The sequence below is a fragment of the Kocuria carniphila genome (genome assembly GCF_004136555.1).
In the GTDB taxonomy this organism is placed as follows: Bacteria; Actinomycetota; Actinomycetes; order Actinomycetales; family Micrococcaceae; genus Kocuria; species Kocuria carniphila.
Genome location: NZ_NOIT01000001.1, coordinates 1 through 115,343 on the forward strand (window position 1 = coordinate 1; position 115,343 = coordinate 115,343).

General features: G+C 64.1%; 104 protein-coding genes and 1 riboswitch. Of the genes, 76 read left to right on the plus strand and 28 right to left on the minus strand.

The window, feature by feature from the left end; all coding sequences use genetic code 11:
- Together EWV37_RS00005 and EWV37_RS00010 are read right to left on the minus strand one after the other, a co-directional pair.
- A partial coding sequence (locus EWV37_RS00005; RefSeq protein ID WP_238662958.1) for a transposase family protein occupies positions 1 to 405 on the minus strand: 405 nt, incomplete at its 3' end.
- Positions 406 to 511: 106 nt separating this feature from the next.
- Positions 512 to 1,651: a sialidase family protein gene (locus EWV37_RS00010; RefSeq protein WP_238662959.1), complete on the minus strand. Its 1,140-nt coding sequence runs from the start codon at positions 1,649 to 1,651 to the stop codon at positions 512 to 514.
- A 118-nt stretch (positions 1,652 to 1,769) separates the two neighbouring features.
- Between EWV37_RS00010 and EWV37_RS00015 the strand changes: the two genes are divergently transcribed.
- The gene (locus tag EWV37_RS00015) at positions 1,770 to 3,095 is read left to right on the plus strand and encodes an ISL3 family transposase (RefSeq protein ID WP_095798962.1); all 1,326 of its coding nucleotides are present in this window, start codon (positions 1,770 to 1,772) and stop codon (positions 3,093 to 3,095) included.
- Here EWV37_RS00015 and EWV37_RS00020 read toward each other — a convergent pair.
- On the minus strand, positions 3,055 to 3,906 hold the full coding sequence (locus tag EWV37_RS00020; protein WP_238662960.1) for a LamG domain-containing protein: 852 nt from the start codon (positions 3,904 to 3,906) through the stop codon (positions 3,055 to 3,057). The two genes, EWV37_RS00015 and EWV37_RS00020, sit on opposite strands and share 41 nt — an antisense overlap.
- 365 nt (positions 3,907 to 4,271) lie before the next feature.
- Here EWV37_RS00020 and EWV37_RS00025 point away from each other — a divergent pair, with 365 nt between their 5' ends.
- Both EWV37_RS00025 and EWV37_RS00030 read left to right on the plus strand, forming a co-directional pair.
- Entirely contained in the window at positions 4,272 to 5,747 is a 1,476-nt protein-coding gene (locus tag EWV37_RS00025; RefSeq protein WP_129699297.1) for an MFS transporter, read from the plus strand.
- A 255-nt stretch (positions 5,748 to 6,002) separates the two neighbouring features.
- Positions 6,003 to 7,520, plus strand: coding sequence for an exo-alpha-sialidase (locus tag EWV37_RS00030; RefSeq protein ID WP_129699298.1), 1,518 nt, complete (start codon positions 6,003 to 6,005; stop codon positions 7,518 to 7,520).
- A 3-nt stretch (positions 7,521 to 7,523) separates the two neighbouring features.
- Here EWV37_RS00030 and EWV37_RS00035 read toward each other — a convergent pair whose 3' ends face one another.
- Both EWV37_RS00035 and EWV37_RS00040 read right to left on the minus strand, forming a co-directional pair.
- The gene (locus tag EWV37_RS00035; protein ID WP_095798033.1) at positions 7,524 to 8,195 is read right to left on the minus strand and encodes a FadR/GntR family transcriptional regulator; all 672 of its coding nucleotides are present in this window, start codon (positions 8,193 to 8,195) and stop codon (positions 7,524 to 7,526) included.
- Positions 8,196 to 8,419: 224 nt separating this feature from the next.
- Positions 8,420 to 9,394: a sugar-binding transcriptional regulator gene (locus EWV37_RS00040; protein ID WP_129699300.1), complete on the minus strand. Its 975-nt coding sequence runs from the start codon at positions 9,392 to 9,394 to the stop codon at positions 8,420 to 8,422.
- Positions 9,395 to 9,569: 175 nt separating this feature from the next.
- Between EWV37_RS00040 and EWV37_RS00045 the strand changes: the two genes are divergently transcribed.
- The 28 genes from EWV37_RS00045 to EWV37_RS00180 all read left to right on the plus strand — a co-directional run bounded on the left by EWV37_RS00045 (position 9,570) and on the right by EWV37_RS00180 (position 41,033).
- Positions 9,570 to 11,297, plus strand: coding sequence for a glycerol-3-phosphate dehydrogenase/oxidase (locus tag EWV37_RS00045; RefSeq protein WP_371514717.1), 1,728 nt, complete (start codon positions 9,570 to 9,572; stop codon positions 11,295 to 11,297).
- Between the two features lie 165 nt (positions 11,298 to 11,462).
- Positions 11,463 to 12,197, plus strand: a complete 735-nt coding sequence (locus EWV37_RS00050) for an MIP/aquaporin family protein (RefSeq protein ID WP_095798107.1) — start codon at positions 11,463 to 11,465, stop codon at positions 12,195 to 12,197.
- Between the two features lie 41 nt (positions 12,198 to 12,238).
- Entirely contained in the window at positions 12,239 to 13,801 is a 1,563-nt protein-coding gene (glpK, locus tag EWV37_RS00055) for a glycerol kinase GlpK (protein ID WP_095798031.1), read from the plus strand.
- Positions 13,802 to 14,023: 222 nt separating this feature from the next.
- Positions 14,024 to 14,659, plus strand: a complete 636-nt coding sequence (gene rpsD / locus EWV37_RS00060) for a 30S ribosomal protein S4 (RefSeq protein WP_095798030.1) — start codon at positions 14,024 to 14,026, stop codon at positions 14,657 to 14,659.
- 201 nt (positions 14,660 to 14,860) lie between these two features.
- The gene (locus EWV37_RS00065) at positions 14,861 to 15,376 is read left to right on the plus strand and encodes a DUF948 domain-containing protein (RefSeq protein ID WP_095798029.1); all 516 of its coding nucleotides are present in this window, start codon (positions 14,861 to 14,863) and stop codon (positions 15,374 to 15,376) included.
- Between the two features lie 65 nt (positions 15,377 to 15,441).
- On the plus strand, positions 15,442 to 15,834 hold the full coding sequence (locus EWV37_RS00070; protein WP_095798028.1) for a hypothetical protein: 393 nt from the start codon (positions 15,442 to 15,444) through the stop codon (positions 15,832 to 15,834).
- Positions 15,834 to 18,521, plus strand: coding sequence for an alanine--tRNA ligase (alaS, locus tag EWV37_RS00075; protein WP_129699303.1), 2,688 nt, complete (start codon positions 15,834 to 15,836; stop codon positions 18,519 to 18,521). Before EWV37_RS00070 ends, alaS begins: the two co-directional genes overlap by 1 nt.
- Positions 18,518 to 19,009: a Holliday junction resolvase RuvX gene (gene ruvX, locus EWV37_RS00080; protein WP_129699305.1), complete on the plus strand. Its 492-nt coding sequence runs from the start codon at positions 18,518 to 18,520 to the stop codon at positions 19,007 to 19,009. The genes alaS and ruvX overlap by 4 nt, the downstream gene beginning before the upstream one ends.
- A gap of 81 nt (positions 19,010 to 19,090) precedes the next feature.
- Positions 19,091 to 20,317 carry an endolytic transglycosylase MltG gene (gene mltG, locus EWV37_RS00085; protein ID WP_238662961.1) on the plus strand — a complete coding sequence of 409 codons (1,227 nt, stop codon included), beginning with the start codon at positions 19,091 to 19,093 and terminating at the stop codon, positions 20,315 to 20,317.
- A gap of 17 nt (positions 20,318 to 20,334) precedes the next feature.
- Positions 20,335 to 21,237: a shikimate dehydrogenase family protein gene (locus EWV37_RS00090; protein WP_129699307.1), complete on the plus strand. Its 903-nt coding sequence runs from the start codon at positions 20,335 to 20,337 to the stop codon at positions 21,235 to 21,237.
- Positions 21,238 to 21,299: 62 nt separating this feature from the next.
- Complete coding sequence (gene aroC, locus EWV37_RS00095; protein ID WP_095798023.1) at positions 21,300 to 22,553, plus strand: chorismate synthase; 1,254 nt, start codon at positions 21,300 to 21,302, stop codon at positions 22,551 to 22,553.
- Complete coding sequence (locus tag EWV37_RS00100) at positions 22,550 to 23,092, plus strand: shikimate kinase (protein WP_095798022.1); 543 nt, start codon at positions 22,550 to 22,552, stop codon at positions 23,090 to 23,092. Before aroC ends, EWV37_RS00100 begins: the two co-directional genes overlap by 4 nt.
- A complete protein-coding gene (gene aroB, locus EWV37_RS00105; RefSeq protein ID WP_095798021.1) occupies positions 23,089 to 24,180 on the plus strand; it encodes a 3-dehydroquinate synthase in 1,092 nt (363 codons plus the stop codon). Before EWV37_RS00100 ends, aroB begins: the two co-directional genes overlap by 4 nt.
- A gap of 97 nt (positions 24,181 to 24,277) precedes the next feature.
- Positions 24,278 to 24,841 carry an elongation factor P gene (gene efp, locus EWV37_RS00110; protein WP_095798020.1) on the plus strand — a complete coding sequence of 188 codons (564 nt, stop codon included), beginning with the start codon at positions 24,278 to 24,280 and terminating at the stop codon, positions 24,839 to 24,841.
- Positions 24,838 to 25,251, plus strand: coding sequence for a transcription antitermination factor NusB (nusB, locus tag EWV37_RS00115; protein WP_095798019.1), 414 nt, complete (start codon positions 24,838 to 24,840; stop codon positions 25,249 to 25,251). The genes efp and nusB overlap by 4 nt, the downstream gene beginning before the upstream one ends.
- A gap of 116 nt (positions 25,252 to 25,367) precedes the next feature.
- On the plus strand, positions 25,368 to 26,015 hold the full coding sequence (gene pyrR, locus EWV37_RS00120) for a bifunctional pyr operon transcriptional regulator/uracil phosphoribosyltransferase PyrR (protein WP_129699309.1): 648 nt from the start codon (positions 25,368 to 25,370) through the stop codon (positions 26,013 to 26,015).
- Positions 26,012 to 26,995 (plus strand): aspartate carbamoyltransferase catalytic subunit, encoded by a 984-nt coding sequence (locus tag EWV37_RS00125; protein WP_129699311.1) that lies wholly within the window; start codon positions 26,012 to 26,014, stop codon positions 26,993 to 26,995. The genes pyrR and EWV37_RS00125 overlap by 4 nt, the downstream gene beginning before the upstream one ends.
- A 10-nt stretch (positions 26,996 to 27,005) precedes the next feature.
- Positions 27,006 to 28,316 (plus strand): dihydroorotase, encoded by a 1,311-nt coding sequence (locus EWV37_RS00130; protein ID WP_129699313.1) that lies wholly within the window; start codon positions 27,006 to 27,008, stop codon positions 28,314 to 28,316.
- A 39-nt stretch (positions 28,317 to 28,355) separates the two neighbouring features.
- Positions 28,356 to 28,853, plus strand: coding sequence for a PH-like domain-containing protein (locus EWV37_RS00135; RefSeq protein WP_095798015.1), 498 nt, complete (start codon positions 28,356 to 28,358; stop codon positions 28,851 to 28,853).
- A 58-nt stretch (positions 28,854 to 28,911) separates the two neighbouring features.
- On the plus strand, positions 28,912 to 30,099 hold the full coding sequence (gene carA, locus EWV37_RS00140; protein WP_129699315.1) for a glutamine-hydrolyzing carbamoyl-phosphate synthase small subunit: 1,188 nt from the start codon (positions 28,912 to 28,914) through the stop codon (positions 30,097 to 30,099).
- Entirely contained in the window at positions 30,099 to 33,419 is a 3,321-nt protein-coding gene (gene carB, locus EWV37_RS00145; RefSeq protein ID WP_129699317.1) for a carbamoyl-phosphate synthase large subunit, read from the plus strand. Before carA ends, carB begins: the two co-directional genes overlap by 1 nt.
- 100 nt (positions 33,420 to 33,519) lie before the next feature.
- Positions 33,520 to 34,440, plus strand: coding sequence for an orotidine-5'-phosphate decarboxylase (gene pyrF, locus EWV37_RS00150; RefSeq protein WP_095798106.1), 921 nt, complete (start codon positions 33,520 to 33,522; stop codon positions 34,438 to 34,440).
- A gap of 171 nt (positions 34,441 to 34,611) precedes the next feature.
- Positions 34,612 to 34,926 carry an integration host factor, actinobacterial type gene (gene mihF / locus EWV37_RS00155; RefSeq protein ID WP_095798012.1) on the plus strand — a complete coding sequence of 105 codons (315 nt, stop codon included), beginning with the start codon at positions 34,612 to 34,614 and terminating at the stop codon, positions 34,924 to 34,926.
- A gap of 143 nt (positions 34,927 to 35,069) precedes the next feature.
- A complete protein-coding gene (gene gmk, locus EWV37_RS00160; RefSeq protein ID WP_129699319.1) occupies positions 35,070 to 35,645 on the plus strand; it encodes a guanylate kinase in 576 nt (191 codons plus the stop codon).
- A gap of 80 nt (positions 35,646 to 35,725) precedes the next feature.
- Entirely contained in the window at positions 35,726 to 36,169 is a 444-nt protein-coding gene (gene rpoZ, locus EWV37_RS00165; RefSeq protein ID WP_095798010.1) for a DNA-directed RNA polymerase subunit omega, read from the plus strand.
- Positions 36,170 to 36,219: 50 nt separating this feature from the next.
- Positions 36,220 to 37,443, plus strand: coding sequence for a bifunctional phosphopantothenoylcysteine decarboxylase/phosphopantothenate--cysteine ligase CoaBC (gene coaBC, locus EWV37_RS00170; protein ID WP_129699497.1), 1,224 nt, complete (start codon positions 36,220 to 36,222; stop codon positions 37,441 to 37,443).
- Positions 37,444 to 37,464: 21 nt separating this feature from the next.
- A complete protein-coding gene (gene metK / locus EWV37_RS00175; RefSeq protein ID WP_095798009.1) occupies positions 37,465 to 38,670 on the plus strand; it encodes a methionine adenosyltransferase in 1,206 nt (401 codons plus the stop codon).
- Positions 38,667 to 41,033 (plus strand): primosomal protein N', encoded by a 2,367-nt coding sequence (locus tag EWV37_RS00180; protein WP_238662963.1) that lies wholly within the window; start codon positions 38,667 to 38,669, stop codon positions 41,031 to 41,033. The genes metK and EWV37_RS00180 overlap by 4 nt, the downstream gene beginning before the upstream one ends.
- Here the strand turns inward: EWV37_RS00180 and EWV37_RS00185 are convergent.
- Positions 41,017 to 41,481, minus strand: a complete 465-nt coding sequence (locus EWV37_RS00185) for an OsmC family protein (RefSeq protein ID WP_129699321.1) — start codon at positions 41,479 to 41,481, stop codon at positions 41,017 to 41,019. The genes EWV37_RS00180 and EWV37_RS00185 overlap by 17 nt on opposite strands.
- A 67-nt stretch (positions 41,482 to 41,548) precedes the next feature.
- Between EWV37_RS00185 and EWV37_RS00190 the strand changes: the two genes are divergently transcribed.
- Positions 41,549 to 43,018 (plus strand): amidase family protein, encoded by a 1,470-nt coding sequence (locus tag EWV37_RS00190; protein ID WP_129699323.1) that lies wholly within the window; start codon positions 41,549 to 41,551, stop codon positions 43,016 to 43,018.
- Positions 43,019 to 43,042: 24 nt separating this feature from the next.
- On the opposite strand, the gene EWV37_RS00195 is transcribed toward EWV37_RS00190, so the two are convergent.
- Genes EWV37_RS00195 through EWV37_RS00205 form a run of 3 tightly spaced genes read right to left on the minus strand, consistent with a single transcriptional unit; the run spans position 43,043 to position 46,599 of the window.
- Positions 43,043 to 44,359: a M1 family metallopeptidase gene (locus tag EWV37_RS00195; protein WP_129699326.1), complete on the minus strand. Its 1,317-nt coding sequence runs from the start codon at positions 44,357 to 44,359 to the stop codon at positions 43,043 to 43,045.
- Positions 44,360 to 44,389: 30 nt separating this feature from the next.
- Entirely contained in the window at positions 44,390 to 45,490 is a 1,101-nt protein-coding gene (locus EWV37_RS00200) for a glycosyltransferase family 4 protein (protein ID WP_129699328.1), read from the minus strand.
- Positions 45,487 to 46,599: an alpha/beta fold hydrolase gene (locus EWV37_RS00205; RefSeq protein ID WP_238662964.1), complete on the minus strand. Its 1,113-nt coding sequence runs from the start codon at positions 46,597 to 46,599 to the stop codon at positions 45,487 to 45,489. The genes EWV37_RS00200 and EWV37_RS00205 overlap by 4 nt, the downstream gene beginning before the upstream one ends.
- A 124-nt stretch (positions 46,600 to 46,723) precedes the next feature.
- Between EWV37_RS00205 and leuS the strand changes: the two genes are divergently transcribed.
- The 4 genes from leuS (at position 46,724) to EWV37_RS00225 (ending at position 53,855) form a co-directional block, all read left to right on the plus strand.
- Entirely contained in the window at positions 46,724 to 49,267 is a 2,544-nt protein-coding gene (leuS, locus tag EWV37_RS00210; protein ID WP_129699330.1) for a leucine--tRNA ligase, read from the plus strand.
- Positions 49,267 to 50,247 carry a DegV family protein gene (locus EWV37_RS00215; RefSeq protein WP_238662965.1) on the plus strand — a complete coding sequence of 327 codons (981 nt, stop codon included), beginning with the start codon at positions 49,267 to 49,269 and terminating at the stop codon, positions 50,245 to 50,247. Before leuS ends, EWV37_RS00215 begins: the two co-directional genes overlap by 1 nt.
- Positions 50,248 to 50,325: 78 nt before the next feature.
- On the plus strand, positions 50,326 to 51,297 hold the full coding sequence (locus EWV37_RS00220) for a ComEA family DNA-binding protein (protein WP_129699332.1): 972 nt from the start codon (positions 50,326 to 50,328) through the stop codon (positions 51,295 to 51,297).
- Complete coding sequence (locus tag EWV37_RS00225; RefSeq protein WP_129699334.1) at positions 51,294 to 53,855, plus strand: ComEC/Rec2 family competence protein; 2,562 nt, start codon at positions 51,294 to 51,296, stop codon at positions 53,853 to 53,855. Before EWV37_RS00220 ends, EWV37_RS00225 begins: the two co-directional genes overlap by 4 nt.
- Positions 53,856 to 53,988: 133 nt before the next feature.
- Here the strand turns inward: EWV37_RS00225 and EWV37_RS00230 are convergent, their stop codons facing one another.
- Both EWV37_RS00230 and EWV37_RS00235 read right to left on the minus strand, forming a co-directional pair.
- Positions 53,989 to 54,216, minus strand: coding sequence for a tautomerase family protein (locus EWV37_RS00230; protein ID WP_095797970.1), 228 nt, complete (start codon positions 54,214 to 54,216; stop codon positions 53,989 to 53,991).
- 189 nt (positions 54,217 to 54,405) lie between these two features.
- The gene (locus tag EWV37_RS00235) at positions 54,406 to 55,470 is read right to left on the minus strand and encodes an alpha/beta fold hydrolase (protein WP_129699336.1); all 1,065 of its coding nucleotides are present in this window, start codon (positions 55,468 to 55,470) and stop codon (positions 54,406 to 54,408) included.
- A gap of 167 nt (positions 55,471 to 55,637) precedes the next feature.
- On the opposite strand from EWV37_RS00235, the gene holA reads away from it, so the two are divergent.
- Positions 55,638 to 56,639, plus strand: a complete 1,002-nt coding sequence (gene holA, locus EWV37_RS00240; protein WP_129699338.1) for a DNA polymerase III subunit delta — start codon at positions 55,638 to 55,640, stop codon at positions 56,637 to 56,639.
- A gap of 628 nt (positions 56,640 to 57,267) precedes the next feature.
- Here the strand turns inward: holA and rpsT are convergent.
- A complete protein-coding gene (rpsT, locus tag EWV37_RS00245) occupies positions 57,268 to 57,528 on the minus strand; it encodes a 30S ribosomal protein S20 (protein WP_016995919.1) in 261 nt (86 codons plus the stop codon).
- A gap of 147 nt (positions 57,529 to 57,675) precedes the next feature.
- Entirely contained in the window at positions 57,676 to 58,317 is a 642-nt protein-coding gene (locus EWV37_RS00250; RefSeq protein ID WP_095797967.1) for a type II toxin-antitoxin system PemK/MazF family toxin, read from the minus strand.
- A 118-nt stretch (positions 58,318 to 58,435) separates the two neighbouring features.
- Here EWV37_RS00250 and lepA point away from each other — a divergent pair, with 118 nt between their 5' ends.
- On the plus strand, positions 58,436 to 60,292 hold the full coding sequence (gene lepA / locus EWV37_RS00255; RefSeq protein ID WP_095797966.1) for a translation elongation factor 4: 1,857 nt from the start codon (positions 58,436 to 58,438) through the stop codon (positions 60,290 to 60,292).
- Positions 60,292 to 61,536 (plus strand): radical SAM family heme chaperone HemW, encoded by a 1,245-nt coding sequence (hemW, locus tag EWV37_RS00260; RefSeq protein ID WP_129699341.1) that lies wholly within the window; start codon positions 60,292 to 60,294, stop codon positions 61,534 to 61,536. Before lepA ends, hemW begins: the two co-directional genes overlap by 1 nt.
- A gap of 138 nt (positions 61,537 to 61,674) precedes the next feature.
- Here the strand turns inward: hemW and EWV37_RS00265 are convergent, their stop codons facing one another.
- Both EWV37_RS00265 and EWV37_RS00270 read right to left on the minus strand, forming a co-directional pair.
- Positions 61,675 to 62,127 (minus strand): DUF4870 domain-containing protein, encoded by a 453-nt coding sequence (locus EWV37_RS00265; protein WP_129699343.1) that lies wholly within the window; start codon positions 62,125 to 62,127, stop codon positions 61,675 to 61,677.
- Positions 62,128 to 62,320: 193 nt separating this feature from the next.
- Positions 62,321 to 63,187: a DUF3097 domain-containing protein gene (locus tag EWV37_RS00270; RefSeq protein WP_095797963.1), complete on the minus strand. Its 867-nt coding sequence runs from the start codon at positions 63,185 to 63,187 to the stop codon at positions 62,321 to 62,323.
- Between the two features lie 173 nt (positions 63,188 to 63,360).
- Between EWV37_RS00270 and hrcA the strand changes: the two genes are divergently transcribed.
- The 3 genes from hrcA (at position 63,361) to EWV37_RS00285 (ending at position 66,348) form a co-directional block, all read left to right on the plus strand.
- The gene (gene hrcA, locus EWV37_RS00275) at positions 63,361 to 64,374 is read left to right on the plus strand and encodes a heat-inducible transcriptional repressor HrcA (RefSeq protein ID WP_095797962.1); all 1,014 of its coding nucleotides are present in this window, start codon (positions 63,361 to 63,363) and stop codon (positions 64,372 to 64,374) included.
- 73 nt (positions 64,375 to 64,447) lie between these two features.
- Positions 64,448 to 65,590, plus strand: coding sequence for a molecular chaperone DnaJ (dnaJ, locus tag EWV37_RS00280; RefSeq protein ID WP_095797961.1), 1,143 nt, complete (start codon positions 64,448 to 64,450; stop codon positions 65,588 to 65,590).
- Entirely contained in the window at positions 65,587 to 66,348 is a 762-nt protein-coding gene (locus tag EWV37_RS00285; protein ID WP_095797960.1) for a 16S rRNA (uracil(1498)-N(3))-methyltransferase, read from the plus strand. The genes dnaJ and EWV37_RS00285 overlap by 4 nt, the downstream gene beginning before the upstream one ends.
- Positions 66,349 to 66,431: 83 nt before the next feature.
- Here the strand turns inward: EWV37_RS00285 and EWV37_RS00290 are convergent, their stop codons facing one another.
- Complete coding sequence (locus EWV37_RS00290) at positions 66,432 to 67,355, minus strand: GerMN domain-containing protein (RefSeq protein ID WP_129699345.1); 924 nt, start codon at positions 67,353 to 67,355, stop codon at positions 66,432 to 66,434.
- A gap of 187 nt (positions 67,356 to 67,542) precedes the next feature.
- Here EWV37_RS00290 and EWV37_RS00295 point away from each other — a divergent pair, with 187 nt between their 5' ends.
- From EWV37_RS00295 to EWV37_RS00330, 8 genes are all read left to right on the plus strand, one after another.
- A complete protein-coding gene (locus EWV37_RS00295) occupies positions 67,543 to 68,640 on the plus strand; it encodes a PhoH family protein (RefSeq protein ID WP_380097096.1) in 1,098 nt (365 codons plus the stop codon).
- Positions 68,637 to 69,143 (plus strand): rRNA maturation RNase YbeY, encoded by a 507-nt coding sequence (gene ybeY / locus EWV37_RS00300; protein WP_129699347.1) that lies wholly within the window; start codon positions 68,637 to 68,639, stop codon positions 69,141 to 69,143. Before EWV37_RS00295 ends, ybeY begins: the two co-directional genes overlap by 4 nt.
- Before the next feature lie 33 nt (positions 69,144 to 69,176).
- On the plus strand, positions 69,177 to 70,226 hold the full coding sequence (locus EWV37_RS00305) for a GTPase Era (RefSeq protein WP_129699349.1): 1,050 nt from the start codon (positions 69,177 to 69,179) through the stop codon (positions 70,224 to 70,226).
- A gap of 94 nt (positions 70,227 to 70,320) precedes the next feature.
- Positions 70,321 to 72,015, plus strand: coding sequence for an LCP family protein (locus EWV37_RS00310; RefSeq protein ID WP_129699350.1), 1,695 nt, complete (start codon positions 70,321 to 70,323; stop codon positions 72,013 to 72,015).
- 155 nt (positions 72,016 to 72,170) lie between these two features.
- On the plus strand, positions 72,171 to 73,925 hold the full coding sequence (gene leuA / locus EWV37_RS00315) for a 2-isopropylmalate synthase (RefSeq protein WP_129699352.1): 1,755 nt from the start codon (positions 72,171 to 72,173) through the stop codon (positions 73,923 to 73,925).
- A gap of 124 nt (positions 73,926 to 74,049) precedes the next feature.
- Positions 74,050 to 74,805: a DNA repair protein RecO gene (gene recO, locus EWV37_RS00320; protein WP_129699354.1), complete on the plus strand. Its 756-nt coding sequence runs from the start codon at positions 74,050 to 74,052 to the stop codon at positions 74,803 to 74,805.
- 20 nt (positions 74,806 to 74,825) lie between these two features.
- Positions 74,826 to 75,611: an isoprenyl transferase gene (locus tag EWV37_RS00325; protein ID WP_129699356.1), complete on the plus strand. Its 786-nt coding sequence runs from the start codon at positions 74,826 to 74,828 to the stop codon at positions 75,609 to 75,611.
- A gap of 94 nt (positions 75,612 to 75,705) precedes the next feature.
- Positions 75,706 to 76,800: a quinone-dependent dihydroorotate dehydrogenase gene (locus EWV37_RS00330; protein ID WP_129699357.1), complete on the plus strand. Its 1,095-nt coding sequence runs from the start codon at positions 75,706 to 75,708 to the stop codon at positions 76,798 to 76,800.
- Between the two features lie 104 nt (positions 76,801 to 76,904).
- Here EWV37_RS00330 and EWV37_RS00335 read toward each other — a convergent pair whose 3' ends face one another.
- Positions 76,905 to 77,501 carry a DUF3043 domain-containing protein gene (locus tag EWV37_RS00335; RefSeq protein WP_095797952.1) on the minus strand — a complete coding sequence of 199 codons (597 nt, stop codon included), beginning with the start codon at positions 77,499 to 77,501 and terminating at the stop codon, positions 76,905 to 76,907.
- 85 nt (positions 77,502 to 77,586) lie between these two features.
- Here EWV37_RS00335 and EWV37_RS00340 point away from each other — a divergent pair, with 85 nt between their 5' ends.
- The 7 genes from EWV37_RS00340 to EWV37_RS00370 all read left to right on the plus strand — a co-directional run bounded on the left by EWV37_RS00340 (position 77,587) and on the right by EWV37_RS00370 (position 84,572).
- The gene (locus EWV37_RS00340; RefSeq protein WP_129699359.1) at positions 77,587 to 78,999 is read left to right on the plus strand and encodes a dipeptidase; all 1,413 of its coding nucleotides are present in this window, start codon (positions 77,587 to 77,589) and stop codon (positions 78,997 to 78,999) included.
- Positions 79,000 to 79,079: 80 nt separating this feature from the next.
- Entirely contained in the window at positions 79,080 to 79,448 is a 369-nt protein-coding gene (locus EWV37_RS00345; RefSeq protein WP_095797950.1) for a HesB/IscA family protein, read from the plus strand.
- 282 nt (positions 79,449 to 79,730) lie between these two features.
- Entirely contained in the window at positions 79,731 to 80,594 is an 864-nt protein-coding gene (ctaC, locus tag EWV37_RS00350) for an aa3-type cytochrome oxidase subunit II (protein ID WP_238662966.1), read from the plus strand.
- Positions 80,595 to 80,604: 10 nt separating this feature from the next.
- Positions 80,605 to 82,326: an aa3-type cytochrome oxidase subunit I gene (gene ctaD / locus EWV37_RS00355; RefSeq protein ID WP_129699361.1), complete on the plus strand. Its 1,722-nt coding sequence runs from the start codon at positions 80,605 to 80,607 to the stop codon at positions 82,324 to 82,326.
- Complete coding sequence (locus tag EWV37_RS00360) at positions 82,323 to 82,727, plus strand: cytochrome c oxidase subunit 4 (protein WP_129699364.1); 405 nt, start codon at positions 82,323 to 82,325, stop codon at positions 82,725 to 82,727. Before ctaD ends, EWV37_RS00360 begins: the two co-directional genes overlap by 4 nt.
- Before the next feature lie 417 nt (positions 82,728 to 83,144).
- On the plus strand, positions 83,145 to 83,789 hold the full coding sequence (locus tag EWV37_RS00365) for a polysaccharide deacetylase family protein (protein WP_129699366.1): 645 nt from the start codon (positions 83,145 to 83,147) through the stop codon (positions 83,787 to 83,789).
- A 123-nt stretch (positions 83,790 to 83,912) separates the two neighbouring features.
- Complete coding sequence (locus EWV37_RS00370) at positions 83,913 to 84,572, plus strand: dihydrofolate reductase family protein (protein ID WP_129699368.1); 660 nt, start codon at positions 83,913 to 83,915, stop codon at positions 84,570 to 84,572.
- A gap of 67 nt (positions 84,573 to 84,639) precedes the next feature.
- Here the strand turns inward: EWV37_RS00370 and qcrB are convergent, their stop codons facing one another.
- From qcrB to ctaE, 4 genes are all read right to left on the minus strand, one after another.
- A complete protein-coding gene (qcrB, locus tag EWV37_RS00375; protein ID WP_129699370.1) occupies positions 84,640 to 86,304 on the minus strand; it encodes a cytochrome bc1 complex cytochrome b subunit in 1,665 nt (554 codons plus the stop codon).
- Positions 86,304 to 87,398, minus strand: coding sequence for a cytochrome bc1 complex Rieske iron-sulfur subunit (qcrA, locus tag EWV37_RS00380; protein ID WP_238662967.1), 1,095 nt, complete (start codon positions 87,396 to 87,398; stop codon positions 86,304 to 86,306). The genes qcrB and qcrA overlap by 1 nt, the downstream gene beginning before the upstream one ends.
- Positions 87,399 to 87,471: 73 nt before the next feature.
- The gene (gene qcrC, locus EWV37_RS00385) at positions 87,472 to 88,263 is read right to left on the minus strand and encodes a cytochrome bc1 complex diheme cytochrome c subunit (protein WP_129699372.1); all 792 of its coding nucleotides are present in this window, start codon (positions 88,261 to 88,263) and stop codon (positions 87,472 to 87,474) included.
- 60 nt (positions 88,264 to 88,323) lie between these two features.
- Positions 88,324 to 88,962 carry an aa3-type cytochrome oxidase subunit III gene (ctaE, locus tag EWV37_RS00390; protein ID WP_095797942.1) on the minus strand — a complete coding sequence of 213 codons (639 nt, stop codon included), beginning with the start codon at positions 88,960 to 88,962 and terminating at the stop codon, positions 88,324 to 88,326.
- A gap of 179 nt (positions 88,963 to 89,141) precedes the next feature.
- On the opposite strand from ctaE, the gene trpD reads away from it, so the two are divergent.
- On the plus strand, positions 89,142 to 90,200 hold the full coding sequence (gene trpD / locus EWV37_RS00395) for an anthranilate phosphoribosyltransferase (RefSeq protein WP_274542988.1): 1,059 nt from the start codon (positions 89,142 to 89,144) through the stop codon (positions 90,198 to 90,200).
- 86 nt (positions 90,201 to 90,286) lie between these two features.
- Here the strand turns inward: trpD and EWV37_RS00400 are convergent, their stop codons facing one another.
- A complete protein-coding gene (locus tag EWV37_RS00400; RefSeq protein ID WP_095797940.1) occupies positions 90,287 to 90,565 on the minus strand; it encodes an Lrp/AsnC family transcriptional regulator in 279 nt (92 codons plus the stop codon).
- A gap of 30 nt (positions 90,566 to 90,595) precedes the next feature.
- Complete coding sequence (locus tag EWV37_RS00405) at positions 90,596 to 91,030, minus strand: DUF3054 domain-containing protein (RefSeq protein ID WP_129699373.1); 435 nt, start codon at positions 91,028 to 91,030, stop codon at positions 90,596 to 90,598.
- 186 nt (positions 91,031 to 91,216) lie between these two features.
- Between EWV37_RS00405 and EWV37_RS00410 the strand changes: the two genes are divergently transcribed.
- On the plus strand, positions 91,217 to 93,589 hold the full coding sequence (locus tag EWV37_RS00410; RefSeq protein WP_129699374.1) for an ATP-binding cassette domain-containing protein: 2,373 nt from the start codon (positions 91,217 to 91,219) through the stop codon (positions 93,587 to 93,589).
- A gap of 94 nt (positions 93,590 to 93,683) precedes the next feature.
- Here the strand turns inward: EWV37_RS00410 and EWV37_RS00415 are convergent, their stop codons facing one another.
- Positions 93,684 to 94,046 (minus strand): YciI family protein, encoded by a 363-nt coding sequence (locus EWV37_RS00415; RefSeq protein WP_129699375.1) that lies wholly within the window; start codon positions 94,044 to 94,046, stop codon positions 93,684 to 93,686.
- 319 nt (positions 94,047 to 94,365) lie between these two features.
- Between EWV37_RS00415 and EWV37_RS00420 the strand changes: the two genes are divergently transcribed.
- The 4 genes from EWV37_RS00420 (at position 94,366) to EWV37_RS00435 (ending at position 99,104) form a co-directional block, all read left to right on the plus strand.
- Complete coding sequence (locus EWV37_RS00420) at positions 94,366 to 95,148, plus strand: TnsA-like heteromeric transposase endonuclease subunit (RefSeq protein WP_129699376.1); 783 nt, start codon at positions 94,366 to 94,368, stop codon at positions 95,146 to 95,148.
- On the plus strand, positions 95,145 to 97,187 hold the full coding sequence (locus EWV37_RS00425; protein ID WP_129699377.1) for a Mu transposase C-terminal domain-containing protein: 2,043 nt from the start codon (positions 95,145 to 95,147) through the stop codon (positions 97,185 to 97,187). The genes EWV37_RS00420 and EWV37_RS00425 overlap by 4 nt, the downstream gene beginning before the upstream one ends.
- 1 nt (position 97,188) lies before the next feature.
- Positions 97,189 to 98,226, plus strand: a complete 1,038-nt coding sequence (locus tag EWV37_RS00430) for a TniB family NTP-binding protein (RefSeq protein ID WP_129699378.1) — start codon at positions 97,189 to 97,191, stop codon at positions 98,224 to 98,226.
- An 86-nt stretch (positions 98,227 to 98,312) separates the two neighbouring features.
- Positions 98,313 to 99,104, plus strand: a complete 792-nt coding sequence (locus EWV37_RS00435; protein ID WP_129699379.1) for a hypothetical protein — start codon at positions 98,313 to 98,315, stop codon at positions 99,102 to 99,104.
- Here EWV37_RS00435 and EWV37_RS00440 read toward each other — a convergent pair.
- Positions 99,048 to 99,839, minus strand: coding sequence for a hypothetical protein (locus EWV37_RS00440; RefSeq protein WP_129699380.1), 792 nt, complete (start codon positions 99,837 to 99,839; stop codon positions 99,048 to 99,050). The genes EWV37_RS00435 and EWV37_RS00440 overlap by 57 nt on opposite strands.
- Positions 99,840 to 100,116: 277 nt before the next feature.
- Here EWV37_RS00440 and EWV37_RS00445 point away from each other — a divergent pair, with 277 nt between their 5' ends.
- The 7 genes from EWV37_RS00445 (at position 100,117) to EWV37_RS00475 (ending at position 109,684) form a co-directional block, all read left to right on the plus strand.
- Positions 100,117 to 100,317, plus strand: a complete 201-nt coding sequence (locus tag EWV37_RS00445) for a hypothetical protein (protein WP_129699381.1) — start codon at positions 100,117 to 100,119, stop codon at positions 100,315 to 100,317.
- 207 nt (positions 100,318 to 100,524) lie between these two features.
- Positions 100,525 to 101,502, plus strand: a complete 978-nt coding sequence (locus EWV37_RS00450; protein WP_129699382.1) for a hypothetical protein — start codon at positions 100,525 to 100,527, stop codon at positions 101,500 to 101,502.
- Positions 101,503 to 101,591: 89 nt separating this feature from the next.
- Positions 101,592 to 103,547 carry a type I restriction-modification system subunit M gene (locus EWV37_RS00455; protein ID WP_238662968.1) on the plus strand — a complete coding sequence of 652 codons (1,956 nt, stop codon included), beginning with the start codon at positions 101,592 to 101,594 and terminating at the stop codon, positions 103,545 to 103,547.
- Positions 103,544 to 104,809 carry a restriction endonuclease subunit S gene (locus EWV37_RS00460; RefSeq protein ID WP_129699384.1) on the plus strand — a complete coding sequence of 422 codons (1,266 nt, stop codon included), beginning with the start codon at positions 103,544 to 103,546 and terminating at the stop codon, positions 104,807 to 104,809. Before EWV37_RS00455 ends, EWV37_RS00460 begins: the two co-directional genes overlap by 4 nt.
- Positions 104,806 to 108,024: a type I restriction endonuclease subunit R gene (locus tag EWV37_RS00465; RefSeq protein WP_129699385.1), complete on the plus strand. Its 3,219-nt coding sequence runs from the start codon at positions 104,806 to 104,808 to the stop codon at positions 108,022 to 108,024. The genes EWV37_RS00460 and EWV37_RS00465 overlap by 4 nt, the downstream gene beginning before the upstream one ends.
- Before the next feature lie 99 nt (positions 108,025 to 108,123).
- On the plus strand, positions 108,124 to 108,723 hold the full coding sequence (locus EWV37_RS00470; RefSeq protein ID WP_129699386.1) for a Pycsar system effector family protein: 600 nt from the start codon (positions 108,124 to 108,126) through the stop codon (positions 108,721 to 108,723).
- 37 nt (positions 108,724 to 108,760) lie between these two features.
- Complete coding sequence (locus EWV37_RS00475) at positions 108,761 to 109,684, plus strand: hypothetical protein (RefSeq protein WP_129699387.1); 924 nt, start codon at positions 108,761 to 108,763, stop codon at positions 109,682 to 109,684.
- A gap of 4 nt (positions 109,685 to 109,688) precedes the next feature.
- Here EWV37_RS00475 and EWV37_RS00480 read toward each other — a convergent pair whose 3' ends face one another.
- The gene (locus tag EWV37_RS00480; RefSeq protein WP_129699388.1) at positions 109,689 to 110,147 is read right to left on the minus strand and encodes a hypothetical protein; all 459 of its coding nucleotides are present in this window, start codon (positions 110,145 to 110,147) and stop codon (positions 109,689 to 109,691) included.
- A gap of 251 nt (positions 110,148 to 110,398) precedes the next feature.
- Here EWV37_RS00480 and EWV37_RS00485 point away from each other — a divergent pair, with 251 nt between their 5' ends.
- The 3 genes from EWV37_RS00485 to EWV37_RS00495 are packed head-to-tail and all read left to right on the plus strand — an operon-like array spanning position 110,399 to position 111,829.
- Positions 110,399 to 110,593 (plus strand): hypothetical protein, encoded by a 195-nt coding sequence (locus tag EWV37_RS00485; RefSeq protein ID WP_129699389.1) that lies wholly within the window; start codon positions 110,399 to 110,401, stop codon positions 110,591 to 110,593.
- A gap of 49 nt (positions 110,594 to 110,642) precedes the next feature.
- Entirely contained in the window at positions 110,643 to 110,918 is a 276-nt protein-coding gene (locus tag EWV37_RS00490) for a hypothetical protein (protein ID WP_129699390.1), read from the plus strand.
- An 8-nt stretch (positions 110,919 to 110,926) separates the two neighbouring features.
- Positions 110,927 to 111,829: a hypothetical protein gene (locus tag EWV37_RS00495; protein WP_129699391.1), complete on the plus strand. Its 903-nt coding sequence runs from the start codon at positions 110,927 to 110,929 to the stop codon at positions 111,827 to 111,829.
- A gap of 8 nt (positions 111,830 to 111,837) precedes the next feature.
- Here EWV37_RS00495 and EWV37_RS15440 read toward each other — a convergent pair whose 3' ends face one another.
- Positions 111,838 to 112,002: a hypothetical protein gene (locus EWV37_RS15440; protein ID WP_165189128.1), complete on the minus strand. Its 165-nt coding sequence runs from the start codon at positions 112,000 to 112,002 to the stop codon at positions 111,838 to 111,840.
- 294 nt (positions 112,003 to 112,296) lie between these two features.
- Positions 112,297 to 112,899: a TetR/AcrR family transcriptional regulator gene (locus EWV37_RS00500; RefSeq protein WP_095797936.1), complete on the minus strand. Its 603-nt coding sequence runs from the start codon at positions 112,897 to 112,899 to the stop codon at positions 112,297 to 112,299.
- Between the two features lie 94 nt (positions 112,900 to 112,993).
- Between EWV37_RS00500 and EWV37_RS00505 the strand changes: the two genes are divergently transcribed.
- The 3 genes from EWV37_RS00505 (at position 112,994) to EWV37_RS00515 (ending at position 115,299) form a co-directional block, all read left to right on the plus strand.
- Positions 112,994 to 113,500, plus strand: a complete 507-nt coding sequence (locus EWV37_RS00505) for a DoxX family protein (protein WP_095797935.1) — start codon at positions 112,994 to 112,996, stop codon at positions 113,498 to 113,500.
- A gap of 169 nt (positions 113,501 to 113,669) precedes the next feature.
- The gene (locus EWV37_RS00510; RefSeq protein ID WP_095797934.1) at positions 113,670 to 114,221 is read left to right on the plus strand and encodes a DUF2231 domain-containing protein; all 552 of its coding nucleotides are present in this window, start codon (positions 113,670 to 113,672) and stop codon (positions 114,219 to 114,221) included.
- 108 nt (positions 114,222 to 114,329) lie between these two features.
- A riboswitch (SAM riboswitch) is annotated at positions 114,330 to 114,417 on the plus strand.
- A gap of 9 nt (positions 114,418 to 114,426) precedes the next feature.
- Entirely contained in the window at positions 114,427 to 115,299 is an 873-nt protein-coding gene (locus EWV37_RS00515) for an ABC transporter ATP-binding protein (protein WP_129699392.1), read from the plus strand.
- The last annotated feature ends 44 nt before the right edge of the window (positions 115,300 to 115,343 follow it).

A 115,343-nucleotide genomic window follows, 5' to 3' on the forward strand; every position in this document is an offset into this window, starting at 1 on the left:
GTTCCAGGCGACTCCGAGCATGTCCGCCAGGGCGGAGACCGCGATGTCGTGGGAGCGCAGCTGCGTCACCGCCCAGGCGATCGCGCGGGTGGTGAGCTTGGCCCGCGGCGCGGCGAGTTCGTGGACCTCGCTGAACGTCGAGATCTCGCAGGCATCCTCCCGGCACCGGAGGATCCGCTTGCGCCACAGCACCCGCACGGGCACTCCGGCACACGGCAGATCGTGGAGCAGGACCTCCCGCCGGCCGTGACCGGTGGCGAGCACCCCGCAGGACGGGCACCCCACCAGCGTCGGAGAAGTCTCCACCACCACGGTGAACGAGCGTGGTCCGCGTTCCACGGCCCTGACATGGACGTCGGGCAGGTCGAAGAGCGCGCACGCGGGCGCGCAGATAGCATGAGACACGTCGAGGCCTTCATGGATCGGGTTGCTTGGTCGCTACCCATCCTGGAGGCCTCGACCTCTACCCAGACCTCACAACACACCCCTCGAGACGCCCACGCGCACACCGCTACCCATGCTCATCTGTGAAGGGCCCGTAATCCACCTCGCCCCAGCTCTGTCCGCCATCCGTGCTCACAGCGTGTGCGACGCGCCCCGACGGGTGTTGATTGCGCATGTACACGTGGACTGATCCGTCACGTCCCTCGACGAGAGCCGATTCGTGCAAGGAGCCCCGATCATCCTCGAGCCGTCGGGAGCTGAGTTCGACGTCATCGAGTTGTCGACCGTCATTCGGAGACGATCCTCGCGTCCAGGTGGAACCAGCGTCGTCGCTGAAGATGACGGCGCATGAGAAGGTTCTCCCTTCTTCGTGGTTGTAGTAGACAGGGAAGATCAGTCGACCCTGGTGTTTGCCGCGAGTTAGTTGAATTCCATTACCGGGGGAGGTCCCGAAGAATCGCATCCACTCCTCCTTGACCTGCGGTGTGATGTCTTCCGGATCGCTCCAGGTTTCCCCGTCGTCGTCGCTATGGATCAGTAGCACGTATGAGGTTCGGGCGCTCAGCAGGGACTCGTGCGGATCTTCCCCGGTGGCCAAATGAATGTTGCCGGCCGGTTGCGAGTTCTTGGTGACGTTTCCGTCCCGGGCCACGTGGTAATCGGTGGCGGTGCCGTCCTCAGAAATCACTGTTCCGTCGGTTCCGAGCAGATATCGATGATCGTGTCGGTCGGTTAAAACCATGCGACCTTGGTCGTCATATCCGGTGCCGGGTTCTACATTGGGTTGCCCGTAGCCACCGGGGAACTGATCGATCAGGACAAAAACTCGCCCCGTGTTCTTGTCCTGCACGATCACCGAGTCAATGACGGACGCCGCCGTTCGTCCACTTCCGGGGTATTCGAGAAGTACCTTCGCTTCCTCCCAGGTGGCTCCGCCGTCCATACTGCGACGCATGACGAAGTTGATGTCATTGGGGCTGTCATTGGCGATGCTGACCCGCTGATCGGCACCCGCGAGGACCACACCCGACTCAAGGGTCAACAGGGCCGGAATTCGATAGCTGCGCGATCCATTCATCCCGGTGTCGAAGAGAGCTTGAGTGTGGATCGGCTCCACCGATGCCAATCGTTTGACCTGGTGATCGGAAAGTACGGAGTCGTAGATCATGGCGGACTGTGCCTCGCCGAAGAGCCGGGTGCCTTCCAAATTGGGCTCTTCAGAGTTGAGTGTGGGCGCGCCGGTGGTGCGGGGTAGCTGGGGATAGACGTCGAGGTCCTCGATGATGAGCGGACTCTTACCTCTGCTCGCACCAAGGACCTCGACAATGCTTAACCATAGTTGCGTATGCCCTGACGCGCTCGATCGCTGCGACCGATGCGATCTCCTCCTCGACTTCCCCGGCCTCCACCTGGTCTCGGTCACGCAGGCTCCCTCGGGCCTGGTGCTCGAGGTGGAGTCCTGCGTTCCGGTCCAAGGCTGTCCCGGCTGCGGAGTCATCGCTACTGGTCACGGCCGTGTGGTGGTCGAGGTGATTGATGCGCCCTGGGCGGGTCGGCCGGTGCGGGTCCGATGGCGCAAGCGCCGCTGGATCTGTCACGAGGACGTTTGTGCGGTGGTCTCGTTCGTCGAGCAGGACCCGGAGGTCTGTGCGCCGCGCGGTCTGCTGAGCACACGCGCGATCCGGTGGTCCATCGGTCAGCTCCGGCGCGAGGGAGCGACGATCCAGGGCCTGGCCCGGCAGCTCGGCACGACCTGGAACACCCTCTGGACTCAGGTCCGCCCCGTCCTGGCCACGGCCGCTGACGACCCGGTCCGGTTCGAGAACGTGCAGGTCCTGGGCGTGGACGAACACATCTGGCATCACCGCGACCCCCGCCGGCGCGGTCCGAAAGAGCTCACCGGGATGGTCGAGCTGACCCGCGGACCCCACCCCACCGCCAGGCTCCTCGACCTCGTCCCCGGCCGATCCGGCAAGGCCTACCGCGACTGGCTGGACGAGCGGGGCGAAGGGTTCCGGAAGCGGGTCGAGATCGCGACGTTGGACCCGTTCCAGGGATACAAGAACGCGATCGATGACCAACTCGAGGACGCCACCTGCGTGCTGGATGCGTTCCACATCGTCAAGCTCGCCGGCGCGGCAGTCGATGACGTCCGCCGCCGGATCCAACAGGAGACCCTCGGCCACCGAGGCCGCAAGGGCGACCCCCTCTACGGCATCCGCCATGTTCTCCGCGCCGGGCGAGAACGCCTCACGTCTCGCCAGCAGACTCGCCTGGAAGCTGCGTTCACGGCCCATCCCGATCACATCGCGGTCGAAGTCGCCTATCGCTGCGCTCAGGACCTTCGGGACGTGTTCCACCAGCCCACGCCTGCACGAGGACGCCAGCTTGCCGAAAAACTCATCGCCTCGCTGCCGACCTGCCCGATTCCCGAGATCGCCAGGCTCGGAAAGACCCTGAGACGCTGGAAGACCGCGTTCCTGGCCTACTTCGACACCGACGGCGCGAGCAACGGTGGTACCGAGGCCATCAACGGGATCATCGAACTCGGCCGCCGCATCGCCCGCGGCTTCCGCAACTTCGAGCACTACCGCCTCCGCATGCTCCTCATCACCGGTGGACTCGACGCCTCACCCCACACTCAACTCTGAAGAGCCCCAAATTGGCACCCACCACAACTCGCTGAACATCTCCGATATCACGGAAGAACGCAGTGCCGGCGGAATGCAGTGTCTGAAAACCATCGACGAAAAGCTCGAGAGCGCCTCGTCCGCTGACCAGCACCACATCGTGCCAGTCACCGTCATCCCATCGGCCGCGAGCGCGAATGCCGGCCACCACGTCGTCTCCGGACGTCACTGTGTAGGTGATATCTCCGTCTTCGATGGCAAGAGACAACCGTCCGTTCGATCCCTCTGCCTCGACGATGGCTCCGCCCTGTCCTTCACCGCGGGTGCGGTACCGTGCGCGAATTGCCCCACCGTTCAGGGAGCCGCATCGTTTGGCGTCCCGCGGTGCGAGCTCGGCCGCAGCGAACTGGATCAGGGGAGAAACGGTCAGGGATTCGGCCACGACCGCAGTGTTGGAAAGGGGCGCGCCCCAGACAGTGACCCTGGAAACCTGCATGATTCGGCGGGGATCTACCGTGAGCGAAGAAACTTCGATGTCGCTGAACCACGCGTGAACGGTGGCGGAGAAGGCCTCGTAACCATCAACAAAGAGATGCGTTCCTGTCTCGTCGACGGTGAGGGCGAGGCTGTGGGGCTGCCCGTCGTCAATGCCGATGGAGTCTTCCGCATCCAGTTGCCGTGTTTCATCGTTACATCGAATCCAGCCGTTCATCCTCCCGCCGGTGACTTCCAGGGTGGTCCGTCCCCGCTTACCCCGGGCATCGAGAAGCGGCCCGTCAATGGTGGTGCTGAAGTCGATGTGAACCGTCCCCTCCACGTCGGATCCGACCATTGACCTGCATTTCTCCAGGGAACCTGCGATGTCTGCGGTTCCTCGCTTGATATCCAAGCGGACGGGCGGAGTTGTGTCTTCGTAGCGCATCGAGGGCAACCCTTCATAGTTCGTGCGTCCCGCTGTCAGTGTGGTTCGACCGATCGAACTTCGCGGGCGTTTCCATCGAGATCAGCCGTAGGATGTCTGATGTTCTCAAGTAATGTACATCACATCAAGAGCCGCGTGCCGGTGGGATCCGCAGTTATCCACGGATTTGGCCGAGGGTCTGGCGGGGTTAGTCAACCTGGTGTACCGTCTCGATGCTGAGGACATCAGACGTCCTATTTCTTATCCGCCGCCCCAACAGATCACTGGAGGTCCAGATGACGGTGCAGCCGAAGACAACGACGCAGGTGCCGTGGTGGCGGCAACTCGACAGAACCAAGTGGAAGGCATTCTTTGCCGCGTGGCTCGGAGTGGTGCTGGACGGTTACGACTACGTCCTGATTTCCTTCGCCCTGGCAGAGATCATTCGAACCTTCGACCTGACCCTTGTGCAGGGCGCATCGCTGGTATCCGCCGCCTTCATTTCTCGCTGGATCGGTGGCTTGATGTTGGGCGCCTTCGGGGATCGGTTCGGACGGAGGCCGGCGATGATCGTATCGATGGGGCTCTTCGCGGTCGCGTCCGTGGCCATGGCCTTCGCCCCGAGCTACGCTTTGCTCTTCCTCTTCCGTCTCATTGTCGGTTTCGCCATGGCAGGGGAGTACTCGACATCGGCCACCTATGTGATCGAGTCTTGGCCCAAGCACATGCGCAACAAGGCCTCCGGCTTCCTGCTGTCCGGCTTTGCCTTCGGTGTGATCCTGGCCGCTCAGGTGGACAAGTACTTGACTCCGGCCGTCGAGGCCTGGCATCCGGGGTGGGGCTGGCGAGCCTTGTTCCTCACCGGCATTGCTCCGATCTTCGTGGCCTTGTACATGCGCAGAAATCTGCCGGAAGCGGATGAATGGGAACAAGCGAAACGAGAACGGACACGCGACCGGGAGCCGGATGCGTTCCACGTCTTGTTTTCGGGCAAGCGCCGGATCCTGAACATCTTGGGCGCGGTGGTCGCGTCCGTGGCGCTGATGTTCATTTTTGCCACGGACCTGGTGCCGGGGTGGGCGATTGCTGTTCTTGCCGTGATGCTGGCTGCGATCTTCATTATTTTCATTGCCCAGTTCGACCCCAAGCGATGGATTATCGGCGTCGCGATCATGGTGACGATCTTCGCGTCGTTCATGTACACCTGGCCGATTCAGGGACTGCTCCCGACCTACCTCGAGGGTGTGGGTTACGACCCCGGAGCTGTCAATACCATTGTGACTTTCGCGGGTCTGGGCAACGCCATCGGGTACATCGTTGCGGGATTCGCGGGCGATGCGATTGGTATGCGGCGCTGGTACGTCATCAGTTTGTTCATTTCGCAGACCCTCGTTTTCCCGCTGTTCATTCAGGGCAGTGAATTCGTGATCCTCGTCTCGGCTCTTCCCTTCTTCAACCAGATGTTCGGTCAGGGAGTCTCCGGTCTACTCCCCAAGTGGGTCGCGAGCTATTTCCCGGTGGAAAGACGCGCTGCCGGGTTGGGATTCTGTTACAACGTCGGTGTGCTCGGTGGTGCGGTAGGTCCATTCCTCGGGGCAAATTTGGCCAATACCTACGGGCTGGGAATGGCGTTGGCGGTTCTGTCCGTCGGATTTGCCCTCATCGTGATCTTGTCCATCGGCTTGAACGTGCCTCGTCGACTTCAGAGCCTGGTGAACCGCGACGCGGTCCGCCCCGAAGACGGCAATGACGAAATAGTCGATCAGGCCTGAGCAGACCATCTTGTCGGGGAGAATCACGTGGCCGGTGGTCCGGTCTGATTCTCGACCTTCGCAACGGACGAGGCACACTTCATGAACAATAGAATTGAACGCCGAACTTTTCTCGGATCATTGGGCGCCCTGGCGAGTTTGGGCCTGGTCGGAGGGGATCGACTGTTGAGCCCCGCGGTCGCGGTCCCGAGTTCCCACGCCATGGCTGTCCTACACCGTGGCATCGTGGATTCCCGTTTCTTCCGCATCCCGTTCTTGCTGGCGACCCAGTCCGGCGGGCTCATCGTCGGAGCTGATGCCAACCGGTCAACCACAGGGGATTCGGCCGACAACATAGATGCAGTGATCCGCGTCAAATCCCGGGCCAGCGAGGGGAATTTGGCGGAAGGGTGGTCAATCCCTCACATTGTTGCTCCCATCGACATGAAGGACTTCGCGTCGAATTCGGAGTATGCGCAAGAAAGTGCCTCGGTCATCGACGGGGCGATCGTTCAGGACCGGAGCACCGGACGCATCCTGCTGTTGATCGACCTGTTCGCCTGGAATGGCGGGGTGTTCGAACATCTCAACGTTCTTGCGGACAGGAGTGTCCGCGGTGGGCGCACTCGGTCCTTTCCGCTGGGCGACGGTTTTGCCAAGGTCTCGGGTAGACCAATGCTCCTGCTGTCGACGCAGAATGTCACCGGTGATGCCGACGGCAAGACCGGAAACATCAACCTGAACACCGACCGCTCCAAGTTCGCAATGGTTGCCGATCTGGATGGTCCGCGAGATGCCGACGGTCGGGTGAGGGTCTTCAATCTTGTGGGAAAGCCACGGCCGTATGGTGAAGCGGGCGTTGACGATTCGAATTTGAGTCTTGGTGAGCCCACTGGGTTCACCCTGGACAATGATTTCGTGGTGCATCGCCACGGCCAAGCATTGACCGTGCCCCAAGTGGGGACATCCGTTGCCGTTCCGATGAGGGTTTTTTACAAGAAGTCGGTTCTGCAGGTCTATAACACCAGTCATATTGCGCAGGTCTTTTCGGATGATGACGGACAGACCTGGCGGATGGGGCGACTGGTCACGCACGAATTCCGTTCACCCGACTCGCGCTACAGCTTGCTGGCACCCGGTCGATGTATCCAGATTGAGCAGGGCGCGCATGCGGGCCGACTGGTGGTACCGACCTACACGCAGATGGCGACCGGGATCGAGGCCGTCGCGGTGGTGAGCGACGACGGCGGCGCGAGGTGGACACGAGGCGAACCCGTTCCAAGCGACGTCGCCATGCACGAGACGGCGATCATCGAGGCAGCACCGGGTGTTCTGCGGAGTTTCCACCGACATGCGGCGAGCACCGGTGGAAAGGTGCTCAGCGCCGAGAGTCTGGATGGTGGAATGTCGTGGTCGAAACCCCAGTCTGCCTTCGGCGATCTGGGTCCGGGCGTCTCATGCCAGGTTTCCGCGTTGTCCTTGCGGCAACGTCTCGCCTCCAAGGAGACCGGAGAGCGACTGCCGGCTCTTGTGGTCATTACCCCCATGGACCGAGCGCGCAAGAATGGAGTGGCCCATCTGGGAGTAGTGCACACGGCCGCCGGTGGAGACCCACGAACACGGGTTGAATGGATCAGCCGCGTGGAAATCACCGATCCCACGACACTCTTTGCCTACTCGTCCGTGGATCAGCTGCAGGACGGACGTCTTCTGGTGCTCTTCGAATCGTCTAGGACACAATCGTGGGCCGATGGTCTGCAGGCCATGTACTTGCAGGAGATCCCCCTGCCCTGACGGCTAGGAATCGTGTTCGGCCAATGCCCGCTGGAGAGGCCGGTAATGCTCTCGGACCGCCTCCCGGTAGGCATTGGCGTCGGCCGCCTTGAGCGCGTCGAGCATGGCCTGGTGCGCGCGCACCGTGTCCAGAATGTCTCGAGCGGGTCGGATCCCTAGTTCGGGCAAGGCTGCGGTGTGCACCTCCCAGAAAGCCAGGACCAACTGATGAATCAACTCGTTGCCCAACGGAGTCAGCAGGGCCGAGTGGAATGCTGAATCGTCCTCCGCGAAGGACTCTCCCGCGTGGGCGCGCCGTTCCATGCGCTGAACAATGGCTTCAAGCTCGGTGTGATCCACCGTGCGGTGAGCCTTGATCAAATCATCAGTGATGAACAGATCCAGCGCGATGCGCACCTGCACCACTTCCCTTAAGGTGCGCAGGTCGTTGTGGAGGTTCATGCGTGCCCGAAACATCAATCCAGAGATCAAGGGCGCCAGTGACATCTGTCCCACGAACGTACCGTGGCCGTGTCGTACGTCCACGATGTCGAGTGAAGCCAGGACCCGAATGGCTTCGCGGATGGACGAACGGGACACACTGAGGGCCTCGCCCAGTTCGACTTCCGTCGGCATGGGATCGCCCGGGCGGAGTCCTTGCGAAATGATCAGTTCTTGGACCTGATCGGCAACCACCGGACGAGTTTCGCTCCTTGAGGCTTGGCTCACCGTTCTCCCCCGATCGGATACCGCCACACCTGCGGACTCAACCCCTGACGATCCGAGAAAACCGTTTCCGCATGTAATGGCTCATTAGGATGTCTGATGTTGAACTCTAGATGAGCCCGTTCACCTCAAGCAAACACACCGTGAAGTCGCGGTTCCATGACGTCGCCAACATTGGTGCCTCCCGTGATACATCAGACGTTGACGGACGGCCCGGGCGGTTCCAGATGGTCGAAAACCTCTTTGGCCGTGAGGTCGTCGATGACCAGATCGGTCACCGCACCGGAGCGAAGGGCTCCCAGGATCCCTCGCACCTTGTGTCGGCCCGAGACCACGCACATGCGGCGTGTAATCCGGGCGAGGTCCGACGGCGTGGGTCCTGAGGCGCGGCGGTTCACGTCGATATCCGCATAGCTCCCGTCCTCGCGGATGAACACTGTGCAGATGTCACCGACTACACGGTTCTCGTTGAGGCTGCGCAGGGCCGCCTGGGTGAAGTGGCCTTCCGTGTACACCTGGGACAGCACCGGTCCTTGGAACGCACCCACACTGAACACTGCAAGGTCCACGGCGGATCGGACGGCGAGAATCCGCCGAACGGAGGACTCCTTCCACAGCAGCGCACGGGTCTCCTCCAGATCGAAGAACGCTGGAGTGGGGAACGGATAGAGCTCGGCATTGAAGGCGCGCGCCATGGTGGAGAGCAGGGGAGTCGAGGTTCCAGCGCCCGTGGTCCGCGGGCCCGCGGCCCCGTTGAGTTGCACGACCGTGACGTCTTGGGCATTCGTGGGCCCCAAATGGGCTGCGATCGTGGACGTGGTGGTGCCCCACGCCACTCCGAGGATCGAACCGTCCTCGACCCAATCGACGAGCAGGTTCGCCGCGTACCGCGACACGGCCTCCAGCCGCTGCCCACTGTGGGACGACCGTTGCGTACCCGCAATGTGGGCGGTGACACCGAAAGTCTCGTGGAACCGGCGCGACAGTCGATCCGGAGGATGATCAGGTGGCCTCAGGGAAATTCTGACGATGCCTCGGCTCTTGGCCTCGGACAGCATCCGCGACACCGTGGAGCGGGAGATCCCGAACCGTTCCGCCACCGCACCCATGGTCATGTCCTGAACGAAGTAGAGCTCCGCGACTTGATAGAGGAATGAATCGTCGTGCATGACACTTCCTTCCGGCTGCACGTATGTGCAATTGGGTTGAGCATACGTGCATTGAGGAGGCATGGTGGTGCGCATAACTACGCAATGGGACGTAGATCACATGTCCCGCCGTAGCGTGGGTTTCTAAGAATCCACGCAGCACACCCGTACGCACAGGTTGAATGAGGTAGATCCCGTGAGAACCACAGTCTTGAATCCCGAATCCCGCCAAGCCGCGCTTCGCGAGATGGCCAACGGCCCGGAACTGGACGTCCTGGTGATCGGCGGTGGTGTCACGGGTGCGGGCGTAGCACTGGACGCTGTCACGCGTGGTCTGCGCACCGGGATCGTTGAGGCTCAGGACTGGGCCGGTGGCACGTCGCGGTGGTCGTCCAAGCTGGTTCACGGTGGGTTGCGTTATCTCCAGCAGTTGGACTTTAAGCTCGTAACGGAGGCTCTTCACGAACGCGAGCGGTTGCTCTACACGCTGGCACCCCACCTGGTGAAACCGGTTCCGTTCCTCTACCCGATCCTCCACAGGGTGTGGGAGCGTCCGTACGTGACGGCTGGCATCGGGCTCTACGACACGCTGGCGCACGTCGGCTCCAAGGTCGCCTCCATGCCGTTCCACCGTCACCTCTCCGAGCGCGGTGTTCAGAAAGCGTTCCCCAGCATCAAACCGGGCGCCATGGTCGGCGCGGTCAAGTACTGGGACGGGCGCGTCGATGACGCTCGCCTCGTCTTGACCCTGATCCGTACCGCAGCGGGTTACGGCGCCTTGGCGGCCTCGCGCACCAAGGTCACGGGTTTGCTCAAGAACGACGACGCCGCCGTGGTCGGCGCGCGGGTCACGGACCTCGAGACGGGGGACGTCTTCGAGATCCGGGCGCGTAAGGTCATCGCGGCAACGGGTGTGTGGACCGAGGAGACGCAGGACTTGGCCGACACGGACGGCGGACTCAAGGTCCTGGCGTCCAAGGGCATCCACATTGTCGTACCCCGCGAACGCATCAAGGGCGAGGTGGGTCTGATTCTGCAGACCGAGAAATCAGTGTTGTTCGTGATCCCGTGGGAGCACTACTGGATCATCGGTACCACGGACACGCCTTACGAGCAGGATATTTCCGCACCCGTGGCCACCTCTGCGGATATCGATTACGTCATAGAACACGCGAATGTCGTCCTGGATGAGCCGTTGACCCGCGAGGACGTCATCGGGAGTTTCGCCGGACTGCGCCCACTGCTGCAGCCGGGGGTCAAGGACGGTACGGAGACCGCGTCCACCAAGGTCTCCCGCGAGCACACCGTGGCCGAAGTGGTTCCGGGGCTGATTTCCATTGCCGGCGGAAAACTGACGACCTACCGCATCATGGCGCAGGACGCCGTGGATTTCGCGCTCGGTAAGGAGCGCGCAAAACAACTGCCTTCGGTGACCGAACGGACTTTGTTGCACGGCGCCGACGGCTACGTTCCCCTGACTCGCCAGGTCGAGCAGATCAGCGATCGATACGGATGGACACCGGACATGGTCGAGCACCTGCTCAATCGCTACGGCTCGGCCATTGCCGAGATCGAAGCCATCGTGGATGAACGAGCGGACCTCGCCGAACCGCTCAAGGACGCACCCGATTACGTGCGTGCCGAAATTGTCCAAGCGGCCCGCAACGAAGGCGTGCTGCACCTGAGTGATGCCTTCCAGACCCGCACGCGCATGAGTTACGACCAACCCGATCACGGACTGGCCGTGGTCGACGAGGTCGCCGACCTGCTGGCCGCCGAACTCGGCTGGGACGCCGACCGCAGGGCGCAAGAGGTTCAGGCCTACCGAGAGCTTTCCGCCGCCGAGGACGCCGCCGCCGAAACCACCGACGACACGGCCGCCGCAGCGGCACGGGCCGCGGCGCCGTCGTTGAACACCCTCTGAAGACGGGGCGATACCGCACAACGAGATGGGCAATCAACGCCCCAGAAACCGCATGAACCACCGGTCCATACGGACCACCGAGAGAGAAAACAAGACTGAAGGAGTCATCCAATGACTGCATTGACGGCGCTGCTGCCGATGGAGACAGCAGCGGAAGTGGTGCCCCTGGGCACGGTGTTCTGGTCCGAAGTGCTGGGTACGGCCATGCTGACCCTGCTGGGCGTGGGCGTGGTCGCCAACCACCTGTTGGGAAAGACGAAGGGCAATGCGGGTGGTTGGTTGCTGATCAACTTCGGCTGGGGCCTGGGCGTGTTTGCCGGTGTCTACGTGGCATGGCAGTCCGGCGCCCACCTGAATCCTGCCGTGACTGTGGGCCTCTTGGCCTCCGGTGCGGAAGAGTATGCCCCCGGGGTGGCCGTGACCGTGGCCTCGACCCTGGTGTACTTCGCGGCTGAATTCCTCGGTGGTTTCCTGGGCGCCGTGGTCGCGTGGATCGCCCACAAACAGCACTACGACGAGCCCCTGGAACCCGCCGCGAAACTCGGCACCTTTGCCACCGGGCCGGAAATCCGCTCCTACCCGTGGAACATCGTCACCGAGACGATCGCGACCTTCGTGCTGGTGTTCGTGATCCTCATGTTCGGCGGAACACCGTCCGAACTGGGCCCCTTGGCCGTGGCACTGCTGGTGGTCGGTATCGGCGCCAGCTTGGGCGGACCCACCGGTTACGCGATCAACCCGGCGCGTGACCTCGGTCCCCGTATTGCTCACGCGATCCTCCCGATCCGAGGCAAGGGCGGCAGCGACTGGGGCTACGCTTGGGTCCCCATCGTGGGTCCCATCCTGGGCGCCCTGATCGCCGGTGGCATCTTCCAGATCTACCCGTCCGCCAATTTCTGATCCACGAACTACCCACCACAACGATGTGAGGAGTTACCACCATGACCAAGCGATCCGGCACCACAGCCGCAAACGGTAAGAATTCCAACGAGGCCCAGTACGTGATGGCCATCGACCAGGGGACCACGAGTACCCGGGCCATCATCTTCGACCACTCCGGCAATATCGTCAGCGTCGGGCAGCAGGAGCACAAGCAGATCTTCCCGCGCGCCGGGTGGGTCGAACACGACGCCACAGAGATCTGGCGCAACGTGCGCCGGGTCGTCGCCGATGCCTTGGCGGAGACGGAACTCACCAAGGACGACATTGCCGCGGTGGGTATCACCAACCAGCGTGAAACCACGGTCGTGTGGGACCGCACCACCGGCAAGCCGGTGTACAACGCCATCGTGTGGCAGGACACCCGCACCCAGGCGATCGTCGACGAGTTCGCGAAGAACGGGGGAGTGGACCGCTTCCGCAAGCGCACCGGTCTGCCCCTGGCCAGCTACTTCGCGGGCCCCAAGATCAAGTGGATCCTGGACAACGTGGACGGCGCTCGCAAGAAGGCGGAGGCCGGCGACCTGATGTTCGGCACGACCGACAGCTGGCTCGTGTGGAACATGACCGGCGGTACCAACGGCGGTGTGCACGTCACGGACGTCACCAACGCGTCCCGCACGCTGCTCATGAACATCGAGACCCTCAATTGGAACAAGGACCTGGCAGACGCCATGGACGTTCCGATGTCCATGCTCCCCGAGATCCGTTCCAGCAGTGAGGTATACGGCAAGGGCCGCTCACGGGGCTTCGTGAGTGGCGTTCCGATCGCCGGCATCCTGGGTGACCAGCAGGCTGCCATGTTCGGTCAGACCTGCTTCAAGCCCGGCATGGGCAAGAACACCTACGGCACGGGCAACTTCTTGCTCATGAACGTGGGCGAGGAGCCGGTGCAGTCCGAGAACGGTCTGATCACCACGGTCTCCTATCAGATCGAGGGTCAGAAGCCCGTCTACGCTCTCGAGGGTTCCATCGCCGTGACCGGTTCGTTGGTGCAATGGGTGCGCGACAATCTGGGCCTCATCAAGGACGCCAAGGAGATCGAGACGCTCGCCAAGGACGTGGAGGACAACGGCGGAGCGTACTTCGTACCGGCGTTTTCCGGACTCTTCGCACCCCACTGGCGCCCGGACGCCCGCGGTGCCCTGGTGGGGCTGACCCGCTACGTGCGCAAGGAACACATTGCCCGCGCCGTGCTGGAGGCCACCGCCTACCAGTCGCGCGAAGTGGTCGAGGCCATGAACAAGGACTCCGGCCAGGACCTCGTGGAACTGCGCGTGGACGGCGGCATGACGGCCAACGAACTACTCATGCAGTTCCAGGCCGATCAGCTGGACGTGCCGGTCATCCGGCCCAAGATCACCGAAACCACCGCCCTGGGTGCGGCATACGCGGCGGGTCTGGCGGTCGGTTTCTGGACCGATCTGGACGAGATCACCGAGAACTGGGCCGAGGACAAGCGGTGGAAGCCCAACGGCAAGACCGAGGACAACGACAAGCTGTTCCGCAACTGGGGCAAGGCTGTGACCAAGTCGTTGGACTGGGTGGACCAGGACGTCGACTGAATCGGCTATAGTTGATCGCTGGCTGGCAAGCTGCGCTCAATCATGACCTCATCACCGTGTCACCCTCACGGCCGAGATCATCTGAGCCAACTGTAGGTATGACGGATTGCGGCTGATCCGCACCTCTCCCGCCGGGACCGATTCCCGCGCGCAGGAGGCCAGAACCACACAGATCGGTTCACGCACCACCGTGCGTGCACCGTCGACCGCATGAAAGGCAACATGGCTAACAACGCATTGCGTGCGCGCCGTCAGGTGCGAAAGTCCCGCGCCCTCGGTATCGCACTGACCCCGAAGGCCGAGAAGTACTTCGAGCGTCGCCCGTACGCTCCCGGTGAGCACGGTCGTGCCCGCCGCAAGTCCGACTCGGACTACAAGGTTCGTCTGACCGAGAAGCAGCGTCTGCGCGCTCAGTACGACATCCGCGAGAAGCAGATGCACCGTGCCTACGTGGAGGCCAAGCGTCAGGACGGCCAGACCGGTGAAAACCTCATCGCTCTGCTCGAGACTCGCTTGGACGCTTTGGTGCTGCGCGCTGGTTTCGCTCGCACCATGGCTCAGGCCCGCCAGGCCGTCGTCCACCGCCACATCATGGTGGACGGCCAGCGCGTGGATCGCCCGTCGTTCCGCGTGCGCCCGGGTCAGATGATCCACGTGGTTCCGCGTTCCGAGAAGATGGTTCCGTTCCAGGTGGCCGCCACCGGCGCACACCAGGACGTCCTGCCCGACACCCCGGGTTACCTGGACGTTGCGATCGACCGTCTGCAGGCAACGCTGACTCGTAAGCCCGAGCGCTCCGAGGTCCCCGTGACCTGTGAAGAGCAGCTCGTGGTCGAGTACTACGCCCGTATGGCGTAATGCTTTTCCCACGCTCTCCCGGTTTCGGGTGAGTGGTGCACACAGCCCGTGGCTTCCGGCCGCGGGCTGTGTGTGTTTTCGGGGGCGGATGAACCGGCAGCCCCCAGCAAGGTTGGGTAAAGTTTCCCTTCGGTCGGCCGTGGCACCGGTTCGTGGCACGGCACATCATCAGCTCAACAGACGAGAGGTACGGATCGCCCTATGGACGGTGGAGATATCGCGGGACTCATTTCCGCGGGCGTGTTTGCGGTGCTCGTGGGATTGTTGGCACTTCCGATCATCAAGCTCGGGCGCGTGTTCGACGAACTGCGCCTGACCATCCGTTCGCTCAACGATGGCACCACACCCTTGATCGACGAGGTCACCCGCACGGTGTCCACCACCAACACCCAGTTGGAAAAGGTGGACGGCATCACCTCCAACGTCTCGGATGCCTCCGCCAATGTGTCGGCGCTGTCCTCGCTCGTGGCGTCCACGGTGGGTCAGCCGCTCATCAAGGTTGCCTCGTTCTCGCACGGTCTGCGTCGCGCCTTCACACCGCAACAGGGTCCCAGCTCGCCGCAGCCGGGGGCCTCGCCTTCCGCGAACCACAGCACCGCCGACGGCGCGGCGGGCTCGACCCGCGCGACGGCGCCCACCGCGGCACCCGCTACGGAACACCCCGCCTCGGAACGCCCCACCTCGGAGGGGCCCGGCACGGTGCGCGACCAGATCTGAGTTTCTTCGGGCCGTGAACGTGCCCGAGCCACGTAATTATCGAGTCGGACCCGAAGGGACACACCATGGGAATGTGGTCCAAACTGGCGCTCATCGCCGCCGGAGCCATCGCGGGGAGCGTAGCCACCCGCGTGGCCAACAACCCGAAGACGCGAGAGGCGATCGCGGGGCAACTGGAGCGGCGTCGTAGTACCGAAGTGCAGCTGCGCTCCGGCTCGGCCGTACAGCGGATGCAGGCCGTGAGCGGCTACCTGCAGGATTTCGCGGCGCGCGTGAAGTCCGGGATGAACGAACGCGAAACGGAATTGCGCGAGCAATTCGGCGTGCGCACCCCGGTCGATCACACCGCCAATCACCCCGGGGCGGGCGGCCCGCACACCGTGGTGGGACCCCAAGACAACGTAGAATCCACCGAGATTATCAATCGCGGTCAATCGTCAGAAGGAAATAACCGGTAATGCTCTCACACGAGATCACCCAACGCTGGCTGAGCTATTTCGAAAGCCAGGGTCACAAAGTCGTGCCGTCCGCCTCTCTGGTGTCCAACCAGCCGGGTGCGATGTTCACCATTGCCGGCATGGTGCCGTTCATCCCGTACTTCCTGGGGCAGGAAACCGCGCCGTTCCCGCGTGCCACCTCGATCCAGAAGTGCATCCGCACCCTGGACATCGAAGAGGTCGGTAAGACCGCGCGCCACGGCACGTTCTTCCAGATGGCCGGCAACTTCTCCTTCGGCGACTACTTCAAGGAGAAGGCCATCCCCATGGCCTGGGAGTTGCTGACCACCCCGCTCGACAAGGGTGGCTTCGGGTTGGATCCCGACCGCCTGTGGGTCACCGTGTACGAGGGCGACCAGGAGTCCTACGACCTGTGGCGCGACACCGTGGGTATCCCCGAGGAGCGGATCCAGCGCATGGGCCGTGACGAGAACTACTGGGACACCGGTCAACCCGGCCCCGCCGGCCCCGACTCCGAGATCTTCTACGACCGCGGCGCCCGCTACGGCAAGGAGGGCGGCCCGGCGGTCGATGACGACCGTTACATCGAGATCTGGAACCTCGTGTTCATGCAGTACCAGCGCGGCGAGGGACAGGGAAAGAACTACGAGATCCTCGGTGACCTGCCCAAGAAGAACATCGACACCGGTTTGGGCGTGGAACGTCTGGCCATGTTGCTGCAGGGCGTGGAGAACTTCTACGAGACCGATCAGGTCCGTCCCGTGCTCGACGCCGCCGCCGAGCTGTCCGGTCGTACCTACCGCGGTACCGAGAACGCGGAGCAGGAGGGCTACGAGGACGACGTGCGCATGCGTGTGGTCGCCGACCACATCCGATCTTCGCTCATGCTCATCGCGGACGGCGTGACCCCTGCCAATGAGGGACGCGGCTACATCCTGCGCCGTCTGCTGCGCCGTGCCGTGCGTTCCATGCGTCTGCTGGGTGTCACCGAACCGTGCCTGCCCGTGCTGCTACCGGCCTCGCGTGACGCCATGAAGGGCGTGTACCCGGTTGTGTCCAATGATTTCGAGCGGATCTCCCGCATTGCGTACGCAGAGGAGAAGGCGTTCCTGAAGACCATCGAGTCCGGCACCGCACGCCTCGAGCACGCCGTGACCCAGGCCAAGTCCGAGAAGCGCGTGGTCAGCGGTGCGGATGCGTTCGCCCTGCACGACACCTTCGGCTTCCCGATCGACCTGACCCTGGAAATGGCCGCTGAGGCCGGCGTCTCCGTGGATGAGAAGGCCTTCCGCGGACTGATGACCGAGCAGCGCGAGCGTGCTCAGGCGGATGCCCGCGCCAAGAAGGGCGCGATGGCGGACCTGTCCGAGCTGCGCCGCCTGCTCGACGACCACGGTTCCGTGTTCACCGGTTACACCGAGCTGGTCACTCAGACCTCGGTGCGCGCCGTGCTGTCCGAGGGCGTGACCGTCCCCGCAGCCAGCGCCGGTGAACAGGTGGAGATCGTCCTGGAAGAAACTCCGTTCTACGCCGAGGCCGGTGGCCAGGCCGCTGACGTGGGAATCATCGAGGGCCCTGACTTCTCCCTGGAGGTCCTGGACGTCCAGCAGCCCGTCAAGGGTCTGTCCGTGCACCGTGTCAAGGTCACCTCGGGTGAAGTCACCCAGGGTGCTGCGGTCACCGCGCGCGTGAACTCGCGCCGCCGCCACGACGGCGAGGCCGCCCACTCGGGTACCCACGTGGTGCACGCTGCCCTGCACGAGGTGCTCGGCCCGGACGCCGTGCAGCGCGGTTCCTTCAACAAGGAGGGTTACCTGCGCTTCGACTTCTCCCACGGTGCGGCCCTGAGCGCGTCCCAGATGCAGGAGATCGAGCAGATCTCCAACACGGCCATCCGTGACGACTTCGAGGTCGTGACGCAGGAGATGCCCTTGGCCGAGGCCAAGAAGCTGGGTGCCATGTCCCTGTTCGGCGAGAAGTACGGCGAGAACGTGCGCGTGGTCGAGATGAACGGTCCGTGGTCGCGTGAGCTGTGCGGTGGTACCCACGTGGGCTCCACGGCCCAGCTGGGTTCGTTGTCCTTGGTCTCGGAACAGTCCGTGGGCTCGGGTAACCGCCGCGTGGAGGCGCTGGTGGGTCTGAACTCGTTCAACCACCTGGCCGCCGAGCGCACCCTGGTCAATCAGCTCACCGGCATGCTCAAGGTCCAGTCGACCGCCGAGCTGCCCGAGAAGATTTCGGCAACCTTGGACAAGCTCAAGGAGACCGAGCGTCAGCTGACCGTGCTGCGTCAGCAGCAGCTGCAGGCTCAGGCCGGTCAGCTCGTCAACGACGCGCAGCGGCTGGGCACGGTCAACGCGGTCCTGCACAACGCCGGTGAGGTCGCGTCCGCGGACGCCCTGCGTTCCCTGGCACTCGATCTGCGCACGCGCCTGGGTTCCGAGCCCGCCGTCGCCGCCGTCACGGGTGTCGCCAACGACCGCCCGCTGATCGTGGTGGCCGCCAACGACGCCGCTCGCGACGCCGGTCTGGCCGCGGGCCAGCTCGTTCGCACCGCCGCGGGGGTGCTCGGCGGCGGTGGCGGTGGCAAGCCGGATGTCGCCCAGGGCGGCGGTTCCGACGCCTCCAAGATCGACGACGCACTCGAGGCCGTGCGCGAGCAGATCCGCTCCGTAGTGGGCGCGTGAGCAGCACCTTCGTGAGAGGTGTCCGCATGGGCGTGGACGTGGGATCGGTCAGGGTGGGAATAGCCCTGACCGATCCTGACTGCGTGTTGGCCACGCCGCATCAGACGGTCACCCGGGACAAGAATCGCAAGAAACGCTTTGATGTGAAAATCATCACAAGCATGTGCGAGGAATTCGGAGTGGTCGCGGTGTACGTTGGATTGCCGCGTAGCTTGAACGGTCAGGAGAATCGATCCACGGACATGGCCCGAGAGTACGCGGCAGCCCTGCAGAATCGGTTAAGCTCACGTGAGTGCGAAACAATTGTGCGGCTCGTGGATGAACGCTTGTCCACGGTTGCGGCGCACCAGTCGCTTCTGGACGCGGGGGTATCTCGGAAGCACCACATGGACAAGGTTGATCAGATGGCAGCTGTGACGTTCTTGCAGGCGGCCATCGATCAGGGCAAGGCAACGGGAACCGAACCCGGTTTCCCCATCGACAGTTAGATCGCGGATAATGGACGATATTCTTCGGCAGTGCGCCGAAAGTATCCGAAGACCACGGACAACGGCGGACGGAGATCATTCGTGAGCGATCAGCCACGAGATAACAAGGCCAACCGCGGCCCTGAACAGGGTGGCGCAAAGGACTCCGCCACGTCCGGCGGCCTTCTGAGCACTCTGGAAGCCGACGATAAAAGCCGCCGCCCGGGTCTCTCCGGTGCCTTCGAGCACCATGATGTCTCCCCGGAGATGGCGGCCCGCCAGAAGCGCCGTTCGCGCGCGTCCCTGGCCACGGCCATTGCGCTGTTCATTGCGGCCCTGTTGATCGTGGTGGCCGTACTCGGATCCGCTTTCGGCCTGTTCGAACGCAAGGATTACAACGGTGAAGGCGACCAGGACGTCAACTTCACCGTGGGCGACGGTCAATCAACCGGTCAGATCGCCAATTCCCTGGAGTCCGAGGACATCGTGGCGAATGCCGGATACTTCATCGAGACGTTCCAGGAACGCTATCCCGAAGACTTCATCCAGCCCGGTGATTACCAACTCAAGACCCAGATGAGCTCGGACGCGGCCATCGACGTGATGATGGAGCGCGACGAGGCAACGCACTATGCCGCCGTGCCGCAGACTCAGCGCATCGACGACACCTTCCAAACCCTGAGTGAATCCACGGGCATCGACACGTCCGAGTTCGAAGCGTTCAAGGAAGACACCGATCGCTTTGGCGTTCCGGAAGAATTCCCCACCCTCGAAGGCTGGCTGCACCCCGGTGAGTACCGCTTCCCGTTGGACGCCAGTGCGGAGCAGATCATCCAGGAGATGGTCGACCGCACCAAGGGCACGTTGAACAACAACGAGGTCCCCGAGGATCAGTGGTTCCGCGTGATCACCGTGGCATCGCTCGTCGAGTTCGAGGGTGTACCGGACATTTATCCCGAGGTCGCCGGTGCCATCTACAACCGCATCGACCGTCCGGACGATGAGACCAACGGCTTGATCCAGTCGGATGCGTCCGTGACCTACGGCCTGGGCAAGCGCTCCTACCACGTCTCCGATGAGGAGAAGCGCGACAAGTCCAACCCCTACAACACGTTCGCCCACCCTGGTCTGCCCGTGGGACCGATCGGTTCGCCCGGTGACGAGTCGATCAAGGCCGCCGCCAACCCGGACGAGAACGATTACTACTACTGGGTGACCGTGAATCTCGACACCGGCGAGACCAAGTTCGCCGAGAACTTCGAAGAACACAACCGCAACGTTGACGAGTACCAGCAATGGTGCGCGGACAACGAAGGCCGGTGTAGCTGATTCACGGGGGAGCAGACATGGAGCGATACGCCGCAGCGGTGCTGGGTCACCCCGTGGCGCACTCCCTGTCACCCGTCCTGCACTCGGCCGCCTATCGCGTGATGGGCGCCGAGTGGGACTACACACGGTGGGACGTACCCGCCGAGGACTGGAACGGGTTCTGGCGTGAGCGCGTGGCCGAAGGTTTCTGGCGTGGTTTCTCCGTGACCATGCCGCTCAAGTCCTTGGCTGCCACCCAGGCTGATGAACGTACGGCGATGGTCGAGGCCCTCGGAGTGGCCAACACTCTGGTGTTCCGGGCGGACGGTTCCACCATCGCGGACAACACGGACGTCACAGGCATCATGGCCGCCGTAATCGCCGCGCGCGAGATCCCTTCGGAGCCTCGCTGCGCAATTCTCGGTGGTGGTGGCACGGCCACGGCTGCGGTCGCCGCCCTGCACGGGCTGGGCGCCCCGTCAATCGACGTGTTCGTGCGCTCCCTGGATCGTGCCGGGAAGGTCACCGACGCCGCGGCGAGACTCGGCGCGACCGTCACCGCGCGCGCGTGGGGCGAGGCAGCGGCGTCGTTGGCTGACTACGATGCCGTGATCTGCACGCTGCCTCCCCGCGGGGCCGATGAACTGGCGGCGGAGTTCGCAACCCTGAACGCGTCGGTGAGTGGCGTACTCCTCGACGCGGCGTATGACCCCTGGCCCTCGGCCATAGCTCGGTCATGGCAGGACGCGGGCGGAGCGATCGCGCCCGGAATAGATATGCTGATCTTTCAAGCGGTCGATCAAGTGCGCTGGTTCACCCTGGGTCGCGCGGATCGACCCGTTCCCCGCGAAGCCGAGCTCACGGCCGCCATGTGTCGGGCCGTTAATCGCCCCGAGCGCGCGATCCCGCAGCGGGTTCGCGAAGCACGTCTGAACCGTTGACCGGATCACCGTCCGTTTCCGGGAGCCTGACCGGCTCCCACGATCGAGTACTGGAGTAGAACATGTTGCGTTGGCTCACGGCCGGAGAATCTCACGGCGAGGCCCTCGTGGGAATCATTGAAGGTGTTCCCGCCGGGGTGGAACTCACCACCGAGATGATTCAACGGGCACTGGCACGCCGCCGTCTTGGTTACGGTCGCGGCGCACGCATGAAGTTCGAACAGGACAAGGTCCGCATTCTGGGAGGTGTGCGGCACGGCCTGACCCAGGGTGGTCCCGTGGCAATCGAGATCGCCAACACCGAATGGCCCAAATGGCAGGACGTCATGAGTTCCGATCCCGTGGACGCGGCCAAGCTCGAGGGTCGTGCCCGTAATGCTCCGCTGACTCGCCCTCGCCCCGGTCACGCGGACCTCACCGGTATGCAGAAGTACGGTTTCGTCGAGGCACGTCCGGTCTTGGAGCGCGCGTCGGCCCGCGAGACCGCTACGCGCGTGGCCCTGGGTGTGGTCGCCTCCCAGATTCTGGCGGCCCTGGACGTGCGTCTGGTATCCCACACGACCGCGATCGCGGAGGTTTCGGTTCCCGAGGACGCCGCCCTGCCCACCGCCAGTGACGTGGAAGCGCTCGACGCCGATCCGTTGCGTTGCTTCGACAAGGCCACCTCGGACGCCATGGTCGCGACCATCGACGACGCCCACAAGGCGGGGGAGACCCTGGGCGGCGTGGTCGAGGTGCTCGCCGAGGGCCTGCCCCCGGGACTGGGCTCCTACGTGCACTGGGATCGCCGTCTCGATGCACGCCTGGCCGGAGTACTCATGGGCATCCAGGCCATCAAGGGCGTGGAAGTGGGTGACGGTTTCCGCACCGCGGCACGTCCCGGCACTCGCGCCCACGACGAAACCCTGCCCGGTTCGGACAGCACCGTGCACCGTGTGACCAACCGCGCCGGTGGTATCGAGGGCGGCATGTCCATCGGTGACCTGCTGCGTGTGAGAGCAGCCATGAAGCCGATCGCCACCGTTCCCCGTGCCCTGCACACCGTGGACATTTCCTCGGGCGAGGCCGCCCGCGCCCACCACCAGCGCTCGGACGTATGTGCCGTACCGGCGGCCGGTGTCGTTGCAGAAGCCATGGTCGCACTTGTGCTGGCCCAAGCAGCACTCGAGAAGTTCGGCGGCGACTCGATTGCGGAGACCGTCCGCAACAAGGACGCCTACCTGGCGGCTATTCCCGAGAACCTCCGGACCTCGCCGGAGCTGGCCGACCCCTCGGAGCTAGCGGCCCTCGATGAGGTGCGCGGGGACCTTTCGTGAGTTCCCTGCCCACGCCGTTGGTGCTCATCGGGCCCATGGCGGCGGGAAAGTCACACCTGGGTCATCACTTCGCCAAGCGCTACGGTCTGGATTTCGTGGATGCCGATCACGTGATCGAGGCGCACCACGGTCCGATCCCGGCGCTGTTCACCGCTCACGGGCAGCAGCACTTCCGCGCGATCGAAGCCGAAGTGGTCGCAGACCTACTGGCAGACCACCGTTACCGCAACGCGGTGATTTCACTCGGTGGGGGAGCACCCATGACCCCGGCCGTACAAGATCTGCTGGCCGGTCACACGGTGATCTACCTTGAAGTCGATGAGGCCACGGTTCGCCCGCGGATCACTGGGAACAAGACCCGCCCCATGCTGCAGCCGGACCCGGAACGGCGCTGGCGGGAGATTTTGGACGAACGGCGTGACACGTATGAACGGCTCGCCACGATCCGCTTGGACGGCACCGGCCACCGGCGCATCGGTTCGCTGGTCCAGCAACTGCACAGAGCTTTGAAAGAACTACGAAGGGACGCCACAGCATGACTGATTCGGTGACCACCATTCCCGTCCAGGGAGACACCCCCGACAACCGGTACGACGTGCTCGTGGGCAACGGGCTGCTCGGCAAGGTCCCCGAGCTGCTCGGTGAACGCGTCAAGAAGGTCCTGATCATCCACCCCCGCGCCCTGCGCGCGACCGGTGACCTGGTCCAGGAGGACCTCAAGAACGCCGGCATCCAGAGCTTCGTGGCCGAGATCCCGGACGCCGAAGAGGGCAAGCGTGTTGAGGTCGCCGCGTTCTGCTGGCAGATCATGGGCACCTCGGACTTCACCCGCACGGACGCCGTGGTGACCGTGGGCGGCGGTGCCGTGAGTGACCTGGGTGGCTTCGTGGCCGCCACGTGGTTGCGCGGCGTGCGCGTGATCCACCTGCCGACCACCCTGCTGGGCATGGTCGACGCCGCCGTGGGCGGTAAGACCGGGATCAACACCGCGGAGGGTAAGAACCTCGTGGGATCCTTCCACCCGCCGGCCGCGGTCGTGTGCGATCTCGACTCGCTCAAGACCCTTCCGGAGAACGAGTACCTGACCGGCATGGCCGAGGTCGTCAAGTGCGGTTTCATCGCCGATCCCGTGATCCTGGATTTGATCGAGGAACACCCGCAAGAGGTGCGCGATTCGCAGTCGCCCGTGGTGCGTGAACTGATCGAGCGCGCGATCCGGGTCAAGGCCGAGGTGGTCTCCTCCGACCTCAAGGAATCCGGGCGGCGCGAGTTCCTCAACTACGGCCACACACTCGGTCACGCGATCGAGCACAACGAGCGCTACCAGTGGCGACACGGCGCCGCGGTCTCCGTGGGCCTGGTGTTCGCCGCGGAACTGGCGCGTGCGGCCGGTACGCTCGCCGACGACGTCGTGGACCGCCACCGCAGCATCCTCGAGTCGTTGGGGCTGCCCGTGACGTACCGCGCGGACCAATGGCCGCGTCTGCTCGAGGTCATGAAGCGGGACAAGAAGACCCGCGGCAACCTGTTGCGCTTCGTAGTCCTCGACAAGGCCGGTTCACCGCGCATCATGGAGGTTCCGGACCCCGCGATCCTCTTCGCGTGCTACCAGGAGATCGCCGAATAGCGCGCACGAACGGTGTACCGCACCGGGCGCGGTACACTGGTTCGGCTTAACGCCCCCAAAATCTTTGCAGTGATGTTTCCGACGAGAAAGTGAATCCGTGGCAACCAGCAACGACATCAAGAACGGCACCATCCTCAAGCTCGACGGGAACCTGTGGCAGACCATCGAGTTCCAGCACGTCAAGCCGGGCAAGGGTGGCGCGTTCGTGCGCACCAAGCTGCGCAACGTGACCAGCGGCAAGGTGGTCGACAAGACCTTCAACGCCGGTGCCAAGATCGAGACCGCCACGGTGGACCGTAGTGAATACCAGTACCTGTACCAGGATGGCGAAGACTACGTGTTCATGGACAACTCCACCTACGACCAGATCACGGTTCCCACCGCTGTCGTGGGGGATGCCGCCAACTTCATGCTCGAGAACCAGAACGTGACCGTGGCGATGTACGAGGGCGCTCCGCTGTACATCGAGATGCCGCCGTCGGTCGTCTTGGAGATCACCTACACCGAGCCCGGTCTGCAGGGCGACCGCTCCACCGGTGGCACCAAGCCCGCCACCGTGGAGACCGGCTACCAGATCCAGGTTCCGCTGTTCCTGGAACAGGGCACCAAGGTCAAGGTCGACACCCGCAACGGCGACTACCTGGGACGCGTCAACGAGTGAGCAGCGCACGCAGTAAAGCCCGCGTCCGCGCGGTAGAAATTCTGTTCGAGGCCGAACAGCGTGACGAGTCCATCCAGGACGCGCTGAACCGCCGTCGTGACAACAGCACCTCCAAAATCAACCCCTACACGGTGGACATCCTCGAGGGTTTCTATGATCGCGCCGAGGACATCGACGAGTTCCTGGAAACTTATTCGCAGGGTTGGACCCTGGACCGCATGCCCGCTGTGGACCGCAATGTCCTGCGCGTGGGCGCGTGGGAATTGCTCTACAACGACGAGATCCCGGATGCCGTGGCGGTGTCCGAAGCCGTGGCGGTGGCCCGGGAATTGTCGACCGATGATTCACCCCGGTTCGTCAACGGGCTTCTGGGTCGGTTGCAGAAAGTTAAGCCGTCTCTGCTGGATTGACGGCGTGGGCCCCGGACCGCTCGTACAGAGCGATCCGGGGCCTTTCTCCTGTGATAGCGTCACATCAAGATCGCAACCTTTAAGTCCGTCCAGTGAGGCGGGGAAGGAGGCGGCACGTGAGCGTGCCCGAACACGGCGAATCATTGCCCGCGACCACGTCGCGCGTGATTCTCTCGACTGCCGACATAGACCGGGCCCTGACCCGGATAGCCCACGAGATCCTGGAGTCCAACAAGGGCACCGCAGGTCTCGTGATTTTGGGCATCGCCCGCCGCGGTTATCCACTGGCCCAGCGTTTGGCCGCCAAGCTCGAACAGACCGACGAGTCGTTCGATGCCCGTACGTCCACCGGACAGTTGGACATCACCATGTACCGCGATGATCTGCGCAAGAATCCCGCGCGGACCCCGCAACCCACCATTATCCCGGACAGTGGCATCGACGGCCGCACCGTGGTGCTCGTGGACGACGTCCTGTTCTCGGGCCGCACTATCCGCGCGGCCCTGGACGCCCTGGTGGACGTGGGTCGCCCCAAGGTCGTGCGCCTGGCCGTTCTGGTCGACCGCGGTCACCGCGAACTCCCCATCCGTGCCGATCACGTGGGCAAGAACCTGCCGACGTCTTCGCAGGAAAAGGTCCGGGTACTGCTGCGCGAATCGGATCCCGAAGAACGCGCGGAGAACCACGAGGACTGCGTGGTCATCGACGCCCCCGTCGCCTCCGATCCTGACGTGGCACGCGCGGAGAAAGGGGTCACCTCGTGAAGCACCTGCTGACCACCGCCGACCTGAGCTACGCCGACGCCCTCAGCATTCTGGACACCGCCGATCAAATGGCCTCCGTGTCCTCACGTTCCGTGAAGAAGCTGCCCGCCCTGCGCGGTCGCACCGTGGTCAACCTGTTCTTCGAGGACTCCACCCGCACCCGCATTTCTTTCGAAACGGCCGCCAAGCGACTCTCGGCGGACGTGATCAATTTTTCCGCCAAGGGGTCCTCGGTCTCCAAGGGTGAATCCCTCAAAGACACCGCGCAGACGCTGATGGCCATGAGCGCGGACGCCGTGGTCATCCGCCACGGTGCCTCGGGCGCACCCCAGCAGCTCGCGTCGTCGGGCTGGATCGACGCCGCCGTGGTCAACGCCGGTGACGGCAAGCACGAGCACCCCACCCAGGCATTACTGGATGCGATGACCCTGCGGCGGGTGCGCGCGCGTCGCGAGGACCGGCCCAGCACGGGCATGGACCTGGAAGGTATGCACGTGGTGATCGTGGGGGATGTGCTGCACTCCCGCGTGGCCCGCTCCAACGTGTGGCTGCTCAACACCCTGGGAGCGCGCGTGACCTTCGTGGCACCCCCCACGCTGTTGCCCGTGGGCATGGGTCACTGGCCGTGCGAGGTCTCCTACGACCTGGACGAGGTACTCGCGCAACGTCCTGACGCGGTGATGATGCTCCGGCTGCAGAGCGAACGCATGAACGCCGCGTTCTTCCCGAGCGAGCAGGAGTACACGCGTGCGTGGGGATTGACCCCGGAACGTGTTGCCGCACTGGACGCGATGGATGCGCCCACCGTGATCATGCACCCGGGACCCATGAATCGCGGCCTGGAAATCTCGTCCGAAGCGGCTGATTCACCCCGGTCCACCGTGCTGGCCCAGGTGGCCAACGGTGTGTCCGTGCGCATGGCCGTGTTGTTCCTGTTGCTCTCGGGAGACGAGAGCACCCCGTCCCTCTCCGACAATTGAAGGTGACATCGTGAGTTCCTTTCTCATCAGCACTGTGAGCCCCGAGGGCTCGGACCCCGTTGACCTTCTGATCGTGGACGGCGTGATCCAGGCCGTGGGCGAGCCCGGCTCCCTGGAGACCCCGGACGATGTCACCGTGGTGGACGGCACCGGACTCATTGCCTTGCCCGGCCTGGTGGACATGCACACCCACTTGCGCCAGCCCGGCCACGAGGATGCCGAAACGGTCGACACCGGAACCCGCGCCGCGGCCAAGGGCGGTTACACCGCGGTCTTCGCCATGGCGAATTCCAAGCCCGTGGCGGACACCGCCGGTGTGGTGGAGCAGGTCTGGCAGCTCGGTCAGGACGCCGGCTGGGCGGACGTGCACCCCGTGGGCGCCGTAACCGTTGGGTTGGAGGGCCAACAGCTGTCCGAGATTCGTGCCATGGCCGAATCCCGCGCTCAGGTGCGGATGTTCTCGGATGACGGCAAGTGCGTCCACGACCCCGTACTCATGCGCCGCGCCCTGGAATACGTGAAGTCCTTCGACGGACTGGTCGCCCAGCACGCCCAGGAACCGCGCCTGACCGAGGGCGCGCAGATGAACGAGGGTGTCGTCTCGGCGGAACTCGGGCTGACCGGTTGGCCGGCCGTGGCGGAGGAAGCCATCATCGCCCGAGACGTCCTGCTGGCCCAGCACGTGAACTCCCGGTTGCACATCTGCCACCTCTCGACCAAGGGCTCGGTGGAGATCGTGCGCTGGGCCAAGGAACGCGGCATCAACGTGACCGCGGAGGTCACCCCGCACCACCTGCTTCTCACCGAAGAACTGGTGCGCACCTTCGACCCGGTTTACAAGGTCAACCCGCCGCTGCGCACCGATGAGGACGTCATGGCGCTGCGCGAGGCCGTGGTGGACGGCACGATCGACGTGATCGGCACCGACCACGCTCCCCACACCATTGAGGACAAAGAATCCGAGTGGAGCTGCGCCGCGATGGGCATGACCGGTCTGGAGACCGCACTGTCCGTTGTGCAGAAGACCCTGGTGGACACCGGAATGATCGACTGGTCGACGGTGGCCAGGATCACCTCGCGCCGCCCGTCCGAGATCTTGCGTCTGCGGGATCAGGGTGGCGCACTCGAGGCCGGCGCTCCCGCCAACATCACGCTGTGGAATCCGGCGGGGGAGACCCCGGTCAATCCGGAAACGCACGTGTCCAAGGGTCGCAACAGCCCCTACAAGGGCATGCCGCTTCCGGGCAGCGTGAGCGCAACCTTCTACCGGGGCCACCCCGTGGTCCTGGACGGAGAGCTCAACTCGCCGCTGTCCTCCTGAGACCCGCTCCGACCCGTATCACGAAAGGCAACCCCGTCCATGTCTGACAAGCTTCTCCCCACGCTCCTCGCGATCCTGATCGTGGTGGTGCTCTTCGCCCTGGTGTGGTGGGGGTGGCGTGGCCGCATTCGACGCCAGTCGGACGTGCCCCAGTTGCCGCAGGCACCCGTTGACCTGCTGGATCGGCTCGTGACCCGAGCGGACGGCATGTACGTGGTGACCACCTACACGGCCCAGCCGCTCGAGCGGATCGCGATTCACGGCCTCGGAGTGCGCTCCAACGCTGAGGCGATCGTCGCCGAGGACGGCGTGCTGATCAACCGTCAGGGCGCTCAGGACGTCTACATCCCCCGCGAGCAACTGCGCTCGGTGGCCACCGCCTCCGGAATGGTCGGCAAGTTCGTTGAACGTGACGGCCTGGTCGTGTTCACGTGGGAACTCGGCGAGACCGTGGTCGACACCGGCTTCCGCGCACGCAACGGCGAGGAATCCCGCGAACTCGAGAACGCGGCGTCGGCCCTCGTGAACGCCCACTGAATCAGCTTCCGTTGCGCCCAGCGCATGTAGTTTTTCATGAAAAGGAAAGGAGTTCTTCGTGAACTCACACCCCCTTCAACCGTCCGTCCTGGTGCTCGAGGACGGCCGCGTGTTCCGCGGCCGTTCCTGGGGCGCTCCCGGCAACACCTTTGGTGAGGCCGTGTTCGCCACCGGAATGACCGGCTACCAGGAAACGCTGACGGACCCCTCCTACGCGGGCCAGATCGTCATCCAGACCGCACCGCACATCGGCAACACCGGCGTCAACGAGCAGGACGCCGAGTCCCGCAAGATCTGGGTCAACGGTTTCGTGGTGCGCGACCCGGCGCGCCGCGCATCCAACTGGCGCTCCGAGCGCAGCCTGGACGACGAGCTCGCCGCCCAGGACATCGTGGGTCTGCAGGGTGTGGACACCCGCGCTCTCACGCGTCACCTGCGCGACAAGGGCGCAATGCGTGCCGGCATTTTCGCCGGCGACGACGCCGCTCGGCCCGTGTCCGAGCTGGTCCAGCTCGTCAAGGACCAGCCCACCATGGAGGGTCGGAGCTTGGCCGAGTCGGTCAGTATCGACGAGGCCTACGTGGTGGAACCGGCCGGTCACGGCTGGGATGGCCCGGTCAAGCACGACCTGGCCGCCGTAGACCTGGGCATCAAGGGCATGACCCCGCAGCGTTTCGCGGAGCGCGGTGTGCGCGTGCACGTGCTGCCCGCGACCACCACGTTCGAGGACATCACGAACCGCAACGTGGACGGTGTGTTCTTCTCCAACGGTCCGGGCGACCCGGCGACCGCGGATCACCAGGTGGCGCTGCTGCGCGAGGTCCTGGACGCCAAGATCCCGTTCTTCGGAATCTGTTTCGGCAATCAGCTGTTGGGCCGCGCCCTGGGCTTCGGCACGTACAAGCTGCCCTTCGGCCACCGCGGCATCAACCAGCCCGTCATGGACCTGACCACGGGCAAGGTGGAAATCACCTCTCAGAACCACGGGTTCGCCGTGGACGCGCAGGTGGGGGAGACGGTGACCGCTCCCGAATCCCGTTACGGCCGCACTGAGGTGTCTCACGTGGGGCTCAACGACAACGTGGTGGAGGGCATCCGCTGCCTGGATCTGCCGGCCTTCTCGGTGCAGTACCACCCCGAGGCCGCCGCGGGTCCGCACGACGCCGCCTACCTTTTCGACCGCTTTATCGACGTGATGGACCGGGCCGCTCAGGGCACCGCGACTCAGGAAGCAGGACAGCGCTAATGCCCCGTAGGCAAGATCTGAACAGTGTTTTGGTGATCGGTTCCGGCCCCATCGTGATCGGGCAGGCCGCCGAGTTCGACTACTCGGGCACCCAGGCGTTGCGCGTGCTCAAGGACGAGGGCATTCGCGTGATCCTCGTGAACTCGAACCCCGCGACCATCATGACGGACCCCGAGTTCGCTGACGCCACCTACGTGGAACCGATCACCCCCGAGGTGGTCGAGAAGATCATCGAGAAGGAACGTCCCGACGCCGTTCTGCCCACCCTGGGTGGCCAGACCGCGCTCAATACCGCGCTGGCACTGGATGCGAACGGTGTGCTGGACAAGTACGACGTCGAACTGATCGGCGCGGACGTCGAGGCCATCAACCTGGGCGAGGACCGCGAGGCGTTCAAGGGCGTGGTGGAGCGCTGCGGCGCGGAATCCGCCCGCTCGGTGATCGTCCACTCCATGGACGAGGCCCTGGCCGCCGCCGAAACCCTCGGCTACCCCATGGTGGTCCGCCCGTCCTTCACCATGGGTGGACTGGGCTCCGGCATGGCCTACAACGAGGCCGACCTGCACCGTATCGCCGGCGCCGGCATCCAGTACTCGCCCACCTCCGAGGTGCTGCTCGAAGAATCCATCCTCGGATGGAAGGAATACGAGCTGGAGATGATGCGCGACGCCAACGACAACGTGGTGGTCGTGTGCTCGATCGAGAACGTGGACCCCGTGGGCGTGCACACCGGTGACTCGATCACCGTGGCCCCCGCGTTGACCCTGACCGACGTGGAATACCAGCGGATGCGCGACATCGCGATCGCCGTGATCCGCGAGGTGGGCGTGGACACCGGCGGCTGTAACATCCAGTTCGCCGTGGAGCCGGACACCGGTCGCATCGTGGTCATCGAAATGAACCCGCGTGTCTCCCGTTCCTCGGCGCTGGCCTCCAAGGCCACGGGCTTCCCGATCGCCAAGATCGCGACCAAGCTCTCGCTGGGCTACACACTGGACGAGATCCCCAACGACATCACGCAGAAGACCCCGGCGAGCTTCGAGCCGACGCTGGACTACGTGGTCGTCAAGGTTCCGCGCTTCGCGTTCGAGAAGTTCCCGGCCGCGGATCCGACACTGACCACCACCATGAAGTCGGTGGGCGAGGCCATGGCCATCGGTCGTAACTTCACCGAGGCGCTGCAGAAGGCATTGCGCTCCCTCGAGCAGAAGGGATCGTCCTTCGACTTCACCAAGCCCGCGGTGGAGGCCGGCCCCAACACCGTGGCCCGGCTGGTGGAACGCACCAAGGAGACCACCATGGAGCGCTTACGCAACGTGCAGCAGGCGCTGTTGGCCGGTGCCACGGTGGAGCAGGTTTTCGACGCGACCGCGATCGACCCGTGGTTCTTGGACCAGCTCCAGCTCCTCAACGAAACCGCCGAGCTGATCCGAGAGGACCGCGATCTGCGCCCCGAGACGCTGCGCGAGGCCAAGCGCCACGGCTTCTCCGACGCGCAGATCGGTGAACTCGTGCACCTGGACGAGGCCGTGGTGCGCGGTATCCGCCACGCCCTGGACATCCGTCCGGTGTTCAAGACCGTGGACACGTGTGCGGCCGAGTTCGAGGCGTTCACGCCGTACCACTACTCGAGCTACGACGAAGAGAACGAGATCGCCCCGCACGACAAGCCGTCGATCATGATCCTCGGTTCGGGACCCAACCGCATCGGTCAGGGCATCGAGTTCGACTACTCGTGTGTGCACGCCTCCATGGTGCTGCGTGAGGCCGGGTACGAGACCGTCATGGTCAACTGCAACCCGGAGACGGTTTCCACCGACTACGACATCTCCACTCGCCTGTACTTCGAACCGCTCACGTTCGAGGACGTCATGGAGATCGTGGAGGCCGAACGCCGCAGCGGTGGCCTCATGGGTGTGTTCGTGCAGTTGGGCGGCCAGACCCCGCTCAAGTTGGCCGCCGATCTGAAGGCCGCGGGTGTGCCCATTCTGGGGACCACCCCCGAGGCCATCGATCTGGCGGAGGACCGCGGCGAATTCGCCCGCGTGCTCCACCAAGCCGGTCTGCGCCAGCCCAAGAACGGCACCGCCTCCACCTTCGAGGAGGCGAGTGTGATCGCCAACGACATCGGATACCCGGTGCTCGTGCGTCCCTCGTACGTGCTCGGCGGCCGCGGCATGGAAATCGTCTACGACGAGGACTCACTGCGCCGCTACCTCGAGAACGCGACCGAGGTGAGCGCCAACCGCCCCGCGCTGATCGACAAGTTCCTGGAAGATGCCATCGAGATCGACGTGGACGCGCTCTTCGACGGCAAGGAAGTGTACGTGGGCGGCGTGATGGAGCACATCGAGGAGGCCGGTATTCACTCCGGTGACTCCGCGTGCGTGCTCCCGCCGGTCACGCTCGGCCCCGAGGTCGTGCAGCGTGTCCGCGAAGCTACCGCGGACATTGCCCGCGGCGTGGGCGTCAACGGCCTGATCAACATCCAGTTCGCCCTGGCATCCAACATCCTCTACGTGATCGAGGCCAACCCGCGCGCCTCCCGGACCGTGCCGTTCGTGTCCAAGGCCACCGGCGTGCAGTTGGCCAAGGCCGCCGCGCTCATGGGCACGGGTCGTTCCATTGCCCAGCTGCGGGACGAGCACGTGCTGCCGTCCAAGTACGACGGCGCGGACCTCCCGGTGAACACCCCGGTCGCCGTGAAGGAGGCCGTGCTGCCCTTCGCCCGCTTCCGTACCGCCGAGGGTTCCGTGGTGGATTCGCTGCTGGGTCCGGAGATGCGCTCGACCGGTGAGGTCATGGGCATCGACAAGTACTTCGACACCGCGTTCGCCAAGGCCCAGGCCGCCGTGGGAGGGCCGTTGCCGACCTCCGGGCGCCTGTTCGTCTCGGTGGCCAACAAAGACAAGCGCTCCGCGGTCATCTACGTGAAGATGTTCTCGAACCTCGGTTTCGAGATCGTCTCCACGGGCGGCACCGCCGATGTGCTGCGCCGCAACGGCATCGAATCCACCGTGGTCTCCAAGATCACGGACGCCCCCGAGGGGGAGGATTCCGTGGCGGACTGGATCACCGACGGCAAGATCGACCTGATCTTCAACACGCCTTCCGGCGGGCAGAAGGCACGCAGCGACGGCTACCAGATCCGCGCGGCGGCCACGTCCATCGGTGTGCCGATCATGACCACGGTGTCCGAGCTCGGTGCCGCGCTGCAGGCCATCACGGCGCAGCGGCAGTACTCGTGGTCGGTCAACAGCCTGCAGGTGCACGAGAAGAACCTGCGCGACGCCGTCCTCGCCGGGGAAGCGCGTGGCTGAGCAGGGAACACATCGAGCGGGTGACGACGCCGCGGCGTCGTCACCCGCGCCCGGGTCGCCCGAGGCATCGACCGCGGCCCGTGCGCCTTTCGGGACACGACTGCGCGAGGCCATGCTCAGGCACGGTCCGCTGTGCGTGGGCATCGACCCCCACCCGGCGTTGCTGGACGCTTGGGGACTGCCGTACTCGGTCGCGGGCCTGGAGAAATTCTCCTTGACCGTGGTCGAGGCGGCCGAGGGCCACGCGGCCACCCTGAAACCTCAGGTGGCGCTGTACGAGGCGTTCGGATCGGCCGGCATGGCGGTGCTCGAACGTGTGCTGAAGGAATCCCGCGAGGCCGGGGTCCTGAGCATTGCCGATGCCAAGCGCGGTGACATCGGGTCGACCATGGCCGCCTATGCGACGGCGTGGCTTTCCGATGATTCGCCGCTCGCGGCGGACTCCGTGACGCTGAGTCCGTACCTCGGGTTCGAATCTTTGCGGCCGGCCCTGGATCTCGCCCGCGAAACGGGCCGCGGAACCTTTGTCCTTGCGTTGACATCAAATCCCGAGGGCGCGAGCGTTCAGCACGTGGGAGGTGCTGAATCGGTGGCGAAGACAATCCTGAAAGCTGTACAGCACGAAAATCTTCGGAATACCGCTGCTACCTCGGTAAATAGCGTGTCGGGCGTCACAGAGAACCGTGCCGAACGGACATCACTGGTAAATCGTGACCAAATCGTTATAAATGGTAAAAATAATACTCTGGGATGTTGCGGAGTGGTTATTGGTGCCACCGTCTCGGATGCCCTCTCACAACTGCAGATAAACCTCCAGGGCTTCAACGGCCCGATCCTTTCCCCGGGTTATGGGGCCCAGGGGGCCGATGCACACGCGGTGGCCGAGGTGTTTGGCCAGGTCAGCGGGAATGTTCTTGCTAATTCATCCCGGGGTGTCTTACGCCATGGTCCGGACGTTTCCGCATTGCGTTCAGCAATGCAGCGAGCCGGTGATGAACTTAGCGCTGCCCTTTATGGATGAATCGCTTCTCTGAAAGAGGCTGAAACACCACAGAAAACCCTGATCAGGGGCTATTCGTGGTGTTTACGGCTTTATTAATGTCGGGTACTTTTCCGATAGCGGCTACCCCCCAGATCCGCTACTGCAGGCGTGTGGGAGCGCACGCAGAGCAACCAGAGGAGAGAGATCCATATGGCATTACGTCCATTGACAGATGAAGAGAGAGCGCGGGCACGTGAGAAGGCGACTGCAGCGCGAACAGTGCGGGCGGAGGTGAAGAAAGCACTGCGTGAGGGCACCATGACCGTGGCCGAGGTTCTGCAACGCGGCGACAGCGATGAAGCCGTGAGCCGACTGAAGGTCACGGATCTGCTCGAAGCCACCCCCGGAATCGGAAAGGTCCGATCGGCGGCCATCATGGACCAGATCGGTATCGCACGAACCCGTCGGGTGCGTGGTTTGGGGCAGCACCAGCGACGTGCATTGATCGACTACCTTGACCGGTGAGTCGAGATCCACACCGGCGGAGCATTCGGTGAGCAGCGGCACATTGTTGTGAACGCAGCTGTTTGATCCCATGGATTGACCCGTTGGTACAGTGGCGGAACAGGTTTTCACCTGTTCCGCCACTTCTTTTTCCGGAGGTCCACGTGCCCGTCAAACCCACCGTCACCGTGCTGGCTGGACCCACGGCGGTCGGCAAGGGCACCGTGTCCACCTACATCCGCGATCACTACCCGCAAGTGTGGTTGTCGGTTTCGGCCACCACGCGTGCGGCTCGTCCCGGTGAGGTGGACGGTGTGCACTACTTCTTCGTCTCGGACGAAGAGTTCGATTCCATGGTGGCCAACAACGATTTGTTGGAGTGGGCCGTGGTGCACAATTCGCACCGCTACGGCACACCTCGGCAAAAGGTGGACCAAGCGTTGGCCCAGGGCAGAAGCGTGTTGTTGGAGATCGACCTGCAGGGCGCGCGTGAAATCAAGCGCACCCTGCCGTCCGCTCAGTTCGTGTTCTTGGCCCCGCCCAGCTGGGAAGAAATGGTGGCGCGATTGGTCGGTCGTGGGACCGAAACACCGGAGCAGCAGCAGCGACGGCTGGAAACAGCTAAAGTAGAGCTTGCGGCGCAACCAGAATTCGATCACACGGTGATCAATGACCGCGTGGAATGCGCCGCCGCTGAACTTGTAGAGCTCATGGGGTTGCCCGCCCAGACGCGGGACTGACCGCTGATCACCACGCACCCAGCCCACACGGCCAGGAGCCTACCCATTACCAAGAAGTCCATGACAGGAGTCATTCACTCGTGAGCACGAATTACGAAGGCATCGTCAACCCGCCCATCGACCGGTTGCTCGGCAAGACCGATTCCAAGTACGGGCTGGTCATCTTCGGTGCTCGGCGTGCCCGTCAGATCAACGCGTACTACTCGCAGTTGCACGAGGGCCTGTTCGAGTACGTGGGTCCGCTCGTGGACACCCAGCTCAACGAGAAGCCGCTGTCTATCGCGTTCCGCGAGATCGACGAGGACCTGATCGAGACCACCGAGGTCGATCACGCGGGCTTCTCCGCCAACGGCCAGCTCGTGACCGAGGAAGCAGCGTCCGCTGACGTCTTCGGCGGCGACTTCTTCGCTCAGGGCACCGACGAGGCCTCCGCGCCCATGTTCTCCGACAGCGCCGAGGTGGCCCCGGAAGAAGTCGTTGAGGTCGAGGAGGTCGTCGAGACCGAGGAACCCACCGACAAGTGACGGTTCCGCACGCTTCGGGTACCCCCGTTCACTCCCAATCGACCGCGCCGTTGCGCGTGGTCCTGGGCGTGGGCGGGGGTATCGCCGCATATAAGGCTGCACTGCTGACGCGCTTGTTCACCGAGGTCGGCCATCACGTGGTGCCCATGCCCACCGCGGCCGCGCTTGAATTCGTGGGGGCACCCACGTGGGAGGCGCTCACGGGGGAGCCGGTCTCCACGTCCGTCTTCGATCGCGTGGACACCGTCAATCACGTCTCCCAGGGGCAGCAGGCGGACCTGGTGGTCATCGCACCGGCCACCGCGGACCTGATGGCCAAGATCGCCCACGGCCTGGCGGACGACCTGTTGACGACTACGGTCCTGGCCTCCCGGGCGCCTGTCGTGCTGGCCCCGGCCATGCACACGGAGATGTGGCTCAACCCCGCAACCCAACGCAACGTGGCGCTGCTGCGCGAGCACGGGCACACGGTCATCGACCCGGATACGGGCCGGTTGACGGGTAAGGACAGCGGGCCGGGCAGGCTTCCCGAGCCCCAGCGAATTTACGACGCCGCTCTGGCCGTTCTCGTGCACGGCACCGAAGCGGCGTCGTCGGGCCCGCTGGCCGGGCGTCGAGTCCTGATCACGACGGGAGGAACCCGCGAGGCGCTGGACCCCGTGCGTTTCCTGGGCAATCGGTCTTCGGGCAAACAGGGGATCGCGCTGGCCAAGTCCGCCCGGGACGCGGGAGCCACCGTGCATCTGATCGCGGGACATGTGGAGACCGAGCTGCCGAGCGGCGTCGAGATCTCGAACGTGTCCTCCGCCCTGGAACTCCACGACGCGACGCGCGACGCCGCTGAGCAAGCGGACGTCGTGATCATGGCGGCTGCCGTGGCGGATTATCGACCCGTGTCGGTCGGGGAGCACAAGATGAAGAAGACCGAGGACGGCACGGACCCCGTCATCGAGCTCACCCGCAATCCGGACATCCTGCGCGCCCTCGTGGACGATCGCAAGAACACGGGCCGCGAGCAGCTGATCGTGGGATTCGCGGCGGAAACCGGTGACGGCGAGCACTCCGTACTGGACTTCGGCCGGGCCAAACTGCAGCGCAAGGGCTGTGACCTGCTGGTCGTGAACGAAGTGGGTACGTCCAAGGTGTTCGGCCAGGACGCGACCGAGGTCACGGTGCTGTCTGCGCACGGCACCGAGGACGCTCACGCCGCCGGCTCCAAGGCCGAGGTGGCGCAATTCATCGTGGATCGTGTGGGCCTCGAACTGGGAGTCTGAGTGGACGGGTAGTCTTGGACGGTGACCGAATCTAGCCCCCACCTGAGAATTTTCACCTCCGAATCAGTGACGGAGGGACACCCGGACAAAATCTGTGACCAGATCTCGGATTCCATCCTGGACGCCCTGCTCACCGAGGATCCCGAGTCCTCGGTGGCCGTGGAGACCATGGTGACCACCGGACTGGTTCACGTGGCCGGTGAAGTCAAAACCAAGGCGTACGTGGAGATCCCGCACATCGTGCGCAAGTGCCTCCTGGACATCGGCTACAACTCGTCCGTGCACGGCTTCGACGGCGAGTTCTGCGGCGTGTCGATCAGCGTTGGCGAGCAGTCCAGTGAAATCCACGACGGCGTGTACAACTCCCTGGAGAGCCGTTCCGGTGTGGCCAAGGATCCGCGTGACATTCAGGGCGCAGGGGACCAGGGCCTGATGTTCGGCTACGCGTCGGACGAGACCGATGTGCTCATGCCCGCACCGATCTCCGTTGCCCACCGGTTGTCCGAGCAGCTCACCCGCGTGCGCAAGACGGCCGTGCTGCCGAACCTCCGCCCGGACGGTAAGACCCAGGTGACCCTGGGCTACGACGGGCACACTCCCGTGTCCGTGGAAACCGTGGTCGTGTCCTCGCAACACGCCGAGGGATATGACCTGAATCAGCTGGCCACCGACATCTCTCAGTCCGTGATCGACCCGGTGCTCGCCGATTCCGGCCTGGACCTGTCCAACACCAAGATCATCGTGAACCCCGCGGGCAATTTTGTCCGCGGTGGCCCCGTGGGTGACGCAGGTCTGACCGGCCGCAAGATCATCGTGGACACCTACGGCGGTATGGCCCGCCACGGCGGCGGTGCGTTCTCCGGTAAGGACCCGTCCAAGGTGGATCGTTCCGCCGCGTATGCCATGCGCTGGGTCGCCAAGAACGTGGTGGCCGCGGGTCTGGCGCGCCGAGCCGAGGTGCAGGTTGCCTACGCGATCGGTCAGGCGCACCCGGTGGGTCTGTACGTGGAGACCTTCGGCACCGAGACCGTGGACCCGCAGCGCATCGAGAAGGCCATCCTGGAGGTCTTCGACCTGCGACCGTTGGCCATCATCGAGGACCTGAACCTCAAGCGCCCCATTTACGCCAAGACCGCGGCGCACGGTCACTTCGGCCGCACTGACCCCGATTTCACCTGGGAGCGCACCGACCGCGTCGAAGCGTTGCGTTCCGCCGCGGGACTGTGAGCGAGCGTTCCGGGCCGGGGGCAGTTCCCGACCCGGACGCCGCCCCGGAGCAACTCTCCCTGGACGGGTTGCCCGAACCTTCACCCGCACCCAAGAAATCTGTCCTTCCGGTGGGGGCTGAAGGCCCGGCACCCGAAAACCCCATTGCCAAGGTGTTGTTGGACGCCTATGTTCCCCACCTTGATCGGCTCTTCGACTACCGCGTGAGCGCCGGTCTCGACCCGGACGCCGTGGTGGGTGCCAAGGTCTCCGTTCCTTTCTCCGGCCGCCTGATGACCGGATGGATCGTGGACCGCGTTGCCGAGTCCGACGTGACCGGTCGTCTCTTGAGCATCCGCAAGGTGCTTTCTCCGTTGCCCGTGCTCAAGCCGGGGATCGTGGAGCTGGCCCAGGCCGTGGCCGCCCGCTCTGCCGGAACCGTATCGGATGTATTGCGTGTAGCCGTGCCACCGCGAGTGGCACGTATCGACAAGGAAATGCTGGCGCGGCGCAAGGCGGCAGCGGCCGAAGAATCCGAGGCGATATCGGCAACGGACGACACAACCGAACACGACGCTGACGCCTACGCCGCCGACGTGGCGCACGGCGATCCCCAAGCCGGCGAGCTCGGGCCGTCGGATGCCGAAGACGTGAAGCCTTCGGGCGACGTCGACAATGCGGCCGAAACTACCGAGGCGACCGACGCGGAGAAACCCGACCCAGCGACGTCGGCGGGGGAGCAGGCCGACGCGCCGGTCACCGTGCCTCGTGAACTCTGGCGTCACTACGACGGCGGCCCCGAGTGGCTCACCGCGGCCACGGAGGGAGCTCCGGCCCGTGCTGTGATCGAGGTGTTGCCGTCCCCGGAGGACCACGACTGGGCCCTGTTGACGGCATCCGCCATGGCGGCCACCTATGAGGCCGGGCACGGAGCGTTGGCCGTGGTGCCCGACTACAAGTCGCTCGAGCGCCTGGCAGCGGCTCTCGAATCGCTAGTGGGATCTGACCGTGTCGTGCGACTGCACGCCGACGACGGCCCAACGCCGCGATACCGGGGCTACATGGAGCTGTGCCTGGGCTACAAACGCTTGGCGATCGGCACGCGTTCCGCCGCCTACGCACCCGTTGAGGACCTGCGCCTGGTGTGTTGTCACGACGACGGCGACACAAGCTATGTGGAACAACGCGCGCCGTATCAGCACACGCGAGACGTCTTGTTGCTACGCGCCCAGCAGGAAGACACGGCGGCGTTGTTCACGGGCTACAGCGTGAGTCCGGAGGCACAACGCCTCATCACCACGGGCTGGGCGGCCCACCTGCGTCCCGAGCGGGCGACCCTGCGCACGCACTCACCGAGGGTCGAGTCGACATCGGACTCGTTCAATCTGTCGCGCGATCCCATGGCCGCGCGAGCGAGGTTGCCGCACGAGGCGTTCCGGGTGGCTCAGCAGGCCCTCGCCAAGGGGCCGGTACTCGTTCAGGTGGCACGACGCGGCTATGCGCCTTTCGTGGCGTGCGAGCGCTGCCGGACGCCCGCGCGATGCCGAGGCTGCGGGGGATCGTTGTCGCTGCGTTCAGGACGCGAGGCTCCCGTGTGTACGTGGTGCGGTCGCAACGCCCACGGCTGGCAGTGTCAGGAATGCGGTTTTCAACGCCTGCGGCTGAGCAAGGTCGGGGCGCTGCGCACAGCCGAGGAGCTGGGGCGCGCGTTCCCGCAGGTTCCCGTCATTTCTTCGAGTGCCGAACACGTCCGAGCAAATGTGGGCTCCGAGCCCGCGCTGGTCGTGGCGACGCCCGGCGCGGAACCGGTCGCCGAGGGTGGCTACGCGGCGGCCCTGCTGTTGGACGGCAACGAGATGCTGGCGCGGCCGTGGCTGCGCGCCGAGGAACAGACCCTGCGCCGCTGGTTCAATGCGGCGGCACTCGTGCGGTCTTCATCGAAGGGTGGGACCGTGGTCGTGACCGCTGACCATGATCAGGCGGTGGGTGCCCTGGTTCGCTGGGACCCGTCGGGCCACGCCTATCGTCAACTGCAGGAACGTCACGAGCTGGGCCTACCACCAGCAGTACGGACCGCAGCCCTCACCGGCCCGCGGGACGCGCTGACCGCAACCCTGCGCGACCTCGACCTGCCGTCGCAGGTCAACGTGGTAGGCCCCGCGCCCATGAAAGATCAGGTGGGTGGCTGGTCCGACGAGGGCGATCCGGGGACCCTGGCCGGCCTCGCGACCGAGGATGAGCCGCAGTACCGGGCGCTATTGTTCTTCGGCTTCGGGATCGCTCCGCGCATCACTGCGGCATTGCGGGCCGAGAAGGCCCGTGCCTCCGCGCTGCGGGAGCACGCGGTGGTCAATGTGCGTTGCGATATCACTGATCTGTTGTAGTTGGGCCGCCACCCAGGTTGACGTCGGTCTCGAACGCCACGGGGGTTCCGTGTTCTACCGTGCGTGAGACGGTGCAGTACTTGTCGTGCGAGAGCTTCACCAGTCGGTCGACCAGCCCGGCGGCCTTGCGCCCGCCCTCGTCATCGGGGAACGACAGGTTGAAGGAGAGGTTCAGGTCCTCCAGATGACTTCCACCGTTTTCTTCCGCGATTTTGTTACCGCTGGCCTCGACCTTGAATTCCGTGGGCTCGGAACTACGTGAGGTAACGGTATCCACGTCGATGGATGAGCACCCCGCGATGGCGGCCAGGAGCAGTTCCACCGGGGACATCAGGTCCTCGCCACGGCCGAAAGTGACTTCGACACCGGCCGCATTGCGGGCGACGTAGCGGTTGGTGGCTTCACGAGTTAGTTCGATGGAATGCGTGGGGTTCTGGTGATTGCTCATGACGTCATGATCTCACCGGCAACTGTTATGAGACAGAATGTGGTTCACCATACGAAGGAGACTGACGATGACGACAGACAACCCGACTTCCAGCGATTCACCGACGGTAGGTGCAGATCTGGGTGATCAACTATGGCGGTGGAATGCGACCGAGTTGGCTCGTGCAATCGCCACAGGGCTCATCTCCAGCAGAGAAGTTGTCGAGAGCTGTCTGAGCCGCATCGAAGACGTCAACCCGCATCTCAACGCACTGGTTGAGGTGCGACCAGAGGACGCGCTTTCGCTGGCCGACGCCGCCGATCGTCAGCGTTCGTCCGGTGCTCAGCTGGGACCCCTTCATGGGGTTCCGGTTGCCACCAAAGTGAATTCGGACGTAGCGGGTTATGCCACCACGGACGGCATTCCGGCGTTCAAGGACTCCGCGGCGAAACAAGACAGTCCGCACGTTGCGAGTTTGCGCCGAGCTGGTGCTGTGATCATGGGCCGTAGTAACTCTCCGGCCTTTGCCTACCGCTGGTTCACCAACAATGATCTGTACGGCAGGACGCTCAACCCATGGGACTCCTCGCGGACCCCGGGCGGCTCAAGTGGCGGGGCGGCCTCTGCCGTCGCTTCAGGTATGGTGCCGATCGCAGGGGGTAACGATATCGGAGGGTCGGTACGGTATCCCGCATACGCCTGCGGTGTGGTTGGTCTGAGGCCCACCGTTGGTCGCGTGGCGCAGACATACCAGTCGGATGAAGTTGATTCATCATTGTCCGTGCAAATCATGGCCGTTCAAGGTCCACTTGCGCGCAGTGTTGAAGATGTTCGTCTCGCGATGAAGGCCCTCGAAGATTTCAGTCATCGGGACCCGGCATTCGTTCCCGGTGCACGAGCTGCCAAACTCCCCGGGCATCGTCCGCGTGTCGGGCTCGTCCGAGATTTCGGCGTCGCTGCTCCTTCTTCTGCGGTCAACACATCATTGGAGTCGGCTGCGGACTACCTCTGCGACGCGGGGTATGTCGTCGAAGAGATCGAGTTGCCCGTTCTGGCTGAGGCCTACCGATTGTGGTACTTGCTCTGTATGGAGGAGTTCCGGTTGGCGATGCCTCTGGTCGATGAGGTCGGTGATGACGGCATGAAAAAGGCCGCCGAGCATTACTATGCAGTCGCCCAGGAATGGTGGGGGAACAAACCCAGTCTTGACCAGTTCATTGCTGGTTACGCGCGCCGGGGCACACTGATTCGTCAACTCGGCGGGATCCTCGAGTCCCACCCGCTAATTCTCCTGCCGGTCTCATCGGAGCAAGCCTTCGAGCAGGACGCAGACATCGCCAGCGTCGAGAGCATGCGCCGGCTGATGGGCGCTCAGGCCTCCATGATGGCGATTCCCGTTTTGGGTTTTCCCGCGATGTCCGTGCCCACGGGTGTGGTCGATGGGTTGCCAACCGGGGTACAACTTTTGGGCAGGCGATTCGACGAGGACACACTTCTGGACGCAGCCACCGTCATCGAGGCACACGCTGGAACATTCACCCCGATTGGGCCTCGCTGAGACAAACTACCGCTCAGGGAAGCGTTAACTCGTCTCAGGCAGCGCCGGCAGCTTCTTCTCGAACAGCCAGTCATGCAGCAGGGGCTCCACGGGGCGTCCACTGACCTTGGAGGCCAGCGCCAAGAAATCGGTCGTGGTGACGTTCGAGCACCGGTTCTGGCCGGTCCACCGCTGCAGGATCGTGAAGAAGGTCTGATCGCCCACGGCCATCCGCAGCGCGTTCAGTGTGAGTGCGCCGCGCACGTAGACGCGGTCGTCGAACATTTTCTTCGGACCGGGGTCCCCGATCACCACTTTCTGCTTCGACCCGGACAGCTCCGCATGGGCAGACAGCGCTTCTTCGTGGGCCGAGCGGCGACCGGAGGCCTCGGACCACACCCACTCCGCGTAGTGGGCGAAGCCCTCGTTGAGCCAAATGTCGGACCAGGAGGCTGGGGTCAGCGAATTGCCGAACCACTGGTGGGCCATTTCGTGGGCAATGAGCCGTTCGGACTCCCACGACTCGGTCATATGATTGGGGCCGAAAATCGACAGCGGTTGCGATTCGAGCGGAATTTCCAGTTCATCGTCGGTCACGACCACGCCGTAGTAGCCGAACGGGTACGCCCCGAACCGTTGTTCGAACACGGACATCATCGCGTGCTGTTTCGCCAACACATGCTGAGCCTGTGACCACAGGTGTTCACCGCAGGCCAGCGTCAGCGGAACGCGCGCCGGGGGATAGGACCCGGGTTCCACGGACCCGCGCCGGTACTGACCCATTTGCACGGTGGCCAAGTAGGTCGCCACCGGTTCGCGGGATTCCCAGGTCCACGCCGTGCGCGGACCGCGAGAATCCACCGAGACCAGCTCGCCGTTCGAAATCGCCGTGTAGTCGGAGTCCACCAGCACCGTGACCCGGAACGTCGCCTTCTGACTCGGATGGTCGTTGCACGGGAACCACGTGTCGGCACCGACTGGCTGCCCGGCGACCAGAACGCCGTCGGAAAGCTCCTCCCACCCGATGTCGCCCCACGCGCCAGAGGCCGGGGTCGGCGTTCCCCCGTAGTGGATCTCGAGCGTGAGCGCCTCGTCCACGGAAAATCGCTCGCGAGCGTCCACCACCAGTTTGGTCTTCGCCTGTTTGAACGAACTGGGCTGACCGTTGACCAGCACCCGCTCCACCGTCAGCCCCTCAAGATCCAGGGACAGCGCCGAACAGTCCTCCAGGACCCGGGCGTCCAACACGGCTCGCGCTCGCAGTGTGTTGGGCAGGATGTCGTAGTCGAGATCCAGGTCGTAGTGCGTGACGCGCACCTCGGACGTGCCCGACTGAGGCGTGTAGGAATCCAAGTAACTCATGGTGCTCCTTCCCCGGAACTGACGCCCGGTTCAACCGCGCTGATGCAGTTCGATCGCGAGCTCCAGGAGCCGTCGGGCGGAATCCGCCCACGTATGGGCGCGTACCCGTTCCAGTCCCCCCAGGACCCGTTCCTGTGCGAGCTGCGGATCGGCGAGCTCGCGCACCCGGGTGGCGAACGCGGCGGCGTCGTCGGCGGGTGCGTACCCTGCGGCGCGGCCGGCCACCTCCCGAAAAATCGGTGTGTCCGAACAGACTACGGGAGCCCCGGCTGCGAACGCCTCGATGAGCGGTAAGCCGTAGCCTTCGGCGCGCGAGGCCGTCTGCAGGGCGGCGCACGAGGACAGCAGGTCCTGGTACTCGGCGTCGGTCACCCCGCGGTGGAAGACCACGTTGTCGGCGGGGCCCGCGAGCGCACGCAGTTCCTTTTCCCGCGCCGGCGAAATCCGGGACAGCACGTGCAGCGTGTGGTCGGGCAGCTGCCCGGCCGCGCGCAGCAGGGTCTCCACGTTCTTGTACGGCAGGAACGAACCCATGTAGAGCAGGTCCGTGCCGCGCGTTGCGAGCCTGGCGAGCGCCTCGCCGTCGGACACCGCCGCCGACGACGCCGCATTGGGCACCACGCGCACGTCCCGTTTGGTCAGGCGGTGGGCCAGGATCTGCTCGCGAGAAGTCTCGGAAACCGTGACCACGGCGTCGGCTCGGTTGAGCGCGACCCGCTGCGGCCACCACGCCTTGTGATAGGCCCGCCACCCCCATTGAATGGGCAGCGGCAGATCCGAGGGCGGCTGGGGATGTTCGTAGTAGATCAGGTCGTGAAGGGTCAGGATCAACTTGTACCGGCGGCCCAGCGAACCCATGGTCTGCATGGGGGAGAAGACCACGTCCGGGCGGTAACGATTGAGCTCAAGCGAGGTGAGAACTTCGGCGGGTGAGGTCACCGACGGCCCGGTGAGGTGGGGGAGTTCAGGGACATGCTCCAGCTGGGCGGGGTCGCTGATCAGCGCGGCCAAGCGGACTCGGGGATCGTCACGGGTCAGTTCGGCCAGCGCAGTGAGGAGCTCGGCGCTGTAGCGGCTGATGCCGTCGTGGTGGTCGGTGCGGATGTAGCGGGCGTCGAAAAGGAACTTCACGGGTGCTCATCACCGGCACTGCGGTCGTCACGGTCGCGGCGCTCGCGGAAGGCCTGCTGTGCGGCTTGTTCGCGGGCGAGCTGGTCCTGGCGAATGATCGGGGTCATGCCGGTGAGTTGGTCGGGCGTGGACTCGGTGGTGTCCGCGAGCGGTAGCTGGTCATGAACGTCCAGGGGCTCCGGAGCGGGAGAGGAAAGGAAATCATTAATGTACTCGGCCGCGAGGACCGGAGCCTCGTAGTGGATCAGGTGACCGGTCTCCGGAATGATTTCCAGGCGGTGGCTGCGGATCCAGGAAGCCATGGTCTCCTGGGACTGCACGGAACCCAGATCGTCCTCGGCACCCACGATCAGCAGGGTGGGCATGGTCAGCTGCATGGCGACCTCGGCCACGGTGCCGGAAACGGACGCCTGGTACGCCTCGTGGAGGACATCGCGGTTGGCGAAGGTCGAGAAGTAGGACTCGTGCTGGCGCAGTGCGTACTTCTTGACCTCGGGGTCCTGGGATTTGACCATCACATCCGTCATGAGCTTCACCACGGACCCGGACGACAGCAGCTTGGAGCCCAACGCGCGGGGCAACTTCTTGCCCACACCGTAGTAGAGCTCGGTGAGTTTGGTCAGCCCCTTGTGCTGGCCGTCCAGGGCCGGCTCGGAAATCGGGTTAATGAGCACGAGCCGCTGCACCATGGACGGGTAATCCACCGCGAAATGCGAGGCAATGATGGAGCCGAAGGAATGGCCGACCACAATGATGCCGCTGCCGCTGTTCGGGGACACCGCACCGTCGGTCAGAGCCGTGATGAAGTCCCGTGCGAAGTCCACGTAGTTCGGGATGTTGTGTTCACGCGCCGGGAAGGGTTCCGAGCGACCGAAACCCGGCAGATCGGGCACGACCACGTGGTACTTATCACGCAGCTCGGTGGCGATCAGTTGCAGACCGTGGTGGTCCCCGCGGAAACCGTGAAACATGACAATGAGCGGTTTGTGCTGTTTGTCGGCGTCGTAGAACCAGTACCTGACCTTGTATCCGTCCAGTTGAACGCTGCGACGTTCGGCGTACGGATTATCCACGGTGACCTCCAAGTCATGGGCGAGCAGCGGGTCCATGGTAACCGTCCGGCCCGGGAGCACGCCGCAGTTGCGGTGCTGGTCTAAACTGGCGGGAGATCCCCATGTCATTCCGCGTGGAATCACCATGCCAGCGGTTGCCGCCGGTCAGGGCGGCGCGTGAATGACTCAACTATGTGATGTGAAGGCGAGGCACGTGAGCGCGCAGAACACCCCGGAGACGGGGACCGAGTACGACGTCCAGCGAATAGAGGCCGCATGGCCTCAGTTCTGGGACGAACAGCAGGTGTACAAGCCCCTCGACGACGGTTCCAAGCCCCGGCGCTACGTGCTGGACATGTTCCCCTACCCCTCCGGTGACCTGCACATGGGTCACGCGGAGGCCTTCGCCATGGGCGATGTGGTGGCCCGTTACTGGAAGCACCGCGGCTATGACGTGATGCACCCCATCGGCTGGGACTCGTTCGGTCTGCCGGCGGAGAACGCCGCGATCAAGCGCAACACCCACCCCGCGGAGTGGACCTACCGCAACATCGACACGCAGAAGAAGTCTTTCCAGCGCTACGCGATCAGCGCGGACTGGACGCGGGAGATCCACACCTCGGATCCCGAGTACTACCGCTGGACCCAGTGGCTGTTCCTGCAGTTCTACAAGCACAACCTGGCCTACCGGAAGGACTCGCCGGTCAACTGGTGCCCCACGGACCAGACCGTGCTGGCCAACGAACAGGTCGTCAACGGACTGTGCGAGCGCTGCCATACCCCGGTGACCAAGAAATCCCTGAACCAGTGGTACTTCAAGATTACGGATTACGCGGACCGGCTCCTGGACGACATGAAGGAGTTGGAGGGCCACTGGCCCGATCGCGTGCTGGCCATGCAGCGCAATTGGATCGGCCGGTCCGAGGGCGCGCACGTGAACTTCGTGATCGAGGGCGCCCCGGCCGAGGGTGCGGATGCCTCCGACACCTCCGGTCGCACCGTCACTGTGTTCACCACCCGACCGGACACCCTCTACGGCGCCACGTTCTGCGTGGTCGCCGCGGATGCCGCGATTGCCGGTGAGATCGTCGACGACGAGCACCGGGCCTCCCTGGAGGAATACCAGGAGAACATCAAAGCGCTCTCGGACATCGACCGTCAGGCCACCGACCGCACCAAGACCGGTGTGTTCCTGGGCCGCTACGCGGTCAACCCCCTCAATGGCGAGAAGCTGCCTGTGTGGGCCGCGGACTACGTGCTGGCCGATTACGGCACCGGCGTGATCATGGCCGTTCCCGCCCACGATCAGCGTGACCTGGACTTCGCCCGTGAATTCGACCTGCCCGTGCGCGTGGTCGTGGACACCGGTGAAGAAGACCCCGCCGTCTCCGGCGTGGCCACCACCGGTGACGGCCAGTTGGTCAACTCCGGCCCGCTGGACGGTCTGCCCAAGGCTGAGGCCATCACCCAGGCCATCGACATCGTGCGCGAGGCCGGTACCGGCGAGCGCTTCATCAACTACCGCCTGCGTGACTGGCTGTTGTCCCGCCAGCGCTTCTGGGGCGCGCCCATCCCCATCATTCACTGCGAGGCGTGCGGAGAGGTGCCGGTCCCCGAGGACCAGCTGCCCGTGAAACTGCCCGAAAACCTGCGCGGCGAGGAACTCTCGCCCAAGGGACAGTCCCCGCTCGCGGCGGCGTCGGACTGGGTGAACGTGACCTGCCCCGAGTGCGGCGGGCCCGCCAAGCGCGATACCGACACCATGGACACGTTCGTGGATTCGTCCTGGTACTACCTGCGTTTCGCCTCGCCCAATGACCAGAACGCCCCGTTCGATCGCGACGAGGTGGACCGCTGGTTGCCCGTGGATCAGTACGTGGGCGGTGTGGAGCACGCGATCCTGCACCTGCTGTACAGCCGGTTCTTCACCAAGGCCCTCTACGACTTTGGCCTGATTGGTTTCCAGGAACCGTTCAAGGCTCTGCTCAATCAGGGCCAGGTGCTCAACGGCGGCAAGGCGATGTCCAAGTCATTGGGCAACGGCGTGGACCTGGGTGAACAGTTGGACGCCTTCGGTGTGGATGCCGTGCGCCTGACCATGGTGTTCGCCTCCCCGCCCGAGGACGACGTGGACTGGGCGGACGTGTCCCCGCAGGGTTCGCAGAAGTTCCTGGCCCGCGCGTGGCGTCTGGCCCAGGACAGCACCGCCGGCCCGGATGCGGACTTCTCCGCCGGTGACAAGGCGCTGCGCAGCGTGACCCACCGGACCATTGCCGACGCCACGCAGCTGCTGGATTCCGGCAAGTTCAACGTGGTCATCGCCCGCACCATGGAGCTGGTCAACGCCGTGCGCAAGGCCATCGACAGCGGCCCCGGTGCCAAGGATCCCGCCGTGCGCGAAGCAGTGGAGGCCGTGGCCATCCTGCTCTCCCTGGTGGCGCCCTATACCGCCGAGGACATGTGGCACGCGCTCGGCCACGAGGATTCCGTGGTGCTCGCACCGTGGCCCGAGGTGGACGAGGCTCTGCTCGTGGACGACACGGTCACCGCCGTGGTCCAGATCAAGGGCAAGGTCCGCGATCGCCTGGAAGTTGCCGCGGACATTTCCGAGACCGACCTCGAGGCCGCAGCACTGGCCTCGGAGACCGTCCAGCGACACATCGGTGACGCCACGGTCCGGAAGGTCATTGTGCGCGCGCCCAAACTCGTGAATATCGTGGTGTGATGAACCCTCACAGCGAACAGCGCCCGTCACCCGGATCTACGCCGGGGGACGGGCGCTGTCCCGTTCCCGGGGCCAAGGTCGCGGTGGTCACGGACAACGCCGCCGCACTTCCCGCCGCATGGCGGGCCGAGTTCGAGGCCTCGGGGGTGTTCTCGAGCGTTGAGTTGCCGGTTCTGATCGGCGGTCAGCTCTACACCGAGGACGAGGCGGACATGCTCTCGTCCCTGGTCATCGCGCTCGCGGAAGGTCGGCCGGTGACGACCTCCAGGCCGGCCCCGGGGCAATTGCGCAAGATCTACGAGGCCTTCCAGTCCGCGGGGTTCGAGGCGATCGTCTCGGTCCACCTGTCGGCGGAGCTGTCCGGCACCCTGGGCGCGGCGCGGATCGCGCGCCAGGACATCGACATTCCCGTTCGTCTCGTGGACACCCACAGCGCCGCGCTCGGGCAGGGCCTGGGCGTGCGGGCTGCGGTCCAGGCCACCTTGGCGGGGCAGGGGATCGACGACGTCGCCGCGGCCGCCTCCGCTGCCTCGGCCGAGGCTCAAGTGCTGATCCAGGTGAACTCGCTGGAGACGCTGCGCCGGGGTGGGCGGATCAACCCGACCTCGGCGATGCTGGGGACCATGCTGCAGATCAAGCCGCTGCTGTCCCTGCACGAGGGCAAGATCGTGACCGTGGAGCGGCCGGTGTCTGCGATCAAGGCGCGCGGCCGCTTTATGACGCTCGTGGGGGATGCGCTGGCCCACTCCGAGGCGTCGACTCCCGTGCTGTGTATTCACCACGTGTCCGATCCCCATGGCGCTCGGGAGATCGGGGAAACCCTGGTGGACCGGTACCGCCCGGATGCCCAGCTGATCCTGAGCGAGTTGCCCGCGGTGTTGAGCGCACACGTGGGGTTGGGGACCAAGGCCGCGATCGTGGAGGGCCCGACGAGTCGACCCATCGCGCACGGCAACCGGGCTGCACCGGCGGAGTCCTGACTCTTTTTCCGCCACGGTGATCCCCTGACCGTGGCTTGAGCATTGGTTCGTCCCGTCCCGGCCGGTTGGCTGGTGGACATGAGCGGGGTCAATTATCGGGGACGAGCACGGCTGCGGGATCAACAGGCCACGGAGCGGTTATCCGCTCTCCTTGAGGGGGTGGCGGAGCGCGCGGACGGACCGGTGGATGCGGCGTTGGATGCAGAGGGCTTCGAGTCCGCTCGCGATCCTGCCGTCGAAGTGGGCGGGCCTCAACACCGAGAGCCGGTGGCCGTGCGGGCGTTCTTTGCTCGCCCCGCCGTCGTGGTGCTGATCGCTGTGCTGCTCGTGGTGTGCGGGGTCTCCGCGCTGTCCTTGCTGCCGGGCGGCACGGACCCGGAAGCCTCCGTGGTGGCGGAAGCGGACGCTTCTGGGTCCCCAGAGGATTCGGGGCAGGCATCGGGCGCTGGATCACCAGCCAGCCCACCAGGCCCGGCCCCCAGTCCCGGCGCCCCGCATTCTGCGACTCCAGCCGGGGCGCCCTCATCCGCGCTGACCGTGCACGTGGTCGGTGAGGTGAAAAAACCCGCGGTGGTGCAGTTGTCCCCGGGTGCTCGCGTGATCGACGCCGTGGAAGCCGCCGGAGGGCTCACAGATGCCGCCATCACCGAGCGCATCAATCTGGCTCAGCCCGTTACCGACGGACAACAGGTACTGATCCCCAACAAGCAAACTGCGGCGGACGTGCAAGCCCCCGGACAACCGGCAGGTTCCGCGCCCGGGCCACCGGCGGGGGACGACCCTGCAAAGACATCGGGGAGTGAGGGTGCCGGAAAAGTACCTGATGGCGGCGCTGGGAAGAGTGGGGCGGCGTCGGGCGAGATGATCAACCTCAACACCGCGACCGCTGCCGACCTCGAAGAACTACCTCGGGTCGGACCGGTCCTCGCCCAACGCATTATCGATTTCAGAACCGAACAGGGCCCCTTCACCGCCCCCGAGCAACTCGATGATGTGAGTGGAATCGGCCCAGCCATGCTCGACGCCCTGTTGCCACTGGTTACGGTATGAATCGTCGGTGGGACCTCCGCCTGGTCCCGTCGGCCGTCACGGCCTGGTTGTGCTCCATGGTGTTCCTGACCGGCGGGGTTACACCGGCCACGTGGACCGGTCTGGCGTGTGTGGGCGTCACCGGTGCGATGTTGTTCCTAGTGCGTCGTCTTCGGCACCGTCGACGACGCCGCGGCGGCCATCCGTACCCCCGCCACCCACCCGGGCGTCTCACCGAGGTCACGGGGGCGCTCGCCGTCGTGGCCCTCTGCGCCGCCGCTGCCGTGTTGACAGCGTGGAACACGACCCAACCCGCACGCGCTGCACTGAGCGATCATCCGCCCGGGTCGACCGTACGGGTGAGCGCCACGGTGAACGACAAGCCCATGGCGTACTCGAGCCAGTCGTTCGCAGGTCGGGGTGAGGAGGGAGAGGGGACGGCCGTCTCATTACGCACGGAACGGATCGGCAACGATCTGGAGACCACCGAGGTCACCGTCTTCGCCACCCACCCTGACTGGCGAGAACTCGATGACGGCGACAAGGTGACCGCCACGGTGACACTCACCGATACCGCGAGCCCTGCAAAGCTGACGGCACGAGCGTCGTCGGCGCCCGTGGTGGGGAGGGTCCAGAACGAGACGGAACAGGAGCCGGGACTGCTGGAGAGAGCCCGAGCCGACCTGGCGCGGTTGAGCCTGTCCCACGGGGCCGCCGCGGCGGGGCTGGTGCCCGGCATGACGGTGGGGGACACCTCGCAGATCTCACCGTCGCTGACCGAGGACATGCGGACCACCGGACTGACGCACCTCACGGCGGTGTCTGGGTCGAACTGTGCCCTGGTGATGACCCTGACCGGATACGTGGCGCTGGCGATGGGGGCCGGGCGGCGACTGTGCCTCCTGGCGGGTCTGCTGGCACTGGGCTGCTTCGTCCTGCTCGTGGGGCCCGACCCGTCCGTGCTGCGAGCCTCAGTGATGGGTGCGCTTGGTGCACTGAGTATGCTCAGCGGCCGCAACGGGGTGAGCCTCAATGCGCTGAGCGCCGCCGTGATCGGCCTGGTGCTGGTCTCACCGGGGCTGTCCATCGACTTCGGGTTCATCCTGTCGGTGCTCGCGACCGCGGGAATCGTTGTGAGCGGCCGCGCCGTCGCCCGCCTGTTGGCGTTGAAGCTGCCGGTGCCCGTGGCGCTGTGCATCGCCATCCCGTTCGTCGCGCAGCTGTGGTGCGGTCCCGTGCTCCTGCTGCTCAACCCCGCGCTACCCACGTATTCACTGCCGGCCAATATGGCGGCCACACTGCTGGTGCCCGTCGCGACCGTGGCCGGGCTCATCGCCGTCTGTGTCCTGGTCGTCCCCAAGGTGTTGATGCCCGCTCTCCTGCTGATTCCCGGATTGGAAGCCGATCCCGTGACCGGCGCGTGGGAGCGAACCGCGCAGCTTCCTCTTGCGGTCGCCGCTCTGCCGGCCCGCGGGGTCGCCTGGATCGCGGACTTCTTCGCCGGTCTACCGGGCTCACTCACGCCGTGGCCACCGGGCCTCTGGGGCATCGTCCTGCTCGCCGCCATCAGCGTGACGGCCGGAGGAACCCTGCACTGGCTGGACGCGCGGTGCCAACGCCCCACCGACACCCACGGGATCGTGGTGAGGACGCCCGCGCCCGCTCCCATACCCGATCCTGTCTGGCGGCAACTCGCCGACCAACGCCGCCGACGACGCCGCGCGCTCGCCGTCCTCGCGGCCGTCACCACGTTGGTGTTCATCGTTCAGGGGCTGATCTGGTGGCTACGTCCCGCCCCGGCGTGGGATTCGGTGGTGTGCGACGTGGGCCAGGGCGATGCCGTCCTGCACCGCACGGGGGAACACAGCGCAGTGCTGGTGGATGCCGGGCCCGAACCACGGGCCCTGAATTCGTGTATCCGCCAGGCCAAGATCGAGCGGTTGGATGCCGTGATCCTCAGCCACGACCACGCCGACCACACCGCCGGTCTGGAAGCACTTGCGGGTGACTTTCCGGTGGATCACGTCTGGTACTCGACCGCGACCGGTGATGTCCCGGAGGCCGCTCGACACTTCGCTGACCGAGCTCAGGTTCCCCGCCCCGGGGAGACCCTGGAGTTGGGATCGACCACGGTGACCGTTCTGGGGCCCGTGCCACCTTCGGCGGGATCCGGAGCACGCCGATCCGCCCCAAGTTCCGAAGATGAGAACAACGCGTCTCTGGCACTGCGCATCACGATAACGGGCGAGAACGGAACCACCACGTGGCTCTCAGCCGGTGATCTCGAGGAGGACGGCGCCAACCGTCTGATTCGTAGTCAGCCCGATGCTGCCACACTCGAGGCCGACATCCTCAAGGTCTCCCACCACGGTGCCCGCAACGGCGGCACCCGACTCATCGACACTGTGAACCCGGCGCTCGCGGTCATCTCGGTCGGGGAGGACAACACGTACGGCCACCCGCATCCGACTATCACCCAAGCCCTGCAGGACAGTGGAGCCTCCGTGGCAAGAACCGACCAGAACGGCTCCCTCTGGATCCGCAAGGACGGGTCCCGCATTTCCGTCTCGACGCGGTGAAGACACCACCCCGGCCAGGGCCCCTCTCCGTGGTGACGGTACATTGCTCCACAGAGGAGGGTGCCTTGGGACGGGAACTCTGCGAGAACGCAGTCATGAGACGCGTCCCGATAGCTATCCCATAGAGAGGGTTTCACCCGACGGGTTGTCCTTGGGCCAGTGCCAACACATCTTCAGTCGTCAGCGAGTTTCCGCCGATGGCCCAGTCGCCACTGGCAACTTCTTCGATAACACACCACGTAACGGTGCGCAGGTTCTCGCCCTCGATACTCACCATGGTGTCGGTGAGCTTGCGTGCGATCTCGTGTTTCTGTTCGGAAGTGAATACACCTTCGATGATTTTGACGTTGATGAACGGCATGACGTGCTCCCTTATTGAGGTGTCCTGAACAGGACACTTCGACAGTAGGCGTGGAACGTGAGTCGGCGCATCGGCAGCAGCCGCCATTAAACGTGACCGGGCACGATGACCGGTGGCGGGTAGTACCCAACCCGCCAACGAACCAGCAGACGCCGCTCGTGGAAAATCCGGGCCACCCGAAAGCCCGAATCACGTTCCGGAGCTGCGGCGGATCAGCTCGGGCAGCATTGCGGCGGTGGCCGCTCGGGCAGATTTTCCCGACAGGTCGAGTTTTGCGTAGACGTTGGAAAGGTGTCTTTCTACCGTCCGGGCACTTAGCAACATGCGATCGGCGATCTGAGAATTGCTGAACCCTCCGGCAACCAATTCCACGAGCTCGATCTCTCGTGCGGTAAGAACGGCGGTCGGGCGGCGCGTGATACCGGTGAATGCATCGACTTCGGCCAGGAACTGGGGCCATGCGTCCTCCTTCGCGAGGAGGATGTGGTTCGACGACACCAGGGAGACGAAGCGGGCACCAGGAATCATTCGGGCGAGTTGACGACCGTTCTCGAACGGTACGGCCCGATCACCTTCACCATGTACAACGAGGGTTGGCGTAGTTACAGCTGCGGCCGCCCTGCAGACGTCCAGTCCCGCTCTGGCCCGACTGCTCGCCAGAGCGGCTTCAGGGGACATAGAGCGACGTTGCAACTCGTCGAACCAGCGCATCTGAGACTCGGATGCTTCCGGAATGAACGACGTGGTGAACACACGGCGGAATACTGGGTCAGCACGTCCCCAGCCCACTTTGATCAAATGTTCCCAGAGGAGACGCTCCTCTTCTTCCTCTGCTGAGGCGCCGCGTCGAGCCGCACCCAAGGCGTACGCGCCGTAAAGGATGAGAGTGTTCACTCGATCTGGATGGGTATGCGCGTAATCCACGGCCACGGCCCCGCCCTGGGACATACCGAACAAGGTGAAACTGTGGACGCCGGCGGCGGCGATAACGGCTTCGAGGTCTGCCCGCCATGTTTTCAGGGAGTATTCGACCGGAGCGCGATCTGACAGCCCACCACCACGGTCGTCGTAGCGGATGACGGTGAATCGTTGGCCGAGCGCATCGAGCCAGTGGCGCCAGACAGGGCTCGACCAGTCGTGGTCAAGATGAGTGAGCCACGTGCCGACCCAAACGAGGGGCGGCCCGCTTCCGTGACGCGACCAAGCGATCCGTGTCCCGTCGGCGGAAGTCACGAAGGAGACTTCCATCACCATCCTTGGATTATCCCACGCGTCCATTCATCGATACAGCGGCTCGAACCCTACATCTGCACATCGGTTGAAAACTGAATTGAACGTCGGACCGCTCAACTAGCATGGGCAGCCAGATCACTTCACACCGATCACCATCGCGCAGGTTTGTCCTGCGCCGAGGAGGGCCCATGGCAGCCACGCGCCGTTCCACGCCGTCGAACCCGGGCACTTCCTGGCGGGAAGCCGCACCCCAGCCGCTCGTATTGGCTACCGGGTCGGACGAGTACCTGATCCAGCGAGTGCGTGAGTCCCTGCGTGACCAGATTCGCGAGGAACGGGGAACGTGCGAGGTCACGCTCATTTCTGCGGCCGACTACGCACCGGGGCAGCTTTCGGTGGTCACCAGTCCGTCCTTGTTCGACGAACCCAAGCTCGTGTGCGTCACAGAACTCTCGAGCATGAACGAGAACCTCCTGACGGATGCGCTCTCGTACGTGAAGTCACCGGACCCGGAGGTCACTGTGCTCTGGGAACACGGCGGCGGCAACCGCGGCAAAAAGCTCTTGGATGCGATCAAAGAGAAGGCGCTCGTCGTGGACTGCGCGCCCTTGAAATCCGACCGCGACAAGTCCGCGTTCATCCTGGCCGAGTTCAAGCAGCACGGAAAGCGCATCGAACCCGACGCCGCTCGCGCACTGGCCGCTGCTGTGGGCACCAGTACCGCAGAACTCGCGGCCGCGTGCGCGCAGTTGATCTCGGACGGCCCCACCACCATCGATCACGACCTGGTGGAGAAGTACTACGGCGGACGCGTTGAGGTCACCGCATTCCGCGTAGCCGACGCCGCCGTGGCCGGTAACGCCGACCAAGCCCTGAAGCTCTGGCGGCAGGCGGTGGATGTGGGAGTGGATCCCGTACCCATGGTGGCCGCATTGGGCGCCAAACTGCGCCTCATCGCATTGGTGGCCGGATCCCGGGGTAGCTCGGGAAGCGTGGCGCGGGATGTCGGCGCTGCACCGTGGCAGGTGGATCGTGCTCAGAACGAGGCCCGCCGTTTCACTCCGGGGCACGTGATCGAAGCACTCAAGGCCATTGCTCACGCGGATGCCCAGGTCAAGGGGGAGTCCCGTACCCCGTACTACGCGGTCGAACGTGCCATTACCGTGATCGCGACATCCGGAAGGCACTGACCCCGACTCCGTATCCGTCGCCGGTAGCGTGTAAACATTTCGGGCAGGGCCTCGCATCCTGAACTGCGATTCTGGTACATACCTCCACCCAGAATGTCAGCAGGTACGAACCACTGTCCCAGAGGTCTCCCAGGACGCGAACCACCGCCCCCGCTCTCTCCCGGAACGGGAACTACCGCCCCAGATGTCTCCGTGAACGGGAACTACCGCCCGAGATGTCCATAATGGGCGGCACTGACCGCACCCAAACAGCAATGCTGTCGGCCACCTCGCCCAGCGGTCGTCCTCGGACATTCAGTGTGCCGATAGAACCCTCCGCTGCACGGAGTGCGGCGCTAGAACCCTTCCGAGACTCCCACCAGGTTCTAACCACCCTTGAGGTGACGTGTAACGCTCTAACCACCCTTCATGTGACGTGGAGGGCCCTCACGGCGCCTGACGTTTCTGCTTGCTATGACACCCGACACCGCTTATGACATGCCCGGGCCATACAGACATTTCTGCCTATAACCCCTATAACCCGCATATGACCCTAGATCCCAGAATGCGGCAAACGCGGGAGATGGAGATACAGCAAGAGCCCGGTACCTCGAGGTACCGGGCTCTCAGGCTGTCAGCTGAGGCTTAATCAGATCTTGGAGACCTTCTTGGCCAGGCCGGACTTCTTGTTGGCCGCGGTGTTCTTGTGCAGAACACCCTTGGAGACGGCCTTGTCCAGCTTGCGGGACACGATGCGCAGGTTCGACTCGGCGGCGTCCTTGTCGGAAGCGCCGATAGCGTCGTTGACCTTGCGGATCAGGGTCTTCAGCTCGGACTTGTAAGCGTTGTTGCGCAGGCGAGCCTTCTCGTTGGTGAGGATGCGCTTCTTCTGCGACTTGATGTTGGCCACGTATAACTCCTAAAACTGTTCACGGAATTTCGGTCAGTGAGGGCTCACGGATGATCATCGACTGAGTGTGAGAGTGGGGATGCTCGGTGGCAACCATCCGCTGTGCCCGACGACCAGCGCGGACACACAGCGATAAAGCTTATCAGATCAACGTGTCCAGCGCCGGTTCCCGAGTTCTCGGGCCACGTCGTCGAAACGTTGGCGGTCCAGAACGGCGCCCTCACGACGGACATCGGCGGCCAGCACGGGAATCACGCGGTTGAGGCGAGCTTCCGACGGCCGGCCGTCGCGATCCCACGTGCCGGTTCCGACATCCACGAAGTTCGGATCGTTGTAGGACGCATTGTCGTAGTCCTTGGAGGTGAGCATCAGGCACAGCAGGTAGTCACCGGCGCGGTCCACGATCAGCACGGGACGGTCCTTGCCCTGATGGTGGTCCTCCTGGAACGGCACCCAGGTCCACACGACTTCTCCAGGATCCGGACGGCCGTCCGGGTGGGGGTCGTAGTGCGGATTCACGGGACCGGTCCAGTCACCGAGGTACGGCTTGGACAGCCGACCACCGGACGAGGGTTGCGAGGAGGGCGCCTGGTACTGGCCACCCGGTTCGTATTGACCGCGCGGTTCATACCGGCCCTGAGGCTCGTACTGGCCCTGCTGCGGCGTCGGACGCTGCTGCATGTCCGGGCGGGAGTCCTGGCCGCGGTTCTGCTGCATGGAACCGGACACTCGTTTGTACATGCGGTAGGCCCGAAGGCCCTGGCGCGCGAGGCGCATGAAATCTGCCATGTCCCCGAGTCTAATGGCGGCACGCAACCCGCCCCGCGTGAGTCATGGACGCCCGGTTCGCCCATCCGCACGGAACGTGGGAAACTGGGGAGTCATCCTGAGAACGAAAGGACCGCCTGTGTCACCGTTGGCCGTCAATCCACCGGCACCCGCCTCGACCGACCCCTCGGTGCTCAGAAACTTCTGCATCATCGCCCACATCGACCACGGCAAGTCCACGCTGGCCGACCGCATGCTGCAGGCCACCGGTGTGGTGACCCCGCGACAGATGAAGGCCCAGTACCTGGACCGCATGGACATTGAGCGCGAACGCGGTATCACCATCAAGTCTCAGGCCGTGCGCATGCCGTGGAACGTGGACGGCACCGACTACGCACTGAACATGATCGACACCCCCGGCCATGTGGACTTCACGTACGAAGTCTCCCGTTCCTTGGCCGCGTGCGAAGCCACTCTTCTGTTGGTGGACGCCGCGCAGGGCATCGAGGCCCAGACGCTGGCGAACCTCTACTTGGCGCTCGAGAACGATCTCACGATCATCCCCGTGCTCAACAAGATCGATCTACCCGCGGCCCAGCCGGACAAGTACGCGGAAGAACTCGCGAACCTGATCGGCGTGGAGCCTGAAGAGGTGCTGCGCGTCTCCGGCAAGACCGGCATGGGCGTTGAAGCGTTGCTGGACAAGATCGTGCAGGACGTACCGCCGCCCCAAGGTGTCAAGGACGCCCCCTCACGCGCGATGATCTTCGATTCCGTGTACGACACCTACCGCGGCGTGGTCACCTACGTGCGCGTGGTGGACGGCACCCTCAAGCCCCGTGAACGTATCCGCATGATGTCCACGGGCGCCGCTCATGAAATGCTGGAAATCGGTGTAATTTCCCCCGAGCCCATGCCGTCCAAGGGACTCAGCGTGGGCGAAGTGGGTTACCTGATCACCGGCGTGAAGGACGTCCGCCAGTCCCGCGTGGGCGATACGGTCACCTCCCACATCAAGCCCGCCGAGGAATCCCTGGGCGGTTACGAAGACCCCAAGCCCATGGTCTTCTCGGGCCTGTTCCCGGTCGAGGGCTCGGATTACCCCGTCCTTCGCGACGCACTCGAAAAGCTCCAGCTCAACGACGCCGCTCTGGTCTACGAACCCGAGACCTCCACCGCGTTGGGCTTCGGTTTCCGCTGCGGCTTCCTGGGTTTGCTCCACTTGGAGATCACCCGCGACAGGTTGGAGCGCGAGTTCAACCTGGACCTGATCTCCACGGCACCCTCGGTGTCCTACAACGTGACGCTCGAGGACAACACAGAGACCGAGGTGACCAACCCGTCCGAGTTCCCCGAGGGCCGCATCAACGAGATCCGCGAACCCATGGTGTCCGCCACGGTGCTCGTGCCCTCGGAATTCATCGGCGCGGTCATGGAATTGTGCCAGTCCAAGCGCGGCGAGATGAAGGGCATGGACTACCTCTCCGAGGACCGCGTGGAACTGCGCTACCGCCTACCGCTCGCGGAAATCGTGTTCGACTTCTTCGATCTGCTCAAGTCCAAGACCCGCGGTTACGCCTCCCTGGACTGGAAGGCGGACGGCGAACAAGCCGCGGACCTCGTCAAGGTGGACATCCTGCTGCAGGGCGAACAAGTGGATGCGTTCAGCGCCATCACCCACAAGGACAAGGCCTACTCCTACGGCGTGGTCATGACCGGCAAGCTCAAGAACCTGATCCCGCGCCAGCAGTACGAAGTGCCCATTCAGGCGGCCATCGGCTCGCGCATCATCGCGCGCGAAAACATCCGCGCGATCCGCAAGGACGTGCTCTCCAAGTGCTACGGCGGCGACATCTCCCGTAAGCGCAAGCTGCTCGAGAAGCAGAAGGAAGGCAAGAAGCGCATGAAGATGGTGGGCCGCGTTGAGGTTCCCCAGGAAGCTTTCGTGGCCGCGCTGTCCTCCGACGAAGAGTCGGGCAAGGACAAGAAGAAGTAATGCCCGCTCAGCCCGAAGGGGACCCGGCTCCCGCAGACGGGTCCCTGCCTTCGAGTGCGGTGGCCCGAGCGGGCGATCGCACGCTGAGCCTGTACGTGCACGTCCCCTTCTGCGCCGTGCGCTGCGGGTACTGCGACTTCAACACCTACACAATGTCGCAGCTGGGCCCGGGCGTGTCCCGCGACGATTACCATCACGACGCCGCCGCGGAAGTCCGTTTCGGCCGTTCCGTTCTCGACGCCGCTGGGGCACCCCCGCGCCCGCTGCACAGCGTGTTCTTCGGCGGCGGCACACCCACCTTGCTCCCGGCCGAGAACCTCGCCGATGTCCTGGTCCAGGCCAGGGACAGCTTTGGACTCGCTCCGGACGCCGAGGTCACGGTGGAGGCCAACCCGGACTCGGTCACGGACCGCACGTTCGAGATCCTCGCGGAAGCGGGAGTGACGCGGGTGTCCTTCGGTATGCAGTCTGCCGTTCCGCACGTGTTGCAGGTCCTGGAACGTACCCACACTCCGGCCAATGTTCCACTGGCGGTGGCGGGTGCGCGCAAGGCGGGACTCTCGGCCAGCGTGGACCTGATCTACGGAACACCGGGGGAGACCGTGGCGGATTGGCAGCGCTCCGTCGAGGCCGCCCTGGAGCTCGAACCCGACCACATCTCCGCATACTCGCTGATCATCGAGGACGGCACCAAGCTTGCAGCGCAGATCCGGCGCGGTGAGGTCCCCGAGGTGGATCCCGACGATCAGGCGGAGAAGTACATCCTGGCCGATCGCCTACTGCGCGAAGCCGGATTCGAATGGTACGAGGTCTCCAACTGGTCCCGCGCTGCCGAAGGCCGCAGCGCCGAGCAGAACCGCAGCGCGCACAACATTGCGTATTGGCGCAATCAGGACTGGTGGGGCATCGGCCCCGGAGCCCATTCCCACATGGACGGCGTGCGCTGGTGGAACATCAAGCACCCGCTGCCGTACACGAACAAGGTCCGTGACGGGGTATCACCGGCCGTGGGCCGCGAAACCCTGGACCCGGACACGCAGTACCTCGAGCACGTGATGCTGGGGATCCGCATACGAGAGGGTCTGGAGACCTCAAGTCTGCGTCCCGAAGGGCGCAACGCGGTGGCCGGGCTCATCGCGGACGGCTGGGTGGACGGGCCCGCCGCGATCGCTGGGCGCGTGATACTCACCGACCAAGGTCGTCTCATGGCCGACGCCGTGACCCGTCGCCTGCTCGACTGGTGAGGTATCCGCCGCTGGGCGCAGCCGTCCGGTGGAATGCCACCACAAAGTGGCGCGCAGGGCAGTAGAACGAAACGCGAACAAAAACCGCCGCGTCCGGATCAACCGGACGCGGCGGCGTCGTCTTAGCTGAGGTGCGGATCAGGCCTTGGCGGAACGCCTGGTCTGCAGCTTGTCGAAAAGGTGTGTGTTGCCGCGGTATTGGTAGGGCTCGCCCTGGTTGACCTTGATGCCGGCAATCACCGATTGGACCGCCAGAACGACCCAGGTCAGGGCGGCTACCAGGGCAAAGACCCAACCGACCGCGGGAATCAGGGACAACGCGATGCCCACCAGGATGATCAGGGTGGGCAACAGGGAAAAGTTGAGCGCTTCGCGGGACTCCTGGCGGGTGAACGGTCCGCGATCACCCAGCGTGCGGTGAATCAAGTAGCTGGGCAGTGCACCGGAGACACCGCCCAGGTGCGCGAGGGTGGCGAACTGCCTGTCCTGGGAAATATCCAAGGCTTCGGCCTGGGCGGAGATGCTCTCGAAAGCGGGAGCGTCACCGGTCACCGATCGGGAACCGGAGGGGGCGGAGGCTTGATCAACCACAGATGTCTCTTTCCGGGGCAACGAGCCCGTCGTGCAGCGAGATGCTGCGCTTGAAGTATTCGGTTCATTCTAGGGGCCTGAGTCTGTGTTCGAGCTGAGCCGGTCGTGTTACTCGCACCACCCCGAACGGTCACCATTGGCTCTGATCCATAGCCTCGGTAGTGCGTTTGCTCCGTTGACGTCGCGGTGGGAATTACTGCGGTGCCGTGAGGAAATCGATGAGCTCCTCGACCCGTCCCAGCAGTGATGGTTCCAGGTCCGAGTAGGAGTCCACGCGGGCCAGAATCCGCTGCCAGGCCTGCCCGATGTCCGCGGGAGTCTTATGGGGCAGACCCAGCGCCTTGGCCATGCCCGTTTTCCAATCGATCCCGCGCGGAATCACGGGCCACTCCTGTAAGCCCAGAACCGAGGGTTTCACGGCCTGCCAGATGTCCACATACGGGTGGCCAAGGACCAACAAATTGCCCTGGGCCCCGGGAACGCGCAGCGCGTCCGCAGCGATCTTGGATTCCTTGGATCCTGTGACCAGGTGGTCCACCAGAACGCCGAGTCGTCTTTCGCGGCCCGGATTGAACTCGCGGACCGCCGCGGGAAGATCGTCGATACCGTGCAGCGGTTCCACCACGATGCCCTCGACCGCCAAGTCATGACCCCAGACCTTGGCGACCAGTTCGGCGTCGTGATAGCCCTCGACCCAGATGCGTGACTCCTTGGCCACGCTGGCGCGCAACCCCTCCACCGCCACGGAGCCCGAGCGGGTGCGAGCGGGTTTCTTGGGCCCGGTCTTTCGCGCGGGTGGCCCCAGCTTGATGGGCTCACCGTCGAGCAGGAACCCGGGTCCGAGCGGAAAGGTCTTGATCTTCCCGTGCCGGTCCTCCAGACCGACCACGCGCATACCACCAATGGTTTCCAGGCTCACCGCGGCACCCACCCAGCCGGTCTGCGCATCTTCGAGAACCATGCCGGGTTCCAGCGCGGTCTCGCGGGGCACGGGTCCGGTGCGGGCCACCGCTGGGCTGGTCAAATCCTGCGGGCCCCAGGTCCAACCGGATGCTGTCACGATGCGCCGTCCTCACGTGCGGGGTGGATGATCAGCCGCGAGCGTACCAAATAGCGTGCGGGGAGACCGGGGGTAGACTCATGTGAATTAGCACTGTCAACCATTGAGTGCCAAAATAGCCACGGAGACCAGATCCATGGTGCAAGCCCGTCCACGCCGGGGAGGTGACACGAGTGAGCCAGCCGCGCAGAGCAGAAATCTTGCGGGCCATTGTCGAGGACTACGTCCATTCACGGGAGCCCGTGGGATCCAAGGCGCTGGTGGAACGGCATCAATTGGGCGTTTCCTCCGCCACCGTCCGCAACGACATGGCCGCGTTGGAGGAAGACGGCCTGATCGTGGCCCCGCACACCAGTTCCGGCCGCATCCCTACGGACAAGGGTTACCGCACCTTCGTGGACCAGATTGCCTCGGTTCGGCCATTGTCGTCTCCGCAGAAACGCGCCATCCAGTCGTTCCTGGACGGCGCGGACGACCTCGACGACGCCATGGAACGCACCGTGCGGCTCCTCGCCCAGCTAACGCACCAGGTGGCAGTGATCCAGTACCCGGCGGCCTCCGGCACCACCCTGCGCCACGTGGAGCTCGTGGACGTGGGCGGCACCTCCCTGCTGGTCGTGTTCATTCCCACGTCCGGCCGGGTCCTGCAGCGCATCGTTGAAGTGAGCCGGGCACTGCCCGAGCACGAACTCATGGAGCTGCGGGCCCGTGTGCTGGCGTCGGTCATGGGGCGGCCCCTGCAGGACGTACCCGCGGGCGCCTCGAACCTGGTTCGGCAGCTGCCCCCGGAACTGGCCGAGGCCGGCACGGTGGTGGCCGAGGCACTCGCGTCGCTCGCGGCGTCGTCGGAGGACCACCGACTGGTCATGGCCGGCACGGCCAACCTGGCGCGCTTCAGCGGTGACTTTGCTCTCAGTATCGGTCCCGTGCTCGAAGCACTTGAGGAACAAGTGGTCATGCTGCGATTGTTGTCAGAGATGCAACAGGATGTCCGTGGTGTGGCCGTGCGTATCGGGTCCGACAGTACCGACGACCCGCTCGCGGAAACTTCCGTGGTGGCCACCGGCTACGGCCCAGAATCCGTGTCCAAACTGGGCGTGGTGGGTCCCACCCGAATGGATTACCCCTCCACCATGGCCGCGGTCCGCGCCGTGGCACGCTATTTGTCCCACACGCTGGGGGAGTAGCGGCGCCCGCCGTGGCACCGTTCCCCATCCGCGTTGAGAAACACACACTGACGAAAGAAGAATCGATTCCATCGTGAGCGATCACTACGAAACCCTGGGCGTGACCCGGGATGCCAGCCCGGAAGAGATCAAGCGCGCCTACCGCAAGAAGGCCCGCAAACTCCACCCGGACGTGAATCCCTCCCCGGAGGCCGCCGAAGAGTTCAAGCGTGTGTCCCACGCGAACGATGTCCTGGCGGACCCTGAAAAGCGCCGCGTCTACGACGCCACGGGTAACGAGAACGGAACCGACACCGGTTTCGGCGGGGGCTTCCCCGGCTCCGGCTTCGGTTTCGCGGACATCTTCGAGACCTTCTTCCAGGGCGCCGGTGCCGCCGGGCAGCGCGGGCCCCAGTCCCGTACCCGACAGGGCCAGGACGCGCTCATCAACGTGCGCATTTCGCTGAAGGACGCAGTGTTCGGCATTGAGAAGGACATCACCGTGGACACCGCGGTCGTCTGCCCCACGTGTCAAGGTTCGTGCTGCCAGCCCGGCACCAGCCCCACCACGTGCTCCATGTGCCGCGGCTCCGGTCACATGCAGTACCAGAAGCAGTCGATCCTGGGTGTGGTGACCACCCAGGCACCGTGCGCGTCCTGTAACGGCTTCGGCACCGTGATCGAGAACCCATGCCACGAATGCTACGGCGAGGGTCGCGTGCGTGACCGCCGCCCGCTCACCATCAAGATTCCGGCGGGCGTCCAGTCCGGTAACCGCATCCGACTCTCGGGTCAGGGTGAGGCCGGTACCGCCGGCGGACCCAACGGTGACCTCTACGTGGAACTCAAGGTCGATCCCGACCCCACCTTCCATCGCGAAGGCGACGACCTGCACGCCCGCCTCCGCATTCCCATGACCTCAGCCGCCCTGGGTACCACGGTCCAGCTCGACACGTTCGACGGCGCTCGCGACGTCGACGTCGCCTCGGGCACCCAGTCGGGTGCCACCGTGACGCTCGAGGATCTGGGCGTGACCCACCTGCGTGGCAAGGGCCGCGGTGATCTTCAGGTGCACATCGAGGTGGAGACCCCGCAGGATCTCAACTCCGAGCAGCGGGACTTGATCGAGCAGTTGGCCACCCTGCGCAATGAGCGCCGCTCGGACGCAACCACCATGAACACGCCGTCCTCCGGTGGCTTCTTCTCCCGGCTCAAGGATCGGTTCAACGATCTGTGACGGATCCGGTCTTCTTCGCCGACGGTTCCGAACTGAACGGCGCGAGCGCCGGTGAGGAGTTCGTCCTCGCCGGCGCCGAGGCGCGCCACGCGGTCACAGTCCGCAGGCTACGGGCGGGGGAGACCCTCGATCTCGTGGACGGCGCCGGGAAGCGGGCAGCGTGCGAATTCGTGAGCGGTGAGAAAGACACCATGACCGTTCGGGTCGTCTCCGTGACGCAGGAGCCCGCCCCCGCCACCGAGTTCGTTCTGGTCCAGGCGCTGGCCAAGGGTGACCGTGATCTGCAGGCCGCCGAGAGCGCCACCGAGCTGGGCGTGGACCGGGTGATCCCGTGGCAGGCAGACCGAAGCATTGTGCGACTCAAGCCCGAACGCGCCGCCAAGACTCTCGCCAAATGGCAGTCCACGATGGCCGCTGCGGCCAAGCAGTCACGGCGTGCGCGCTGGCCCGAGCTCGGGGAGCACGTGAATTCGAGCGGCCTTGCCTCCTTGATGCAACAGGAAAGCGGAACTTTGTGGTTCGTGCTGCACGAGTCCTCCGCTGTCTCCTGGGGCGGTCTCGAATCCCAAGAGCTCTCCGGAGCCGAGTCGATCGGTGTGATCGTGGGCCCAGAGGGCGGGATCAGCGATCAGGAACTGAATCGGTTCGTCGCGGCAGGGGCGAGACCCCTGAAGCTCGGCCACGAGGTCATGCGCGCCTCGACCGCCGGACCGGCAGCTCTGGCCGCATTGTGTGCCTTGACCGGGCGTTGGGCCTGAGGTCCAGCGCCGCCGTGGCTCGCTCATCGGCGATCAGGGCGTGAACCGAGGCCCTACACGAAAGGTGAGTTCGGGTAGGTTGCTCAGTCTTCGACGACCGTGACGGTGTGGTCGTCCTTGACCTCTTGTCCTGCGTCATTCACACCGATGACCCGCACCGTGTACTCACCGGCGGGAACCTCGACCGGGAAACGTAACTCGGTTCCGGAGGTGGACGCGGGTGTGTTCTTCGGTTCAGAAATCTCTCCCGATTTCACAGGTCGATCTTCGCCCTCCGGAATGACTTCCCACCGGGCCGATGCGTATTCCGGCAGCACCCTGCCGAAGATCGTCATGGGCTGACCCGCTTCCGTACCGGTCTGGGGATCGATCAACCACACCGGTGAGGCTATCGAGGCGTCACGGGAAATCGGTTCATCCAGGTTCACGGAACCGAAAGCCTTGTATCCGGTTTCACCGTCCACCAGGACGCGAACTTCTTTGGCCGTAGCGGCATCGAGGAGTCCAGCCGTAACGGCTGCAGCGGACACGGTGTAGACGAGTTGTTGGAGTGCAAGTTTCGCGTCGTCCTCCGAAAGCCTGCTGGCAAAGGCGGTGGAGGGCATGTCCACGGTGATGGTTCCATCCGGGGACACGGATGTGCCCACGTTCTCCACCTGGGTCCACATCGAACGGTAATCCTCGTCGAGGGGCGACAGCGTGGTCATCATGACTACGGCTTCGGCCACGGGATCCACGGTGTCCGCGTTGGAGGCGGTGCGGAACTCCCGGAAGAGATAACCCTCTTGCGCTCCACTTCCGGCCCAGTAGACCGGAGTCTGTTCGGTGGCGACACCCTCGTAGGCGTTGTCCGTGCTCATGGGTGCGGAGGCAATCCTGGGAGCGGTGCTCAAGGCATTGGTCGCGCGGTCAGCGGCGGACCCGCATGCGGAGAGAACCAGGCTCACGGCAAGACCCGCGGACAGTAGGACCGCCGCATTGCGGGCAGAGTAATGCCTGTGTTCCATGAGTTCACCACCCCGGTATGAGCTGTAGCAGTTGATCGCCGCACACGAGTTGAGAGCGCGCAGAACGTACGAGTTTGGTACCGGTGGACAAAGATACCCACAGTTACAGGTGGCGATGAACCCAGAAGTGCGTCCTGGGTGAAACCGTTATCAACCTGCAACACAACGAGCGGTAGGCTGGACCCCAATGACTGATCATGTATCCGGGGTCGATCCGAACCCACAAGACCACGAAGGCCACACCCGCGTTGTCGTGCACATGCCCGACCGGGACACCGCTCTCCGCGCACTTGGACAAGCCGATGCCACGCTGCGCCTTCTTGAACAGAACTTTCCCGCCGTGCGCATCACCGTGCGCGACGTTGACGTTGCCTTTGAGGGGCCCGTGCACGACACGCGCTCGGCCGCTGCACTGCTCGAAGAACTCGTGGTCCTGGCTCAACGAGGGACCGAGATCACGGAGCGAACCGTCATGCGCGTGACGCGCATGCTGCGCGAGGCCGAAGGCATGCGCCCGGCCAGTGCGCTGTCGACGAGCATCCTGTCGACCCGCGGCAAGACCATCCGGCCCAAGACGGTGAACCAGAAGCACTACGTGGACGCCATCGACGAGCACACCGTGGTCTTCGGCGTGGGCCCGGCCGGTACGGGTAAAACCTACTTGGCCATGGCCAAGGCCGTGCGCGCTCTGCAGGCCAAAGAGGTCAGCCGGATCATCCTCACTCGCCCCGCCGTGGAGGCTGGCGAGCGCCTGGGGTTCCTGCCGGGTTCCCTCAACGACAAGATCGATCCGTACCTGCGCCCGCTCTACGACGCGCTGCACGACATGATGGACCCGGAGTCCATTCCGCGTCTCATGGAAGCGGGCACCATTGAGGTGGCTCCGCTGGCTTACATGCGCGGCCGCACCCTGAACGACGCCTTCGTGATCCTCGACGAGGCGCAGAACACCACGCCGGAACAAATGAAGATGTTCCTCACCCGCCTGGGTTTCGGTTCGCGCATCGTTGTCACCGGCGACGTCACCCAGGTGGACCTGCCCGGCAGCACGTCGTCGGGCCTGCGCCAGGTGCAGCACGTGCTCCAGAACATCGACGACATCGCGTTCTGCGAGCTCACGGCCCAGGACGTGGTGCGCCACGAACTCGTGGGCGAGATCGTGGCCGCCTACGATCAGTTCGACACCACCAACCGGCACCGGAACGAGCGCCGTCGCCGCAAGGACGAGCGCAGGGTGGCCGCTTCGGTTCCCCTCGAACAGGGCGAGCAGAACGAGCGAGCATGAGCATTTTCATCGACACCCCGTGGGACTCCCCGGAAGAACAAGCGACGTTCCCCGCTGCCTACCGCGCCGTGGACCAGGAACAACTGACCGCACTGACCGACCTCGCCTTCGCTCGCTGGCACCTTCACCCGGACACGGAGCTGTCCATTTCGGTGGTGGACGAGGACGAGATGGCCGAGCTGCACGTCCAGTGGCTCGACCTGCCCGGTGCCACGGACGTGATGTCCTTCCCCATGGATGAGCTGACGGCCGGCACGGAGACCGAACCGAGCCTGGGTGTGCTCGGAGACATCGTGCTCTGCCCGCCCGTGGCCGAACGACAGGCACAAGCGGCGGGGCACAGTACACAGGACGAACTGTGCCTGCTCACCGTGCACGGCATGCTCCACCTCCTCGGACACGACCACGTGGAAGAGGACGAACGCGAAGCAATGTTCACCCTTCAGCGGGGCCTGCTCGAAGAGTTCCTGGGGCGCGACGCCCCTGTCGAAACGATGAAGTAGTCCCGCCCCCACGCTTTCCGAAAGGACACGTTGATGTCTGACGATCATCAGGACACCCCCGACCATCAGTTCCGCGCGGGATTCGCCGTGTTCGTGGGCCGCCCCAACGTGGGCAAGTCCACGTTGACCAACGCCCTGGTGGGCCGCAAGGTGGCGATCACCTCCAACCGGCCCCAAACCACCCGCCACACGATTCGCGGCATCGTTCACCGCCAGGACGGCCAGTTGATCCTGGTGGACACCCCGGGCCTGCACCGCCCCCGCACCCTCCTCGGACAGCGGCTCAACGACGTGGTGGCCGAGACCCTCGGTGAAGTGGACGTGATCGGTCTCTGCATCCCGGCAGATCAGAAGGTCGGCCCCGGCGACCGGTACATCGCACAGCAGGTGGCGGCGGCGGCCGGGCGTAATCCCGTGGTCGCCATCGTGACCAAAGCTGATTCCGTTCCGCGCGACAAGCTCGCCGAGCAGTTGGTCGCGGTCACCGAACTCGGCCGCGAGGTCATGGCCGAGGAGCAAGCACAGCGCGAGCAACGACGACGACGCCGCGCGGCGTCGTCGTCGAATGTCGCCTCCGTCAACGAAAAGCCGCGCGCGGACCAGTCCGAGGCCGGGTGGAGTAACGTGATTCCCGTGAGCGCCAAGGACGGCTTCCAGGTTGAGGAACTCGCCTCGCTGCTCGTGAGCCTGATGCCGGAATCCCCGCCGCTCTACCCTGACGGCGAACTCACGGACGAACCCGAGATCACCATGATGGCGGAGCTCATCCGCGAGGCCGCGCTGGAAGGCGTGCGGGACGAATTGCCGCACTCGCTGGCCGTCGTGGTGGACGAAGCGTCCGAGCGGGAGGGCCGCCCCGAGAACAACCCGATGTTGGATGTCCACGCGAGCCTGTTCGTCGAACGGCCCTCGCAGAAGGCCATCGTGATCGGCAAGGGTGGCTCGCGGTTGCGGGAGATCGGTACCAAGGCCCGCACCCAGATCGAGGCACTGCTGGGGACCAAGGTGTACCTGGATCTGCACGTGAAGGTCGCCAAGGAATGGCAGCGGGATCCCAAACAACTGTCTCGCTTGGGATTCTGATCCTCGCAATCATTCTCAGGTGGGATTAGGGAAACCTCACTAACCTGTCTGGGGCCCAGCACGGCGTCACGTACCGATACAGGAGATTTACCCAGTGGATTCACGCAGCACACACGGCCGCGACAAGAACGCGTCCCGTGAAACTGCGCCCTGGGACACTCCCGCCACGCGTCGCGAGTCCCTCCACGAGGACCGCGAGTTCGAGCACGTCAAGCTCAAGCAAACGGGTCGCCATCACCGCTCTCGGGACCACCGGCCCTCCGCCCGCAAGATCGCGGTGATCCTGGCCGTATTCGGTCTGATCGCGGTCATCGGTATCGGGGGAGTGGCGGCCCTGCGACTCAGCAGCAACCTGGACAGCAGCCCCCTGAACCTTTCGGACGGTTCCTCGTCCGTGGGCGATGGACCATTGGACATCCTGGTCATGGGCTCGGACACGCGCACCGGCTCCGGCAACAGCGAGTACGGCGACGAGGAGGATGCCACCGGACGCACCGACGTGATGATGCTCGTGCACGTCACCGAGAACCGTGATGCGGTGACCGTGGTGTCCTTCCCTCGCGACCTGATGGTTGACATCCCCAAGTGCACCGATCCGGAGACGGGCGAGGTCTTCCCGGCGCACCGGGACATGATCAACTCCGCCGTGGAGAACGGCGGTCCCGGGTGCACCGTGGCAACGGTGAACGAGATGGCCGGTGTGGACATCGATCACTTCATGCTCGCCGACTTCAACGCGGTCAAGGAGCTTTCGTCGACGGTCGGCGGTGTGCAGGTGTGCGTGAACCGACCGGTGGACGATCCCAAGTCCGGGCTGAAACTTCCCGCGGGTATTTCCTCGGTCGAGGGAGATCAGGCCCTGGCGTTCCTGCGTTCCCGTGCCGCGTTCGGTGACGGCGGCGACGAATCCCGGATTCGTTCACAGCAGTCCTTCCTGGCCTCCCTGACCCGCAAGATCCAGGGCGACGGCACGTTGAACAATTTGCCGCAGCTGTACCAGATCGCCGAGGTCATGACCCAGAACCTGCACGTGGACGAGGGGCTCACCTCCCTGCCCACGCTCGTGGGGATCGGCGGGACGTTCGCGGGGATCGACCTGGGACGGATCGCGTTCGTCACCGTGCCCAGTGTCCCCAATCCTGAGAATCCCAACCGTTTGATTCTTGACGAGGAGCCTGCCGAGCGCCTGTTCGACACGCTCCAGGAGGATCGCGCCGTGACTGACGCGGCGCCGTCGGCCTCCGCGAGCGGGTCCGCCGCCGAAGCGGGACAGGAATCCGGCCCGGCACAGCAGGACGACGCCGCCGCGGAACCCACCGAGGCTCCGGGCACCACCGACGCCGCTCCAGCCGAAACCGTCGCCCCCGCGGCCCCGACCACCGCACCCGAACCGTCCGCGACCGAGGACTCCGCCGATGAGTGGGTGCCCCAGGTGCAGCCGTCGTTGGTGCCGCTGACGGTGGCCAACCGCTCGGGTGACCCCGATCGCGGTGAGGAAATCCGGGACCTGCTCGCGGAGGCGGGTTACGCGCAGGCGGAAACCAGCCGCACCGGGACCGCTCTGGCTGGAACGCAGATCTTCTACAACCCCTCGTGGGCCACCGCAGCCGATGATCTCGCTGCCCTGCTGGGCGTCCCGGACAGTCAGCTCGTGGCCGACTACGAAATGCAGGGCCTGCGTGTGTCGATCGGTCAGGACTTCACCTCCGGCGACAAGCTGGACCTCTCCGGTGCACTGCCGGACGAGCTGCAGGGTCAAACAGCGGAACAGTTCACTTGCCAGGATTGACAAGTGGTACGTTGGATCACATGCGGCCTGGGAACGTGCGACTCCTGCTTATGTGCCGCAGCGGGGCCTCACCCATCTGACGGACGGCCGACCTACCCGCTGCGGAGTTTTGTGGTGCCGGCCCTATCTCGTATTTATTGAAAGGCCCGCTTTTCGTGAAGAATTTGCAGCGTCCCTCCGGTATGCCCGTGCACAAGTACACGCCGTACCAGCAGAATTTCCCGTTCGACATGTCGGACCGCACCTGGCCCGACAAGGTCATCACCAAGGCACCCCGCTGGTGCGCGGTGGACCTGCGTGACGGCAACCAGGCTCTGATCGAGCCCATGGATCCCACTCGCAAGCTCAAGATGTTCGAGCTGCTGGTCGGCATGGGCTACAAGGAGATCGAGGTGGGTTTCCCCTCGGCCTCACAGATCGACTTCGATTTCGTCCGCAAGCTGGTTGAAGAGGACCGGATCCCCGAGGACGTGTCCATCCAGGTCCTCACGCAGTCCCGCGAACACCTGATCGAACGCACCTACCAGGCCATCGAGGGCGCACCCAACGCGATCGTGCACCTGTACAACTCCACGTCCCGGCTGCAGCGCCGCGTGGTGTTCAAGCAGGACATGGACGGCATCGTGGACATCGCCCTGACCGGTGCCCGCCTGTGCATGAAGTACGAGGAGCAGCTCAAGGACACCAACGTGACCTACGAGTACTCGCCCGAGTCCTACACCGGCACCGAGCTGGAGTTCGCGGCACGCATCTGCAACGAAGTGGCCGAGACCTTCGAGATCGGCGACGGTCGGCAGATGATCGTCAACCTGCCCGCCACGGTGGAGGAAGCCACTCCCAACGTGTACGCGGATTCCATCGAGTGGATGGGCCGCCACCTCTACCAGCGTGACGACATCATCATCTCGCTGCACCCGCACAACGACCGCGGCACCGGTGTGGCCGCGGCAGAGCTGGGCTACTTGGCCGGTGCGGATCGCATCGAGGGCTGCCTGTTCGGCAACGGTGAGCGCACCGGCAACGTGGACTTGGTGACCCTGGGCCTGAACATGCTGACACAGGGGGTGGATCCCCAGATCGATTTCTCCGACATCGACGAGATCCGCCGCACCGTGGAGTTCTGCAATCAGCTGCCCGTGCCCGAGCGCAGCCCGTACGGCGGCGACTTGGTCTTCACCGCGTTCTCCGGTTCACACCAGGACGCGATCAAGAAGGGCTTCGAGTCCATGGAGAAGGACGCCGCCGAACAGGGCGTGGGCGTCAACGACCTGGAGTGGGCCGTTCCTTACCTGCCCATCGACCCCAAGGACGTCGGTCGCAGCTACGAGGCCGTGATCCGCGTGAACTCACAGTCCGGTAAGGGCGGCGTGGCCTACCTGCTCAAGAGCGAGTACGGCGTGGACCTGCCCCGCCGCGCCCAGATCGAATTCTCCGGCGTGGTGCAGAAGTTCACGGAGACCTCCGGTTCGGAGGTGTCCGGCGAGCAGCTGTGGAAGATCTTCACGGACGAGTACCTGCCGGCCCGCGAGAGCGGCGAGCACCGCTGGGGCTGCTACCGGATCTCAAGCATGTCCACCCACGCGGAGGACGAGGGCAACACGGTTCTGGAGATCGGCCTGGACGTCGACGGGCAGCGTCACGACCGCACTTCTCAGGGCAATGGCCCAATTGACGCGTTGATCTCGCTGTTCAACAACGAGGGCGTGGACGTGCGTCTGCTCGACTACTCCGAACACACGATGTCCGCGTCTGCCAATGCGGAGGCCGCGAGCTTCGTCGAGTTGGCCGTGGGCGACCGCGTCCTGTGGGGCGTGGGCATGGACAACAACACCACGCGCGCGTCCCTCAAGGCCGTGATCTCCGCAATCAACCGCGCCGTGCGCGACGCCCAGTTGGCGGAGCAAGCCTAAGCGTCGTTGTCTCGATCCAGCCGCCGACGCCGCTCGGTGACCTCCCGCACGGAGGGCCACCGAGCGGCGTCGGCGTTTTTGCGTGCCCGCCCGGGCACCCAGGAGAACGTGGGAGACTAGAGCGGTGGCCGGTTCAACTTTCGCTTCTCGCTCGTACCGCGATGAAGCCGTGGTGCTTCGCACCTATAAATTGGCCGAAGCGGACCGCATTGTCATTCTCCTGACCAAGGACCACGGACAGGTCCGCGCGGTCGCCAAGGGTGTGCGTCGGACGACCTCACGCTTCGGTGCACGGTTGGAGCCGTTCAACGTGGCCACGCTGCAGCTTGTGCAGGGGCGCACCCTGGACATCGTCTCGCAAGCGCTGGGCAAGCGCTCCTACGGCGAACAAATCGGTTCCGACTACGCCAAGTACACGGCCGCGGCCGCCATGGTGGAGACCGCGGAGAAGTTGACCGCAGACGACTACGACACCGCGCGACAGCACTACCACTTGCTCATCGGGGCCCTCTCGGCGGTGGCGCGTGGACTCCATGAACCCGGACGCACCCTGGACTCGTATTTGCTGCGGGCCGTGTCGATTGCTGGCTGGGCTCCCAGTCTTGTCGACTGCGCCCGGTGCGGTGCGCCGGGGCCTCATCGCTCTTTTTCCGCCGCGATCGGCGGCGCGGTGTGTCCTCAGTGTCGGCCACCGGGGTCCGCCGCACCGAGCGAGGCGACCTTCGTGCTGCTGCAGGGCTTGTTGGCCGGAGACTGGGAAACCATCGATGCCGCGGACTCCAAGACGGCGCGGGCCGCCGCGGGTCTGGTCGCCAGCTACATTCAATGGCACATGGAACGATCGGTGCGTTCCTTGAGCCTGGTCGAACGCACCGAATGATTCAGTAAAGGACTGTGAGCGTGAGCAGATTTATCCCACCTCCGGCGCACCCCAGCGGCGCCAAGCCCCCCGCCATCCCGGAGCAATTCGTTCCCAAGCACGTTGCCCTGGTCATGGACGGCAACGGGCGCTGGGCCAACGAGCGTGGACTGCCGCGTAACGAGGGGCACCGTGCGGGGGAGCGGGCGCTGCTGGACGTAGTGGCCGGTGCCATCGAGATGGGCATTCCCAACGTGTCTGCGTACGCCTTCTCCACCGAGAACTGGAAGCGTTCGCCCTCGGAGGTCGCGTTCCTCATGAACTTCACCGGGGACGTGATGAAGCGCCAGCTGCCCACGTTCCAAGAATGGGGTATCCGGGTGCGCTGGGCAGGCCGTCGACCCAAGCTGTGGAAGTCCGTGATCAACCGCCTCGAGCACGCCGAAGAAGAAACCAAGGACAATGACGTGGTCACCCTGACCATGTGCGTGAACTACGGCGGCAGGGCAGAAATTGCCGACGCCGCGGCAGCCATGGGCCGGGACATTCAAGCCGGTGTGCTGGACCCGCGTTCCATCTCCGAGTCGACGGTGCAGCGGTACCTGGACGAGCCCGAGCTGCCGGACGTCGATCTGTTCCTCCGGTCCTCGGGTGAACAACGCATTTCCAACTTCATGCTGTGGCAGTCGGCCTACGCGGAGCTCGTGTTCCTGGATGTGCTGTGGCCTGATGTCGATCGCACGGTGCTGTGGCGCGCCGTCGAAGAATATGCGAGCCGGGACCGCCGTTACGGGGGAGCCGTGGATAAAGTCGCACGGCGTAGTTGAGAGTTATACTTAAACGTTAAATCGTGAGTTGAATAATTTGTGACTCCTTGAGCGCTCGAGTTCGAGGGTTGGGACCGTATGTAAAACTGAGACCATGCGCTTGTACCCCACGTTCTTCAAAGTCGCGTTCTCCTGGATGGATGCGGAACTTGCCCACACCCTCGGTTTTGCCGGTATCAAGGCGGTGCACCGCAGTGGCCTCGGCTCCGTTCTGAACAAGGTCACCCGGCCCGATCCCGGAAGCGCAGTGGAGGTCATGGGACTGCGTTTCCCGTCCGCCTTCGGTCTGGCCGCCGGTTTCGACAAAGGTGCCACCGGGACCCACGCGCTCACGGACCTCGGGTTCGGTCACGTGGAGATCGGCACCGTCACGGGCCAGCCACAGCCTGGGAATCCCAAGCCCCGCCTGTTCCGCCTGATTAAGGACCGCGCGGTGATCAACCGCATGGGATTCAACAACGACGGCGCGGCGGCGGTCGCGCCGCGCGTTGCTGCGGCCCTGCAATCACTCAGCGAACAGGCACTGAAGACCGGACTCGAGCGACCCATCGTGGGTGTGAACATCGGTAAGACCAAGGTGGTCGATCTCGAGAATGCCGTGGGGGACTACGTCACGAGCACTCGCGCCCTGGCCCCGTACGCCGATTACCTGGTGGTCAATGTGTCCTCGCCCAACACCCCTGGACTGCGGCAACTGCAGGAACTTGATTCGTTACGGCCACTGCTCACCGCTGTGCGTGAGGAGTCTTCGGCCGTCACCGGGCGCCATGTGCCCCTGCTGGTCAAGATCGCGCCCGACCTGGCCGATGCGGACGTCCAGGCGGTCGCCGAACTGGCCCTCGACCTGGGACTGGACGGCATCGTGGCCACCAACACGACCATTGCCCGCGAGGGCCTGGGGCTGCGTAGCACCGAGGACGAGGTCGCCGCGTGTGGTGCGGGCGGGCTGTCCGGGCGACCAGTGCGGCGTCGTTCGCTGGACGTTCTGAAAATGCTGCACCAGCACGCGGGGGACCGGCTGACCCTGATCTCCGTGGGTGGGGTGACCACCCCCGAGGACGTGATCGAACGTCTCGATGCCGGTGCGGATCTCGTGCAGGGCTACACCGCGTTCCTGTACGAAGGGCCGTTCTGGGCCGCCAGGATCAACCGTGGACTCAAAAAGGCCGCGCGCCGCGTTCGTGGCTGACGATTGAGCGTTCACTCTCGAGTGCAGAGTGACGCGCAAAGCAACGGGACCCGCACCGATGTGGTGCGGGTCCCGTGTGCTGTTGCAGATGAGAAGGGTAGGGCCTAGGCGGGGCGTTCTCCGCGGCGAACCTGCGGCTTGGGCAGGCGAAGACGGCGGATGGTGAAGGTGCGCATCGCGGCGTACCAGCGGGTTCCCCGTTGGACCTCGCCGAACTTCCGGCGCATTGCGGACTGCATCCGGGTCGTGGTGATGATGGCGTCGATCACGCACAGGGCGATGTAGCCGTACATGATCCAGATGAAGGTCAACCCGATCGCCTGGTTGGGCAGGAACAGGATGAACAACATGAGGATCAGGAAAATCAGGACGAACTCGCCGATATTGAAGCGTGAGTCGATCCAATCTCGGGCGAAGCGGCGCTGCGGGCCGCGATCGCGTGGGCCGAGGTAGCGCTCGTCACCTGCGGCCATGCCCGCCTGTGCCACGGCGCGGCGTTCACGTTCTGCCTGACGTGATTCGGCCTTGGCGATCTTACGGTCGGCGGGGACCAGAGGGCGCTTGCGCGCGGCTTCCTGTTCCTTGCGGCTAGGAGTGGGTCGACCCTTGCGGCCATCGGTGGGAGCGGTTTCCACCGGCTCGCTCGAGGCGCCTACGGCCGTTGATCCCGTGGATTCATCTGCTTTCTTGCGTCCAAACACCGATCCAGGATAGCGGAGTCCGCGCGAGACGCGGCATCGCGGTGCCTTCGGCGCGTAACCGGGGCGCGGCGATAGTGTTGGGGCCATGAGTACCGAGTTCACTCCACCGAGCCAGGACACCATCGATGCGCTGCGGGAAACCGTCAACGGATCCCGTGACAAATTACTGGGGGAGCTCTCCGAGCTCGTGGCGATACCGAGTGTGGCCTGGGATTCTTTCGATCCCGCCGATCTGGAGCGCAGCGCGGAAGCCGTCAAGGGTCTGCTGTCGGAACTGCCGTTCGACAGCGTTGAGATCCTGCGCGTGGCTCAGGGCGATCAGCCCGGGCACCCTGCGGTTGTGGCTCGCACGGCTCCGGCACCGGGATACCCGACCATTCTTCTGTACGCCCACCACGACGTGCAGCCTCCGGGCAAACGCGAGCTGTGGAACACCGAACCGTTCGAAGCCGTCGAGAAGGATGGCCGACTGTGGGGCCGGGGCGCCGCGGACGACAAGGCCGGAGTCATGGCCCACATCGGTGCCTTGCGGGCGTTCTTCGAGCACACCGGCGAGGAACCGTCACTGGGTGTTGCCGTGTTCATCGAGGGCGAGGAAGAGGTCGGTTCGCCCGGTTTCGAGGATTTCCTGCGCGAGTATCGTGAGCAGCTCGCGGCGGACGTCATCGTGATCGCCGATTCGGCCAACTGGGAGGTCGGGGTTCCGGCCCTGACCACCAGTTTGCGCGGCGTGGTCGGAGGCATTGTCGAGCTGTCGGTTCTGGACCACTCCGTCCACTCAGGTATTTACGGCGGTCCCGTGCTGGACGCGCCCACACTGCTCGCCCGCCTGATTGCCACCCTTCACGACGACGACGGCGCCGTTGCGGTAGCGGGTTTGCTCTCCGAGGACGACGTGGAAGTGGACTACGAGGAAGACCGCTTCCGGGCGGACGCTGGAGTGCTCGACGGCGTGCAGTTGGCCGGCACTGGTTCCATTGCCTCCCGGCTCTGGACCAAGCCGGCACTGTCCGTGACGGGCATCGACGTGACGGACGTGGCCACCGCGTCGAACTCGATTGCCGCAACCGTGCGTGCCAAGCTCAGCCTGCGGATCGCCCCGGGCCAGAACCCCAAGGACGCGGGGGAGGCCCTCCGCCGGCACATCGAGGATCACGCGCCGTTCGGTGCAGACGTGAGCTTCTCGGTGGAAGAAGCCGGACCCTCCTTCCGTGCGGACACGCAAGCCGTCAGTTCCCAGATCGCCTTGTGGGCTTTCGAACAGGCCTGGGGGCGGCCGGCCGTGAAATCCGGCATGGGAGGCTCCATCCCGTTTACGGCGACCCTCACCAAGGCGTACCCTGATGCCCAGATCCTCATCACGGGAATCGAGGATCCGGACACCCGGGCCCACAGCGCCAACGAATCACTGCACATCGGGGATTTCCTCCACGCAGTGACTGCAGAGGCTCTCGTGTTGGCCGCGCTGGCCGAACAGGGCCGCGCAAACGCGGAATGATTCCCGCGCCCGCAACGTTTGAAGATTAACGAAAGGTTCGTCTCAGCGAACCGCTCCCGGTTGGACAGAAAGCGAGCACCATGAGCGTCACCACCGAAAACGAGACCACCCAAGAAATGCCGACCCACGAGGTCCAGTTGACCGATGTCGCCGCGCAGAAGGTTCGCGATCTCCTGAACCAGGAAGGTCGTACGGACCTTCGGTTGCGCGTGGCCGTTCAGCCCGGCGGTTGCTCGGGCCTGATCTACCAGCTCTACTTCGACGAGCGGGTCCTCGACGGCGATAGCACCCGCGATTTCGACGGCGTGGAGGTCATCGTGGACAAGATGAGCGTCCCGTACCTCAACGGCTCCACCGTTGACTTCGAGGACAGCATCTCCAAGCAGGGCTTCTCGATCGACAACCCTAATGCCGGCGGTTCCTGCGCCTGCGGTGACTCCTTCCACTAAGCAGTCCCAACCACTCCTGAGCGGGGTGAATCCAGTGCCACGTCGCACTGGATTCACCCCGTTTTCTGTTGTTCTCTCCTACTTCTCGCGGTGCGTGTGCGGCACGTCCGAGAAGGTGACCTGATCGGCCGGAAAAGGCGACACGGCACGGTGACACAGTGTCACCAGAAGTGCCGGTCGAGAGGTAAGCTCTCAAGGGAGAATTATTAACGGGCCACGTATGCCCTCTGCCCAGCGCAGAAGCAGCTACGTAGCCCACACAAAGAAGAGGAAGGGCCGTCTGTGAGTTCGCAAACTCGATCCGGCAGCCGCCGAAGCCGGATGCTCAAGGCCTCGGCAGTGGCAGTCCTGGCTGCGACCACGCTCACCGCTTGCTCCGAACAAGCGAAGATGGGCTTCTTGCCCACCGAGCGTGGCACCACTGACAACGCGGACCACATCATTGATCTGTGGATCGGTTCGTGGGTAGCAGCACTGGCAGTGGGTCTGGTCACCTGGGGCCTCATGCTCTGGTGCATGATCGCTTACCGTCGTCGCAAGAACGAGACCGGTTACCCCCGTCAGTTGGCCTACCACGCACCGCTCGAGGTGTTCTACACCATCGTCCCGATCGCTTTGATCGTGTCCCTGTTCTTCTTCTCGGAGCGGGCACAGACGGCCATCAGGGCGCGCCACGACAACCCTGACGTCACCGTTCAGGTGTACGGCAAGCAGTGGGCATGGGACTTCAACTACCTCGATGACGACGTCTACTACCAGGGCGTTCAGGCGCACCTGACCGGTGAGGAAGGCGTGGAGGAAACCCTCCCCACCCTGTACCTCCCGGTGGACAGCAAGGTCGAGCTCGAGATCAAGTCCCGTGACGTGATCCACTCCTTCTGGGTTCCCGCCTTCCTCGAGAAGATCGACATGTTCCCCGAGCGCACCAACTACATGAGCTTCACCACCGGTCGCGAGGGTGTCTTCGCCGGCAAGTGCGCCGAGCTCTGCGGCGAGTACCACTCCGAAATGCTCTTCAACGTTGCCGTTGTGAGCCAGGAAGAGTACGACGCTCAGATGGAACAGCTGCGCAGCGAGGGCAACACTGGCTCCGTCGGGGACGAGTACAACCGCAACCCGAACCAAAACGAAACGTCCAACAACTAGGGGATAGGCAATGTCTACGCTCGAATATTCGCGGGACGAAGCGACCACGGTCGCTCCCCGTGTTGTGCCTAGGTCAAAGGGCAAGGTGATCGTCAATTGGCTCACCTCCACTGACCACAAGACCATCGGGTACATGTACCTGATCGCGTCCTTCATCTTCTTCTGTGTCGGTGGCGTCATGGCGCTGCTGATCCGCGCGGAGCTCTTCGATCCGGGCATGCAGATCCTGGAGACCAAGGAACAGTACAACCAGCTGTTCACCATGCACGGCACCATCATGTTGCTGATGTTCGGTACTCCGCTGTTCGTCGGTTTCGCCAACGTCATCGTCCCGCTTCAGCTGGGCGCCCCCGACGTCGCGTTCCCCCGTCTGAACGCCCTGGCGTTCTGGTTCTTCCTGTTCGGCTCCCTGATCGCCGTTGCCGGCTTCGTAACCCCCCAAGGCGCCGCGTCCTTTGGCTGGTTCGCGTACGCGCCACTGAACAGCACAACGTTCAGTCCAGGGGTCGGTGGTGACCTATGGGTCTTCGGCCTGGGCCTGCAGGGCTTCGGCACCATCATGGGTGGCGTCAACTTCATCACCACTATCCTGTGCATGCGCGCACCGGGTATGACCATGTGGCGTATGCCCGTCTTCACCTGGACCACGCTGATCACGTCCTTGCTGATCATCATGATCTTCCCGCCGCTGGCAGCCGCGCTATTCGCACTGGGTATGGATCGACGGCTCGGTGGTCACATCTTCGACCCGGAGAACGGTGGTGCCATCTTGTGGCAGCACCTGTTCTGGTTCTTCGGTCACCCCGAGGTGTACGTGCTCGCTCTGCCGTTCTTCGGCATCGTCTCCGAGATCATCCCGGTGTTCTCCCGCAAACCGATCTTCGGGTACAAGGGCCTGGTCTTCGCGACCATCGCCATTGCTGCCCTGTCCGTGACCGTGTGGGCGCACCACATGTACGTGACCGGTGCCGTGGCTCTCGGGTTCTTCTCGTTCATGACCATGATGATCGCGGTGCCAACCGGTGTGAAGTTCTTCAACTGGATCGGCACCATGTGGCAAGGGTCGCTCACCTTCGAGACACCCATCCTGTGGGTGCTGGGCTTCCTCTTCACCTTCCTGTTCGGTGGTTTGACCGGTATCATCCTGGCCACCCCGCCGTTGGACTTCCACGTCTCCGATACGTACTTCGTGGTGGCGCACTTCCACTACGTGATCTTCGGAACCATCGTGTTCGGCATGTTCGCCGGCTTCTACTTCTGGTGGCCCAAGTTCACCGGCAAGATGCTCAACGAGCGCATCGGCAAGATCCACTTCTGGCTGCTGTTCGTCGGCTTCCACATGACCTTCCTCATCCAGCACTGGCTGGGCGTTGACGGCATGCCTCGCCGTTATGCGGACTACATGCCCGAGGACGGTTTCACCTGGATGAACCAGTTCTCCACGTGGGGCTCGATCCTCCTCGGTATCTCGATGATTCCGTTCTTCTGGAACGTGTACACGACTGCGCGTAACGCCAAGAAGGTCGAAGTTGATGATCCCTGGGGCTTCGGCGGCTCCCTGGAGTGGGCAACCTCTTGCCCGCCCCCGCGTCACAACTTCACGTCCCTGCCCCGCATCCGTTCCGAGCGACCCGCTCTGGACCTGCACCACCCCGAGCTGGCAGCGTTCTCCAGCCAGCAGTACGATGCAGAACAGCCGCTCGTCGGCGGATCTGGAAGGACCGGTCGATGAAAACCACTATCAAAACGTTCATCCTCCTGGGCGTCTTCTGCGCGGTCGTAGGCATGGTCTACGGATACCTCACCGGTTTCCAGGAACTGGCCGGGTTCCCGGCGTTGCTGGCCGTTGCAGCCATGAGTTTCATGCTCGCGATCTACCTCTGGCTCGTGGATCGTTCCACCGGTGCCATGCTTCCGGAAGACCGTGAAGACGGCGAGATCGTGGAGATGTCCGGGGACTACGGAGCCTTCTCCCCGTGGAGCTGGTGGCCGCTTCTGCTGGGTATCGGTTGCGCGATCTTCGTCCTGGCTCTCGCCGTTGGTTGGTGGATCATTGGTCTGTCCGTGCCGGTCGTGATCCTGGGCCTGTTCGGCCTGATCTTCGAGCATTCCCGCGGAGACCACGCTCACTGATGTAACCGTTCTATTCCCTGAGAAGCCCTCCTCGTCTTCGGACGAGGAGGGCTTCTCTGTGCCGTTCTCGGATCATGGAGCGTGGGCCCCGCCATTCTCGCGCGCCTGCGTCACTGTCCTGCCTGAGAGAACGCAGGGGTGGATAGAGTAGAAGGCGTGGACAGGACAGTGGAATCCCGGTTGACCAGACGCTCTCTCATGACCGTGGCCCTGGGAGTTGGCGCGGTCACTGTCGCGGGTTGCGCGACGCGTACGGATACAACGCAGGAACAAGCTTCGGTTCCCCCGAGGTCGAGCCCTGAGGCTTCATCCGCCGCACCGTCACCGACGGCTCCAGTCCTGTCGCGAGAGGAAGTCGTCGCCGAGTACGGTTCTCGAGCTCCAAATTCCTGGGGGATCGACGTACCCGGGGTAGCAATGTCCCTGCCCGAAGGAACGGAACCTGTTGCTCTGACCTTTGATTGCTGTGGCGGGCCCGGAGGCGACACTCTGGACGAGGCCCTGGTGAAGGCATTGCGCGGCTCTGGAACCGCCGCCACGTTCTTCCTGGCCGGTCGATGGGTAGAAGCGAATCCGGCCCTCACCGAGGAACTGGCGGCCGATCCGCTGTTCGAGATTGCCAATCACGGTACGGCACACCAGCCACTGTCCGTGTCTGGTGCATCTGCCTACGGCATTGCTGGCACGACGGACGCCGCAGCCGTCTACGACGAGATCATGGGCGCACAGAAGCTGATCGAAGAGCGAACCGGGGCCACTCCCACTTTCTTCCGATCGGGGACCGCTCATCTGGATGATGTGTCGGCGGAGATCGCCCGGTCCTTGGGGTTGCTCGTCGTCAATTTCAACCGCAATGGCGACGACGGTGGCACCCTGCCCGCACCTTCTGTCTCTGACCGATTGGTGGGCATGGAACCAGGAGACATCCTTCTCGCGCGCTCCAACCGTCCCTCGGGTGGCACGGCCGCTGGTGTCACAGCCGCTCTGCCCGTCCTTCGAGAGCGCGGAATGAGCTTTGCCCGGCTTTCGGACGTCCTTCCGACCGAAGCGGAACAGGACTAGCATCGGCGCCAAGGCGAACGCGTCATAGGCTCAGCCCTTCCGCAGCCTGGCGGCCAACACGGCCGAACTCACTTCGGCTACGACCACTCTCCATCGATCGTGGCCCAACGATCAGGAGGTCGTATGTCACGCGTAAGAGTTCACAATTTCTCCATTTCACTCGATGGATTCGGAGTAGGCGAAAGCCAGTCCCTCGAGGCTCCCTTCGGACACGCAGGGGAGCGTCTGCTGCGTTGGGCCCTGCCCACCCGCACGTTCCAACGCATGGGGTTCCACGGCCGCGAGGAGCCGACCGTGGGCGTAGACGACGCGTTTGCCAGTAATTGGGCCGAGGACATCGGGGTGGAGATCATGGGGCGGAACAAGTTCGCCCCGTCCAGAGGCCCATGGGAGACCGAGGAATGGCGCGGGTGGTGGGGAGACGATCCGCCATTCCACACACCCGTAGTGGTCCTGACCCACTACCCCCGGCTCCCACTCGAGATGGAAGGTGGAACAACGTTCTATTTCGTCAATGCGGATCCGCCTGAAGCGTTGCGTCGGGCTCGCCAACTGGCGGAAGGCAAAGATGTCCGGATCGGCGGCGGCACCACGACAGTCCGAGAGTTTCTCCAAGCCGATCTGATCGACCAGATGCACATCGTGGTGGTTCCCATACTGCTCGGACGTGGGGAACGGCTCTGGGAGGGTCTGGAAGGACTTGAAGACCGGTTCACTATTGAATCTGTGGTCTCTGGATCGGGTGTCATCCATCTGACCTTCACACGCCGGGTGGGGGCGTAAAGAGACGAAGAAGCCCCCGAGGCGAACCTCGGGGGCTTCCTTCTGGACGATCTAGGGGATCATCCGGTTACTTGTCGAGCTGAGCCTTGTGGGACCCGGCTCCGACGGCCTCGTGGTCGTCGTGGTGACCGTGTGCGGCCTCGAGCTCCTGGGGAGTCACGGGAGCAACGCGGTCCTCGAAGTACCAGCGGCTCAAGCGACCGCGCATCTTCTCCATGCCGGTGACCTTGCCCTTCGCGTTAGCGCGGGCCGGCTGCACCTGGTAGTCCTCGAAGTCGACCAAGCGGTAGCGCTTGTACTCGTCCAACGGCTCGTGGACCTCTACGAACTCGCCGTGGGGCAGCGCCTGAATCCTGCCGGACTCGCGACCATGCAGCACGATCTCACGGTCCTTACGCTGCAGCGCCAGGCACATCCGTCGAGCAATGATGAACGCGAGGATCGGGCCGAGGAAGTATGCGGCGCGGAGCCAATACGTAACGTCGTTCAGACCCACATGGAAGTGCGTGGCGATGAGGTCGGAACTCGCGGCCATCATCTGGACGGCGTAAAACGTGACAGCCGCAGCACCAATTGCGGTACGGAACGGCGCGTTACGCGGGCGATCCAGCACGTTGTGGACGCGGTTGTCCTTGGTGACCCAACGTTCGATCCAGGGGTAGGCGAACATCGCGACGAACAGCAGAGCGATGGGGATTAGCGGGAGAAGAATGGCCATCGGGAGAACCCAGCCGAAAATGGTGAACTCCCAGGAGAAGGGCCAGGAACCCGGCATGAGTCGCAGAGCGCCGTCCGGGAAACCCATGTAGAAGTCAGGCTGCGAACCTGCCTGCACAGGTGATGGGTCGTACGGACCGTAGTTCCAGATGGCGTTGATGGTGGTGGTACCAGCCAAGAGCGCCAAAATACCAAACACGATGAAGAAGAAGCCACCGGCCTTGGCCGCGTAAACGGGGCCGACGGGGAAGCCAACCACATTGTTTTCGGTGCGACCCGGGCCGGGATACTGGGTGTGCTTGTGCACGACCACCATGAACAGGTGCACGACGATCATGATGAGGATCAATGCGGGGATGATCAGTACGTGGGCGATGTACATACGGCCGATAATCGCCAGTCCGGGGAATTCGCCACCGAACATGAACATCGACATGTAGGTACCGACCACCGGGATGGCCTTCAACATGGCGTCCGCAATGCGCAGACCGTTACCGGACAGAACGTCATCCGGGAGGGAGTAACCGGAGAAGCCGGCCACGATCGCCAGGAGGAAGAGCACGCAGCCGACAACCCAGTTGAGCTCACGGGGGCGACGGAACGCGCCGGTGAAGAACACGCGGAGCATGTGCACCGACAGCGCCATCACGAACATCAGGGCCGACCAGTGGTGGAGCTGACGCAGGAACAGGCCACCGCGGATATCGAACGAGATGTTCAGCGTAGAGGCGTAAGCGCCAGACATTTCCACGCCCTGCATGGGCACGTAGCTGCCGTGGTACTCCAGGGAGGTCATGGTGGGGTCGAACCAGAAGGCGAGGAACGTACCCGACAACAGCAGGATGACGAAGCTGTAGAGGGCGACCTCACCGAACATGAAGGTCCAGTGGTCGGGGAAGATCTTGCGACCGAATTCCTTGACCATGGGGGAGACACCCGCGCGGGTGTCTACGAAGTTAGCGATCCGCCCGGAGCGTGTGCGGGGCTGGTACTCGTAATCAGTAGTAGATGACATCAGTTTGCCTCACCCTGCATATCTCGGACTGCGAATCCGCGCTGCGAGTAGGTGGGTCCCACGGGCTCGTGGAAGTCACTACGCGCAACGAGGTATCCCTCGGAATCAACGGTAATGGGCAGCTGGGGCAGCGGACGCGATGCCGGGCCGAAGATCACTTCACACTCGTTCGTGAGGTCGAAGGTCGATTGGTGGCACGGGCACAGCAGGTGATGAGTGTGCTGCTCGTACAATGCGATGGGGCAACCGACGTGGGTGCAGACCTTGGAGTAGGCGAAGATGCCGTCCACGTTCCAGTCTTCACGGTCGGCAGAGACGTTCACCTTGTCCGGGTCGAGTCGCATGAGCAGCACAACGGCCTTGGCCTTCTCGTCCAAGTAACCGTCGTGGTGGCCCAGTTCGGAGAGGTTCTCGGGGACCACGTGGAACGCGGAGCCCAGGGTGACGTCCGAAGCCTTGATCGGGGTACCGGAGGGGTCGCGCACCAGGCGGATTCCTTCGTCCCAGATGGTGTGGCGCAGAACCGTGAGGTCGGTAGGACCCAAGTCGCGGAGCAAACCGACGAAGGGGAGCGGAGCCAGGATAGCGGCGCCGATCAGCGTGTTACGAAGGAGCGGACGGCGCTTGATGCCGGACTCGTCGTAAATGGTGGTCAGGATTTCCTGAGCCTCTGCACGCTGCTCCTCGGTACGAACGTCGTGACGTTCCTCGACCAATTCGTGGTCCGGCATGAGGGTTCGTGCCCACTGCACAACGCCAATACCAATACCGAACATGCCCAGCGCAATGCCGAGGCCCAGCAGCAGGTTCTGCAGGCGCAGCTGGCTGGTGGGCTCCGTATTCACCACGTCGTAGATCGGTCCGTCGACTCGAATACCGAAGTACGCGATGAAGAACAGAATTGATCCGAGGATCGAGATGATGAACAGCAGTACTACCTGCCGTTCGGCACGCTTAGCAGCTTTGGGGTCAACGTCTGTCACACGCGGACGGTGCGGCGGAAGTCCCGGGTCGGGGAACTGATTCTTAGCCGCTCCGTCCGAGGTGACAACCGCCCCGCTGTGCTGGGGAGTGCCGTCACGATGGTCGCCCATGTGGTCCCTCATTCTTCTCTTGATGCTTTGAATAATGCTGTGTCAGGTTGCCGGGGTGAGCCGGCAGACGCTCTCAGGCGGAGCGGGAAGTGAGCCAGACGGTGAAGCCGATGACCACGGCCAGACCGATGCTCCAGATCATGAGACCTTCAGAAACCGGGCCGAGCGAGCCGAGGTTGAATCCACCCGGGTCGGTGTTGTTGTCCAACGCCTTGATGTAGGTGATCACGTCACGCTTTTCCTCGGGAGTGATGTTGGCGTCATTGAACACCGGCATGTTCTGGGGGCCGGTCTGCATGGCCTCGTAAATGTGGGCCTCGTCGACGCCCATCAGGGAGGGAGCGTACTTGCCGCGTGTCAATGCACCACCGGCGCCGGCGGCGTTGTGGCACATGGCGCAGTTGGCCAGGAAGACCTTGGCACCGTTGGCGGAGTCACCCTTGGTGACGTCCAGGTACTCGTCCTCGGGGATGGCGGGTCCGGCACCCAGCGATGCTACGTAGCCGGCAAGCTGCTTGGTCTGTTCTTCATTGAACTGTTCCGGCTTGACCTGTGCCTGGGGGCCCTGCATCTGCATGGGCATGCGGCCGGTGCCGACCTGGAAGTCGACGGACGCGGCGCCCACACCGATGAGGCTGGGGCCGGCCTCGGTGCCTTCGGCGTTCAGGCCGTGGCAGGTAGAGCAGTTGGCCAGGAAGAGCTTCTGGCCTTCTTCAATGTCCTGTGCCGAGTAGGTCGTGGTCTCGGCCTTGGCTTCGTTGGTGGTTGTGGCAACTGCATAGAGTCCACCGGTGAGAAGCAAAGCCATGACGAGCAGTGCGAGGACTGCCAGGGGATGGCGGCGCTTTTGTGAGAGTGCCTTCACGTCAAACGTTCCTTTTACTCGGTACTTGGAGACTGGGATGGGGTGGGTCGTTCCAGCTGGCTACTGAATGAAGTAGACCAGGATGAACAGGACGATCCAGACGACGTCCACGAAGTGCCAGTAGTAGGAGACCACGATGGCCGAGGTGGCCTCGTAGTGTCCGAACCGTTTGGCAACGAAGGCGCGGCCCATGATGAAGAGGAATGCGATCAGACCGCCGGTCACGTGGATCGCGTGGAAACCGGTGGTGATGTAGAAGGCGGAGCCGTATGCGTTGGCCGCAATGGTCACACCTTCGGAAACCAGCACCGCGTACTCGTACACCTGTACGGAGACGAAGACGGCACCCATCAAGAAAGTGAGAGCAAACCATTCGGTCATTCCCCACTTGGTGAACTGGAAGATGCCGCCGGTACGGCGGGGCTGGAGACGCTCAGCGGCGAACACTCCGAACTGGCAGGTCACAGAGCTGAGCACCAAGATGATGGTGTTGATCAACGCCAGCGGGACGTTGAGCATCGCAGTCTGTTCTTCCCACAGCTCCGGAGACGTTGCGCGGAGGGTGAAGTACATGGCGAAAAGACCGGCGAAGAACATCACTTCGGACGAGAGCCACACGATGGTGCCCACGGAAGTGAGGTTGGGGCGATTGATGTTCGCGCCTACCGGTTTGGCTGGGGTATGGGTTGCAGTTGTCACAGAGACATTATGTCGCCAAAACTCTCCCCGAACCAACCACCGGGCCCTTCTGGAGGTGCCGTGTCGCGAGTCAGCTGCTTCTCTTGCAACTTATTTCAGTGCTCCTCTTATTAAGGAACCGAAATCGCCCCGCTTCGGCGGCTTCGTGCAGAGCCGGAATCTGGCGGTAGAGTCGAATTGTGACTACCTCAACTGGCTCCCAAACAAGCATGCACTGGCCGAATCTTCTGACCTCGCTCTCGCGTGGCGAGGATCTCACCTGGGATGAGTCCTATTGGGCGATGGACACCATCATGAACGGCGAAGTGCCCGACGCCGTGATCGCCGGGTTCCTCATGGCGCTGCGCACCAAGGGTGAGACGGTCGCGGAACTCAACGGTCTCGCCGATGCCATGGTTGAGCACGCGCGGGCGGTAAATGTTCCGGCGCCCGCGTTGGACATCGTGGGCACCGGGGGAGACCGGCTGTCGAGCGTGAATATTTCAACCATGTCCGCTCTCGTGTGCGCCGGCGCCGGGGTGCGCGTGGTCAAACACGGCAACAGGGCGTCGTCGTCGAAGTCCGGCTCGGCCGATGTCCTGGAAGCCCTGGGCGTTCAACTGGACATGCCCATCGACAAGGTGGAGAAGGCGGCGTCGGACGTGGGTATCACGTTCCTGTTCGCCCAGACCTTCCACCCGTCCATGCGGTTCGCGGCCGTGGCCCGTAAGGCACTCGGCGTGGCCACCGCGTTCAATTTCCTGGGGCCCATTACCAACCCGGCCAAGGTCAAGGCCTCGGCGATTGGCGTTGCAGACGCCGCACTGGCACCCCTGATGGCCGGCGTGTTTCAGAATCGTGGGGACCGAGCGTTGGTCTTCCGCGGGGGAGACGGCCTGGACGAGCTCACGGTCACGGCGCCGTCGGACGTGTGGGAAGTTCGTGACGGTCAGATCACGGAACATTCGCTCGAACCACTCGATTTCGACATGCCGCGCGCGACCATCGAAGATCTGCGCGGCCAGGATGCCCAGTACAACGCGGGGGTCGTTCGTGACGTTCTCGCCGGCACCCCAGGTCATATTCGCAACGCGGTGCTGCTCAACTCGGCCGCGGGCCTGATGGCCATGGACGAGAACGCTGACGGCGAGTTCCACGACCGTTTCGCCAAAGCCATCGCTCGCGCTGCTGAATCCATCGACTCAGGTTCCGCGCAGGGCATCCTGGATCGCTGGGTCCAGTTCGCCAGGACGGCATAGGTCCCGCACCTTCGTCAACGATGACGACGCCGCTCGGCCGGGTTTTCCCGGGCGGGCGGCGTCGGTCGTTGGTGGCCTGATTCCGGTTAGTCGATACCCAAGGAGAACGCGGCGTCCAGATCGTGCTCACTGTAGGCGCGGAAGGCGATGTTGGTGTTGGTCGAAACCACGCCCTTCACCTTGGACAGCTGGTCGGCGATCACATCGGCCAGCCGTTCGTGCTCGCGCACGCGGACCATCGCGATCAGATCCCAATCGCCGGTGACCGAGTAGACCTCGGTGATGCCCTTGATGTTGGAGATGTCCTGGGCCACCTCGGGAATGCGGTCTGCGGATGTCTTGATCAGCACGATTGCGGTCAGCATGTGAGTCCTTTCTCGACGTTTGTCTTCAGCCTATCGATTGCGGAGTGAGCGGCCGACCAGGAGCACGATCAATCGGTACCCCAGGAGGAACAAGCCCAGGACACCCAGGCTCACCAGGACGAACGCGAGGGCAGTGCCCTGGCCCGTCAGCATGCGCAACAGCATGCCGATGATCTCAGCCGACAACCAGACGACCACGCCGGTCGGGAACAGCGCTGCAGGACGCCGGTGCGCCCGGGTGAGAAGCCAGCCCACGAGGGCTCCGACAAGGAACGGCCAAGCCGTTTCCAAGGCACCCCAAGGGCTTTGTTCGTGGGCGTTGCGGCCCAGCGCCGCGAAGATCGTCACGAGGACCAGGTCCGCGATCAGGAACAACGGCCAGCGATGGGAACCGGATCGCGGGGGAGAGGTTCCGTTGACCGGAGTGGGGGATGTAGACGTGGAGGACGGCGCAGATCGAGACATAGTCCCAGTCTAGGCCCGGGTCATACCTGAACTTTTACGTGAACGTTTCTGTAATAGTATGAACTATCGCTTGAAACAATCGACTTTCGCCACCGCAACTATGGGTGTGTTCAAGTGACACCGGCGGGATAAACTGCCGAGCGCCGTCGTAACCTCGAGGGCACTTCGTCAACCACTGGAGACACGGTGAGCACAACCGATGCGGCCCCCGAGCACGCGGCCGACACCCACGATCTGATCCGAGTGCGAGGTGCCCGCGAGAACAACCTCCGGGACGTAAGTGTGGACATCCCCAAGCGCCGACTCACCGTTTTCACGGGCGTCTCCGGCTCGGGTAAGAGCTCCTTGGTGTTCGGCACCGTGGCCGCGGAGTCGCAGCGGCTGATCAATGAAACCTACAGTGCCTTCCTGCAGGGCATGATGCCCACGGTCGGTCGACCCGAGGTCGACATGCTGGAGGGCATCACCACCGCCATCATGGTGGATCAGGAACCCATGGGCGCGAATCCGCGCTCCACGGTGGGCACCGCCACAGACGTCAACGCGATGCTGCGTATCGTGTTCTCTCGCTTGGCGGAACCGCATATCGGCGGGCCCAAGGCCTTTGCCTTCAACATTCCCTCGGTCAACGGCGCCGGAGCGGTCACGGTGGAACGCGGCAACCAGAAGAAGGAAAAGAAGACCTTCTCCATCACCGGCGGCATGTGCCCTCGCTGTGAAGGCATGGGTAAGGTTTCCGATCTCGACTTACGCGAACTCTATGACGAGAACCTGTCCATCAAGGATGGCGCCATCACCGTTCCCGGCTACAACAAGGGCGGGTGGAACGTGCGCCTGTACGGCGGGCTCGAGTTCTTCCCCGGCGACAAGCCCATCAAGGACTTCACGGACAAGCAGCTCCACGACTTCCTCCACATGGAGCCCGTGAAGGTCAAGGTCGAGGGCATCAACATGACCTTCGAAGGCCTGATCCCTCGGATCCAGAAGTCCATGTTGAACAAGGACCGCGAGGCCATGCAGACCCACGTGCGGGAGTTCGTGGACCGCGCCGTCACGTTCAAGGCGTGCCCGGAATGTGAGGGCACGCGGTTGGCGGCGGGCGCGCGCAACGCGAAGATCGAAGGCGTGAGCATCGCCGATGCGTGCGCCATGCAGATCACGGATCTCGCCCAGTGGGTCCGCGGCCTGGATTACCCGTCCATGAAGCCCCTGCTCGATGGACTGACCGCCACGCTGGATTCGTTCGTGCGAATCGGACTGGGCTACCTGTCACTGGATCGCCCCACCAGCACGCTGTCCGGCGGTGAGTCTCAGCGCGCCAAAATGATCCGGCACCTGGGCTCGCCGCTGACCGATGTCACCTACGTGTTCGATGAACCGACCATCGGCCTGCATCCCCATGACATCCGCCAGATGAACGAGCTGCTGTTGGAGCTGCGGGACAAGGGCAACACCGTGCTCGTCGTGGAGCACAAGCCCGAAACCATTGCGATCGCCGACCACGTGGTGGATCTCGGACCCGGCGCCGGCACGGACGGCGGCACCATTTGCTTCGAGGGCACCGTGGACGAGCTGCGGGGGAGTGACACCAATACCGGCCGCCACTTGGACGATCAGATCGCGCTCAAGGAATCGTTCCGCAAACCCACGGGCCAGCTCGAGATCCGCGGAGCCACCTCGCACAATCTGGACAACGTGGACGTGGACATTCCGCTGGGCGTGCTCACCGTGATCACGGGCGTGGCCGGTTCGGGCAAGAGTTCACTGGTGCACGGATCGCTCCCGGACAACCAGGACATCGTGTCCATCGATCAGAGTGCGATCCGCGGGTCCCGCCGCAGCAACCCCGCGACCTACACGGGCCTGTTGGATTCCATTCGCAAGACGTTCGCCAAGGTCAACGGTAAGAAGCCCGCGCTGTTCAGTCCCAATTCCGAAGGCGCATGCCCCACGTGTAAGGGTGCCGGTGTGATCTACACCGATCTGGGCATGATGGAGGGCGTCACCTCCACGTGTGATGACTGCGAGGGCAAACGGTTCCAACCGGCGGTTCTCGAGTTCGAGGTGGACGGCAAGAACATCAGCGACGTGTTCTCGATGTCCGTCTCGGATGCGCTCGAATACTTTGCCGACGGCGACGCTCGTACGCCAGCCGCCCTCAAGATTCTTGAGCGTCTCTCGGACGTCGGCTTGGGCTACGTGAAGGTGGGTCAGCCGCTCACCACGCTGTCCGGCGGTGAACGTCAGCGCCTCAAGTTGGCCACGCGCATGGGGGAGAAGGGTGGCGTCTACATCCTGGACGAGCCCACCACGGGCCTCCACCTCGCCGACGTCGAGCGCCTCCTGGGCATGCTGGACCGCCTGGTCGACTCGGGCAAGTCGGTGATCGTGGTCGAGCATCACCAGGCCGTCATGGCGCACGCGGATTGGATCATCGATTTGGGTCCCGGCGCGGGTCACGACGGCGGGCGGATCGTTTTTGAGGGCACACCCGCAGATCTCGTGGCCGAGAAATCGACCCTCACGGGCCAGCACCTCGCGGAGTACGTGGGCGCCTGACCAATCCTCCGGGAACGACGGCGTTTACCCTAGCCAGGCGGCCTATTTACGGCTTGACTAGGGCAAACGCTTTTTATGGAGAGTTGCCGGGGGACTAGCCCGCCTGGAGCGGCCGCAATTCAACCTTCTGACCGCAGGCCGCCGATGCCCGGGTTGCCAGTTCGATGGCTACTGTTTCGTCAAGCGCCTCGACAATCCAGAAACCGCCGATCGACGCAGCGGCCACGGAGAACGGCCCGGAATTCACGGACGGTGTCGTGCCGGTGGCATCCACGGTGTGGCTGGATTCCGGAGGCATCAAGCCACACGCGTAGACAAATTGTCCTGCTGCCTGAAGTCCGGCGTTGAACTCGGCCACGGCCGCGAAGGCGGCCTGTAAGGCGGCGTCGTCTTGATAAGCGGTGCCGGCGTTCTGAACGCCAGGTTCGTGGAAAACGGAAATCATGTACTGGGCCATGGTGAATCCTTTCGCGGGTCTGTCGCTCGCACAGTGAAGGCGACTGCGAGTGCTTCCATCAGCGATTCAACCACCGTGAGGGCCGCACGTATATAGAGGTGTGGAACCCGGGAACCGCCCAGATCAACCTTTGACCGATAATGTACATTATGTAAAGTAGGTCGTTCGAACGCGAGGATGCCTCTGGGCTGGCTGTCTCCTCTCAGTTCAGATGAGACCTCTCGCACCAGAACGGACACTGCTATAGTATGAGCCATCTAGTCGCAGTTGATCCGATACACAAGGTCAACTGCCCAATGCGAGAAGACCTGGAGGCTCCGTGAGTCGAGCACTGCGCTCCTTGCCGAGCAACGTCACGGACACCGTGCGCGTGCTGGCGCGCCTCGATGGTCGGTTGCTCAATGTCGAGGCCAGCCGGGCCCTCACGGCAGAGCCCTTCGAGGATGCGCTCCCCATCCGCGAGTTCTTCGCTTGGCCGGGCAAGCGCAACTACGAGGGCCTGTGGTGGTCCTCCACGACGAAGCGGCACACCGGATTCGAGAGCCTGCTGGAGCGGCAGTACCTCCTGAGCGCAGACCATGACCCCGATGTCGTGGGTGTCTCCTCCCAGCCGCTGGCGATCCTGTGGCCCAAGGGCACGCAGGATGCAGAAGGCCGACGATTCCGCGATCACGTCCCCGACTTCTTCGTCCGGCTGAGCAACGGCGACGGACGGCTCGTGGACGTGCGTCGCCCGGACAAGGCCGAGACCCACCAGTTCGCGTTGACGAAGGCCCTGTGCGACAAGATCGGCTGGCGCTACGAGGTTTTCACCGGACTCGATGAGCAGGTGGCCCACGCTCTTACGTGGCTGGGCGGTTACCGAATGGACCGCTACGCTCCCTCCTCCCCCGAGGTGGCCCAGCACCTGGTCGAGGCGTTCACCCCGGCCACCTCCCTGAGAGCCGGTGTCGCCCGCGCGGCGCGAAGCAGCGGTGTGCAGAAGGACCTGGTGCAGGCCAATGTCCTGAACCTGCTGTTCACCGGGATGCTGTGCACGGACCTGAGCCAGCCGCTGACGATGGACTCCGAGGTCGGCGCAGGAATGGCGGTCACGCGGTGAAGAGCGTCCGGCTGTTCGACTACATCTCCTTCGACGCCGACTCCTGGCAGGTGGTGGCCCAGGACGGGCCGGAACTCGCGCTGAAGAGCCTGACCACCAACCGGATTCGACGGGTTCCCGTGGCCGATCTGCTGGCCGATGAGTCCTACCTGCCCGACTCGCCCGACCGTCTGCCCTCGCTCGACAACGTGGCCGTGCTCGACACCCTTGATCCCACCACCCGGGAGCAGACCATCGCCTTGCACCGGCACGTCTACGAGGTTCTCAACGGCGTGCCCCCGAGCGATGGCGAGACCGAGATCGAGCCGAAGGACGAGTACAACCTCGACAACACTCTGGAACAGCGCATCGACGCCAAGGTCGAAGAACTACGAGGTTCGGGATCGGCGATGGGCAAGAGCACTCTGAAGCGGCACCTGTCCGCCTACCGGGCCAAGGGCATCGCCGGGCTCGTGGACGGGCGCAAGACCCGCCAAACGAGTGTCGGCGGGCGGACGGACCCGCGTGTGGTGGCTCTCCTGGAGGAGCAGATCGCGGGTCAGACGAACCTCTCCACAGGGACACGTTCCCGAGCCGTCTTGCGCGTTCGCTTGCAGGCCGAGGAGAACGGCTGGCCGGTCCCCTCGGACGCCACCCTCTACCGCGTGCTTTCCAGACTGGAGCGGTCTCGCAGCCCGTTCGGTCAGGCCACCACCAGGCGCAGCAAGGCCAACCGCCCCGACCGTGCGTGGGGACACCAGTCCCCCTCTCGTCCCGGCGAACTGGTCGAGATCGACTCCACTCCCCTGGACCTCATGGTGCGTTATCCCGATGGCTCGACTGGGCAGGTGGACCTGACGGCAGCGGTGGACGTGGCAACACGGGTGCCCGTCGCCGCGATCCTGCGTCCCGTAGCCACGAAGTCGGTCGATGCCGCCATCCTGCTGGCCCGGGCGCTCACTCCGCTGCCCATGCAGCCCGGCTGGGACGCCTCGCTGTCCTACTCGCGCTCCATCCTGCCCTCGGGCATGGTCCCCGGGGACGAGGAGGTGAAGGCGAGCATCGCGGCCAAGCCGGTCATCGTGCCGGAGTCCATCACGATGGACCGAGGCAAGGCTTTCAAGAGCACGACCTTCATGAGTGCCTGTGAGCGGCTTCAGATCAGCCTGACCCTGGCTGCGCCGAGGACGCCTACGGACAAGGCGCACATCGAGTCCTTCTTCCGAGGGGTGCGGACCGGGTTCGTGCAGCATCTGGCTGGCTACGTCGGCCCGACCGTCGTCCAGCGTGGTGCTGACCCGGCCCAGGAGGCTCGCTGGGGTCTGGCCGAGTTGCAGAACGTCCTGGACCTGTGGATCGTCGGCGTCTACCTCAACCGCCCCTCCCCTGGCCTACGCCTGCCTGCCATGCCCAAGAAGGAACTGACTCCCAACGAGGCTTTCGCCGCTCTCGCGGGAGTGGCCCCGCAGGTGCACGTCGCGCTGGACCGCGACGACTACATCTCGCTGCTGCCCGTGGCCTACCGCTCCATCCAGCCCTACGGGATCAACTTCGACGGCCTGCACTACGAGTCCCCAGAACTGGCCGAGTACCGAGGCGTGGCCAGTGGCCTCCCCTCCCCCGCGAACGGCAAGTGGGAGGTCCGCTTTGACCCACACAGGATGAATGCCATCTGGGTTCGGGATCACTTCAAGGGCAGGTGGATCGAAGCCCGCTGGATCATGGACCGGCAGGTCCTGGCCCCGTTCTCGCGGGACGTGCTGGAGGCCGCAAAGAAGACCATCGAACGGCGAGACGGGACCACCCCGGGCATGGAGGTCGTGGCACAGATCAACCGCATTCTCACCGCGCCCGCCAGCACAGTGGAGAAGGTCGCTCGCAGGAGGTCCGCCACGGCCATCGCGAGCGTCCCCGACGCTCCTGAGCAGCCTGCTGAAGACCCGAGCGACAAGCACGGCCCCACCTTGGGCGTGGTGCCTGAGATGGAGGCTGCTCCTGCTGCGAGCACTGCCACCAAGCGCCCTCGTCGCAAGGCCAGACGGATCGACTTGGAGGACTGACATGGCCATCCCCGACAGCCTTGCGCGTTGGCGCGAGTTCATGGACGAGCGGGCCGTGGAGCCCGAGCAACTGCCCATGAAGCGTTTGCGCTCTCTGTCTCCTGAAGCGAAGGAGGAGTACGACCGGCAACGGTTCGCCTGGATTGGTGCGGACACTGTGCTGGAGACGAAGGACTCACACCCCATCGAGAAGCACCTGCGGATCGTGCAGGCCCGGATCGGCGCACGGAGCGCCACGGCCAAGCGAGCCTTCGCGATCTCGGGAAGGGCTGGACTCGGGAAGTCCACCACTGTTCTGAACCTAGGAAGGAAGCACGAGTGGCAGCGCCGCAAGACCCTGGGCGACGGGCTTGACGTGACCCCCGTCGTCTACGCCGTCGTTCCTCCTGGAGCCACGCCCAAGATGCTCATGCGGGCCTTCGCGACGTGGCTGGGCATGCAGGTCCCACAGCGCTTCGATGCTCCGACCATCACTGATCAGGTAGTGCGGGTCATGACCGAGCAGCAGACCAGCCTGGTCATCCTGGACGAGGTGCACAACCTGCGCACGACCCGCACCGTTGGGGCCGAGGCTGCCTCGCAGTTGAAGGTGTTCACCGAGCGGCTCGACGCGGCCTTCGTCTACTGCGGCATCGACCTCCTGACCTCGGACCTGTTCACCGGCGACATCGGCAAGCAGATCAGGGCCCGGACCAAGATGTATGCCCTGGAGCCCTACTCCTTCGGATCAGAGAAGGACCGTGACGACTGGCTCGACCTAGTTCTCGGCATGGAGGACCTTCTCCCGTTGAGCAACCACCCGGAGGGATTACTGGAGGACGAGGCGGCCTACCTGTTCCATCGGACCGGAGGGTCTATCGGATCGTTGCGTGGACTCCTCGGTGACGCCGCCATCGAGGCGATCCTCTCGGGCCGAGAGCGGGTGGACCGTGCCCTCATGGACGAGATCATCCTGGACGAGGAGGCCGTTCACAGGACCTCTGAGTCCGCGACCACCGACCGCGCCCCCCGCCGTGGACGCGCAAGGAAGTCTGGGTGAACAGACCCCTTTCCTTTGACGCTCTCCCGGTGCCGACGCGGTTGGTAGGCGGGGAAGGAGTCTCCACGTATGCCAGTCGTCATGCGATGCGGAACTTCAGCAACGTCAAGGACATCGAGGGGGCCGTCCGCGAACAGGGGTATCCGCTGAGCAACGCCCGTTCGGCCCCGGAGCGCTTGGCACTGTGGCGGCAGTTGGGCAACTTGCGCGACCTTGCCTTCACCGAGCCCCAGGTCGTCACTGGGAACTGGGTGGTCGAGCGGAGTCTCTGCGGAAGGTGTATGCCTCATCTGGAGGACGGCATCGGGCGGATGCCCCGGGTCGGCTGGGTCTGCCTGAAGCACAAGCGCTGGATCGGCACGCCCCAGGCCGACCTGACGAACTTCGGTGAGGCGCTTGTCGCTGAACGTCACTGGAGAGGTCGGCTCGCGCCCCGAGGAGTCGTTGTGGACTCGTCGTTGCTTCTCCTCGCAGAAGAGGCCGCCACGGTGGGCATCTCCAAGGCCGTCCTGGAGGAGCGCGCGGAGAGAGTCCAACACCCCTCTCCTGGCCTGCTCGTCTACCCCGAGACGGTCGGCCTCGCACGGCTGCTCTCGCGCCGGTCGTTGCTCGACTCCGTGCTCGGAGAGGCTCCCAGCCCGTGGAAACGCGCCCTGGTCGAGCGGGAGGTGCGGGCGATCCTTCCTGACGCTCCGGATGCCGAGAACTGGCGTGCGCTCGCCCGGGTCTGGGACTTGGTTCTCAACCTTCAAGACGTTGTGCGGGACGCCCTCTGGCTCGGGCAAGTTCCGCAGGATCGCTGGAACGTCCTGCGGTACTCGTCAGGCTTTGCGGAGTTTGAGCGCATTGAAGTCGTCCAGGCTCACCCGCTCGTGTAGGTAGCGCCGCCGCAGGGCACTCACCATTTCGGGATCATCGTGGAGGAGCACCCGCCACCGGGTCTGACCTTCGTTGATCGGCTCGATGGCCTCAGCCACCCAGACGCCGAAGACAAAGCCTCCCGGAATCACGTCGCGCCCTGTTCTGCCCTCGGCAACTAACAAGAGCGGCAGTGGACCACCCTCCCGCAGAGCCCTGCCCACGGCTTTCGGGGCTGTGCTCCCCTCGATCACGGCGAGGGTCTCCTCGAAGAGTGTCTGCTCGTCCAGGACTGGCAACTGGGCAATGGGAGTTGGTCCGCCGTGTGTCCTCAGGATGGCCCCGTCCTCTGGCAGGGGGACCAACTGTGCCCGCTCAACGGTGTGCACCAACGAGCCTGGCCAACGGACGCTCTTCAACCGTTCGTTCAGGGGTGCAGGGTGCAAGCAGGCGCAGAGAGTGCCAACCGTGCGTGCGAGGTGGCCAGATTCGGCGCTCGGCCAGGCTTGCTCCGGCACGACCTCTACGATCACGCGGATTCCTGCCTGGCTCAACGTCCCCAGCCGCTCACGCGCTGCCCCCTCTCCCTCGGGCAGCGACTCGGGCTCGGTGGCTTCGCGCAGGTCAACGGGCTGCGGAAGTTCGTGCCGCAGCCCCACGTAGAAGATCGTCCCCAAGGCGTGATTGCTCGGCCCGGTGGTCGGGTCGATCAGTAAGTAGATGCGCCACGGGACGGCTTCTCGGGTGACGGGCATGAGGTGGGTGGCCGGCCTTTCGGGTCTCTTGTCGGTCTCTCTGTCCCGCAGTCTAGAGCGGCTCGCCACTCCCCTGGGCCGGTCAGTCCGACCGCGACACGCCGGTAGAGCGATCACGACCTTTCCGGCAGGAGGTCTGTAAAACGACATTCACTGCTTGGTGCTTTGATCTTGTGCTCTCTGGTAGTTGGTGCTGGATAAGAAATGACGGGCCTGAATCACGCATATCCGGCGCATATCGTGGCCGTGGAATCAGCCTAGGAGAAGGGATTCTGCGATGCCGAAGGTAGCCCCTGTCATCACGTCAACACCCGCCGATGTCGTCACGCGGCGGAGCGTGCCGCTCACGCAGGCTCAACTAGACCAACTCCGCGACATGGCCCGGGAGGGCCGTCGCACGCTCTCGGCGCAGATGAGCATGCTGCTCACCGAGGCGCTGGAGAAGCAGACATCCAAGGGCCGAACGAGCACCCGCTAACAACGACGAAGCGCCCCCATGCTTGGCGGCGGAGGGCGCTTCGTGAAAGTCCGATTGGAGGACATCGTGACTGTATCACCTGGCCCTGACCAGGCAAGGGACACGCCCAGGACGGCTGGAGTGCCTCTGCCGGTGCACCAGCAGCGATGGCACCCTTACGCAGCGACAACCCGGCCACCCGCGCCACACCCCGAGTCGGGCCGGGACATGTCGATGTTTGACGCCTTGGCTGTCTGGGCCGCAGTCGACTATCAGGCGAACCTGGCCCGCCTCACCGACAAGCAGAGCCGGGCCTTGCGTGCCGTGGTCAACCAGACGATCCGCTACCAGCGCTGCGCGGTGCCGGTCACCAGGAAGAGACTGGCAGGGCTGGCGAACATCCATCCCAACTCTCTCGGCGCAGCACTTCAGGAACTGGCTGCCCTGGGCTTCATCGTCTACGTGGCAGGTCGGGGCAAGACCAAGAGCCGCATCGAGGTTGTCATCCCGCAGGGCTGGGAACTACACGAGCAGGACCTCCTCGGGACAGAGGGAGCGGCGACCGCTACCTCTGGCGGGGCTCAAGACGTAGCAGCGGCTGCTACCTCTGATCTGGTCGCAGAGGTAGCGACGGCTGCTACCTCCCCAGTACCGGTGACCGCTACCTCTGAGGTAGCGGCGACTGCGACGACGGAAGTAGCGACGAGCGCTACTCGGACGGGGGAGATTAACGAGAAGACCGAGACGAGAAGACGGGGCGGGGGCGAGGTGGTGGCGCTTCCGACCGAAACTGCGACCGCACCCGCCGCCCCGGTAGTCCCCGACGTCGCGCAGTCGGTTCTCGATGCCTACTGCTGGGCGATGGCGGAAGCCGGGACTCCGGTCGTCAAGGCTGAGACCCTGCTTCCGGGCATTCGGGCAGCGCTCCGAGCGGGTTACTCCCCGCGCTCGGTCCTCATGGGCCTCGGCATGTGGGACTCCGAGGGTTTTCGCAGTCCCCGGCAGGTCGAGGAGTGGGTCCAGAAGTCGGCACGTCAGGCTCCAGAGCCCGCCCAAGCCATGAGCGTCCCTGACCTTTTGGCCGAGGGCCGGGAGCGCTACACACGCTTTTTGGGACGCAAGGTCACGGCCACGCCGTCCAAGGCTGATCTTCGTCGCCAGCGCTCGTTGGCTGCCATCCGTGAGTTCACCGAAGGACCACCATGACTGAGCGGCTAGCCCCTGCTCGGCCACGCCTGGCGCCCTGGGCGGGCCAGGCCAGATACGATCAGTGGACCGACTGCAAGGAAGTAAGCGTGACGAAGCCTGATCCGAACTTCATCTGGTCCATCGCGGACCTGCTCCGTGGCCCCTACCGGCCCAAGGAGTACGGCACAGTGATCCTCCCGTTCACCGTGCTCGCCCGACTGGACTCCGTACTGGCTCCGAGCAAGGAAGCCGTGCTCGATGCGGCAGCGAAGTACGAGAGCAGCCCTGCCCTGGTGCGGCAGGAGACGTTGCGGCGGGCCTCGGGCCAGACGTTCTACAACACCTCCCCGTTCAGCCTGAAGAACCTGGGCGACCCGGCGAACCTCGCGGCCAACCTTCAGGCCATGATCGAGGGCTTCGACCCGGAGGTGTTCGAGGTCTTCGAGCGCTTCGACATGCCGAAGATCGTCCGCGACCTGGACGACCGGGATCGGCTGCCTGAGATCGTCAACCGCTTCGCCGCCCTCGACGTGCACCCCGACCGGGTGAGCAACGCCGAGATGGGCGATGTGTTCGAGGAACTGATCCGGCGCTTCATGGAGGCGTCCAAGGACGTGGCGGGTGACTACTTCACCCCCCGCGAGGTGGTCCGCCTCATGGTGAGCCTGCTCTTCGCCCCGGACGAGGACGACCTGTCGGACCCGCACGCCATCCGTCAGGTCTACGACCCCACCTGCGGGACCGGAGGGATGCTCTCGGAGGCTCACGAGTGGCTCCAGAATCACGGCAGCGGCGCGACCCTGAACCTGTTCGGGCAGGAGTTCAATGCCCTTTCCTACGCCATGGCCAAGGCCGATCTGATCATCAAGCGGCAGGATGCCCAGAACATCTTCTTCGGGGACACCTTGCTGAAGGACGGACATGAGGGGCGCACTTTCACCTATTGCCTGTCCAACCCTCCGTTCGGGCAGGAGTGGAGGGTGCAGGAGAAGTCGGTCAGGGCAGAGCGGGAGCGAGACGGCGACGACGGACGCTTCGCTGCGGGGCTTCCCAGCGTGGGCGACGGCGCAATGCTGTTTCTTCAGCACCTGGTCTCGAAGATGCGCCCCGCCTCCCAAGGCGGCGCGCGTGGAGCCATCGTCCTCAACGGCTCGGCCCTGTTCACCGGGGCGGCTGGCTCGGGGCCCTCGGAGATCAGGCGCTGGCTGCTGGAGAACGACCTGGTGGACGCCGTCGTGGGCCTTCCGACCGACATGTTCTACAACACCGGCATCGCGACCTACATCTGGGTGCTCGACAACAACAAGCCCGAGGAGCGTCAGGGCAAGGTCCAGTTGATCGACGCCACCGCGCAGTGGGTGAAGATGCGCAAGTCCATCGGTGCGAAGCGACGCATGCTCTCCCCCGCCAACATCTCGACCATCGTGGGGCTCTACGGCGAGTTCACCGACGCAGACCCCGAGGTCTCGAAGGTCTTCAACACCGCCGACTTCGGCTACCGCACCATCACCGTCGAGCAGCCGTTGCGTCTGGTCTTCTCCGTGGACGCCGACAAGGTTGAGCAGGTCATGGAGGCCAAGGCAGTTGCGGCCCTCGACAAGGACCACCGCCACGACCTTCGGACGGCGCTGGAGACGTTGGAGAAGGAGTGGACATGGAAGAGCCAGGCGGACTTTGAGAAGGCGCTCGGCCCGGCGTTGGGTGCGCACGGCGTGACGTTGAAGCCAGCCGTCCGCAAGGCGGTCGTCGCCGCGTTCGCGGAGTCCTCCCCAGAGGGAGAGATCGTCAAGACGCCGCGCGGCAAGGTCGAGCCCGACTCCGGGCTGCGCGACACCGAGAACGTTCCGCTCACCGAGGACGTGAACGCGTACGTGGAACGCGAGGTACTCCCCTGGGCTCCCGAGGCATGGGTTGACGAGTCGAAGACCAAGATCGGCTACGAGATTCCCTTTACCCGGGCGTTCTACAAGTACGTCCCGCCCCGACCGCTCGCGGAGATCGACGCCGACGTGCAGGCGGCCATCGCGCGGGTGCAGGCACTCTTCGCGGAGGTGAAGGCTTGATCCAGCCGCGAGAGGCTCGCCTCTTCAACGTCTCAGATGTCCGCGTTAGCACCGTGGATAAGCACACCAACGAGGGTGAGCAGGCGGTTCGGCTATGCAACTACGTGGACGTGTACAAGAACGAGGTCATTCTCAACGACTTCGACTTCATGCCCGCAACCTGCACGCCGGATGAAATCGCCCGTTTCCGGCTCGCACCAGGCGATGTCGTCTTTACGAAAGATTCGGAAACGGCTGACGACATCGGCATTCCCGCCTTTGTCGAGACGAGCGCGCCTGACCTAGTGTGCGGCTACCACGTCGCCATCGCGACTCCGCACCAAGACTTGGTTGATCCAAAGTTCCTCTTCTGGTACTTGAATAGCCGACCGGCGTTCGCGTGGTGGGAAACGCGTGCGAGCGGCGTAACGCGGGTGGGCCTGCGACAGGAGGACATTCGGCATCTACCCCTGGGCGCGCTTCCACCTATGTCGCACCAACGAGCCATCGCTGACTTCCTCGACCGCGAGACTGCACAGATCGACGCCATGATCGAAGCGCAGGAGCAACTACTCCGCAGCGTGATGGAGCGGCGTGCAGCGATCAGGCGGCGAGGTTTCTTCGACCTCCGCGAGACGGAGGCTACCCGGCCCCTGAAGCACCTGACGGTCAAGGTCTCCGGGAGCGCGTTCCCGTTGGATGAACAGGGAGAACAGGGCCTCGAACTCCCCTTCCATAAGGTCGCTGCGCTAGCGCACCGAGACTCGCGCGGAGTGATCACTGCGGAGAGCGATTCCATTACCTCCGAGACTAGTTCCGAACTGGGGGCACAAATAGTTCCGGCTGGTTCGAGCCTTATGGCAAAGATCGGCGCGGCTTCACTGCTTGCCCGTGTCGGGATCAACATGCACGACTGTTGCATCGACAACAACATGGTTGCGTTCGTCCCTCGCACGGGAGTGGTCTCTCGATTCCTGTACCACGTCTTGTGCGACCTGGACATCTACCCCTACATCAACCAGAGCACCATCCCCTACATGAACGAGCGGGCCATCATGAATGCACCTGTGCCCCTGCCGACTCTCGCTGAGCAGCAGCGACTCGTGGAAGGATTTGATAAGGAACTCGCCCAGGGCTCCATTCTTGTGGGAGAGACCGAAACTTCGATCGCTGTGCTCCGCGAGCGTCGCGAGGCTCTCATCACCGCCGCCGTCACGGGCAGGATCGACCCCGCCACCGGCGTCGAGCGGATCGACCCGACGACCGAGAAGGAGGCGTCGTGACCGAGGCGCACAAGGAACTGGCGATGGAGAACGAGGCCGTCGCGCTCCTCCACTCGAAGGGCTGGCTCTACGAAGAGGGAAGCAACGCCCGCTACGACAAGAAGCGTGCCCTGTTCCCCGAGGACGTGTTCGCCTGGCTGGAGGCCACGCAGAGTGACGAACTGGCGAAGTTCATCAAGCCGGGCATGGACTCCACACAGGAGATGAAGGCGCGCGACGGAATCCTCGACGCCCTCGCCACTGCGCTCAATCAGCCCGTCGAGAGCGGCGGGGGCACGCTCAACATCCTCCGCAAGGGCTTCCGTCGCATCGGGTCTCGCTTCCTCATGGCCCAACCCAAGCCCACCGAAACCTTGAACCCGAAGACGGTCGAGGACTACCAGCACAACCGGCTGCGCGTGGTGCGGCAGGTGCACTACTCGGTGACGGATGCAAAGAAGTCCATCGACCTGGTGCTCTTCCTCAACGGCCTGCCGGTGGCGACCATCGAGTTGAAGACCGAGTTCACCCAGTCGGTCACCCGAGGGCAGGTGCAATACAAGAACGACCGCAACCCCGGCGCGGACGGCAAGGAGACGCTGCTGGCGTGGGGCAAGCGGACGTTGGTGCACTTCGTGGTCACCGACAACGAGGTCTCGATGACGACGAAGTTGGACGGGCAGAAGACGACGTTCTTGCCGTTCAACAAGGGCGATGACGGCGGCAAGGGCAATCCCCTGAACCCGAAGGGTGCCCGCACCGAATACTTCTGGGCCGACATCCTCGACAAGGACATGTTCCTGACGATCCTGACCAAGTACCTGGTCACGCGGAAGGAGGAGAAGCCCAACCCGGTCACGGGCAAGCAGGAGACCTCCGTCTCGCTGCGCTTCCCCCGGTTCCACCAACTCTCTGCCGTGGAGAAGATCGTCGGCCACGTCAAGGATCACGGTGTCGGGGACCGCTACCTGATCGAGCATTCGGCTGGCTCCGGCAAGACCGACACCATCGTGTGGACCTCGTTCCGGCTCGCAGCCCTGCACGATGCAGACAACAAGAAGGTCTTCGACTCGGTGATCGTCGTGACCGACCGCAATGTGCTCGATAAGCAGATGACCGATGCCATGCGTCAGTTGGACCCGCGAGGCACCCAAGTCGTCTCCATTGACGGCGCAGGCTCGTCCAAGTCCAAGGAACTGGCCGAGGCGCTGGCCATGCGTACCCCGATCATCGTGGTGACGATCCAGACCGCTCCGTTCGTCCTCCAGTACCTGCGCCAGCAGGCCGAGTCGAAGGGTGGTCACTACGCGGTCATCGCGGACGAGGCGCACTCTTCCCAGACCGGCATGGCTGCGTCGAAGTTGAAGGCAGTCCTGAGTCCCGAGGAGCAAGAGTCGTTGGCTGACGGCGGCGAGGTGGACACCGAGGCCGTACTGGCCGCAGAACTGGGCCAGCGGGCAGAGACCCCGAACGTCACCTATCTGGCGTTCACGGCGACACCGAAGTCCAAGACGCTCGAACTGTTCGGCACCCCCAACCCTGACGTGCTGGACGACGAGGGCAACCCCACGCCTGAGCCCTTCCACCGCTACACGATGCGCCAAGCCATCGAGGAGGGCTTCATCCTTGACGTGCTCCAGAACTTCACCGAGTACAAGGTCGCCTACGAACTGGCCCTAAAGACCAAGGACGACGACATCAAGTCGGTCGACAAGGAGGCCGCGCGCAAGGCTGCGGTCAAGTGGGTGCAACTCCACGAGCACAACATCAGCCAGAAGGTGGCACTGATCGTGGAGCACTTCCGCGACAACGTGTCGCACATGCTTGGTGGTGCGGCCAAGGCGATGATCGTCACCTCGTCGCGCAAGGCCGCCCTGCGGTACTACAACGCCGTCGAGCGTTACGTCGCCAAGCGTGGCTACACCGACGTGCACGCCCTGGTCGCCTTCTCGGGCAAGGTCACGGTCAGCAACGATGACCACGACATCGCACCCGATGACCTGCTGGGGGTCGGTGAGTACACCGAGGCCAGCGTCAACACCGGGACCAAGGGCAAGAGCCTCGCGGACGCCTTCCACGGCCCGAACTATCAGGTGATGATCGTCGCCAACAAGTATCAGGTCGGCTTCGACCAGCCGTTGCTGTGCGCGATGTACGTCGACAAGCGCCTCGACGGAGTGATGGCCGTGCAGACCCTCTCCCGCCTGAACCGGACGTGGGCTGGCAAGGACCAGGTGTACGTGCTCGACTTCGTGAACTCCGGTGAGGACATCCTCACGGCGTTCCTGCCGTACTACGAAGGTGCCGAACTCACCGAGACCACTGACCCCGACCTGGTGAACCGGATCGCAGCCAAGTTGGACGCCGTGGGACTGGATCGCGTCTACACCGAAGGGGAGATGGTTGAGGCCAGCGACGCCGTGACCAAGGGCCTGCACGGCATGCTCGCTGGGGCCATTGACCCCGGAGCGAAGCGCTTCGTTGCCGCCCTGCACCAAGCACGCGAGGACGAGGACGACGAAGAGGTCCAGCGGCTGGAGGGCTTCCGCTCCGACCTGTCCAACTACGTCAAGGCGTATGACTTCCTGTCGCAGATCGTGCCCTATGGGGTCGAGATGGAGCAGCGAGCGATCTACTACCGCCTGCTGGCCAAGCGTCTTCGTGACGAGCAGTCCGGAGTGAAGGTCCGCGTGGCTGACATCGCTCTGTCGCGCTTCAAGATCGACAACCAGGGCACTCAGACGCTAGATCTTTCCAAGGGTGAGTCGACGCCGTTGACTCCGCTGGCCGAGATAGGAACGGCCCAGGCTCGCGAGCGTGACCAGGCCCAGTGGGACGAGATCATCGACGCCATCAACAGCCTCTTCGCTGACAGCGGGCTGACCGCCGACGACGCGGTGCAGCAACTGGAACTGACGCTGCGCAAGACCAAGGAGAACACCGACCTGGTGGCCAAGGCGCAGGCGAACTCCGATCAGGACTTCAACTCCGACCCCGGCGTCGTTGCGGCCTTCCTGACCACAGTGATCGACATGGCGCAGAACAACGCCGACTTCACGACTGCCCTGCTGAAGGACCAGAACCACCACTCGTTGTCGGTCCTGCTGGAGATGCTCGGCTACCGCAAGTACCTCGCCACCGTGGACTATTCATTCCCGAGCGATTCGATCTCGGTGGAGGTCGACGCCCGCGCCGGTCATACGCGGAGCAAGCCCGAGGAAGAAGTCCGAGCATGATGGGCTCCGGTAAGGATCACCTGTGCATCCGGCAGGCCATCCGGGACGCCAAGACGGTCAAGGGCCTCTACGAGTCCGGCGTGGCGAGCGACTACTGAGATGGGCTTCTTTGATTGGCTTCGTCGCACCTGGACCTCTCCGGTGCCGGAAAGCAGTCCGCCCGCCGCATCGACCTCGACAGGTGCCCCCGATCCGAAGACAGCCACGGAGGCGTGGGGCGTACTGACCAACGTCAACGAGTGGGTGAAGCATGCCGAAACGAAACTCGGCGTCGTTCTGGCGTTCCTGGGCGTCCTAGCGGCGGGACTAATCACGTTGGTCATCGAAGTGGGGCGCGGCTCCGCCCTCATGCTGGCCCTGGAGGGTGTCTCCGGGCTGCTGCTGCTCTTGGCCACTGGGTGCGCCTCGCTGGGTCTCCTGCCCCAGTTCGCACACGAGCCCGACCAGACCAAGTTGAACCCGCTCTACTACGGCGACGTTCATCGGCACTTTGCGGGCCAGCCCGACCAGTACCCGGCACACCTCAGGGGCGCACTGGCTGATCCGAACACGGTCACCGAGCACCTTGCGCGTCAGATCGTGGCGAACTCTGGCGTAGCCGTCCGCAAATACACGTGGGCCAACCGCGCCATCTTTCTCGGATTCCTGTCTCTGCTGGGCACGGTGGCGGTAGTCGTAGGCCAGGCGCTGTGCTGGTAGCCCAAGAGTGTCAGACCGGCTCCGTAGCCTTGTTCATATGAGCGATGAACCCGCCTTCCTGACCTCCCTCCTCGACGCACTGGGCGAAGAGGTGAACACAGTCCTGAACAACTCCGACATCCCTGTGGTGGAGAAGGACGGCACCTTCAAGGCCCAGGACATCCCTTCCTCGTCCAGCGACACGTGGATCAAACTTCCTGAGGTTGTGGCCGTGGTCTGTGACCTGAAGGGGTCTACCCACCTCGGTACCGGCAAGCACGACAAGTCGACCGCCCGCATCTACAAGAGCAGCGTCGAGGGTGCGGTGCGCATCTTCCACGACTTCGAGGCGAACTTCATCGACATCCAAGGCGACGGCGGATTCGGCCTCTTCTGGGGCGACCGGGCCTACGAGCGAGCACTGTGCGCAGGGGTCACGATCAAGACGTTCAGCGAAGACCTGGTGGCACGACTGGAGAAGCGGTGGCCAGACGCCCCGGAGACTGGCTACAAGGTGGGTGTCCACGCTGCACGCACCCTCGTCAAGAAGATCGGAACGCGGCGGAACGTCTCAGAACAGGAGGCCGTCTGGGCGGGCAGGCCGGTCAACTACGCAGCCAAGTGTGCGCAGGCTGCCGAGCGACACGAGATGATCGTTACCCAGCAGGTGTGGGAAAAGTTCAAGAACAACGACTACATCGCCTTCAGTTGTGACTGCAACGACGGTCCGTCCGCGAACCTTTGGACGGATACGACCGTTGACCGTCTCCCGCAGGACAACCAGGCCGCCGTTGTCCTCAAATCAGGTTGGTGTGAGAAGTGCGGGCCGGAGTTCTGTGACGCGATCATGGCAGGTGAGACGAAGAGAGACATCTCCACCAGCGTCCGCATGACGATTCCTCGAATGGCGATGGAGAGGGCGCTGGAGGCAAAGCGCGAAAGAGACAGGCTGCGCCGTTCGCAGCGCGGCTACCGCCTGTAGATACTTAGGTGGTTCGTGGCAGTGCGTCTGGGCTACCAAACCGGGGGCGGCTGAACTCGTAGCGTCTGAGTTCACGTTCGGTCAAGACTTCCTCGGGATGGCCTATCCGGTGCGCGAGCGACCCTTCATGCAGCCAGTCCACGACCAATCTGAGGGCCTCCTCCATCACCTCACCGAACGTCCGGTCGGCGCAGTCTTCGCGGTAGGCCGGGTGGTCTGGCGTGCCTCGGCTCGCGATCAGGACCGCGATTCCGACACCCTGAGTCAGCGCCGTCTCCCGCTCTTCGGCGGGCAGAAGATTCAGTTCGTCAACCAGGGACGCCATGGTGGCGTTCGCTGGGCCAGCCTCTGAGGACTGGTGGCGAGCGAGCCATGCCCAGAACACTTCGGCGGAACCCAACTGCGGCGCCTTCAAGTGGCAGTTGGAGCAAAGAAGTCCATACTCCTTCGGGTCAGTGGCCAAGCCGCCGTCCTAATCGGCTGAAGCGGCGATGCTCACTTCTTTTTCGGACCCACACGCCCAGCAGGTGATGCACCTGCGGTGGGCGGTAGCCACGTCGCTCCGCGACGGGTACCGCGTTCCGATCTTCGCGACTCGTTCGTTCACTCAGTCCAAGATACCCAACAGAGTGAGCCGACCGAGCGTGCTCGTACGACTGTGCGCCTACTCTCGATAGCACCCAGTAGCACAAGCCCATCTCAGGAGGGACCGTCATGATCCAGCACAACCCCAAGGACTCCCTCCGGGCCGACATGGAGGCGCTTGCCGAGGTCTTCGAGGCCGAGGACCGAGAAGACCGCCGACAAGAGGCCCAGCGCCGTCGTGACGGCCTTCCCGAGCCCGAGCGGGAAATCCGGACGTTCCCCGGGTTCGCGGACGGTGGAGCGACTCCCCGAGGGGGATGGTGACACGGCTGCCCTCGCAAGGTTTGTCCGAGCCCGGGTACAGACTGGAGGCATGAACCTTCATACCAAGAATGGACGCCCGCTTCAGGTCAGCGGTGACTCTCTGTACTCGCGCTCGGGCGTCTACCTCGGCACTATCTCGAAGGGCAAGGTCTATGACCCAAGGGGCCGCTATGCGGGAACCATCGACGGTGATCGGGTGGTCTACAGAAGCACCGACAGCGGCTCGATGGGCAGTGCCACCATGTCAGGCAACAGGGCAGGAATCGCCACAGCGAACCTCGTTGGTTCAGCCACGTGGGGTGACGAACCGAACTTCCAGGACTGAGGAGCGACATGGACACGTTTTGGGGCCTGTCAGGCACCGCCTGGACAGCCCTCTACACCGTCCTTACCGCCCTGCTCCTCCTCACCGCTTGGGTGGCAGCGGGAATCGCCTGGGGCCAGTGGAGGGCGAGCCGCGATGCGGTGAAGGACGCGCGCAAGGCGCAGGCCGAGGCCAACCGTCCTTACGTCCTCGTCACTGCTGAACCCTCTGCTGCGAGTAGGCGGCTGTTCGACCTCTCGATTCGTAACATCGGCAAGCGTCCGGCCCTAGACCTCAGCGTTCGCCTCGATCCTCCACCCGTACGGGCCGAGGAGGTCGACGGGCACGAGTTCGCCAAGATGAAGATGCTGACCGAACCCATCGTCATGCTCGCGCCTGACCAAGAGATGCGTGCGTTCTGGGACAGCCACGTCGAGCGCCACGGCGTGGTCCGGCCCACTTCGCATCAGGTGCACCTCACCTACAAGGACTCCTCGGGCGCAACTTACGAGGAGACCTCCGTGATCGACTTGGACGCGATGCAGGGGAGCATGCACACCGAGGTCAAGACCCTTCATGACGTGGGCAAGTCCTTGGACGAGATCAAGAAGGTCCTCAAAGGGGCGGCACTTTTATCCCGGAACGGCTCGGTAGACGTTCAGGCTGTCACCGAGTCCTACGAGGCTCACAAGCACCGCCTGGCCATGGAAGGGCACACGCGCCTGCGGGCGAACCTGGAGTCTCTACAGGGCTGGCGGGAGAAGCGGCCCGAGATCATCTCCGATTTAGAGGACCGCATAGCCCGACTGGAGGCAAATCATCCCTTCCTCATTGAGGGGACGGGAGACGCATCCCTCACGCCACGCTGGTCGACAAAGTGGAGGCGTCTGGCAACGCGCCTTCGCGCCCTAGCGTCCCGACAGAGGCAGTAGGAGCCGGACTACCTATCCGCGATCCACGCCTCTCCCAAGAGCACGGACACGACGGCGTACTCGGTGCGGTCGCGGTCGAGATCGGGGACGAGGTGGGTGGGGTAGTGCGTGGCGCGCTCGGCTGCGTCGAAGACCGTGGAGATCAGGGTCTGCTGGTTGGTCGCTCTCTTCATGTGCCTGGACTGTAGCCAGGCGCAGCGACATTCGACAGGAGTTCTTAGTGGGTTCGGGCTTGGTGCTCGGCGTACTGTGGTGCTTGACTAGCGGCTGCGGCCCATCACACAGGGCTTCGAGGCGCTACGGAAATCTCACCTAGAGTGCGACAACAGCAGCCTGTCCTGCGCAGCCAATCTGAGATAACCCCTAGTTGCGTGTCTCATATCAAATGCGGAAGGTCACTGGCGCTCCCCTCGATCGCCGGACCGGGCTCCCATCACGTGAGTGCTGTCAGTCCGATCAGCGATGCCTCAGCTGCCCGTTGTTGGTTCGGAACTTGGCGACGAAAAGAGCAGCCTCGCGATATCGCGTGCTGCGGCCTCGGGGTCTTCACCCAGCCACGGCGGCAAGGCGTTGTTCAGCCACAGCGTGGCGAATCCGTGCACGAGTGACCATGCAGCAACCCCTCCGACGTGGACATCGCGATCACCTCTTTGCTCGGAGGGCATGTTTTCGACGCCGCCATACAGCGCGTTGGTTGCACGCTGCCGGGCCGCCACTACCCCGGTGTCGCCTGCCCGATAGAGATCTGGGCGGAACATCACCTCGAAGTGAGCTCGATGGTCGACCGCAAAGCGCACATAAGCCACGCCCACTTCGAGGAAATCGCCGCTGCGCTGCTGTTCCGCGTCGAGCGCCTCGGCAAGAAGTTCGAATCCCTGCGTGGCCAGGGCAGTCAACAGCCCGGCCTTGTCGCCGAAATGATGTGCCGGCGCCGCATGGGATACGCCAGCGCGCCTTGCCAGATCGCGCATGCTAAGTCGCTCGGGACCAGATTCGGTAATCACGGCCACCGCGGCACTCAGTATCGCCCGTGCGAGATCGCCGTGATGGTACGGCTTTGTCGTCTTCACTCTTTGAGACTATCCACCTATCTAGTCATTGACAAGACTGGATCGCGAGCGCATCCTGACAGTGTCTAGATTGACACTTCGGAAGGAAGACGTTATGGAACCCCTGATTGTTCTTGTAGTGGTCACACTCGCAGTGCGAGCGGCCGGCATGGCACGGTTCAGTCGTTTGAGACCGTGGCGAATCGCCTTGCGCGGCGGTCTGGCGGCGATGTTCTTCATGACCGGCGTAGTCCACTTCGTTGGAATGCGTGCGGAAATGATCGAAATGGTCCCGCCTGCCCTCCCAGCGCCCGAGCTACTCGTGACGGTGACCGGCGTACTGGAACTGCTCGGCACCCTCGGCCTGCTATGGTCCCGAACTGCACCGTGGGCCGCCGGAGGGCTAGCGCTCATGCTGGTCGCCATGTTCCCGGCGAACGTTTACGCCGCAGTTTCCGGCCTCACGAGCGGCCCCATGGAAGCGCTGCTCCCCCGGACCCTGATTCAGATCGTTTTCCTGGCGGCCACCTTGGCTGTAGCGGTCCCACATTTTCGTGATCGACGGCGAATCGGCCGGGATGCCGGGCGACGGTCATCTGAAGAGGTCATCGTGAACTCTTAGCGAGGATGCTCAATCTGTGCCTCGATGCACGAGTCTGTCTCCGGACCCTACCCAAGTTTCCTCAGCACGCTTAGAGTGAGTTCACGGCCGATCAAGTGACCCAAGGCACCGTGCGCTTCCAGCGTCCCGGCCTCGCGGTGTCGAGAATGGAACGCCCAGGAGGCACCCCGTGATCAAAGCATTGCAGCAGCTCACCGACCGGATCGAACAGACGAACTCGCTGGACTCCGTCATCGCCTTCGCCAAGGAAAATGCCGGCCCCATCATGAAACAACCGATGGTGAGCAAGGTACTGAGCGGGGATTTCCTGGGCCATCCGCTGCATCCCATGCTGACCGATATCCCCATCGGCGCGTGGAGCATGTCGGCACTCTTAGATGTCTTGGGTGGCGAGGAGCTAGAGGATGCATCAGCCATCCTGGTGGGCGTTGGCGTGCTCAGTGCAATCCCCACGGCGGCCACCGGTCTGCACGATTGGCAGACCACTAAGGGTGCGACCAGTCGCGTGGGATTCGTCCACGCGGCGACCATGGACGTGACCGTCTTGCTGTACTCCGGGTCGCTTCTTGCACGGGTGACCGGACACCACACTCCCGGCAAGCTGCTGGGCTTGGCCGGACTGGGTGTCATGACAGTGGGTGGCTTCCTGGGTGGACACCTCACATACTCCATGGGGGTCAACGTGGAGCAGGAGGGACCCACGCTGCGGGCAGTGAAGTAACCGTCCAAAGAGGCGAACAACCGCCTCCGGAGACCCAAGAAACTCACTCCATGACCGGTCATATTTCGGGCAATTTGGTGCGCGCCACACTCCCGCGTTAGTTTTGAGCGACCATCCCGAGCGGCCGAGAGACCTGGATCAGTGACGCCGCAGCAACCGGCTTTGTGCAAGGTGCTACCGCCAGGACCGATGGAGTGATTACACCATGTCTCTTGATGCCAGCACGTCCGTTCGCGCGGAAGAAACCGCCACAGATACGGGCTCCGGGCAACATCAAACCGGAACACGGGGCAAAACGTCGCAAGCGCTGTCCGTGCGCTTCGCCAATGTCTGCCGGGCCTTCCCGGGCAAGAACGGCAACGAACCGCACGTGGTGCTCAAAGACATCACCCTGGACGTCGTCCCCGGTGAGGTTCTCGCCATTCTCGGCCCCAGCGGCTCCGGTAAGTCCACGCTGCTGCGCGCAGCATCAGGTCTGGACGCGCCCACCCAGGGAACCGTTCTGATCGACGGAACGCCAGTGAACGGAATCGACGACCGCTGCGCCGTCGCCTTCCAGGAGCCGCGGCTGCTCCCCTGGCAGAACATCCACAAGAACGTGGAACTCGGCTTGCCGCAGGGCACTCCCAAGGCAGAGGGACAGGAACGCGTCGAGCGGCTCCTGGAACTGGTAGAACTCGCTGAATTCGCTCATTTGCGCCCGCGTGAGGTGTCCGGAGGCATGGCGCAGCGCACCTCCCTGGCCCGAGCGCTGGCCCGCCGGCCAGGTGTGTTGCTCCTCGACGAACCCTTCGGCGCCCTCGATGCCCTGACCCGTTTGAAGATGCAGGATCTCCTCCTGCAGGTCCACGAAGCCCACCCCACCACGGTGTTGCTCGTGACCCACGACGTGGATGAAGCCCTCCAGCTGGCCGACCGCATCGTGGTGCTGGGCCGCAAACCCCGCGAGACGGCGGCGTCGATCGCGCACGTCTTCACCGTGCCCGGCGACCGCCCGCGTAATCGCAGCGACGAACAACTGGGCCGAATGCGCCTGACGCTGCTCTCCGGCCTGGGCGTCGACACCCACCGCCACTAACGCCACACCCCGCCCATTTCGGGCTACCCCACACCCAGTTTTCG

Coding starts and splice junctions, on each gene's coding strand:
- EWV37_RS00015 (WP_095798962.1), top strand. CDS start 1,770: ATGCTTAACCATAGTTGCGTATGCCCTGACGCGCTCGATCGCTGCGAC.
- EWV37_RS00020 (WP_238662960.1), bottom strand. CDS start 3,906: ATGGTCGGATCCGACGTGGAGGGGACGGTTCACATCGACTTCAGCACC.
- EWV37_RS00025 (WP_129699297.1), top strand. CDS start 4,272: ATGACGGTGCAGCCGAAGACAACGACGCAGGTGCCGTGGTGGCGGCAA.
- EWV37_RS00040 (WP_129699300.1), bottom strand. CDS start 9,394: ATGCACGACGATTCATTCCTCTATCAAGTCGCGGAGCTCTACTTCGTT.
- glpK (WP_095798031.1), top strand. CDS start 12,239: ATGACCAAGCGATCCGGCACCACAGCCGCAAACGGTAAGAATTCCAAC.
- rpsD (WP_095798030.1), top strand. CDS start 14,024: ATGGCTAACAACGCATTGCGTGCGCGCCGTCAGGTGCGAAAGTCCCGC.
- EWV37_RS00065 (WP_095798029.1), top strand. CDS start 14,861: ATGGACGGTGGAGATATCGCGGGACTCATTTCCGCGGGCGTGTTTGCG.
- EWV37_RS00070 (WP_095798028.1), top strand. CDS start 15,442: ATGGGAATGTGGTCCAAACTGGCGCTCATCGCCGCCGGAGCCATCGCG.
- alaS (WP_129699303.1), top strand. CDS start 15,834: ATGCTCTCACACGAGATCACCCAACGCTGGCTGAGCTATTTCGAAAGC.
- EWV37_RS00090 (WP_129699307.1), top strand. CDS start 20,335: ATGGAGCGATACGCCGCAGCGGTGCTGGGTCACCCCGTGGCGCACTCC.
- aroC (WP_095798023.1), top strand. CDS start 21,300: ATGTTGCGTTGGCTCACGGCCGGAGAATCTCACGGCGAGGCCCTCGTG.
- aroB (WP_095798021.1), top strand. CDS start 23,089: ATGACTGATTCGGTGACCACCATTCCCGTCCAGGGAGACACCCCCGAC.
- EWV37_RS00135 (WP_095798015.1), top strand. CDS start 28,356: ATGTCTGACAAGCTTCTCCCCACGCTCCTCGCGATCCTGATCGTGGTG.
- carB (WP_129699317.1), top strand. CDS start 30,099: ATGCCCCGTAGGCAAGATCTGAACAGTGTTTTGGTGATCGGTTCCGGC.
- mihF (WP_095798012.1), top strand. CDS start 34,612: ATGGCATTACGTCCATTGACAGATGAAGAGAGAGCGCGGGCACGTGAG.
- EWV37_RS00185 (WP_129699321.1), bottom strand. CDS start 41,481: ATGAGCAATCACCAGAACCCCACGCATTCCATCGAACTAACTCGTGAA.
- EWV37_RS00190 (WP_129699323.1), top strand. CDS start 41,549: ATGACGACAGACAACCCGACTTCCAGCGATTCACCGACGGTAGGTGCA.
- EWV37_RS00195 (WP_129699326.1), bottom strand. CDS start 44,359: ATGAGTTACTTGGATTCCTACACGCCTCAGTCGGGCACGTCCGAGGTG.
- EWV37_RS00205 (WP_238662964.1), bottom strand. CDS start 46,599: ATGGACCCGCTGCTCGCCCATGACTTGGAGGTCACCGTGGATAATCCG.
- leuS (WP_129699330.1), top strand. CDS start 46,724: ATGACTCAACTATGTGATGTGAAGGCGAGGCACGTGAGCGCGCAGAAC.
- EWV37_RS00215 (WP_238662965.1), top strand. CDS start 49,267: ATGAACCCTCACAGCGAACAGCGCCCGTCACCCGGATCTACGCCGGGG.
- EWV37_RS00220 (WP_129699332.1), top strand. CDS start 50,326: ATGAGCGGGGTCAATTATCGGGGACGAGCACGGCTGCGGGATCAACAG.
- EWV37_RS00225 (WP_129699334.1), top strand. CDS start 51,294: ATGAATCGTCGGTGGGACCTCCGCCTGGTCCCGTCGGCCGTCACGGCC.
- EWV37_RS00230 (WP_095797970.1), bottom strand. CDS start 54,216: ATGCCGTTCATCAACGTCAAAATCATCGAAGGTGTATTCACTTCCGAA.
- EWV37_RS00235 (WP_129699336.1), bottom strand. CDS start 55,470: ATGGTGATGGAAGTCTCCTTCGTGACTTCCGCCGACGGGACACGGATC.
- holA (WP_129699338.1), top strand. CDS start 55,638: ATGGCAGCCACGCGCCGTTCCACGCCGTCGAACCCGGGCACTTCCTGG.
- EWV37_RS00250 (WP_095797967.1), bottom strand. CDS start 58,317: ATGGCAGATTTCATGCGCCTCGCGCGCCAGGGCCTTCGGGCCTACCGC.
- hemW (WP_129699341.1), top strand. CDS start 60,292: ATGCCCGCTCAGCCCGAAGGGGACCCGGCTCCCGCAGACGGGTCCCTG.
- EWV37_RS00290 (WP_129699345.1), bottom strand. CDS start 67,355: ATGGAACACAGGCATTACTCTGCCCGCAATGCGGCGGTCCTACTGTCC.
- EWV37_RS00295 (WP_380097096.1), top strand. CDS start 67,543: ATGACTGATCATGTATCCGGGGTCGATCCGAACCCACAAGACCACGAA.
- ybeY (WP_129699347.1), top strand. CDS start 68,637: ATGAGCATTTTCATCGACACCCCGTGGGACTCCCCGGAAGAACAAGCG.
- EWV37_RS00305 (WP_129699349.1), top strand. CDS start 69,177: ATGTCTGACGATCATCAGGACACCCCCGACCATCAGTTCCGCGCGGGA.
- EWV37_RS00330 (WP_129699357.1), top strand. CDS start 75,706: ATGCGCTTGTACCCCACGTTCTTCAAAGTCGCGTTCTCCTGGATGGAT.
- EWV37_RS00340 (WP_129699359.1), top strand. CDS start 77,587: ATGAGTACCGAGTTCACTCCACCGAGCCAGGACACCATCGATGCGCTG.
- EWV37_RS00345 (WP_095797950.1), top strand. CDS start 79,080: ATGAGCGTCACCACCGAAAACGAGACCACCCAAGAAATGCCGACCCAC.
- ctaD (WP_129699361.1), top strand. CDS start 80,605: ATGTCTACGCTCGAATATTCGCGGGACGAAGCGACCACGGTCGCTCCC.
- EWV37_RS00360 (WP_129699364.1), top strand. CDS start 82,323: ATGAAAACCACTATCAAAACGTTCATCCTCCTGGGCGTCTTCTGCGCG.
- EWV37_RS00365 (WP_129699366.1), top strand. CDS start 83,145: ATGTCCCTGCCCGAAGGAACGGAACCTGTTGCTCTGACCTTTGATTGC.
- EWV37_RS00370 (WP_129699368.1), top strand. CDS start 83,913: ATGTCACGCGTAAGAGTTCACAATTTCTCCATTTCACTCGATGGATTC.
- qcrB (WP_129699370.1), bottom strand. CDS start 86,304: ATGTCATCTACTACTGATTACGAGTACCAGCCCCGCACACGCTCCGGG.
- qcrA (WP_238662967.1), bottom strand. CDS start 87,398: ATGGGCGACCATCGTGACGGCACTCCCCAGCACAGCGGGGCGGTTGTC.
- EWV37_RS00400 (WP_095797940.1), bottom strand. CDS start 90,565: ATGCTGACCGCAATCGTGCTGATCAAGACATCCGCAGACCGCATTCCC.
- EWV37_RS00405 (WP_129699373.1), bottom strand. CDS start 91,030: ATGTCTCGATCTGCGCCGTCCTCCACGTCTACATCCCCCACTCCGGTC.
- EWV37_RS00415 (WP_129699375.1), bottom strand. CDS start 94,046: ATGGCCCAGTACATGATTTCCGTTTTCCACGAACCTGGCGTTCAGAAC.
- EWV37_RS00430 (WP_129699378.1), top strand. CDS start 97,189: ATGGCCATCCCCGACAGCCTTGCGCGTTGGCGCGAGTTCATGGACGAG.
- EWV37_RS00435 (WP_129699379.1), top strand. CDS start 98,313: ATGCGGAACTTCAGCAACGTCAAGGACATCGAGGGGGCCGTCCGCGAA.
- EWV37_RS00440 (WP_129699380.1), bottom strand. CDS start 99,839: ATGCCCGTCACCCGAGAAGCCGTCCCGTGGCGCATCTACTTACTGATC.
- EWV37_RS00445 (WP_129699381.1), top strand. CDS start 100,117: ATGCCGAAGGTAGCCCCTGTCATCACGTCAACACCCGCCGATGTCGTC.
- EWV37_RS00450 (WP_129699382.1), top strand. CDS start 100,525: ATGTCGATGTTTGACGCCTTGGCTGTCTGGGCCGCAGTCGACTATCAG.
- EWV37_RS00470 (WP_129699386.1), top strand. CDS start 108,124: ATGGGCTTCTTTGATTGGCTTCGTCGCACCTGGACCTCTCCGGTGCCG.
- EWV37_RS00475 (WP_129699387.1), top strand. CDS start 108,761: ATGAGCGATGAACCCGCCTTCCTGACCTCCCTCCTCGACGCACTGGGC.
- EWV37_RS00485 (WP_129699389.1), top strand. CDS start 110,399: ATGATCCAGCACAACCCCAAGGACTCCCTCCGGGCCGACATGGAGGCG.
- EWV37_RS00490 (WP_129699390.1), top strand. CDS start 110,643: ATGAACCTTCATACCAAGAATGGACGCCCGCTTCAGGTCAGCGGTGAC.
- EWV37_RS00495 (WP_129699391.1), top strand. CDS start 110,927: ATGGACACGTTTTGGGGCCTGTCAGGCACCGCCTGGACAGCCCTCTAC.
- EWV37_RS15440 (WP_165189128.1), bottom strand. CDS start 112,002: ATGAAGAGAGCGACCAACCAGCAGACCCTGATCTCCACGGTCTTCGAC.
- EWV37_RS00505 (WP_095797935.1), top strand. CDS start 112,994: ATGGAACCCCTGATTGTTCTTGTAGTGGTCACACTCGCAGTGCGAGCG.
- EWV37_RS00515 (WP_129699392.1), top strand. CDS start 114,427: ATGTCTCTTGATGCCAGCACGTCCGTTCGCGCGGAAGAAACCGCCACA.